Source organism: Acinetobacter sp. AOR01_HL (assembly GCF_027855455.1).
GTDB classification, from domain to species: Bacteria; Pseudomonadota; Gammaproteobacteria; order Pseudomonadales; family Moraxellaceae; genus Acinetobacter; species Acinetobacter baumannii.
The window spans coordinates 56,720-141,527 of sequence record NZ_JAKTIM010000043.1; the positions used below are offsets into that span (position 1 = coordinate 56,720).

General features: G+C 37.2%; 78 protein-coding genes, 1 tRNA gene and 1 pseudogene (1 of these 80 only partly in view). 52 read left to right on the plus strand and 28 right to left on the minus strand.

Going from position 1 to position 84,808, the window contains the following annotated elements; genetic code table 11:
• Positions 1–1,258, plus strand: partial view of a sodium/proline symporter PutP gene (gene putP, locus MKL62_RS13735; protein WP_000119795.1) — the 3' portion only. Its footprint begins 233 nt before the window's first position; 1,258 of the gene's 1,491 nt are visible here — the last part of the coding sequence; its start codon lies beyond the left edge, outside the window; the stop codon is at positions 1,256–1,258.
• A gap of 33 nt (positions 1,259–1,291) precedes the next feature.
• On the opposite strand, the gene MKL62_RS13740 is transcribed toward putP, so the two are convergent.
• A complete protein-coding gene (locus MKL62_RS13740) occupies positions 1,292–1,780 on the minus strand; it encodes an Lrp/AsnC ligand binding domain-containing protein (RefSeq protein WP_001014235.1) in 489 nt (162 codons plus the stop codon).
• A 124-nt stretch (positions 1,781–1,904) separates the two neighbouring features.
• Here MKL62_RS13740 and putA point away from each other — a divergent pair, with 124 nt between their 5' ends.
• From putA to MKL62_RS13760, 4 genes are all read left to right on the plus strand, one after another.
• Complete coding sequence (putA, locus tag MKL62_RS13745) at positions 1,905–5,657, plus strand: trifunctional transcriptional regulator/proline dehydrogenase/L-glutamate gamma-semialdehyde dehydrogenase (RefSeq protein WP_005128807.1); 3,753 nt, start codon at positions 1,905–1,907, stop codon at positions 5,655–5,657.
• 105 nt (positions 5,658–5,762) lie between these two features.
• Positions 5,763–6,236, plus strand: coding sequence for a GrpB family protein (locus MKL62_RS13750; protein WP_000599967.1), 474 nt, complete (start codon positions 5,763–5,765; stop codon positions 6,234–6,236).
• A 103-nt stretch (positions 6,237–6,339) separates the two neighbouring features.
• Positions 6,340–7,425: a tRNA (uridine(54)-C5)-methyltransferase TrmA gene (gene trmA / locus MKL62_RS13755; protein WP_000204680.1), complete on the plus strand. Its 1,086-nt coding sequence runs from the start codon at positions 6,340–6,342 to the stop codon at positions 7,423–7,425.
• Between the two features lie 248 nt (positions 7,426–7,673).
• Positions 7,674–7,904, plus strand: a complete 231-nt coding sequence (locus MKL62_RS13760) for a hypothetical protein (protein ID WP_000011679.1) — start codon at positions 7,674–7,676, stop codon at positions 7,902–7,904.
• 35 nt (positions 7,905–7,939) lie between these two features.
• Here MKL62_RS13760 and MKL62_RS13765 read toward each other — a convergent pair whose 3' ends face one another.
• A complete protein-coding gene (locus MKL62_RS13765) occupies positions 7,940–8,686 on the minus strand; it encodes a phosphodiester glycosidase family protein (protein ID WP_000699306.1) in 747 nt (248 codons plus the stop codon).
• 185 nt (positions 8,687–8,871) lie between these two features.
• On the opposite strand from MKL62_RS13765, the gene MKL62_RS13770 reads away from it, so the two are divergent.
• Complete coding sequence (locus MKL62_RS13770; protein WP_001187976.1) at positions 8,872–9,462, plus strand: lecithin retinol acyltransferase family protein; 591 nt, start codon at positions 8,872–8,874, stop codon at positions 9,460–9,462.
• 45 nt (positions 9,463–9,507) lie between these two features.
• Here the strand turns inward: MKL62_RS13770 and MKL62_RS13775 are convergent, their stop codons facing one another.
• Positions 9,508–10,098: a YceI family protein gene (locus MKL62_RS13775; RefSeq protein WP_000550331.1), complete on the minus strand. Its 591-nt coding sequence runs from the start codon at positions 10,096–10,098 to the stop codon at positions 9,508–9,510.
• A gap of 214 nt (positions 10,099–10,312) precedes the next feature.
• Here MKL62_RS13775 and MKL62_RS13780 point away from each other — a divergent pair, with 214 nt between their 5' ends.
• On the plus strand, positions 10,313–10,720 hold the full coding sequence (locus MKL62_RS13780) for an OsmC family protein (RefSeq protein ID WP_000248282.1): 408 nt from the start codon (positions 10,313–10,315) through the stop codon (positions 10,718–10,720).
• Positions 10,721–10,773: 53 nt separating this feature from the next.
• On the opposite strand, the gene tkt is transcribed toward MKL62_RS13780, so the two are convergent.
• A complete protein-coding gene (gene tkt / locus MKL62_RS13785) occupies positions 10,774–12,762 on the minus strand; it encodes a transketolase (protein WP_005128808.1) in 1,989 nt (662 codons plus the stop codon).
• 524 nt (positions 12,763–13,286) lie between these two features.
• Between tkt and metK the strand changes: the two genes are divergently transcribed.
• Positions 13,287–14,453, plus strand: coding sequence for a methionine adenosyltransferase (gene metK / locus MKL62_RS13790; protein ID WP_001209544.1), 1,167 nt, complete (start codon positions 13,287–13,289; stop codon positions 14,451–14,453).
• Between the two features lie 123 nt (positions 14,454–14,576).
• Here metK and MKL62_RS13795 read toward each other — a convergent pair whose 3' ends face one another.
• Positions 14,577–14,825: a hypothetical protein gene (locus MKL62_RS13795; RefSeq protein ID WP_000966850.1), complete on the minus strand. Its 249-nt coding sequence runs from the start codon at positions 14,823–14,825 to the stop codon at positions 14,577–14,579.
• A gap of 258 nt (positions 14,826–15,083) precedes the next feature.
• Between MKL62_RS13795 and MKL62_RS13800 the strand changes: the two genes are divergently transcribed.
• Positions 15,084–15,269, plus strand: coding sequence for a hypothetical protein (locus tag MKL62_RS13800; RefSeq protein WP_000192620.1), 186 nt, complete (start codon positions 15,084–15,086; stop codon positions 15,267–15,269).
• Positions 15,270–15,332: 63 nt separating this feature from the next.
• Here the strand turns inward: MKL62_RS13800 and MKL62_RS13805 are convergent, their stop codons facing one another.
• On the minus strand, positions 15,333–15,893 hold the full coding sequence (locus MKL62_RS13805) for an FxsA family protein (protein ID WP_001050729.1): 561 nt from the start codon (positions 15,891–15,893) through the stop codon (positions 15,333–15,335).
• A 398-nt stretch (positions 15,894–16,291) separates the two neighbouring features.
• On the opposite strand from MKL62_RS13805, the gene MKL62_RS13810 reads away from it, so the two are divergent.
• A complete protein-coding gene (locus tag MKL62_RS13810; protein WP_001021779.1) occupies positions 16,292–17,116 on the plus strand; it encodes an OXA-51 family carbapenem-hydrolyzing class D beta-lactamase OXA-69 in 825 nt (274 codons plus the stop codon).
• Between the two features lie 69 nt (positions 17,117–17,185).
• Here the strand turns inward: MKL62_RS13810 and MKL62_RS13815 are convergent, their stop codons facing one another.
• Positions 17,186–17,731: a GNAT family N-acetyltransferase gene (locus MKL62_RS13815; protein ID WP_005128809.1), complete on the minus strand. Its 546-nt coding sequence runs from the start codon at positions 17,729–17,731 to the stop codon at positions 17,186–17,188.
• The gene (locus tag MKL62_RS13820; RefSeq protein WP_005128810.1) at positions 17,728–18,321 is read right to left on the minus strand and encodes a helix-turn-helix domain-containing protein; all 594 of its coding nucleotides are present in this window, start codon (positions 18,319–18,321) and stop codon (positions 17,728–17,730) included. Before MKL62_RS13820 ends, MKL62_RS13815 begins: the two co-directional genes overlap by 4 nt.
• A gap of 229 nt (positions 18,322–18,550) precedes the next feature.
• Here MKL62_RS13820 and ruvC point away from each other — a divergent pair, with 229 nt between their 5' ends.
• Complete coding sequence (gene ruvC / locus MKL62_RS13825) at positions 18,551–19,096, plus strand: crossover junction endodeoxyribonuclease RuvC (protein WP_001128330.1); 546 nt, start codon at positions 18,551–18,553, stop codon at positions 19,094–19,096.
• A 4-nt stretch (positions 19,097–19,100) separates the two neighbouring features.
• Here ruvC and MKL62_RS13830 read toward each other — a convergent pair whose 3' ends face one another.
• The gene (locus MKL62_RS13830) at positions 19,101–20,561 is read right to left on the minus strand and encodes an NAD(P)H-hydrate dehydratase (RefSeq protein ID WP_005128812.1); all 1,461 of its coding nucleotides are present in this window, start codon (positions 20,559–20,561) and stop codon (positions 19,101–19,103) included.
• 28 nt (positions 20,562–20,589) lie between these two features.
• Here MKL62_RS13830 and queG point away from each other — a divergent pair, with 28 nt between their 5' ends.
• The gene (gene queG, locus MKL62_RS13835; RefSeq protein ID WP_000204461.1) at positions 20,590–21,678 is read left to right on the plus strand and encodes a tRNA epoxyqueuosine(34) reductase QueG; all 1,089 of its coding nucleotides are present in this window, start codon (positions 20,590–20,592) and stop codon (positions 21,676–21,678) included.
• Between the two features lie 99 nt (positions 21,679–21,777).
• Positions 21,778–22,767: a biotin synthase BioB gene (bioB, locus tag MKL62_RS13840; protein WP_000175360.1), complete on the plus strand. Its 990-nt coding sequence runs from the start codon at positions 21,778–21,780 to the stop codon at positions 22,765–22,767.
• A 45-nt stretch (positions 22,768–22,812) separates the two neighbouring features.
• On the opposite strand, the gene MKL62_RS13845 is transcribed toward bioB, so the two are convergent.
• The gene (locus MKL62_RS13845) at positions 22,813–23,025 is read right to left on the minus strand and encodes a hypothetical protein (protein ID WP_000030991.1); all 213 of its coding nucleotides are present in this window, start codon (positions 23,023–23,025) and stop codon (positions 22,813–22,815) included.
• Positions 23,026–23,088: 63 nt separating this feature from the next.
• On the minus strand, positions 23,089–23,439 hold the full coding sequence (locus MKL62_RS13850) for a hypothetical protein (RefSeq protein WP_001061891.1): 351 nt from the start codon (positions 23,437–23,439) through the stop codon (positions 23,089–23,091).
• 445 nt (positions 23,440–23,884) lie between these two features.
• Between MKL62_RS13850 and MKL62_RS13855 the strand changes: the two genes are divergently transcribed.
• The 6 genes and pseudogenes from MKL62_RS13855 to MKL62_RS13880 all read left to right on the plus strand — a co-directional run bounded on the left by MKL62_RS13855 (position 23,885) and on the right by MKL62_RS13880 (position 31,406).
• Complete coding sequence (locus MKL62_RS13855) at positions 23,885–24,421, plus strand: fimbrial protein (RefSeq protein ID WP_000713430.1); 537 nt, start codon at positions 23,885–23,887, stop codon at positions 24,419–24,421.
• A 70-nt stretch (positions 24,422–24,491) separates the two neighbouring features.
• Positions 24,492–25,232 carry a fimbrial biogenesis chaperone gene (locus MKL62_RS13860; protein ID WP_000898897.1) on the plus strand — a complete coding sequence of 247 codons (741 nt, stop codon included), beginning with the start codon at positions 24,492–24,494 and terminating at the stop codon, positions 25,230–25,232.
• A gap of 51 nt (positions 25,233–25,283) precedes the next feature.
• On the plus strand, positions 25,284–27,821 hold the full coding sequence (locus MKL62_RS13865) for a fimbria/pilus outer membrane usher protein (RefSeq protein WP_005128818.1): 2,538 nt from the start codon (positions 25,284–25,286) through the stop codon (positions 27,819–27,821).
• A pseudogene (locus MKL62_RS13870) lies at positions 27,818–28,837 on the plus strand (fimbrial protein). The gene MKL62_RS13865 and the pseudogene MKL62_RS13870 overlap by 4 nt, the downstream one beginning before the upstream one ends.
• 843 nt (positions 28,838–29,680) lie before the next feature.
• Entirely contained in the window at positions 29,681–30,676 is a 996-nt protein-coding gene (locus tag MKL62_RS13875; RefSeq protein ID WP_005128822.1) for an AraC family transcriptional regulator, read from the plus strand.
• Between the two features lie 103 nt (positions 30,677–30,779).
• Positions 30,780–31,406 carry a sterol desaturase family protein gene (locus MKL62_RS13880; protein ID WP_000900338.1) on the plus strand — a complete coding sequence of 209 codons (627 nt, stop codon included), beginning with the start codon at positions 30,780–30,782 and terminating at the stop codon, positions 31,404–31,406.
• Between the two features lie 40 nt (positions 31,407–31,446).
• Here the strand turns inward: MKL62_RS13880 and MKL62_RS13885 are convergent, their stop codons facing one another.
• A complete protein-coding gene (locus MKL62_RS13885) occupies positions 31,447–32,298 on the minus strand; it encodes a LysR family transcriptional regulator (protein ID WP_000568093.1) in 852 nt (283 codons plus the stop codon).
• 94 nt (positions 32,299–32,392) lie between these two features.
• Between MKL62_RS13885 and MKL62_RS13890 the strand changes: the two genes are divergently transcribed.
• From MKL62_RS13890 to MKL62_RS13900, 3 genes are all read left to right on the plus strand, one after another.
• A complete protein-coding gene (locus tag MKL62_RS13890; RefSeq protein WP_005128824.1) occupies positions 32,393–33,322 on the plus strand; it encodes a DMT family transporter in 930 nt (309 codons plus the stop codon).
• Between the two features lie 112 nt (positions 33,323–33,434).
• A complete protein-coding gene (locus tag MKL62_RS13895) occupies positions 33,435–33,899 on the plus strand; it encodes a hypothetical protein (RefSeq protein ID WP_001046931.1) in 465 nt (154 codons plus the stop codon).
• A gap of 252 nt (positions 33,900–34,151) precedes the next feature.
• Positions 34,152–35,567, plus strand: coding sequence for a purine-cytosine permease family protein (locus MKL62_RS13900; RefSeq protein ID WP_002068329.1), 1,416 nt, complete (start codon positions 34,152–34,154; stop codon positions 35,565–35,567).
• Between the two features lie 57 nt (positions 35,568–35,624).
• Here MKL62_RS13900 and MKL62_RS13905 read toward each other — a convergent pair whose 3' ends face one another.
• Complete coding sequence (locus MKL62_RS13905) at positions 35,625–36,062, minus strand: PACE efflux transporter (protein WP_001161759.1); 438 nt, start codon at positions 36,060–36,062, stop codon at positions 35,625–35,627.
• Positions 36,063–36,151: 89 nt separating this feature from the next.
• Here MKL62_RS13905 and MKL62_RS13910 point away from each other — a divergent pair, with 89 nt between their 5' ends.
• A complete protein-coding gene (locus MKL62_RS13910) occupies positions 36,152–37,051 on the plus strand; it encodes a LysR family transcriptional regulator (RefSeq protein WP_005128825.1) in 900 nt (299 codons plus the stop codon).
• A 584-nt stretch (positions 37,052–37,635) separates the two neighbouring features.
• Here the strand turns inward: MKL62_RS13910 and MKL62_RS13915 are convergent.
• The gene (locus MKL62_RS13915; protein ID WP_005128827.1) at positions 37,636–38,868 is read right to left on the minus strand and encodes an integrase family protein; all 1,233 of its coding nucleotides are present in this window, start codon (positions 38,866–38,868) and stop codon (positions 37,636–37,638) included.
• A 157-nt stretch (positions 38,869–39,025) separates the two neighbouring features.
• On the opposite strand from MKL62_RS13915, the gene MKL62_RS13920 reads away from it, so the two are divergent.
• A tRNA-Ile gene (locus tag MKL62_RS13920) sits at positions 39,026–39,102 on the plus strand.
• A 197-nt stretch (positions 39,103–39,299) separates the two neighbouring features.
• On the opposite strand, the gene MKL62_RS13925 is transcribed toward MKL62_RS13920, so the two are convergent.
• Entirely contained in the window at positions 39,300–40,163 is an 864-nt protein-coding gene (locus MKL62_RS13925) for a heme oxygenase-like domain-containing protein (protein ID WP_005128828.1), read from the minus strand.
• A 275-nt stretch (positions 40,164–40,438) separates the two neighbouring features.
• Between MKL62_RS13925 and MKL62_RS13930 the strand changes: the two genes are divergently transcribed.
• From MKL62_RS13930 to MKL62_RS13940, 3 genes are all read left to right on the plus strand, one after another.
• Positions 40,439–40,999 (plus strand): TetR/AcrR family transcriptional regulator, encoded by a 561-nt coding sequence (locus MKL62_RS13930; protein WP_000037170.1) that lies wholly within the window; start codon positions 40,439–40,441, stop codon positions 40,997–40,999.
• Positions 41,000–41,184: 185 nt separating this feature from the next.
• Positions 41,185–41,730, plus strand: a complete 546-nt coding sequence (locus tag MKL62_RS13935) for a 1-acyl-sn-glycerol-3-phosphate acyltransferase (protein WP_005128829.1) — start codon at positions 41,185–41,187, stop codon at positions 41,728–41,730.
• 161 nt (positions 41,731–41,891) lie between these two features.
• A complete protein-coding gene (locus MKL62_RS13940) occupies positions 41,892–42,641 on the plus strand; it encodes a YebC/PmpR family DNA-binding transcriptional regulator (protein WP_000907230.1) in 750 nt (249 codons plus the stop codon).
• Positions 42,642–42,672: 31 nt separating this feature from the next.
• On the opposite strand, the gene MKL62_RS13945 is transcribed toward MKL62_RS13940, so the two are convergent.
• A complete protein-coding gene (locus tag MKL62_RS13945) occupies positions 42,673–43,143 on the minus strand; it encodes an Lrp/AsnC family transcriptional regulator (protein WP_000418050.1) in 471 nt (156 codons plus the stop codon).
• 345 nt (positions 43,144–43,488) lie between these two features.
• On the opposite strand from MKL62_RS13945, the gene MKL62_RS13950 reads away from it, so the two are divergent.
• Positions 43,489–44,805 (plus strand): DcaP family trimeric outer membrane transporter, encoded by a 1,317-nt coding sequence (locus MKL62_RS13950; protein WP_188200055.1) that lies wholly within the window; start codon positions 43,489–43,491, stop codon positions 44,803–44,805.
• Positions 44,806–44,855: 50 nt separating this feature from the next.
• Here the strand turns inward: MKL62_RS13950 and MKL62_RS13955 are convergent, their stop codons facing one another.
• The 5 genes from MKL62_RS13955 to MKL62_RS13975 all read right to left on the minus strand — a co-directional run bounded on the left by MKL62_RS13955 (position 44,856) and on the right by MKL62_RS13975 (position 49,423).
• Positions 44,856–45,599 carry an amino acid ABC transporter ATP-binding protein gene (locus MKL62_RS13955; protein WP_001132006.1) on the minus strand — a complete coding sequence of 248 codons (744 nt, stop codon included), beginning with the start codon at positions 45,597–45,599 and terminating at the stop codon, positions 44,856–44,858.
• Between the two features lie 13 nt (positions 45,600–45,612).
• Positions 45,613–46,290, minus strand: a complete 678-nt coding sequence (locus MKL62_RS13960; protein WP_000347804.1) for an amino acid ABC transporter permease — start codon at positions 46,288–46,290, stop codon at positions 45,613–45,615.
• Between the two features lie 2 nt (positions 46,291–46,292).
• The gene (locus MKL62_RS13965) at positions 46,293–47,135 is read right to left on the minus strand and encodes an amino acid ABC transporter permease (RefSeq protein WP_000110649.1); all 843 of its coding nucleotides are present in this window, start codon (positions 47,133–47,135) and stop codon (positions 46,293–46,295) included.
• A gap of 94 nt (positions 47,136–47,229) precedes the next feature.
• Positions 47,230–48,123, minus strand: a complete 894-nt coding sequence (locus tag MKL62_RS13970) for an amino acid ABC transporter substrate-binding protein (RefSeq protein WP_000830363.1) — start codon at positions 48,121–48,123, stop codon at positions 47,230–47,232.
• Positions 48,124–48,658: 535 nt separating this feature from the next.
• On the minus strand, positions 48,659–49,423 hold the full coding sequence (locus tag MKL62_RS13975; protein WP_001265503.1) for a glutathione S-transferase family protein: 765 nt from the start codon (positions 49,421–49,423) through the stop codon (positions 48,659–48,661).
• A gap of 345 nt (positions 49,424–49,768) precedes the next feature.
• Here MKL62_RS13975 and MKL62_RS13980 point away from each other — a divergent pair, with 345 nt between their 5' ends.
• The 8 genes from MKL62_RS13980 (at position 49,769) to ychF (ending at position 58,251) form a co-directional block, all read left to right on the plus strand.
• A complete protein-coding gene (locus tag MKL62_RS13980) occupies positions 49,769–51,004 on the plus strand; it encodes an SfnB family sulfur acquisition oxidoreductase (protein ID WP_086224001.1) in 1,236 nt (411 codons plus the stop codon).
• Between the two features lie 12 nt (positions 51,005–51,016).
• Entirely contained in the window at positions 51,017–52,240 is a 1,224-nt protein-coding gene (locus MKL62_RS13985) for an SfnB family sulfur acquisition oxidoreductase (RefSeq protein WP_005128832.1), read from the plus strand.
• A complete protein-coding gene (locus tag MKL62_RS13990; protein ID WP_000753083.1) occupies positions 52,240–53,652 on the plus strand; it encodes an LLM class flavin-dependent oxidoreductase in 1,413 nt (470 codons plus the stop codon). Before MKL62_RS13985 ends, MKL62_RS13990 begins: the two co-directional genes overlap by 1 nt.
• Before the next feature lie 14 nt (positions 53,653–53,666).
• The gene (locus MKL62_RS13995; RefSeq protein ID WP_005128833.1) at positions 53,667–54,497 is read left to right on the plus strand and encodes a MetQ/NlpA family ABC transporter substrate-binding protein; all 831 of its coding nucleotides are present in this window, start codon (positions 53,667–53,669) and stop codon (positions 54,495–54,497) included.
• A gap of 13 nt (positions 54,498–54,510) precedes the next feature.
• On the plus strand, positions 54,511–55,344 hold the full coding sequence (locus tag MKL62_RS14000; protein ID WP_005128834.1) for a MetQ/NlpA family ABC transporter substrate-binding protein: 834 nt from the start codon (positions 54,511–54,513) through the stop codon (positions 55,342–55,344).
• A 5-nt stretch (positions 55,345–55,349) separates the two neighbouring features.
• A complete protein-coding gene (locus tag MKL62_RS14005) occupies positions 55,350–56,426 on the plus strand; it encodes a methionine ABC transporter ATP-binding protein (RefSeq protein ID WP_109850679.1) in 1,077 nt (358 codons plus the stop codon).
• Entirely contained in the window at positions 56,407–57,066 is a 660-nt protein-coding gene (locus tag MKL62_RS14010; protein WP_001153960.1) for a methionine ABC transporter permease, read from the plus strand. The genes MKL62_RS14005 and MKL62_RS14010 overlap by 20 nt, the downstream gene beginning before the upstream one ends.
• Positions 57,067–57,159: 93 nt before the next feature.
• The gene (gene ychF / locus MKL62_RS14015; protein WP_000506572.1) at positions 57,160–58,251 is read left to right on the plus strand and encodes a redox-regulated ATPase YchF; all 1,092 of its coding nucleotides are present in this window, start codon (positions 57,160–57,162) and stop codon (positions 58,249–58,251) included.
• Between the two features lie 46 nt (positions 58,252–58,297).
• On the opposite strand, the gene MKL62_RS14020 is transcribed toward ychF, so the two are convergent.
• Entirely contained in the window at positions 58,298–58,819 is a 522-nt protein-coding gene (locus tag MKL62_RS14020) for an Mpo1 family 2-hydroxy fatty acid dioxygenase (protein ID WP_005128838.1), read from the minus strand.
• Between the two features lie 92 nt (positions 58,820–58,911).
• Between MKL62_RS14020 and MKL62_RS14025 the strand changes: the two genes are divergently transcribed.
• Positions 58,912–59,619, plus strand: coding sequence for a Crp/Fnr family transcriptional regulator (locus tag MKL62_RS14025; protein WP_005128839.1), 708 nt, complete (start codon positions 58,912–58,914; stop codon positions 59,617–59,619).
• Positions 59,620–59,791: 172 nt separating this feature from the next.
• Positions 59,792–60,127, plus strand: a complete 336-nt coding sequence (locus MKL62_RS14030) for a hypothetical protein (protein ID WP_000736695.1) — start codon at positions 59,792–59,794, stop codon at positions 60,125–60,127.
• 72 nt (positions 60,128–60,199) lie between these two features.
• Here MKL62_RS14030 and MKL62_RS14035 read toward each other — a convergent pair whose 3' ends face one another.
• Complete coding sequence (locus tag MKL62_RS14035; protein WP_005111076.1) at positions 60,200–60,670, minus strand: hypothetical protein; 471 nt, start codon at positions 60,668–60,670, stop codon at positions 60,200–60,202.
• Between the two features lie 119 nt (positions 60,671–60,789).
• Between MKL62_RS14035 and MKL62_RS14040 the strand changes: the two genes are divergently transcribed.
• From MKL62_RS14040 to dapC, 6 genes are all read left to right on the plus strand, one after another.
• A complete protein-coding gene (locus tag MKL62_RS14040; RefSeq protein ID WP_104039446.1) occupies positions 60,790–61,512 on the plus strand; it encodes an AzlC family ABC transporter permease in 723 nt (240 codons plus the stop codon).
• A 1-nt stretch (position 61,513) separates the two neighbouring features.
• Positions 61,514–61,855: an L-valine transporter subunit YgaH gene (ygaH, locus tag MKL62_RS14045; protein ID WP_001047284.1), complete on the plus strand. Its 342-nt coding sequence runs from the start codon at positions 61,514–61,516 to the stop codon at positions 61,853–61,855.
• Between the two features lie 128 nt (positions 61,856–61,983).
• Positions 61,984–62,373 carry a tautomerase family protein gene (locus tag MKL62_RS14050; RefSeq protein WP_000084509.1) on the plus strand — a complete coding sequence of 130 codons (390 nt, stop codon included), beginning with the start codon at positions 61,984–61,986 and terminating at the stop codon, positions 62,371–62,373.
• 102 nt (positions 62,374–62,475) lie between these two features.
• Positions 62,476–63,693, plus strand: coding sequence for a formate-dependent phosphoribosylglycinamide formyltransferase (gene purT, locus MKL62_RS14055; RefSeq protein WP_085940543.1), 1,218 nt, complete (start codon positions 62,476–62,478; stop codon positions 63,691–63,693).
• A 27-nt stretch (positions 63,694–63,720) separates the two neighbouring features.
• Positions 63,721–66,384 carry a [protein-PII] uridylyltransferase gene (glnD, locus tag MKL62_RS14060; protein ID WP_000611178.1) on the plus strand — a complete coding sequence of 888 codons (2,664 nt, stop codon included), beginning with the start codon at positions 63,721–63,723 and terminating at the stop codon, positions 66,382–66,384.
• Positions 66,385–66,409: 25 nt separating this feature from the next.
• On the plus strand, positions 66,410–67,579 hold the full coding sequence (gene dapC / locus MKL62_RS14065; protein ID WP_025470055.1) for a succinyldiaminopimelate transaminase: 1,170 nt from the start codon (positions 66,410–66,412) through the stop codon (positions 67,577–67,579).
• Between the two features lie 57 nt (positions 67,580–67,636).
• On the opposite strand, the gene MKL62_RS14070 is transcribed toward dapC, so the two are convergent.
• From MKL62_RS14070 to msrB, 4 genes are all read right to left on the minus strand, one after another.
• On the minus strand, positions 67,637–68,269 hold the full coding sequence (locus MKL62_RS14070; RefSeq protein ID WP_000451665.1) for a LysE family translocator: 633 nt from the start codon (positions 68,267–68,269) through the stop codon (positions 67,637–67,639).
• A gap of 64 nt (positions 68,270–68,333) precedes the next feature.
• Positions 68,334–69,179, minus strand: a complete 846-nt coding sequence (locus MKL62_RS14075; protein WP_000535310.1) for an AraC family transcriptional regulator — start codon at positions 69,177–69,179, stop codon at positions 68,334–68,336.
• Complete coding sequence (locus MKL62_RS14080) at positions 69,179–69,664, minus strand: glutathione peroxidase (protein WP_000066032.1); 486 nt, start codon at positions 69,662–69,664, stop codon at positions 69,179–69,181. Before MKL62_RS14080 ends, MKL62_RS14075 begins: the two co-directional genes overlap by 1 nt.
• Positions 69,661–70,080, minus strand: a complete 420-nt coding sequence (msrB, locus tag MKL62_RS14085; RefSeq protein ID WP_000521160.1) for a peptide-methionine (R)-S-oxide reductase MsrB — start codon at positions 70,078–70,080, stop codon at positions 69,661–69,663. The genes MKL62_RS14080 and msrB overlap by 4 nt, the downstream gene beginning before the upstream one ends.
• Positions 70,081–70,320: 240 nt before the next feature.
• Between msrB and MKL62_RS14090 the strand changes: the two genes are divergently transcribed.
• From MKL62_RS14090 to MKL62_RS14125, 8 genes are all read left to right on the plus strand, one after another.
• Positions 70,321–71,751 (plus strand): pyridoxal phosphate-dependent aminotransferase, encoded by a 1,431-nt coding sequence (locus MKL62_RS14090; RefSeq protein ID WP_000078703.1) that lies wholly within the window; start codon positions 70,321–70,323, stop codon positions 71,749–71,751.
• A 464-nt stretch (positions 71,752–72,215) separates the two neighbouring features.
• Complete coding sequence (locus MKL62_RS14095; RefSeq protein WP_030423809.1) at positions 72,216–73,523, plus strand: dicarboxylate/amino acid:cation symporter; 1,308 nt, start codon at positions 72,216–72,218, stop codon at positions 73,521–73,523.
• Positions 73,524–74,205: 682 nt separating this feature from the next.
• Positions 74,206–75,273 carry a type II asparaginase gene (locus MKL62_RS14100; protein ID WP_000956445.1) on the plus strand — a complete coding sequence of 356 codons (1,068 nt, stop codon included), beginning with the start codon at positions 74,206–74,208 and terminating at the stop codon, positions 75,271–75,273.
• Positions 75,274–75,488: 215 nt separating this feature from the next.
• Complete coding sequence (dnaE, locus tag MKL62_RS14105) at positions 75,489–79,052, plus strand: DNA polymerase III subunit alpha (protein WP_005128845.1); 3,564 nt, start codon at positions 75,489–75,491, stop codon at positions 79,050–79,052.
• A 14-nt stretch (positions 79,053–79,066) separates the two neighbouring features.
• Positions 79,067–79,906 carry an RNA methyltransferase gene (locus MKL62_RS14110; RefSeq protein WP_000051397.1) on the plus strand — a complete coding sequence of 280 codons (840 nt, stop codon included), beginning with the start codon at positions 79,067–79,069 and terminating at the stop codon, positions 79,904–79,906.
• Positions 79,899–80,714 carry a serine O-acetyltransferase gene (cysE, locus tag MKL62_RS14115; RefSeq protein ID WP_000917698.1) on the plus strand — a complete coding sequence of 272 codons (816 nt, stop codon included), beginning with the start codon at positions 79,899–79,901 and terminating at the stop codon, positions 80,712–80,714. The genes MKL62_RS14110 and cysE overlap by 8 nt, the downstream gene beginning before the upstream one ends.
• A 103-nt stretch (positions 80,715–80,817) precedes the next feature.
• Positions 80,818–81,759, plus strand: a complete 942-nt coding sequence (locus MKL62_RS14120) for an ABUW_2363 family tetratricopeptide repeat lipoprotein (protein WP_001009738.1) — start codon at positions 80,818–80,820, stop codon at positions 81,757–81,759.
• Positions 81,760–81,875: 116 nt separating this feature from the next.
• Positions 81,876–83,882 carry an esterase/lipase family protein gene (locus MKL62_RS14125; RefSeq protein ID WP_000498041.1) on the plus strand — a complete coding sequence of 669 codons (2,007 nt, stop codon included), beginning with the start codon at positions 81,876–81,878 and terminating at the stop codon, positions 83,880–83,882.
• Positions 83,883–83,935: 53 nt separating this feature from the next.
• Here MKL62_RS14125 and MKL62_RS14130 read toward each other — a convergent pair.
• Positions 83,936–84,808 (minus strand): FAD-dependent oxidoreductase (locus MKL62_RS14130; protein WP_270899785.1); only part of this gene is annotated, 873 nt, incomplete at its 5' end.

Sequence of the window (84,808 nt, forward strand, 5' to 3'; positions counted from 1 at the left end):
TGCAATTGGTCTAATTATCGGTGCTTGGCTTAACTGGTTACTGGTTGCTGGTCGATTACGCGTTCATACTGAAATCCAAAATAATGCACTCACTCTGCCAGACTATTTTACAAGTCGATTTGATGACCAGAAAAAGATACTTCGTATTTTCTCTGCCGTTATTATCTTGGTTTTCTTCGCTATTTACTGTGCTTCAGGCATGGTAGCTGGTGCCCGTTTATTTGAAAATTTATTCGGTATGTCATATACCACCGCAATCTGGTTAAGTGCTATTGCAACAATCAGTTATGTTTGTATTGGTGGTTTCTTAGCAATTAGCTGGACTGATACTTTCCAAGCTGGCTTAATGATTTTTGCCCTCTTGCTCACCCCAATCGTGACTTACCTCGCAATTGGTGACACAACTCAGTTTGTGACGCTTATTGAAACTGCTCGTCCACATGCATTTAACATCATTTCTGATTTAAGTGTGGTGGCCGTTTTATCTTCCATGGCTTGGGGTTTAGGCTATTTTGGTCAACCGCATATCCTTGTACGTTTCATGGCTGCTGACTCTGTAAAATCAATTCCTGCTGCTCGCCGTATCGGTATGACCTGGATGATTTTATGTTTAGTCGGTGCTGTCGGTGCCGGTTTCTTTGGTATTGCTTACTTCCAGCAACACCCTGAACTTGCAGGTGTGGTAAGCAAAAACCCTGAAACTGTATTTATGGAATTGACTAAAATTTTATTCAATCCATGGATTGTCGGTATCATTCTAGCTGCTATTTTAGCTGCGGTTATGAGTACATTAAGCTGTCAGCTTTTGGTATGTTCAAGTGCACTAACTGAAGATCTGTACAAAGGCTTCATTCGTAAAAATGCATCTCAAAAAGAGCTTGTATGGGTTGGGCGTATCATGGTTCTTGCAATTGCCGTTCTAGCAATTGTGCTTGCGGGGAATCCTGACAGTAAAGTTCTTGGTCTTGTTGCTTACGCTTGGGCTGGTTTTGGTGCTGCATTTGGACCACTCATCATCTTGTCATTGTTCTGGAAACGTATGACTTTAGAAGGTGCTTTAGCAGGTATGATCGTAGGTGCTGTTGTTGTAATCGGTTGGAAAAACCTTTTCGCAAGCACTGGTGTTTACGAAATTATTCCAGGCTTTATCTGTGCATTTATCAGCATCATCGTAGTAAGCTTGATCAGCAAAGCACCAAACTCTGATGTGACTGGTCGCTTTGAGCAAGCAGATAAACTCTATAAAGAAAGTACATAACTCATTGAAATAAATAAAGGGGCTTCGGCCCCTTTATTTATTTTTAGTTTTGATTTTAATTTTTGAACTATCTTTCACAACTTGCATCACGGGATAACTACGGGTCTCTTTTACACCGGGTAATTGCCATAGCACTTGCCCTGCGATACGTCGAAACTCCTCCATACTTCCACTGCGTAATTTAATTAAAAAATCAAATCCCCCACTGACCATATGGCATTCAACGATTTCTGGATAATGCACGACTGCGTCAATAAACTCATCTAAAACATTAGGTGTGGTTTTATCGAGTAAGACTTCAACAAAAACCAAAAAATTTGCATTTAACTTAACCGGATTTAATTTAGCTTCATAACCTAAGATGAATTCATCTTTGGTGAGCTTCTGCACTCGTGCCATAACTGCTGTTGGAGACAAATTGACGAGTTCAGCTAATCTGCTGTTGGAAATACGCCCATCTGTTTGAAGAATATCCAAAATTTTTAAATCGGTACGATCAAGGCTTAATAATGGGCCATTCATCTGAATTTTCCTCTAAAAAATGGGCAAAATATAGTGAGTTATTCGGTGTTTCTTCTGTAATGATAAATTATCTAAACCTCTCTACTCAAGATGAGTTTACGAGAGCTGGTTGGCGGAAATAGATATGAACACAATGGATACTTTTCATCAAATGGATAAATCTCACCAAGGCTATATCACCGAATTCAACGATAAAAGTGAGTTTGAACAACGCATTAATACAGCTTGGCGACGTGCCGAACCTGAAGCTGTAGAAGAGCTATTACAAGCTGCTGCGGTATCTGATGATTTAGATCATAAAATTTATGACCTTGCATTTAACCTTGCCCATAATTTACGTGAACGTAAGACTTCTTCAGGTAAAGCAGGTATTGTTCAAGGGTTATTACAAGAATTTTCTCTTTCTTCACAAGAAGGCGTGGCGCTCATGTGTCTTGCTGAAGCTTTGCTTCGTATTCCAGACACAGCAACACGTGATTTGCTCATTCGCGATAAAATCAATCAAGGTAACTGGAAAGAACATGTTGGCCAAAGCAGCTTAATGTTTGTGAATGCTGCTGCATGGGGTCTCATGTTAACTGGTAAGCTTATGGAAACACCAAAGCAAACCAGTCTTTCAAGTGTACTTACTGGACTTTTAGCACGTAGTGGCCGTGGCATTATTCGTAAAGCAGTTGACGTTGCAATGCGTATGATGGGTGAACAGTTTGTGACTGGTGAAACCATCGAAGAAGCTGTCGACCATGCAAAAGTACTTGAGGATAAAGGTTTCCGCTATTCTTATGACATGTTAGGTGAAGCTGCCTTAACCGACCATGATGCTGAACGTTACTTTAATGATTACACACAAGCCATTCATGCAATTGGTAAAGCGTCTAATGGTAAAGGCGTATATGATGGCCCTGGTATCTCAATTAAGCTTTCAGCTTTACATCCACGTTACCAACGTGCGCAAATTGAACGTGTTCACAAAGAACTCTACGGCAAAGTATTTGAACTCGCTCGTTTAGCTAAACAGTACAATATTGGTTTAAATATCGATGCAGAAGAATCAGAGCGTTTAGAAATTTCTCTTGAGTTACTTGAGCGTCTTTGTTTTGAGCCAGAACTTGCTAACTGGAAAGGCATTGGTTTCGTAATTCAAGCTTACCAAAAACGCTGCTTCTTTGTGGTTGATTATATTATTGACCTTGCTAAGCGTAGCCAAAAGCGTCTGATGATCCGTCTTGTAAAAGGCGCATATTGGGATAGCGAAATTAAGAAAGCACAAATCGAAGGTATGGATGACTACCCTGTCTTCACGCGTAAAGTTCATACTGATTTGTCTTATATCGCTTGTGCTAAAAAATTACTTGCAGCACCAGAATTTATTTATCCGCAATTTGCGACGCATAATGCTCAAACTTTAGCAACGATCTATCATTTAGCAGATCCAAGCAAATATTACGCTGGTCAATATGAGTTCCAATGCTTACATGGTATGGGCGAGCCGCTTTATGAACAAGTTGTTGGTCCACGTGAACAAAATAAATTAGGCGTGCCATGCCGTATTTATGCTCCGGTTGGTAACCACGAAACATTGTTAGCTTATTTAGTCCGTCGTTTACTTGAAAATGGCGCGAATACTTCATTTGTTAACCGTATTGCCGATAAAACTCTTAAAGTTGAAGATCTTATCCAGTCTCCAATTTATGATATTCGTAATGCAGCTAAACTTGAAGGTTCGGTTGGTTTAAAACATCCATCAATTCCACTACCTTTAGATATGTACGGAACGCTTCGTAAAAACTCTAAAGGTTATGACTTAGCAAATGACACCCCACTTGCAGCTTTAGATAGCACAGCTCAAGAATTACGTAATCGTATTTGGCAAAGCCATCCGTTGTTGGCTAATGCTGATTCTTTAGAACAAGGTCATTCTGTTGCAATTACAAACCCAGCACAAAATGATGAGATTGTTGGTTATGTACAAGAAGCTGATCTTAAGCATGTCGAAATCGCTCTTACTGCAGCTGAACAAACCCAATCAGAATGGTCAAATACGCCTAAGGATCAACGCGCTCAATACTTAAAACACGCAGCTGACCTCATGGAAAGCCGTATTCAAGAGTTGATGGTATTACTTTGCCGTGAAAGTGGTAAAACTTATGCCAATGCGATTGCAGAAGTTCGTGAGGCTGTAGATTTCCTACGTTACTATGCAACCCAAGTTGAAAATCTTCCTGCAAATACAGTTATTCAGCCTTTAGGTACTGTACTTTGTATTAGCCCATGGAACTTCCCTCTTGCAATTTTCTCAGGTCAAATTGCTGCGGCATTAGTCAGTGGTAACTGTGTTATTGCTAAACCAGCTGAACAAACTCCATTGATCGCAGCCCAAGCAGTTCAGATTTTATGGGAAGCTGGTATTCCACATGGTGCTGTACAGCTACTTCCTGGCCGCGGTGAAACAGTAGGTGCTCAGCTCAGCCAAGATAGCCGTATCAATGGCATCATGTTTACTGGCTCGACTGAAGTTGCAAAAATTTTACAGAAGACCGTTGCAAAACGTTTATCTGAAAATGGTCAATCTATTCCGCTCATTGCAGAGACTGGCGGTCAAAATGCAATGATTGTTGACTCATCTGCTTTAACTGAACAAGTTGTATTAGATGTTGTAAGTTCTGCTTTTGATAGCGCAGGTCAACGCTGCTCTGCTTTACGTATTTTATGTGTACAAGAAGACAGTGCTGCAACCGTTATTAAAATGCTTAAAGGGGCAATGCAACAGTTGATCGTAGGTAACCCTGCAATTTTAAAAACTGACATTGGTCCTGTTATTGATGACGAAGCAAAACAGACGATTGACCAGCACATCCAGAAAATGAAATCGAAGGGTTATCCGGTACATCAATTGATGTTTGGTGCAACAAGCCAAACAGAATTAGATAAAGGAACTTTTGTTGTGCCAACAGCAATTGAACTTCCTAATCTTGATGACTTACAACGTGAAGTTTTTGGTCCGGTTTTACACATCATTACCTATAAGTATGGTGAACTTGAGCAACTCATCTCAAGAATCAACGCTAAAGGTTATGGTTTAACTATGGGTCTTCATACCCGTATTGATGAAACCATCCAAACCGTAATTCAACATGCTGAAGTGGGTAACCTTTATATCAACCGTAATATTGTTGGTGCTGTTGTTGGCGTACAACCATTCGGTGGTGAAGGTTTATCTGGTACAGGCCCTAAAGCGGGTGGCCCTCTTTATATGTATCGCTTAATGCAGCATTGTTCTAACAAAGTATTAGCAACTCCATTTGCGGTAAAAAATGAGCAAACCATTTTTGAAGGCTTTAACCGTGAGGTTTATCAAAGCTTACAAAACTGGGCGAAACAACATTTACCACAAGCAAACCGTGAAATTGAACCTTTTGGTGTTGGTAAGTTTTATGAGTTACAAGGCCCTACTGGGGAAAGTAACCAATATATTATTTTGCCGCGTCATCGTGTTCTTTCAATTGCTGATACAGAACAAGATCAATTGCATCAGTTACTTGCAATCTTTGCAGTTGGCAGCCAAGCTGCTGTAATGCCAAATAGTCCATTATTGGCAAAACATAAACAAACGTTGCCAAAAGATGTACTTGATGCGATTACAACCATTAAAAACATCACTACAGATGATTTTGATGCAGTTTTACATCATGGCAACCGCGAAGAGATCTTCTCATTACAGCAAGAAATTGCTAGCCGTTCTGGCGCAATTGTTGGTATTACTCATGTTGAACCAAATGAGTCGATTCCACTTGAACGTTTGGTAATTGAACGTGCAATTAGCGTAAATACAGCTGCGGCTGGCGGTAATGCAAGCTTAATGACAATGTCTGAATAATTAAGTAATTTTCTAAAAAGCCCAAATTACGATATTTGGGCTTTTTTGTTTAATAAAATAATCTATTCTTAAATATATAAATTTTATCAATTTGAGTTTTTAATAATGATTCTTTTTGAACCAGAACAATACCAACAAAGATGCACTCAGCTTTTTAGCTTATACCGAAAACAAATTTCCGCTCTGCTACCATCTGCCCAAATTGAGCATATAGGTTCATCTGCAATACCTAATGCATTCTCAAAAGGTGATTTAGACATTTATATTGAGGTTCTACCCGATCAATTTGAGTTTGCAATAGAACAGTTAAAAACGCTTAATTTTATAGAAAAGCAAAATACATTAAGAACAAATGAGCTTTGCATGCTCGATTCACTCAACAACGATGATGTTGCCTTTCAAGTTGTAGTAATCGGTTCAATATTCATATTTTTCTTAACCTTTAGAGATAAGCTTATAGCTTCTCCACCATTAGTTAATGAATATAATCAATTAAAGTTAGAGTCCACTCACTTAGATCATGACCAATATAGAACAGTAAAATCTAATTTTATTGAACGCGTTTTAAGTCACTCCTAGTGTAAGTATTTTTTCTTTATGAATAACTAACTAAAATTGGCTCCTTTAAGCTCAATTTTTTGGTACCATTCACCATTTGATTCTGTCTAAATTTTCTTTGTCTATGACTTCTTCTTATCGTCAACAACTTCAAGCTAAAATTGATCGCATTACTACTCAATTTTCTGAATTTACACCGCCTACATTAGAAGTGTTTGAATCGCCTGAACAACATTTCCGTATGCGTGCTGAATTTCGTATCTGGCATACAGAAAATGATATGTTTTATGCCATGTTTGAACGTAATGACGATGGCAAGCAAAAAACCGTTGTACGCATAGATGAGTTTCCTATTGCAGATAAAAGCATTAATGACTTAATGCCACTTCTTTTAGCAGAACTTAAGGCCAACTCTTTACTTTCTCAGCGTTTATTTGAAGTTGACTTTCTCGCAACTTTAAGCGGAGAAATGTTAGTTACCTTGATTTATCACCGTAAGCTTAATCAGGAATGGGAACAAGCAGCTAAAGCACTTGCTGAAAAATTAAATATTAAAATTATGGGCCGTAGCCGCGGCCAGAAAATTGTTATTGGCGATGACTTTGTTGTAGAAGAATTTGAACTTTTAAACCGTTCATTTAAATACAAACAAATCGAAAGTAGCTTTACGCAGCCTAATGCACAAGTTTGCAAAAAAATGCTGCAATGGGCATGTGATGCAGCTGAAGGATCAAAAAAACACCTATTAGAACTTTATTGTGGTAATGGTAATTTCACGCTTCCACTCTCTTTAAAATTTGAAAGAGTACTTGCGACTGAACTTGCAAAATCATCAGTTTATGCGGCGCAGTGGAATATCGAACAGAACCAGATTGATAATATTCAAGTAGCTCGCCTATCGGCTGAAGAGTTCACTCAAGCCTATCAAGGTGAACGTGAATTCCGCCGTCTACAAGAAGCAGATATTGATATTCAAAGCTACGACTTCGATACGGTATTCGTTGATCCCCCACGCGCAGGAATTGACGATGAAACTTTAAAACTATTGCAGGGCTTTGAACGTATTATCTACATTTCATGCAACCCCGACACTTTATATGAAAATTTAAAAACGCTCACTCAAACTCATCGCGTTACTAAGTTTGCTTTATTTGATCAGTTCCCTTATACGCATCATGTAGAGTCTGGTGTCTTACTTGAGAAGATTTAAACAAAATTTTTCAATGTAACCCTATTTTATAAGGAGATTAAATATCTCCTTATTTTTCAAAGTCTTTTAATTAAGTATTTAAATTTAAAAAAAATATCAAGTCATCTATTCGTCATAATTTCGTTTAACTCGACCATTACTATCGAAAATTCTCTAGTTCAACTGGTGGATTTATCACATATAGAGTCTTGTATTTTAATTTATATTGGCTATATTTCGAGCTATGTTAGGTTGTATATGAAGGCTCTATGAGTTTTTGGCAAAAGCTGTTCTTGGCAGATCAACAGCATAACGAGCATAAAAACCAAACTGCTTGTGTTGAAAATGACTGCTCATGTAAAACTAATGAACAACTTCTAAGTGCGCTTGCGCAAGCGACTGATGAAGATGTCATTAAGGGAATCAAGAAAGTTCTTATTTCCCGTGGTTATAGCCGAAAAGAGTTAAATGAACTCACTCAAAAACCATCTATTCATTAATTAAAAAGCCAGTCTTGTACTGGCTTTTTTATATTTTACTTGGGTCTACAATCTGCCTGATCCACCCATCCAATAATAGGCCCCATATTAAATCTTTTATCATTTCGATTATTCTTGTGCAAATATAAACTAGAGATAGAACCGTCAAGGTATAGAGCTTGCTCGACTTCAAGATTTTTTTGGAAGAACTGAGCAAAACTATAGAAATTCACTCTATTTTTAGATATCACAAAATACAACTTATTATTTTTTATACCTACCCCATTACGTATTTTCTTTGAATCGCTATTTGCTAGGAATAAGGGATTTATTTTGCCATTAATCACTAATATAGGGCCGGACTGCGTAGCATAATCGGGTTGAAAAACTTTTGCTTTATATTGTTCAGTTGTCAATATAACGGCTTGTTTGTCATTCCATGCTAAAACTCCATTAGGCTGCAAAAAGAAGTTTCCCCAGCCTTTATCTTCATTTAAAGGCTGGTTCTCTCGTCCGTTTTCAATATATAGTCCTACTGGAGAAAAACCGGAATGGAACATGCCTCCATTCATCGCAAAAGTAAGCTGTTCACATGCTTTAAGTTGATATTGAATATTGTCGAAACTTTTATAATATTGATCAGTTTGCGGATTTTTCAGAAATAAGCGTAATTGTTCTAAATTAGAAATTTCAATTACTTCAAACTGATCATCAGTAGTATTTCTAATCTGTCGATACTCTAGTGCTAAAGCGGATTGTGTAAAGATTATGAAGTTCACGATACACAGTACTAGTATTTTCATTAATGCCAAACCTTAGATGTCATTTTATTTTCATAAAGACACTTTATTAAATAAAAATGTTTGAAGTGATATATACCCGAAAGTCGCTTATTCCACCTAATCAATACACTAGAACACAACTATATTCGTTATAATAGTCACAGCTTTGTATAAAAGTGATTAAACTTTATTGGATCAGCGTGAATATGCAACAAACAAATAAACGCTACCCTTTAGGGGCTCATCTTATTGTAAAACATCTCGGCTATAGCCATCATGGTATCTATGCTGGGAGAGGTCGAGTTATTCATTATTCAGGCCTCGCACATTTCATCAAAAAACGGCCCATTGAAATCACTTCCCTAGATGCCTTTTCGCATGGCAAGAAAATTCATGTACGTTCTTACGATGCACCACGCTACAGAGGAAAAGTTGTTGTACGACGTATGCGTTCACGTATGCATGAAAACCATTATCATTTGATTATTAATAATTGTGAGCATTTATGCAGTTGGGCGATTACTGGTATCGAAAGTAGTACTCAAGTTGAGCGTATGATGCATCGTTTAACCACCATTGGTTACGTGAGTTCAATCATGAGCTATATGAATGGCATGATGCTAACCGTAGCAACCACCTGCTTTGCTCTTGTTCTTTATATTAAAAAGAAATTACGTGATCAGGCAAAAATGAATATTCCGACTTATCAATTTCTAAGAGAAAAAGCCGAAAAAAGAAATATAGACCCAACCTCACCTTTAGTCTTTATAGAACCAGATAAAAAAGAAACTATCTAATTAAAAAAGTCCTCAAGTTGAGGACTTTTTTAGAAAACTTACAACTTATTTTTTAGCTGCACTAGCCGCAGTTGCTTCAGTTGTAATGTTTACAGTGATCTTATCACCCACGTTTGGTACATAGTTACCTAAACCAAAGTCAGAGCGATTGAACGAAGTTGTCGCGTTAAAACCAATCGCTGGAACTTTTGCCATTGGGTGCTCGCCTTGCTTATTTAAGACAGCATCAAGTACAACTGGCTTAGTGATACCTTTAACAGTCAAATCACCAGTAATTTTAAAATGTTTTTTATCTTTAGTTTCTACTTTCGTACTTTTGAAAGTAATGTTTGGGTATTTAGCCGCATTAAACCAAGCTTCTTCTTGGAACTCTTTATCTAAAGCAGGTACATTGGTATTCACACTGCTTAAAGGAATGGTCACATTTACAGATGAGTTTGCTGGTTTAGCATTGTCAACTTTAATTACACCTTGGATGTCCGAGAAGTTAGCACTTGGGGTTGAAAAACCGAAGTGATTCCACGAGAAAACAGTAGCTGTGTGTGTTGGATCAATTTTATAGTCCACTGGTGCAGCTAATGTAACTGTACTTGCCAATGCTACTGCTAAACCGAAGCTTAATGTTTTAAGATGCATTTTTCGTATCCTTTATTGATATAGTCGTTAGTGTATACATCAAGTAATTTAATTCACTATTCTTTATAAAACGATATGTTTCATCCATGCAACAATAAAAGCGTTACAGTTGTTATTCAAAAACCATATTATAAAGTATAGATATTCTTCTATTCGAAGCTTTCAGATTTATTAATTTTTACTACGATTTTATTGATAAATAACAAGGTAAAACATGGTTAACACTGCCCAAGCACAAAGTACTTCTACTCCTTATCGAGTAACGCTTACCGATCCTTCAGGCCATCAATGGTTTGCAGATGAACCCACCGATAAAGGTGGAAAAGATACAGCTCCAAATCCGGTTCAGCTTTTATTATCGGCTTTAGGAGCTTGCACTACAATTACACTAGAGATGTATGCAAATCACAAAGGCATCAAAATTGAGCATGTACAAGTTGATTTAGCATTAAATCCAAATGGTGATCCAGAAGCAGGTCAAAATAATATTGAGCGTAAAATTACTCTAAAAGGTGAATTTACTGAGGATCAGCATAAAAGATTATTAAAAGTTGCTGAAAACTGCCCTATTCATAAGCTTTTAACTTCTAATATTACGATCCAAACTGAACTTAACATTTAAATAGCCCATAAAAAAGCGCCCCAATCGGGACGCTTTTTATTCTGCTCAAAAGATTAAGCAGTTAACTCTTTTACCGCAGCAACTACAGCCTCAGTTGTAATACCGAAGAATTGGAACAAGTCTTTTGCTGGTGCTGACTCACCATAAGTTGTCATACCGATTACTTTGCCATCCAGACCAACAAACTTCCACCAGTAGTCAACGTGAGCAGCTTCTACAGCAACACGTGCACGAATATGAGCTGGTAATACTGCTTCACGATATGCAGCATCTTGTTTCATGAACTCTTCTGCACATGGCATAGAAACAACGCGAACACCTTCAAGTTGAGCATAAGCTTCCATTGCTAAAGAAACTTCTGAACCAGTAGCAATAATAATTGCTTTCAACTCACCTTTCTCTTGAGCAAGAACATAACCACCTTTTGCCGCATTCTGGATTTGCTCTTCAGTACGCGTTTGGAATGGTAAGTTTTGACGAGAGAAAATAAGTGCTGTAGGGCCATCTTTACGCTCTAAAGCAGATTTCCACGCAATTGCTGTTTCTACAGTATCAGCAGGACGCCAAGTATTTAAGTTTGGTGTGCCACGTAAAGAAGCAATTTGTTCAATTGGTTGGTGTGTTGGACCATCTTCACCTAAACCGATTGAGTCATGTGTATACACATGAATCACGCGCTGTTTCATTAATGCAGACATACGTACCGCATTACGTGCATATTCCATAAACATTAAGAACGTTGCAACGTAAGGAATGAAGCCGCCATGCAATGCAACACCGTTAGCGATTGCAGTCATACCGAACTCACGTACACCATAATATACGTAGTTACCAGCCGGGTTTTCTTGAACGCCTTGGCAACCTTTCCAAAGTGTTAAGTTAGAACCTGCCAAGTCCGCAGAACCACCTAATAATTCAGGTAATAAAGGACCAAATGCTTGTAATGTGTTTTGGCTCGCTTTACGAGTTGCTACAGTTTCAGCTTTAGCATTTGTTTCACGAATAAATGCATCTGCTTGAGCTGAAAATTCTGCTGGTAAGTCACCGCTAATACGACGAAGTAACTCAGCTGCTTCCGTTGGATATTTTGCTTGGTATTGAGCAAATACTTCATTCCAAGCTGCTTCAGCTTCATTACCTTTTGCTTTAGCATCCCATGCAGCATATACATCAGCAGGAATAACAAATGCTTCTTCAGTCCAACCTAAAGCTTCACGAGTTAAGGTAATTTCATCTTTACCCAGCGGTGCACCGTGACAGTCTTCTTTACCTTGCTTGTTTGGAGAACCTAAGCCAATAATTGTTTTACAAATAATAATCGTTGGTTTTTGAGTTTCTGCTTTAGCTTCAACTGTTGCTTGACGAATCGCATCAGTATCGTGGCCATCTACACGAAGAACTTGCCAACCATAAGACTTGAAACGCTCTTCAGTGTCATCACTGAACCAGCCTTCTACTTCACCATCAATCGAAATGCCGTTGTCATCATAATAAGCAATCAATTTACCAAGCTGTAAAGTACCTGCTAAAGAACATACTTCATGAGAAATACCTTCCATTAAACAGCCATCACCTAAGAAACAATAGGTAAAGTGATCAACTACTTTTAAGTCATCTTTATTAAACTGAGCAGCTAAAGTTTTTTCTGCTAATGCAAAACCAACAGCGTTCGCAATACCTTGACCCAAAGGACCTGTCGTTGTTTCAATCCCTGGAGCGTAACCATATTCAGGATGACCAGGAGTTTTTGAGTGCAATTGACGGAATTGTTTTAAATCTTCAATTGAAAGATCATAACCTGTTAAATGAAGCAAAGCATATTGCAACATTGAACCATGGCCATTTGATAAAACAAAACGGTCACGGTTTGCCCATTGTGGATTATTTGGGTTGTGATTTAAAAACTCGCGCCAGACGACATCAGCAATATCTGCCATCCCCATTGGAGCACCCGGATGCCCTGAGTTTGCCTGTTGCACAGCATCCATTGCCAATACACGAATTGCGTTTGCAATACGACGTTCGTTTAAAGGGGTCGTCATAGATCAGAATCCAATTTTAATAGATTGATGAAAAGAAGAAGATGAATAACCATTCAATGCCGCTATATTGTCTTAAAAAAACGCCTAGGGGTAAACCCCAACACTGTATATTTCTTTATTTTTAACTATTTCTTGGTTACTCAAAAAACATTTAGATTCTTAAACTGTGTAAAACCATAGTATTTATACTTATTTCCATGCTCAACGATTGTAAGCTTCTTCCTCGTAATCAGCATATAGAAGTGTATTTATTTTCTTTATTTATAGCTTTTCACTTCATAGTCTAAATTTTGTTTATTAATATTTAACAAAATCAAATGTTTAAAATTTAAACATTTTATTAAAACTCTAATATAAAAATGATTAATTTTCATCTATCTATATCAATTTCCCTGATACACATATCAATTAAAACATAGTAAAAATGAAAGAAATTCATGCTTTTTAGTCAGTATGAACTGGTCCTCAAGCTCAAGTCGATGTAACATATTATGTCTTTTTGAAATAACCAAGATAGGACTTTCATGCGCGAGTACGCTGTTTTTACCTCGGAATCTGTAAGCGAAGGTCATCCCGATAAAATGGCCGACCAAATTAGCGACGCTATTTTGGATGCAATCTTAAAAGAAGACCCATACGCACGTGTTGCTTGTGAAACACTGGTAAAAACAGGCGCTGTTGTACTTGCAGGTGAAATCACAACAACTGCGAATATTGATGTAGAAGCTGTTGTTCGCCAAACTGTTAACGGTATCGGCTATCACCATTCAGATTTAGGCTTTGATGGTTCAACTTGTGCTGTAATCAACATGATTGGTAAACAATCACCAGAGATTGCACAAGGTGTAGACCGCCAAAAACCTGAAGACCAAGGTGCTGGAGACCAAGGTTTAATGTTTGGTTATGCAAGTCGTGAAACCGACGTGCTTATGCCAGCCCCTATTTCTTATGCTCACCGTTTAATGGAACGCCAAGCTGAACTTCGTCGTTCAGGTGCATTACCATGGTTACGTCCAGATGCAAAAAGTCAGGTAACTTTTGCTTATGAAAATGGCAAACCTGTACGTTTAGACGCAGTAGTACTTTCTACACAGCATGATCCTGAAATTACTCAAACTCAGCTTAAAGAAGCTGTAATTGAAGAAATTATTAAACCGATCATTCCTGCTGAAATGTTCCATGCAGCAACTAAATTCCACATTAACCCGACTGGTATGTTTGTTATCGGTGGGCCTGTGGGTGACTGTGGTTTAACTGGCCGTAAAATCATCGTTGATACTTATGGCGGTATGGCTCGTCACGGCGGTGGTGCATTCTCTGGTAAAGATCCATCTAAAGTAGACCGTTCAGCTGCGTATGCTGGTCGTTATGTAGCTAAAAATATTGTTGCTGCTGGTCTTGCGGACAAATGTGAAATTCAGGTGAGTTATGCAATTGGTGTTGCAGAGCCAACTTCTATTTCAATCAATACTTTTGGTACTGCAAAAGTTTCTGATGAGTTAATTATCCAGTTAGTACGTGAACATTTCGATTTACGTCCGTTTGGTATTACTCGCATGCTTAACTTAATTCAACCTATGTATAAACAAACAGCTGCTTACGGCCACTTTGGTCGTGAAGGTTCAGATACTGCATTTACATGGGAAAAAACCGATAAAGTTGAAGCACTTAAAGATGCCGCAGGCCTTTAAGCTGATTATATTAAAAGCCCGCTCTTCAGCGGGCTTTTTTATTATTTTTGTATTTGATTAAAATTAAACAACAGCCCCTTCAACATACATTATTTAAAGGCATGTAGTGAGTATTAAGCAATATTATTGTTTTGTGCTCTTATCACCTTCATTTAATACATCTAACAGAGTCGATTGCACAGGTGTATCTTGATGATTCTGGATATAAAGATGAACAACTTTGAATACGACAACAACTGCTAGACAAGCCATCACGCAAAACATCCATAGGCCATATGGACTACGAATATGGTGTGAACCGCAATATGGACATGATTTATCAGTTGATGCCACAACTTTGTCGCAACAAGCACAATGATATTGATATAGCATAGGTAACCCTCCTTCCCTCACTTCAACCGTTGTTGTTTTAATAGGTTTGCTACATTTTTAAATTTATACATCCTTTATATTTATCCTATGTGAAATGAAAAGATAATTCAATCTGAATGAACAATCCGTTCAAATTTCAAATATTTAATTTATACAAAGAGATAGACTAAATATTATTTTTTTAGCACTATTTTTCTTATTTTGATATTTTGTTGAATTTGTTAAAATAGAAATATATTTTATTTTCTAAGCGAATTTATGACACAGCTCATTAATAAAGGTGGCTTTCGTGAAAGAGCCAATAGAAGCCGAAAATATCAACAATCTGAAAACAAGCAAGTAGCTCTGCCTTCAAACAAGTATCAACCTCAAACTAAGCTCCAAGATAATCAAAACGAGATGATTCAAGCAAAAGCAGGTACTTCTGAAACTTCAGATGATTAACTGTTATAAATTAAAAAGGGCCTAAATCTTTTAGATTTAGGCCCTTTTTGTATAATAGATTAATTAATCTTTATTTTTATGCTCAATTTTCTTGTGGTCTGGAGTAACTTCTCTCGCTTCGCCATCAATAATACTAGAATCATGATATTGGCTACCACCACCTTGTTGATTCTGCATATCCTGCATTTGACGCATTAAATCTGCAAATGGGTTTTGACCAGCACCTGCACCACCCATGCCGCCCATCATTTTGTTCATCATGGCTTGCTGACGTTTTGCCAGTGTTCTCATTGCAATATTACGAAACGCAGTTTGTACGCCCGGAATAAGAATTAAGAGCGCTAATACATCCGATACCAAACCTGGCAACATTAATAAAAAACCAGCAAAAGCATAAGCTAATTTTTTAGTCACAGTCGGATCATTACCCAATTGTCCAGTCATCTGCATTTGTTGTAATTGCGGCATAATACCAGCCGTACTATTACGAATAAGCGTTAGACCAATAAAGAAAGCAATAATGAACCAGAAAAACACATACCATCCACTGATGAACTGTGCTACGCCAATCCATACGGCAATTTCAACAATCGCGCCCAGAACCACAATAAGAAGTAAATTCATGTAAAACTTTATCTATCTCAAAAAGAAAATTCATTGCAGTTGTTACTACTTAACTAAACTCATCCATTTTTCATTTGAAATCATGGATTAAATTTAGTTGCGAAGCTTAGACAATGTTTTTGTTGTAACCTAAAATCATAGCTAAACTAAGGTTCTGCAATACTATAAATAAGACTGATTCTAACTTAATAAAACAGTCATACTCTATTATTAATGAGTGCTATATCAACTTTATCAAGTGTTTTTTCTACAAGATTGCAATTTTTTCATGAATTGGCCGATGCTTTTATCTATTAGCAGCTTTTTTATAAAATTTAACTTACATTTTTGATATCTAATAATTGATCTACTCAAGTTACATTGATTAGCTAAACTTCAAATTCAATTTTATAAGTCTTATGAACATTAAAGCACTCTTACTTATAACAAGCGCTATTTTTATTTCAGCCTGCTCACCTTATATAGTGACTGCTAATCCAAATCACAGTGCTTCAAAATCTGATGACAAAGCAGAGAAAATTAAAAATTTATTTAACGAAGCACACACTACGGGTGTTTTAGTTATCCATCAAGGTCAAACTCAACAAAGCTATGGTAATGATCTTGCTCGTGCTTCGACCGAGTATGTACCTGCTTCGACCTTCAAAATGCTTAATGCTTTGATCGGCCTTGAGCACCATAAGGCAACCACCACAGAAGTATTTAAATGGGATGGGGAAAAAAGGCTATTCCCAGAATGGGAAAAGAACATGACCCTAGGCGATGCTATGAAAGCTTCCGCTATTCCGGTTTATCAAGATTTAGCTCGTCGTATTGGACTTGAACTCATGTCTAAGGAAGTGAAGCGTGTTGGTTATGGCAATGCAGATATAGGTACCCAAGTCGATAATTTTTGGCTGGTGGGTCCTTTAAAAATTACTCCTCAGCAAGAGGCACAATTTGCTTACAAGCTAGCTAATAAAACGCTTCCATTTAGCCAAAAAGTCCAAGATGAAGTGCAATCCATGCTATTCATAGAAGAAAAGAATGGAAATAAAATATACGCAAAAAGTGGTTGGGGATGGGATGTAAACCCACAAGTAGGCTGGTTAACTGGATGGGTTGTTCAGCCTCAAGGGAATATTGTAGCGTTCTCCCTTAACTTAGAAATGAAAAAAGGAATACCTAGCTCTGTTCGAAAAGAGATTACTTATAAAAGCTTAGAACAATTAGGTATTTTATAGAGTTAGTTTATAGCCCAGTTCACTTTTACCATTTTGATCTGGGCGATTGCTATTTTAAAAACTGATAATCTATCCATCCATTGGTTCAAATGGAGTATTCAAAATTAGTTGGTAAAAAGCAGCGTCAAGCCATTGCCCAAATTTAAAGCCCACTTGTTTAAAAGTACCAGCGTGGGTAAAGCCCATTTTCTCATGAAGGCCTATACTGGCTTGATTTGTCGCATCAATACAACCAATGAGCACATGAAGTTGAGCCTGTTGAGCTCGTTGAATTAACGCTTGCATTAAAACTTTACTTAGACCACAGCCGCGATGTTCATGATGAATATAGATACTATGCTCAACCGTATATTTATAAGCTGGAAACGCTCTAAATGTTCCCCAACTGGCAAATCCTAATAACTTACCTGACTCATCTACTACCCCAATGACAGGGAAACCATTTTCTCTTTTTACCGAAAACCATGTTTTCATTGAATCAAGTGAACGGGGAACATAGTCATACAATGCGGTAGAGTTAACAATCGCATCATTTAGAATTTCTAATATTGCTACCGCATGCTCTGCTTCATTACAATCAATTAAACGGAAATTAGAATCGAGGGAATAGTTCATAAAGATTCCTTAAGAGCGGGCACCAGTTGATTAGAAACGACTAAAATATAACGAGCAACTTGAGCTGAATGATTACTGTATATGACAGGTTGATCTAATTGCATTGCCAAGCAATCCCCTTGACCTAATGCATAAGAAGTTTCACCTAATTGAATTTCAATTTTCCCTTCAACGACCCAAAGCTGCTGCTGTACCACTCTAGAGCTTTCATTAGTTTCATAAGTAATTCGAGAATGAGGCGGAAATTCAATTTCAACAATCTGGAAGGGTAATTTTAAGTTCGGAGGTGAAACTGTACGGCGTATATAGCCAGTTTCCGGATCTCGCCACTCAGCTTGTTCATTCCGACGAATAAGCGGTTGAGATGATGAATTCCCTGCTTCATTCGTAAAAATTTGAGTTAAAGGTACTTCAAGACCATTTGCTAGTTTTTCAAGAACAACTGCCGTAGGACTCTTTTCTCCTCTTTCAATTAAAGAAATAGCTGAACGGCTAACTTGGCAACGGGCAGCTAACACATCTAAAGTATATCCACGTGCTAAACGCAGCTCTCGTATTCGATGTGCAATCCTTATATTGATATCATCCATTAAAGAAGCTCAATTCCACCATTATAGATAAGTATTCCATTAAAATAGAATTACATCAAATGATTTCAAACTCTTCCTTGTGAACATATGGAAAATTGGGTGGACAATATAAATCTTTAGGTTTAAAAACCGAAAAATAACCATTCATAGCAGCATTCTTTAAATTACTCATGCAGAACCGATTTGGCTATGTAACAATACCCTCTAAACTATTTAAGTAAGTCTTCACATGCCATTGATTATTGGAATTGATCCAGGTTCACGCTTAACAGGGTACGGAATCATTGAAAAAGATGGTAGTAAACTACGTTTTGTTGATGCCGGTACAATCCGAACGGAAACTCAAGAGATGCCAGAGCGTTTGAAGCGTATTTTTGCTGGTGTTGAGCGAATTGTGAAATTTCATGGTCCTACTGAAGCTGCGGTTGAGCAAGTCTTTATGGCACAGAACCCCGACTCTGCCTTAAAACTTGGTCAAGCCCGTGGAGCTGCTATAGCCGCTTTAGTGAATTTAGATTTACAAGTTGCAGAATACACTGCACGCCAGATTAAACAATCTGTAGTGGGATATGGTGCTGCCGATAAAGAACAAGTACAAATGATGGTAATGCGTTTACTTAACCTGACCATTAAACCTCAAGCCGATGCAGCCGATGCTCTTGCTGCTGCAATTTGTCATGCCCATGCTTCAGGAAGTATGAGCAAACTAACCGTCTTGAATGCTTTAGGTGGTATGGCTCGTGGACGAAGTCGCTCTAGTAGCCGTAGACGCTAAAGTTTTATTGATTTACTACTTGAGTAATTGCTTGATTCATCTCATAAGCTTGTAAACCGCGCATGCCTTGTTTGGCAAGTTGGTCACCTGCCTGAGCATGGAGAGTTACGATCTCATGTAGGGTAACTGCTTTGTGGAACTGGGCTTTTAAGCTTGCAATCATGCCCGCCAACACATCTCCCATTCCACCAGTTCCCATACCTGCATTACCTTGCGTACAAATATACAAGTTATCTTCTAAAATTAAGCTGCCTGCTCCTTTAAGCACCCACTGGCCTGCATATTTTTGCTGCAACGCATAAATCGCAGCAATTCTGTCATTTTCAATTTGCCAAGTAGAACAACCAAGTAATGTAGCGGCCTCCCCCGGATGAGGTGTTGCATAAATATGTAAACTCAATTTTTCAGGCTGCTTTGCGAGAAACCATAGGGCATCTGCATCTAATACAACTTCTAAATGTGAAGTCTGATTTAAATAATTAAACCACTGTTGATAGATTTGGTGTGCCCAGTCATCACGACCTAACCCCATTCCAAAACATACTGCATCCACCTGAGATAAAATTTCTTTAATACCGTTTTCATCGAAATCATTAATATCACGCAGCATAATATTAGGAGCTCGCGACAAAATAGCCTGATGATGGTTGCGATGACAAACTACCGTAACCTTGCCTGCCCCTGCATGAAAAGCAGCTTCAGCAGCCATAATGACGGCCCCACCCATTTGCTCATGTCCACCTATAACCAAAACATGCCCATAACTTCCTTTATGTCCAAAAGCCAAACGTTTAGGAAGTTTGATATGTGTTGGCGTCAAGTAAGCAAGAGGTTTCAGCTCTTGGTCTATTGGTATTAAATTAATTAAATGAATTTGTCCTGCATATTCTTTGCCTTGGCCTGTAAACAATCCTGCTTTAAGCCCTAAAACAGTAAATGTATGATCAGCCCGTATTGCACAAGGTAAGGTAGAGCCAGTATTTGCTTTTAAACCACTTGGTATATCAATCGAAATTTTTAGCCCTGCTTGCCCATTAAATTGTTGAATAGCATGTTGCCAATAACCGTTTAATTCACGGTTTAAACCAATCCCAAACAATGCATCAATATGACAATCAAATGTCCCGTTGATCTCAAAACCTTGGTGTATTTGAACATGATTTGCTTTAGCAAAATGGACAGCATGGTGTAAATCGGCTGACTCGCCCAACTCAGCCGCAAATATTTTAACCAGAAACCCAGCTTGTTTGAGATAGCTTGCTATAAAATAGCCATCACCAGCGTTATTACCCTGTCCGCACCAAACAGCAATATTCTTAAAATTTTGTTTTTGAAAAAGTACAATGAGTTGTTGAGTGATTGACCAAGCTGCTTGTTGCATTAAGCCTAATGATGAGTTTTGCGCAGCAAACCAACGTTGCTCCCATGCCTGGATATCTTGGCTATGGTAAACTACCGCCTGCATATTCTTATCCTCTTGCATTTTTCGGTTTATGACATCTTCCAACACATCACGCATTGCAGTGCAACAAATTGATCCACATGAATTAAAAGCATGGATCAAAGCTCAAGCATTAGACTTGGGTTTTGCTGATTGTGTCATTGCCAAACCAGATGCTCAAGAGCAAATGCCACGTTTTTTAGAATACCTTGAACGTGGTTATCATGCAGATATGACCTATTTAGAAGAAAATCTGGAGAAGCGAGCAGATCCAACTTTATTGGTACCAGGAACAAAAAGTATTATTTGCGTACGTATGAATTATTTGGTGGAATCGCCAAAACCACGATATGTACCCTTCGAACCAAACTCTGCGATTATTGCCCGTTATGCTCGTGGTCGTGATTACCATAAGGTGATGCGTGGCAGATTAAAAACGTTAGCCACACGTATCCGTGAAAAAGTGGGAGATTTTGAATCCCGCCCTTTTGCAGACTCGGCACCTATTTTTGAGAAATCATTAGCTGAAAGTGCTGGAATGGGCTGGACAGGTAAGCATACTTTACTCATTCATAAAAAGTCGGGTTCATTCTTTGTCTTAGGTGAACTATTTACATCACTCGACTTACCTTTTGATGAACCTGCTACTTCCCACTGTGGTTCTTGTAGTGCGTGTATTGATATTTGCCCAACACAAGCGATTGTCGAACCTTATATGTTAGATGCTAGACGCTGTATTGCTTATCTCACCATCGAATATAAAGGAATCATTGCAGAAGAATTACGTGCAGGCATTGGTAACCGGATATTTGGTTGTGATGACTGCCAATTAATTTGCCCGTGGAATAGTTTTGCTAAAACAGCGTCTATTCCCGATTTCAATCCTAGACATGGTTTAGATAATATTAGTCTGCTTGATATTTGGCAGTGGGACGAAGCTACTTTTTTAGCCAATACAGAAGGCAGCCCAATACGACGTACAGGTTATCAATCCTTCAAACGTAATATTGCTATCGGTTTAGGCAACGCACCGCACTCAAAAGAAATTGTAGATCAGCTAAACAAAGGCAAAAGTTTACATGACGAAATCGTCAATGTGCATATTGATTGGGCAATTGAACAGCAACTTAATCAACTTTAGCTATCAAATTAAAAAAATGATGTTTTTTGCCCTATAGCTTTAATACGAATTCTGTATGATTATGTACAGTGAATTAATGCCATCATCATGGATATGACAATGACTCTACGTAATGATTGGACTCGTGAAGAAATCCAAGCTCTATATGAACAACCTTTTTTGGATTTAGTTTTTAAGGCTCAACAAGTACACCGTGAGCACTTCACTGCCAATACAATTCAGGTCAGCACCCTTTTATCTATTAAAACGGGTAAATGTCCTGAAGATTGCAAATATTGCTCTCAATCTGCACATTACGATTCAAAATTAGAAGCAGAAAAACGTATTGCTGTTGAAAAAGTAATTAGCGAAGCAAAAGCTGCAAAAGATTCAGGTTCATCTCGTTTTTGTATGGGTGCTGCTTGGCGCAACCCTCATGAGCGCGATATGCCTTATGTTTTAGAAATGGTACGTGAAGTTAAAGCATTAGGTATGGAAACCTGTATGACTTTAGGTATGCTTAATCAATCACAAGCAGAACGCCTAAAAGATGCCGGTTTAGACTATTACAACCATAACCTTGATACTTCTCGCGAGTATTATTCCCACATCATCAGCACACGTACTTTTGATGACCGTTTGAATACTTTAGATTATGTACGTCAAGCTGGTATGAAAGTATGTAGTGGCGGTATTGTTGGTTTAGGTGAGAGCCGTGAAGATCGCATTGGCTTGTTACATGAGTTAGCAACCTTACCTATTCATCCAGAATCCGTGCCAATCAACATGCTTGTTCCAATTGAAGGTACACCATTAGCTGATGTTGAAAAACTAGATGTTATTGAATGGATTCGTACTATTGCGGTAGCACGTATCATTATGCCGCATAGTTATATTCGTTTATCTGCTGGTCGTGAATCTTTAAGTGACTCAGATCAAGCTTTAGCATTTATGGCGGGTGCAAATTCTCTGTTCTCTGGTGATAAATTACTTACGACGCCAAATGCAGGTGAAGGTAAAGACCAAGCGTTATTTAATAAATTAGGGTTAACAGCTGAAAAGCCAAAACCAACTGTTTCTGATTTATCAGTAGATGCGATGAGTGCTTAACCTCATCAAAATTGAAAAGCCCTGATCATTCAGGGCTTTTTTCATTTATACAGAAGTGACTAATATGCCATAAGTCGCGTTCAGAAAGGTTCCAACTCGAATAATATCCCTACCTGCCGCATGGGTAACCGATAATTCTTGGCTCAATACATCAAAGTGAAAAGATTCAAAAACATCTTGATGGTGTAAGAGCCAAGTCACTGTATCTGCTATATTATCATCCGCAATATAAGTTAAGGCTTTAAAGTCTTTACTCATAAATAACTCTTAAAAATAAATTTTATGAATTTTATATGAGTTCATTCTGCCTTAAAAGAAAATCTAAGCAGCCTTCGGATTCACTAATGAACGCCCCGACAATAAGCTTGTTAACGCTTTAGGTGAAAACTCTAAAGAAAGTACATGATTCTTTAAATTGATTGAGTGGCTACTAATCAATGGTAAAAGGCCCTCTTCTGTTTCTAAAACATACTCATCCGCAATGTTTAGAATACCTTCTAGATTTGTTGTGCTAGAGGCTAGATCGTGGCTAAAGACATCATAAATTGTTTGTAAATTAAACGTCGTGTTCTGTTCAGTAGGATGTTTGAGTAAATAGTCTTTTAAAAACAAGACTAATTTATGAGCAAAGAAAAAATAATTCGGTTTATACGTGTATTTCATGTTGTTCATGGAACCAAACTCCAGATGATCTTTTATTGAATTACAACTAAAACACTAGGAATTAAACCTTAAAATTTTCTTAAAAAAATAAATATATTTACACGATATATAAAAATTAATTTTAATAATAAAAATCAACCAGTTAATTTATCCAAAAATATATAATTTATATAAAATTACAATAAAAAAATCAATTCTTAAAAATTAAAAAACTTAAATGAAAATTATTATCAAATTAATTTAAATAAAATAATTTCATGATATTTTACCATATGGTATAAATTAAAATAAAAACCGCATTTATCAATAAAAAATAACCAATCAAAATACATAAAAATATAATGTTATTCTTGTTTTTTACTTGAAAGGTGCTATATTTCCACCGCATTACTTGATCAGAATAAAAGCACTGAAGAGTAATAAAGCGATATTTATTGAATATTCTGGGGATTTTATGAAAAAATTTATTTTTATTGTGGCTAGTTCTCTTTTTAATATTGCAGCAGCACAAGCAGCTGATGGTACGATCACTATTAATGGTTTAGTAACTGATAATACGTGTACGATTGATACTGGTGATAAAAATCTCACTGTAAATTTACCAACAGTATCATCTCAATCTTTGAAAAATGCGGGCGATGTTGCTGGTCGTACACCTTTTCAAATCAATTTAACGAATTGTGCTTCAGTTGGTAAAGTCGCGACTTATTTTGAACCAGGCGCAACAGTTGATTTTAATACTGGTCGACTATTGAACCAAGCTACCTCTGGTGCAGCTGCCAATGTCAACATCCAATTATTGGGTAGCAACAATGCAGTAATTCCTGTAATTGCGAAAGGTGCTTCTGGTGCACAAGATAACTCACAATGGGTAAATGTTTCTGCTGGAGGGAATGCCGATCTTAATTATTATGCTGAATATTATGCAACTGGAGCATCTACAGCAGGTACTGTAACGTCACAAGTGAAATACACGATTATTTATCAATAAATTAAAACCAGCTTCTATTTTTAAATAGAAGCTATATCTCATCTATTATTTATTATTGAGAATATGACTCATGCTTTTTCGTGGTCGTAAATTTTTTTGGGGAATGGCTTGTCTTCAAGCATTAATTGCTACTACAGGGCATGCCGAAATAGTACTTCATGGTACACGTGTAATCTATCCATCAGATGCTCGAGAAGTAAACTTACAACTCAGCAATAACGGTACAGCGCCTTCCTTGGTTCAAGCTTGGATTGATGATGGAAACGCTAAATCAACTCCCGATGAAGCGAATGTCCCTTTTATCATTACACCACCTATTTCAAGAGTAGAACCCTCTAAAGGGCAAACTTTACGAATTACTGCACTACCTAATGCTTCTCAATTAAACCAAAATAAAGAAAGTGTATTTTGGCTTAATGTATTAGATATACCACCAAGGCCGGAAGGTAACAAACAAGAAAATAATGAAGTATTAACCAATAATTTTCTTCAATTAGCGATACGTTCACGAATTAAGTTCTTTTATCGACCAGTAAGTCTAAAAGAAAATATTAATACATTAAGTGAAAAAATTCAGTGGGTAAAAAATGGTGAAAACTTGCTTATTAAAAACCCTACTCCCTTTTACATTACAATAAGCTCAATTTTTCAAGAAATAAATCATCAAAAAACAGATTTATTAAAACAGGGTTTAATGCTTTCTCCTTTTTCAGAAGATCAAATAAAACTTAAAAATAGCAATATAACAAATATGAGCTTTGTTTATATAAATGATTATGGTGGAAGAATTGAACAAGTAATAAGGTTCTAAGCTTACCTACTTTTTAATTTAAACACCTACACATGAACAGGCATAAAGACGATGTCAGAATGGTTCATATCCAGTATATGCTTTAAAAAGCGCACTACATATTATTTAGTATTGAGTCTCGCAATTAATATCCCTTTAACTGTATATGCATCAGACAATATGAATAGGGAAAATATTTTAAAAGCTGATTTTGATACTAATTTTTTAGTGGGAAATGCACAGAAAATTGATATTGGTCGATTTAAGTACGGCAATCCTATTTTACCGGGTGAATATAGTCTTGACGTCTATATTAATGGGCAGTGGTTAGGAAAACGAAAGTTTGTTTTTAAAAGTACTCGTTCGAATGAGAATGCAAAGACCTGTTTTACCCCAGATATGCTTTTAGAATATGGAGTTAAACCAGAAATTCTTCATCATGAAGTAAGTAGTACCTTTACCTGTAATGACTTGGACAAGTGGGTTAACGATGCTTTTTATCAATTTGATACTTCTCGTCTGAGACTTGATATTTCAATACCACAAGTTGCTTTACAAAAGAATGCTCAAGGGTATGTCGACCCACGTTTATGGGACCGCGGTATAAATGCAGCTTTTTTTGCATACAATGCTTCTGCCTATCGTATTGTAAATAATAACCATGAAACAAATCATGCGTTTATGGGTACAAATGTTGGTCTAAATCTCTATGATTGGCAATTACGCCATACTGGGCAGTGGAAATGGCAAGATCATAATGAAATACAAGAAAAGGTTTCTTCCTACACATCAAATAATACATATGCCCAAAAGGCTTTTCCCAAGCTCAATAGTGTTGTTACTTTAGGTGATTATTTTACCAATAATAATTTTTTTGATGCCCTACCTTATCGTGGGATTAACATATCAAGTGATGACCGCATGCTTCCTAACAGTATGCTCGGATATGCTCCCCAAATTCGAGGTTATGCCAAAACCAATGCAAAACTAGAGGTGCGTCAGCAAGGAAATTTAATTTATCAAACGACTGTTACACCCGGAAGTTTTGAAATTAATGATCTTTATCCCACAGGCTTCGGTGGCGAATTACAAGTCTCTATATATGAAACAAATGGAGAAATTCAAAAGTTTTCTATTCCTTATGCTTCTGTCATTGAGATGCTAAGACCTAAAATGAGCCGATATTCTTTTACTTTGGGACATTTTAGAGATGCCAATATCAATCTAAAACCATGGCTAGTGCAAGGTAAATATCAAAGAGGTATTAATAACTATTTAACAAGCTATACAGGCTTTCAGGCAACTGAAAACTACCAGTCTTTTTTAATAGGTAGCGCATTTGCAACCCCAATCGGTGCAATTTCATTTGATGTAACTCAGTCGTCAGCTGAGTTCGAACAAAAGCCCACCCTTAAAGGACGAAGTTATCGCTTAAGTTATAACCGACTATTTACTCCAACCAACACCAATTTAACTTTAGCTACGTATAGATATTCCACAGAAAATTATTTGAAATTACGCGATTCAATTTTAATTCGAGACTTGCAACAACAAGATATTGATAGCTTTTCCGTGGGGAAACAAAAAAGTGAATTTCAGATCACATTAAACCAAGGCCTTCCAAATCAATGGGGTAATTTTTATTTAGTAGGCTCGTGGATTAATTATTGGAACCAGCCTAATCGTAATCAACAATTCCAATTTGGATATAGTAATCAGTTTAAAGATCTGACTTACAGTATTTCTGCAATTACTCATGAGCTTGACCAAGAAAATCAAAATTCTGGTCATGAAACGCAATATTTGTTGTCTTTATCTTTTCCACTTCAATTTAAAAAAAATACCGTTAATTTTAATAGTTCTATTTCAGAAGATAGCCGAACTTTAGGAATGAGTGGTTATATCGGAGACCGCTTTGATTATGGCTCATCAATTTCATATCAAGATCAAGGACAAACAAGCCTAAATATTAATGGCACCTACCGTACTAACTATACAACTATAGGCGCTTCTTTTGGTCAGTCCGATACATACCAACAAGAAATGATCAATTTAAATGGAAGCTTGGTCGCTCACTCACAAGGTATTTTATTTGGCCCAGACCAAGTACAGACCATGGTATTGGTATATGCGCCTCAAGCGACTGGTGCTCGAGTCGGCAATACCTCTGGTCTAAGCATTAATAAACAAGGTTATGCTGTCATTCCTTATGTAACCCCCTATCGCTTAAATGACATTAGCCTTGACCCTCAAGGGATGCCATCAACTGTTGAACTTACGGAAACAAGTCATCGTATTGCCCCATATGCAGGATCGATCACTAAAGTTAACTTTTCAACAAAAACGGGATATGCAGTTTTTATTAGCACCCAAACACCTAATGGCGGCCATTTGCCATTTGCAGCACAAGTTTTTAATCAAAACAATGAAATAGTCGGAATGGTAGCCCAAGGTAGCCGGATTTATTTACGTACTCCCCTAACTCAAGATCATCTTTATGTGAAATGGGGACAAAGTAATAGTGAAGAATGTCAACTTGATTATGACATTCAATCAAAAATCTTACAGGAAAAACAATCAATTATTATGACAGAGGCAGTCTGCAAATGAAAAAAATGCTTATAAAGAGCGGTTTACTCATCACTAGTTTTTTTATTTATAACCAAACCTATGCCAACTGTACTTTAAGCAAGGGCTTTACCACAGTCGATATTCCAATGACGATTGGAACTATTGTAGTACGCCCGACCGATCCAATCGGAACAGTTCTCCAAAAGAATACTTTTACTATTTTACCCAATAATTCGACTGCAACTTGCAACCGTGCCAGTGACCAAATTACAGCGGCACTTCCATTAAACTATCCTGTTAGCTCGATTGGAAATAATGTGTATGCAACCAATATTCCGGGTATAGGTATTCGACTTTATAGAGAGGCATTCGACTCTACAGATTTTTCTGGATATTACCCTTATAAACGCAGCTTGACTCCTAATACAACATATACACTTTCACCAGGCTATTTTGTTATGGAAGTGATTAAAACTGCTGCAACTACAGGTTCAGGTGCATTAGTTGCTGGTCGTTACAGTACCTATTATGTAACAGGACAACAAAATCGTCCTTTCTTAACAACTACAGTATTGAGCAGCTCCCCTATTCTTATTGCATCATCTTCTTGTGAAATTCAAAACGGTATAGATACGGTTGTTCAGCTTCCCACTGTGATGAAGTCAGGTTTTAGAGCTATTGGATCAACTTAAGGTGAGAAAAACTTTAATTTATCGATTCTTTGTAATGGTGGGGAAAATAACTCGGGTGTACCAACGAGTAATACACTGAGTTTAAGCTTTGACTACATTTCTGACACTTCAAATAGTCAGGTTATTAATAACAGTGCTGCTAACTCAACTAAAGCGAACGGAGTTGGTGTTGAATTGTTATGGAATATGAATGGCGCGAACAATCCTATTCGAAAAGGAAACAAACTAGATATTGGTACAGTAAGTTCTAACCAGACAGTACAGTACGATATTCCTTTAACAGCGCGTTATTATCAAACTGCTTCGAATGTAACAGCCGGTGAAGTCAAAGCTAATGCAACGGTAACGATCCAATATGATTAGTATTTCTTCTAAACACTAGATCTTAGTAGTAAGTAGTAGGCTTTATAGAATGAATAATTTTTAATTAATACTAAAAAAGTCAAATGATCACACACATTATTTTTTAAATTTTACTAATAAATAAATTAAAAAAATGCTCATAAGCGAAAAAAGCTAATGAGCATTAGTGATAACCACTTAACCTGAAATACAAATTGTGGGAAATAGATCACAATTTGCATGACTATAATTTCAAAATTTAGCTTAAATATCAAGTCTTTTTTTTAACAAAAGTTTGATAAATTTATTTAACTCATTAATTTTAAATGAAAATAAGTTAAAAATAAAGTTTACGATTTTCATTTTACAGGCTTTCTAAAGAATTATCATTCTATTAATTCAAAAAACATAAATTTTATATATACGAATGTATAGTAAAATTAAAAAGTGCTCAAATAGGAGCGTTTAGTTAAAAGTAAATATTATGTAATTCGATAAATTATAAAGCTTTACATAACCTATAAGAAAAAAAACAAACACATATCTGGAAATATTTTTCAATTACAGCCTAACTTCAAGTTTTTATTACAAAACCACATGCTCATTATTTGGAAAATATTTTGTATTTTATTATTAAGTTTAGGGGCTTTCGGAGTTGGTTTAGGTATTAGTTATTTAGATTTTTTCTTATTTTTTATTGGTTTACTTTTTTTGCTGTGTTTTTTTCTAGCCTTGAAGCAAGCAAGAGAAGATGCAGGAAGTTTTCCAGATTAATCACTTTAGTCAAACAAGTCAGTAGTAGTACAAATAAAAGAATGATTGAATAGTTCATGCACAAATTTAAAAAAGGATCAGCTTTGAAGTATGTTTAAAAAGTCCTCAGATGCAGGCATCTTTTTATGGATGACTTACCAGACAATGCAAAACATGGGTTTAGATGCCGAATCAATTTTTGCTAGCGTTAACTTACCAAATCAGCCACCAGATAAGACTATTCGACGCGATAATTCGACCCAATATCGGTTTTGGAATGCAGCTGAAATAATCAGTAAAGATCAAAATATTGGCTTGCATGTCGGGAGCCAAATGCCCGCATTTAGAGGACTAGTTATTGAATATCTATTTTTAAGTAGTTCTACATTCGGTGAGGGTTTAAAAAGAGCTTTAAAATATCAAGCTTTACTCACAGACGTTTTTGATCTCACCTTAACTGTTGAACAAGATAAAGCAATTTTATCGGGCTTTGAACACTCAGTAAGACATTATTTAGAAGCTGCAATCGGTATATTTCTTAATTTTTTTAAATATATTACAAATAATAGTTTCGCCCCTACAGAAATTCATCTGACTTACTCGAAAGGGGCTTCAAATGACAATTATAAAAAGGTTTGGAAATGTCCTGTGGTTTTAGGTCAATCAACTGGAGCTATTATTTTTCCATCCACATTATTACAACAAGTGTCACCAGCAGCTGAACCTGAATTATTGAAAGTCCATGAAAATATTGCAGAGCAACAATTAGCTAACTTAGAAAAACATCGTCTCATTTACGCTATTGAACGTTTACTCGGCAATGGTCTTCTTGAGTCAGGTAATTTTGATCAAAAGTTTATTGCTGAACAGTTAAATCGAAATCCCCGAACTCTTAGAGCAGATCTTCAAGCAATTAATACATCCTATGAGCAAATTTTAAACCATTATAGAGAACGACTAGCAAGGCGCTTACTTGCCCATACTCAGGAAAGCATTGATCAGATTGTTTATTTAACAGGTTTTTCAGAACCTTCAGCATTTACAAGAGCATTTAAGCGTTGGACTGGAGAAACCCCTAGCGCTTATCGTCAACGTAAACAAAAATGAACAAATTGATCTTTTAGGCAATATTGACACTGCCTGTTAAGTCAAAAATATAACAGTAACTTCTCATAGAATGAATCAAATTATTTTTTAAGAAGTTTTTGTTATGCTTGGTTTCCCATTAGGTATTTTTGTCGCGAATGGTTTGGAATGGTATTTTCATAAGGTTTGGCTTCATGAATTTCCAACCAAATATCGTAACAGCCCTTTTTTTACTCATATTGCTCATCATAAACGTGCTCGCTTAAATAATTTTCATGATGAAGGTTATGCAGAATCAATGTTCAAAAATGCAGAAATTTATAATGAAAAAACAGCATTAATTGGTTTAGCAGGCGCGGCAACAGTATTCTTACCAGTAGCACCTTTTTTTACAGCTGGATTATATTACGGAATATGGAATTACTGGCGAATACATGCCAAATCACATTTAGATCCAGAGTATGCTAAAAACCGTATACCTTGGCATTATGATCATCATATGACGAGCAATCAAAATGCTAACTGGTGCGTAACTCGACCATGGTTCGATTATATTATGGGTACGAGAGTTACAACAGAAGTTTCTAAAACTGAAACTAATCCTTTAGGAATACAATTACCTCATTGGCTTGAAAAAAGAGTAAATACATTTGCGCATAAAATACTCAAAAAATCTTTTGCTAAAATTGACTTAAATTCACAAAAAGATAAATCCGATTTAAATAAAGGAATAGAAGTCGCTTTAACATAAATCGGCATAAAGATGCTGCTAAAAATTAGCAGCATCGATGTTATACACGAAAAGATTCAAAACAATCTAAAAGAAAATCCATCACTACCCTTACTGCAGGACTACTCCGCAGATCTTCATGAATTACTAACCAAATTTCAGCACTCATTGGGTCATCATCAGGTAATTTTACTAAATGACCTTGCTGGCCTAAAAAATCAGGTAGTACAGCTAAACCAACTGCTCCACAAGTAGCCCGCCATTGAAGCTCAGGATGATTCGTAACCATAACAGGCTCTTTATAATTTAACCGTTGTTTTAGCTTTTGCTGTTTTTGTCCTTGAACTCCACCAACTTCAACGCTAATCCATTCATAGTTTTCTTCTTGTATAGCATCCAAATATTCTTGGGCTGCATATATGCCAAAAGGAACTTCACCAGCTTTACGCGCAATTAGATAATCATCTTTAGGGCGTCCAAAGCGAACTGCGATATCTGCTTCGCGATGCTGTAAGGAGGCATAATGAACATCACCAAGTATTCTCAATTGCAGCTCAGGATATTGACGATAAAACTTACCAAGATGAGGCATTACCAAATGTGCAGCCGTAGCTGGCGGTAGACTTACCGAAACTACTCCACTAATTTCCTGTTGTCCTGCCTGAGCCAGACGTTCAATAGAAAATGTTTCTTCCATCATACGTGTCACGATTTTGGCCAGACGCTCCCCCTCTGAAGTTAAAATATAAGTACGAGGTCTACGGTCCACTAATTTTAGTTTTAAATTATCTTCTAACTGGGCAATTCTTCTTGCAACAGTAGCATGGTCAACACCTAACTTTCTTGCAGCAGCTGAAAGTGTCTTCTCTTCAGAAAAAACTGAAAAGTAATGTAAATTTTCCCAATCAATCATTGTGCAAATTTTCACATCAGAGATGAATTAATATGGAATTGTACACCTTTATGTGATTACTCAGAATAAAGACATTCTTTTTCGGAGCCCAATCATGAATAAATCAATGGTGTATGCCTATACTGGTGTTGTAATCACAATGCTGTTTTGGGGCTCGGCATTTAATGCGATGTCTTATGTGATTCAATATATGCCACCTCTTTCAGCAGCAGCTGAACGTTTTACAATTGCAAGCCTTGGTCTATTTATTCTTTTTGCAGCTATAGGAAAGCTACGTTGGGCCGCATTACGGCAAAATTTAGCTATCTATCTTATTATTGGAATTATAGGTATTGCCGGTTTTAACCTAGGCTGTTTCTATGGTTTACAAACCACCTCAGCAGTCAATGGCGCTTTAATCATGGCCACAACACCTTTAATTACTTTATTGTTAACAATTTTACTTGATGGAGAAAAACTAACACTTAATAAGTCTATTGGTGTTGTATTTGGCTTAAGTGGTGTACTTTTTGTTATTAGTCATGGCCATATTTCAACGCTACTACATTTAAAAATAGCAATCGGTGACTTATTCATCTTACTAGGTGGTGTCAGTTTTTGTTTAGCGAATGTGCTATCACGCCGTTATGTAAAAAATGCTACACCTTTAGAGACCACAACCTTTTCCATGATGTCCGGTGCTTTGACTTTAATCATATTAAGTGTAATTTTTGAGCACCCTTCTCAAGCAATTGCTATGGCGCCTATCACTGCACACTTAGCTATGGGATACGTCATTATTTGTTCTACCATGATTGCTTATTTATTTTGGTTTAATGGTATCCAAAAACTAGGTGCAGGCCGAGCATCAATCTTTTTTAACTTTGTTCCGGTTTTTAGTATGTTAGTTGCCTTGTTAGCTGGTCAATCACTTAATATCTGGCAACTTATAGGCACAGCTTTAGTCATGCTTGGCGTGATGAGTAGTGGAGGATTTATTCAGATTAAACGTCCTACACTTATAGCTAAGCCTTGCACAAAGTAATGATCACACAAATTCATCTTAATTATTGCGTTGTAACAAAGAATGTATGTTTCTTTAAAACTTAACAAATGGTTGCCATATATAGTTTTAAAACACAACAAGGAGAATTAAGATGAATTTGGATTTTACAACTATCGAAAAACAGGCCAAATTGCTAAAAGAAGAGCAAGAGAAACTAGAACAGCAAGATCATGATTTTCAGTTAGCTTTAGACAAGCATAGAGAATCATTAAAAAATTTATTTAAAGAACTTTTTCATGATCGAGAAATTAAAACAGAAAATGGAGGACAGTTTTGTGTAGTATTTGGTGATTTTAAAATATCTCTACTCATTGAAACAGCCAAATTCGAGAATGGTGTTCCTGTTAAATTAAATTCCGTTAATCCAATTATTGTTAAATTTAAAAAGGATAAGCCCGTTGCAAAAGCCCAATTTTCTGATGCAACCCAATATCTTGATAGTGGTTTTGAAACACCCCACTATCAGTACTATTACAAACACGCTGATAAAACACAATTAGTTCAATTTTCGGAGTTACCTGTATTTTTTCAAGCAATCCTTGATGCAGAAGTCTGATTATCTGCCCTCAATGGAGGGCTTTTTTATAAACTGAATTTACGGATCAAACAGACTCATCTTTATAAAAATAGCCATAACATCAGTTTCGTTTTCTCAACTCGTTTTAATTTACAAACAAAAAAATTTTAAGGTATCGGCTCAAAAAACCATTTGCTTCTTTTTCAAATAACTTGTATATACATGTTTGTATTTGTTTATACAAAAATGGATCTAATAATAGAAAAGCTCTTAAAGGATAAGGAGAGTGTTATGGACTCATCAGCTGGGAAATCGAAAAGCGGATTTGTTGAAAACCGAAGTATTGACTTTATTCCTGAAAATGAAAGGCATGGCAGTATATTTGCCCAATTTACGCTTTGGTTCGGGGCCAATTTACAGATTACAGCTATTGTTACAGGTGCATTAGCCGTCGTATTAGGTGGTGATGTATTTTGGTCAATCATTGGCCTCTTTATTGGACAATGCTTTGGTGCTGCCGTCATGGCTTTACACGCAGCTCAAGGTCCAAAACTAGGCCTCCCACAAATGATTTCGAGTCGAGTCCAATTTGGGGTATATGGTGCCTGTATCCCCATCATTCTTGTTTGTCTTATGTATATTGGCTTTACGGCCACTGGTGAGGTACTCGCTGGTAAAGCAATTGCTCATCTAGCACAAGTGAGTAATACAACAGGTATTTTAATCTATGCTTGTTTTATTATTATATTTGCGACAATTGGCTATCGTTTAATTCATTGGGTAGGCAAAGTTGCAAGTGTTATTGGTTTAATTGCTTTTGTTATTATTTTAACTCAAATTTTAGCTCTCTCTAATATTTCAGAATTGCTTGCTGTACGGCATTTTAGCTGGTCATCATTTTTATTAGCAGTTTCTCTTTCTGCTTCTTGGCAAATTTCATTTGGACCTTATGTAGCAGATTATTCTCGTTATCTTCCTACAAAAACATCTTCAACACGCGTATTTTGGGCAGTTGGGCTTGGGTCTTTAATAGGCTCCCAAATTTCAATGATGCTCGGTGTATTCATTGCTCAAGTCTCGAATGGTGGTTTTGTTGGCAATGAAGTTCAGTACGTTGTAGGCATGAATCCAATCGCTCTTGTGATTACTTTTTTATATTTTAGTATTGCATTCGGAAAGGTCACGTTATCTACACTTAATGCTTATGGCAGTTTTATGTGTATTGCGACCATTTGGAACAGTTTCAAGCCAAGTGCTCAAATTTCAAAATTAACGCGACTTACAATTGTTCTTGCAATGGTAATTATCTCAACATTTATTGCAGTTGTAGGTGAACATACTTTTTTAAGCGCATTCAAATCTTTTATTTTGTTTCTTCTTACATTTTTCATTCCTTGGAGTGCAATTAATTTAGTTGATTACTATTTTATTTCTAAAGAAGAATGCGATGTAGATGCCTTATATGACCCAAATGGTAAATATGGCCGCTGGAACACGATTGGAATCGCTTGTTATTGTATTGGTATCTTACTTCAGTTGCCCTTTATTGATAGTAAATTCTATAAAGGACAAATTGCCGAAATGTTGGGTGGAGTCGATTTATCCTGGTTAGTGGGATTGTTATCCACTGCAGTTTTATATTATGTACTTGCCAAAAGAGCTCAAATAAAAATTTCAAAAGCTCTTCAACTTGAACGAGTAAAATAATGTTAAGACGAGATATCAAAGTCTAAAATAATACTTTGATATCTCATTAATATTTTTCTACTGTTGAGCAGTACTTGGTTGTGCAGAGGCAGGCAATCCAAATAACTTATCGAATGTCCAATTAAATATGAACGTATAAATTGGAATGATAATAATAAATGCAACATCTAACCAAAATGCGGCAACAAGAGAAATATTCATCCACCACGCAATAAGCGGAATTAAGAACATTACTAAAGTAATTTGAAATCCGATCGCATGCGCAATTCTTCGTTTAACCGTACGCGACTTACTTTCTTGGCGAGCCTCCCATTTTTCATAAAGAATGTTGTAGATAAAGTTCCACGTTACCGCAATAGTAGTAATCATCACTGAAAGTGGCCCAGTGTGCTCTACACTATCTCCGGCCAAAAGAGCCAAACCTACTGATGAAATCACCATTCCAATAATTTCATATGAAGAAACATAAACAATACGACGTTTTAAACCTTGCATAATCTTTCAACTTTTATTACTTCTTATTATTTTAGTTTCAGCTAAAATCATATATAAAGTTAACAGCTTTCAGTTCTACTGATATCAAAATGAATTTTAATAGTGAAAATATCGAACTTTTCTTAACCGTATTAGATACTGGATCTTTCTCGGCCGCGGCACGTAAGTTAAATCGAGTGCCATCAGCAGTGAGTATGACAATTGCCAATATTGAAGCAGAACTTGGTTACCACTTATTTGAACGTACACACCGCAAAGTTATTCCTACCGCGGCGGCTTTAGCATTGGAACCTCAAGCCCGTATTATTGCTGAACAGCTTAGGCTATTAGCTACGCATGCTTATGAACTTTCACTTGGTCTTGAAAGTAAATTAAAAATAGGTGTGGTTTCAGATGCGAATACTGAATTACTTTTTAAAGCCATAAAGCAACTAGCAGAGAAGTTTCCCCTTCTTAACCTAGAAATTATTACAGCTCCTCAAGATGATATTCTAAATTTACTTTATACAGAAAATATTAGCCTTTGCCTTGCAGGTTCAAATCTCAATATAAAAATGCGTGAAAGCCTACAATTAGTAATGACAGAAACAGTTATTGCTACGATCTCTGCTCATCATCCGTTTTTAAAAGAACAGAATAAGTTAAACACGATTGAAGAGTTAATTAATATTCGGCAAATTGTGGTCGCAAGTAGTGAGCTGGATATGGAAGACTCACGTTCAATCATTGGAGCAATGTACTGGAAAACAAATAGCTTACAAACGGCAATTAATATGGTCGAAGCGGGCTTAGGATGGGGAAATTTTCCCTTATCTTTGGTAAAAGAAAAGATTGAACAAGGCCACTTAGTTCAATTAGATTTTAAAAATACGAAAAATCATTTGCCTTTATCTATTTATCTCATTTGGCTTCAAGATAAACCGTTATCGAAAGCAGCCAGAGAGCTTGTCCAGATTGTTCAAGCAAACTTATCTCAAACTTGTCATTAAAAAACCGCCATTTAGACGGTTCTTTAGGAGCTATTTAGATTTATTAGACTCTATAACTTTTTCATCATAATGCTTATAACAATAGCCAAACATCGCACCTGCACTGAAGAAAAACATTGCTTTAAACATGATGACACTCCTATGCCTTATTGATTGAAAGTTAAACTTAGCATTTAGCCATGTTTCACTTTGAGTACTATTTAAATCAGTTTTGTTCATAATGAAAAATTACGTGACAATCTTTTTCAATTTATTAAAAACACTTATTTTGTTGATTTTATTATATTAATTTTCATAAAAAAACGAGAACTCTATGATTAAATTAAAGAAAGCAAAAAGCCTATTCATAATGAATAGGCTTCTTACTGTATTTCAGGACTAAGCAATAATAATAATTATCAAAAATACTCTACTACTGTATAAATTCCAAGTGTTTTAGTCAAGTATAAAATTGATCAATTACAAAAGGTTGTAGAAAATGCGAAACAATCTTCATTCTAGGTTTTATCTATAAAACTTACTTTAAATTTATACTATTTTTGGACCCGTACGGCTTCTATTTCTAGCTTTGAAAGGACAAAATTTTATAGGTTAATATTGATAGATTTAATAAGTTCATCTCGATAGGGACCAAGAATAATTTGCTCAACCTTATTCATTCTATTACGCATATCCTGAGCATGAGCAATATTCTTAACGTCCAGCTTTTCTTCATACTGATCTGTTCTTTTGCTAACTAATGATTTATTAGTTAAATTATTTAACACAAAATAAAATGTTCTACGTAGATCTTGAAAAGTAAAAGAAAGATTACATTGTTCATTAATTTTTTTTCTAAATTTTGAAATATTAATAATATGACCAGATTCAGATTTTACAGATGGAAAAACCCACTCTCCTTTATTTTGTATTCTTCGTTTTTTCATCCGATGCCAAAGAAAGTTTCCCATATAAATTTTATAGTACACATTATTGTATGGATTTATAAAAGACAGAGTTCCTTCCTCTAAATCTATATTTTTCCAATGTAAAGATTCACACTCATTCCTAAAAAGCCCTGTTAATATAAGTGTTAATAAAAAATCCTTATTTGTTTCATTTTCCTGTCCCCTACCTTTATATTCAATAATTGCTTGCACCCACTTGGTTAAATTATCCACATCGATATAGTTTCTTCGAGGTGGGATTTCTTCCCAGAGCTGTTTCTTCTTTAACAAATTAACCGGATTTATCCTTGGTATAATTACTTCACAATTTTTATTTTGATAATACTTAATTGAAAAATGATAGACCGCTCTAAGTACACGCATAGATAAATTAGCTTTTGCATAACTATACTGAGATAACTGAATATACTTTTCTTCAATCATCTGTTCAGTAATATCAATCAGTTTAAGTTCACTTAAGTCTATTAAATATTTTTCTATAACTTCTTTATAGTCGGCTAATGTCCTTTCTTTTAACTCGTGGTGATTTATATATACTTGGAAAGCTTCTTTGAGATAAGGCTGGTCAATTTTCTCATTTAAACTATTTTTTAATATTTTATTATTTTTAATGCTTAAAGGGTTTGAGTCAGTTAACTCTTTTAACTTCTGCTGTGCAAGTATACGGGCGTCTTCAACAGTAATTTTTTCATAATCCCCTAATTTACAACGAATTGATTTCCCCTTTACTTTCTTCTCCACAATATAAGTTTTATAAGAGTTATTTACACGAATAGCAAAGCCAATAATCTCACTGTCACGATAAATAGCCGGTGTGAGTTCAAGTTGATCGATAAATGACTTAGTTAGCTTTACTCGTGAAGTGCTCATAAGCTAGAATCCCTATCGCTTGTGGTAATTAACAATATAGCAAAATATTTTTCAGGTCTACTGCTGCTACTTTTGAAAAATACTTGTGTTTAATAAAAAAATTGATTAGTATTGCAGGCACTGAAAAGCCTTGAGATTAAAAGCTTTTCTGATTATAGGGCCTATAGCTCAGTCGGTTAGAGCAGCGGACTCATAATCCGTTGGTCCACAGTTCGAGTCTGTGTGGGCCCACCAAATACAAACCCCAAAAACTTTAAGTTTTTGGGGTTTTTTAACTTTAGATATTTTTAAAATATAGCCAAATATCACTTCATTATTCAAAAATTGTTCAATTAAACATTAAAAGCCTTTTCCAATTTCCGTATTATTGAACATTCCTTTTCAACCTTTAGGACTGTTATAAATGTTTGAGTTGATTATTTGACCTGTTCTTAAGCTAAATTTTGTTTCAGGATTGATTTTGAGCTTTCTATTTGAACATCCCAAAACTTTTTCCATAAATCACAATATTCGAGGCATAGGTTTTCTAAATAAGTGTAGTCTTCTTCTGTACAAGCTTGCATTAAAATAAACCATAGATCTTCTTCATGATCGTCATCTGCTGCCTCAGCAGTTTCATCTTCAGATACTCCATGCACATGGTAATAGCCACCACCCTCGACCGCTATACCTACAGCACTGGTTGCTTTTCGTAAAGGTGGACTGTACAAAATAACTTCTTCTTCAGCTACAGCTAATAAAGCAGAAACGGCTTTATAGTCTTTATAGGAATTTTCTAGAAACTCTCTCAGCTGATGTGCAATTTCTGTTGGTTGATAACTCTGGCGCTCGTCCTCCGTTACTCCAAAATCATCAAGAACATCTTCAAATAAAGGATAATGTGCATATTCTGGGTTACCTTGATAATAACCGTCTTTGTCGGTCCCAGGCCGAAACCCAAACTCATCAAATATGTTAAGACTCAAAAGACAGCGCGGAAACATCTTTGCACCTGCATGCAACCTAGGTTCTAACTGCTTTGTCTGGTATTGAGCCATTAATAAAGCATCTGTAAAAGTTTGTACGATTGCATGGCGATACTCTAAATGAATACGCTTTAAGTTTTCTTTATTAATTTCACCGTTATTTAAAGTTTCTATTGCAGGATGATGAGATACTGGATGTTTCGCGATCTTGGCTCTTAATTGATTTAAAAAATTAAGATTTTTGTCCCAAAGTTCAGCTGAAATGCTTTGTTTCATCCCTGCAAGTGCTTTTTTCCTAGGATTATTAAAGTCCTCAAATTTTTTAGGCATAATCCACTCTCATTAAACTTATTAATTTTTTAAATTTCCATATTCTATTTTAAAAACAAATAGTTAAGATAAAAATAAGACTCCTTTTGTCGAAAATTCATATTAGAATTAAAATTCTACTAAATCAAATAGAATATTTAAAAAATTTAAAAATAATCTTGAGTAGCTTTTATAATATTCGCTTGAATAAAATTATGTTTTTGATTATGATTAATTTGATTAAAATTTTAAAATCTATATCAAGTAATAATTAGTTTCAATTATATGGAAATGTAATGTCAAAAAAAGAAGATATTATAAATACTGCTTTAGAACTTTTTAACCAAATTGGTTACAATGCTACAGGGGTAGACAAAATTATTGCTGAATCAAATGTAGCCAAGATGACTTTCTACAAATATTTTCCATCGAAAGAAAGTTTAATCATGGAGTGCCTACATCATCGAAATATTAATATACAAAATTCAATTTATGAAAAATTAAGCTTACATCCAGATGTAAGTCCAATTGAGAAAATACATCTAATTTTTAATTGGTATATTGACTGGGTTAATAGTGAGAATTTTAATGGTTGCCTATTCAAAAAGGCTTTTATTGAAGTGTCTAAACAATACACCTCAATTCGTGAACCATTTCAAGAATATACAAACTGGCTTATAAATTTATTAAATAGTTTATTAGTAGAGCTAGATATTAAAGACCCTACTCCACTTACTCATATCATCATTTCAATTATTGATGGTATTATTATTGATGGGACAATTGATAAAGATCTGATTGATCCCTCTAAGAAATGGCAATATATTGAGTATTTGATTAAAACTGAAAATCCTTAATACTTCTAATATATACAATAATATTTTAAAAATTCAATTATATATTTTTCTATTATAAAATTAGAATATAATATTTAAAAATATTTTTAAATTAAAATAAATAAAATTTGTTTGGAAGATAATTTTCTACCTTTTTAGACAAACTCATATTAGAATTCTGCAACCTTATTGTCTCCCACATCTCTATGAAAAAGTTTTTAGGCAATTCTATCTTCAAAGCAGTTGGTTGGACCTATGATGCAGATCCTACAATTCTTGAGAAAAAACAAGTTATTATCGGTTTTGAACATACTTCTAACCTTGATGCGATCTTATCAATTGCTTTGTTTCAAATATTAGATTTAAAAATTCATACACTAATAAAAAAAGAACTTTTCAAAGGTCCAATGAAGCCTGTCCTTGAAAAGCTAGGTGGCATTCCCGTTGACCGAAAAGCAAGCAAAGATATCGTCTCTCAAATGGTCGAAAAATTCCAAAGTAGCGATACATTTAACCTAGTGATTGCACCTGAAGCAACGCGTGCCAAAGATGGATCGGAACGCAAACCTATTCGTACCGGTTTTTGGCATATTGCTAAGGCAGCAAATGTTCCAATTGTGCTGATGTATGCAAATGCAAGAACCAAAAAAGGCGGTATTTTAGGTAAGATTTATCCTACCGACTTACAAAAAGATCTTGAAACGATTAAAGAACTTTATGCGCAATATGATATTGATGTGAAAATTAACTAGCTAACTCTCTCATGAAATTTGAGCCTATTTTTTATGTAAATTTAGGCTCTATAAGCTTATTTAATTGGCTAACAAAACGTAAGGCAACAGTTTTCAAGAAAACTATGCCTATGCTAATATTCTGTCACTTTTGCATTTTTTAATTTTTGGAGTTCACTTCCATGGCGGGTCATTCTAAATGGGCCAATATTAAGCATCGTAAAGCGAAACAAGATGCCAGTCGCGGTAAAGTTTTTACTAAATATATTCGTGAAATTGTCACTGCTGCAAAACTTGGTGGTGCAGATCCTGCCAGTAACCCTCGCCTTCGTGCTGTTGTCGAAAAAGCGCTTTCTGTCAACATGACACGAGATACCATTAACCGTGCAATTCAACGCGGTGTGGGTGGTGAAGATAATGATGATTTAAAAGAAGTAACCTACGAAGGTTACGGTGTAGGTGGTGTTGCTGTTCTTGTTGAGACAATGACAGACAACCTGAACCGTACAGTTCCAGATGTTCGCCATTGTTTCAGCAAAACTAATGGTAACTTAGGTACTGCAGGTTCTGTTGCTTACCTATTTACCAAACGTGGTGAGATTACTTTTGACGATGTTTCTTTAGAAGATAAGATCATGGACGTTGCTTTAGAAGCTGGTGCAGAAGATATTGAAGTTTCAGAAGATGAAATTTTAGTAATCACTTCTCCAGAGACTTTTGGTGAGGTTCAAGATGCTCTTGCAGCGGCTGGTTTAAAATCAGACAATGCTGAAGTAGTGATGAGCCCTTCTACTAAAGCAGAAATCACTGATATTGATCAGGCTAAACAAGTGATGAAACTCATTGATATGCTTGAAGATTTAGACGATGTACAAAACGTTTATACAAACGTTGAGTTTAGTGATGAAGTTTTAGCGCAACTTGATGCCTAAGACGAGAAAACGCACCAACTGGTGCGTTTTTTTATACTTTATTTAATAAGTTATAACAGTTAAATACATTGTATTCTTTAATGACAAAGCTCGAATGCAGAGCAACGACATTATCAATTTTACCAATCCGTCTTAATAAAATTTCGCTATAGTCGTCCATATTACGTGCAACTAATTCAAGAATAAAATCGGCACTTTGACCAGTCACCAAAAAAGCATTTGTTACTTCAGGAATAGCTTCAATTTCAGAAAGAAATTTATCAAATGTCTCACTATCATGCTTGCTTAAAGAGACTTGTAGCAAAATATGCAAGGTAAAACCCAATTTGCTAAAGTTAATTTCTCTTTTGAGTTGCCCCATGATATTAGCTTCAATCAAGTGTTTAATTCGGCGATGAACAGAACTAACTGAAAGATTAATCCGTTCTGAAAGCTCATTCAAATTCAGGTCTTCATGAGACAAAATTTCCAGAATTTGTTTATCAAAACGGTCTAATTCCATTCTTTGCTCCAATTAACACGCTTTATAAATCACAGTATATCCTAAAGCTAAGCCTACTTTGGAAATCAAATACCATTAAAAGAGAGAATTAAGCTTTACCACCTTCTTAACTTAACTTTTGCTTGTTATCTGTGCAGTAGTATAACGTTCATAGCGCATTTTCAATTACTTATAGCCTATAACTCTTCAATGATTTAATTAGTATATGCATAAAAATATATTTAATTTTTAAAAATTTTATAATTTCTTAATTAAAATCAATGAGTTTAAATAATTTTAAAAAGTTGGCACTCTTTTTGTTATGCACATATTGGAAATCTTTTATATCCAATGTGGGGAATGCCTGTGAAAAATATCAAAACATTAATTCTTGCAATGAGCACTATCAGCTTAACTGGTGTAGTTATGCCAGCTCATGCTGCTACTGATGCGGAAGTAGATGCTTTACGCAAAGAAGTCAGTGAGTTAAAGCAACTGGTCCAGCAATTATCAAATCAGCAAAAAGCGGTAACTGTAATAAATACTCCAACAGTGCCGCCAACTACAATTGCAGCAAGCTCACCCGTTCCTCAGAGCAAACCGGGTTGGATGCAAATGCCTGATGGCCAAACGCAAGTCAAGCTTTATGGGAATGTCCGTGTAGATGCAACCTATGACTTTAAGGGGTCAAATGGCAGCATTTCAAATGGTGCTAACTATCCTTTGAATAAAGATGACCCAAGACAGGACTCCTTAAATGTATCTGCAGCGACTACACGCATTGGGTTAGATCTTACTCGACCTACACAATATGGCGATTTAACAGGCAAAATTGAAGCCGATTTTATGGGAGGCAATGGCGATAATGGCAGTGGAACTTTCCGCGTTCGCCATGCTTATATGTCTTTAGGCAAATGGTTAGCCGGTCAAACCACTTCACCTTTCGTCAATACAGATACTTCTCCGGAAACACTAGACTTTACCGGTGCAATAGGTACAGGAACCACACGTACTGTACAGGTTCGCTATACTCAACCAATTAATGCTCAACAAAAAATATTAGTTGCCTTAGAAGGTGGTGATGTTGAAAAAGTGAGTAATGCTGCGGGAGGGAGCCGTTTCCCTGCTCTAACAACTCGTTATGATTTCAAAACCGCAGATAATAAAGGCTTATTACAGCTTCATGGTCTTGCCCATGAAAATCGAGTAGCGCCTAAAGATAGTTCATCTGAAGAAAAATTTGGCTGGGGTGTAGGTATCGGTGGCAAGTACGATATCACGCCTCAGGATAGTGTGGTTGCCAACTATTATCATGTTAAAGGTGATGGCCGCTATTTATCTTATAGCAACTCTGCGTATGCATACGATACAACTACACAAGATATCAACTTAGGTGAATTTGATAGTGCGGTGATCGGCTACCAACGGAAATGGAGCCCTATTCTTCGTTCTACTTTTGCTGTAGGTGGTATTCAATATAAAGATGATAGCGTCTATGCAAATAGCAATTTAACCAATACTAGCTATAACAAAGAAATTTATAACGCTTTGGTCAACTTAATCTGGAATCCGGTTAAAAATATTGATTTAGGTGCAGAATATACTTACGGCCAGCGTGAAACTTTTGCAGGTGATAAAGGTGATTACTCCCGCATAAATTTATTAGCAAAATATAATTTCTAAAATTTAGATGTAAAAAAAGAGCCACTCATGGCTCTTTTTTATTGTCACAATTAGTGCATTGCCTGAATTTTTTCCAAGAAAATTTTAGCACGCTCATGACGTGCCTCTAAATTATCAAAGAATTCATGGGTTGGGCAATCTTCAAGAATTTTACCTTCATCCATAAAAATTAAACGGTTAGATACGCGTTTTGCAAAGCCCATTTCATGTGTTACACACATCATGGTCATACCTTCATGAGCAAGTTGCACCATCACTTCAAGAACCTCACCTACCATTTCAGGGTCGAGTGCCGAAGTAGGTTCATCAAACAACATACAGATTGGGTCCATTGATAAGCCACGGGCAATAGCAACACGCTGTTGCTGACCACCAGAAAGTTGCCCTGGAAATTTATCCTTATGGGCAAGCAGACCTACACGTTCTAAATATTTAAGACCTTTTTCACGTGCTTCAGCAACTGAACGTTTTAAAACTTTTACTTGGGCAATGGTTAAATTTTCCAAAACAGTCATGTGAGGAAAAAGTTCAAAATGCTGGAACACCATCCCTACCCGAGAACGGAACTTTGCAAGATCAGTTTTCGGATCTTTTAGTGAAACCCCATCAACAATAATGTCGCCTTGCTGAAACGGCTCTAAAGCATTTACAGTTTTGATGAGCGTTGATTTGCCTGAACCGGATGGCCCACAAACAACAACGACATCACCTTTTTCAATACTCGTCGTGCAATCTGTTAAAACCTGAAAATCACCATACCATTTAGAGATATGTTGGATGTCTATCATTGGCATTTAAAATCTCCAATTAGCGAATGATGGCAATTTTTTTCTGCAAACGTTTGACTAATTGCGATAGCACAAACGAGCTACAGAAATACACCACAGCGACGATTAAATAGAATGTTGCTTTCGTTTCAGGACCATAGGTATTAGCCAAAGTATCTGCACGACCTAAGAAGTCTGGTGCACTAATAACATAAACTAATGACACATCCTGAAATAGAATGATGGTTTGAGTAAGTAATACCGGAAGCATATTGCGAAAGGCCTGCGGTAACACCACATAACGCATGGATTGTCCGTAGGTAAATCCTAAAGCGTAGCCTGCATTGACTTGTCCTTTTGAAATAGACTGAATACCCGAACGTACAATTTCCGAGAAAAACGCAGCTTCAAAAATAGCAAAGGTCACAACGCTGGAAAATAATGGCCCCCAATACGTATCTGATTGAAACTCAAATATCTTTGGCAACAAGAAATAAAAAATAAAAATAACCTGAATTAATGGAATACCACGGAATAAATCTACATAGAACTTCGCAAAGTTACTTGCAAGGGCGTTGTTGGATAAACGCATCATTGCCAAAGGAGTTCCAATGAGGATGCCCCCCATCATTGCAAGCACAGTTACGGTAAGTGTAAAAATAAATCCTTCTTTTAGTGCCGCAATAACATCAGGATTATGCAATAGAGAAAAATCCATAATTATTTTCCTCCCGAGCCTAAACCTGGTACAGCCATGCGTTTTTCAATCCATGCCATTATAAATTTAATGGTGTATGTAATGATTAAATAGACAGGTGTAGACAGAATAAGAATGATAATGTCCTGTGAAGTCTCTTCACGCATGGTTTTGGTATAAGCAAAGAAATTTAAAACACTTAAGGCATATAAAACTGCCGAGTTTTTAAAGACGTTCATTGCTTCTGACGTAATCGTTGGCCATACCGTACGGTATGCAACTGGCAAAATCACATAACGATAACTTTGAGCGGTGGTAAATCCCATAGCCGATGCCGCAAACTTTTGACCACGAGATACCGTGTTAATTCCGGCTCTGACATGCTCCGAAACACGCGCCGCAGTATAAAGGCCTAAAGCAAAAACACCGATAACAGCGGGTTGTTGATTTAAAATGTTTTTCCACCATCCCCCTGCTACAACATCTCCACTTCCTGCACTTAAACTGTCCGGTAAGAACTCCGGAAAAACAAAAGCCCAGAAGAATAACTGTACAATTAATGGAATATTACGGAATATTTCGACATAGCAGTTGCCGATAAAAGCAAGTGGTTTATTGGGTAAAGTACGAATTACCCCGAGGAGAGAACCTAATAAAAATGCGATAAGAAAGGCTACAATGGCAGTCCAAACCATAGTAAAGACACCAGAACCTAACATTTGTAACCATGTGGGCGCCTCAGCATAGGCATTGTAGCTAGAACTACCAATAACCTTACAAACTGATTCTGCCCATGCGGCTTTATCGACACCATATTCATTAGACTCCGCACAGAATATAGTCCAGTTTAGTGAGCCGACTGACATGTTTGCCCCTTAAATTAATATCTTTAGAAAATAGACCACTTGTGCAAATGAATTTTTACACCTGCACAAGTAAATTTAGGACAAAAAGATCCAGTTAGATTCCTGCATCTGTTGGGTGAGCTTTGAGTTTTTTATAAGATGAACTTTGTTGCATGTTCAAATTAGTATTTTTCGGTGGAATTGGCGATAAGAACCATTTTTTATATAAAGCATCCATTTGACCAGTTTTCCATAAGTTATTTACAGTACGGTCAGCAATTGCTTTAAATTTTGGATCATCTTTTGCAATCATGATGCCATAAGGTTCTGATGAAAGTACTGGACCAACAATTGCAAATGCTTTAGGTGTAGAAGACTTAGCAATTAAGCCTGCTAAAATATTATCATCCATTACAAATGCAGCGGCGCGTCCAGATGCCATCATGGCAAAAGAGTCAGCATGGTCTTTACCATAAATATTTTGTACATTAATTGCTTGGCCTTTTTCATTCATCTTAATGTACTTGTCAGATGTAGTACCTTGAGTCGTAACAACTGCTTTACCATTTAAGTCTGCCAAACTTTTAATACCAGAGTTTGCTTTAACAGCCATGCGTACTTCTGTTGCATAGTAGTTAGTTGAGAAACCCACTTGTTGCTGACGCTGTTTAGAATTTGTGGTGGTACCACATTCCATATCAATATTGCCCGCTAAAAGCTCAGGAATACGTGTTGATGAGGTTACTGCCTTGTATTCAACTTTTAAACCAGGCATTTTCAATTCTTTTTTAATATCATTTGCAAACTGGTTACAAATATCGACTGCATAACCTACTGGTTTACCTGCAACAACATATGAAATCGGGTCAGACGATTCTCGGTGGCCAATAACGATTTTCCCAGTACTTTTAATTTTAGCTAATGTATCTGCTGCCTGAATTTGAGAAGTAGCACCAACCGTACAAAGCATAACTGTTGAAACAATGAGAGAGGTTGCAGAACGTTTCATAAGAACTCCTTGATGATCATTCCCTCTATTTGTCTACAGAATCATTCATATAGAGAAATAGAGTGATTTATTATTAAATTGCAATTATCGAGCCAACTTTTCCAAGTAGGACACGTCCATTTGCTTCACTTATTATTTATCTGTTTCGCAGAATTAATACCTTTAAAACTGCTCACATGTTTCTACTTTAATCTATGTTTTAATCTTCTGTCTATTATTAAGCTCATCTATTTACACTTAAATGTGGCAATTATTGATTACAATGTAAACACATGCACAATAAAGTGGCTTAAATTTTTCTAAAAACTGTTTTTAGCAAAAGTAACTTTTATCCCAAAAATAAAAGATCAAATTTATTAGTAGCTTATACTTAAGTTGAATAAACAGTAATAAATATTAAATTAAGCATCAAAATAATATACATAAATGTTTTATTAAAAATCATTTATAAAATTGATAGTAATATTTTTTAAGTATCTTTAAAGTTAAAAAATAAAAAAGCCCCGATTTTATCGGAGCTTTTAAAAAATAAAATTTAAATTCCTCGCCAGTCAACCCGTGCATTACGTTCAGTTTGATATATTCTTAAAACATACTGTCCAAGCGGCAAATCAAGTAAATATTTCTGATAATTACTCCAATCGGGCGATACTTCCCCATCTTCTTCCCTTTCCCATGGTGTACCTTTTATTTCTAATAAAGGTGCAAGCATAGAACATACTGAAATATCAGCGAGGCTTAAGCGGTCACCAACCATATAACGTGCTTGGTTTTCAATTAAATAGTGGTTTAACTCATTAATAAGTTCATCCATGCGTCCTTTTGACTGACTTACGAGCTCTTCTTCAAGCTTATAGTTCTTCTTGACTAGAGTCTTGAGAAACGGTTTTGATATTTTCTCAAACTGTCGTAAGTAGCCTTGTTCGCCCATCATAATCTCTAGAGCATGATCACCTTGAGCTAAAGTATGAGCAAGTGCCCAACGACGTACATGCACCCCAAGTTCATCTGCCAAACTATCAATTTTAAGAGTTTGCTGTCTAAGTTGTTCATCACGGCGTAAAAGTGCATGTTCCGGATAAGTATCATCCAGATAAAGCGCAATTTTAGTCGACTCAGCAATCCAGCGATGGTCATCTTTTAAAATCGGCAACAAATTTTGACCTGTTTTAAGTTGTGCAAAAGCACGGTGAAATCCAGGAATCAAATTATGTGCAACGTAATCAAGTTCTTTATGGTCTAACAACCAGCGAGCTTTTTCACAATAATGAGACAAAGGAAACTGATACAAAACCCGCATAAAATCTCCACGTTTATTTTTATTTGACTATTCGTACAAAAATCGTCTTCGGTAAGTAGATACTTTAGAAGCTATTTTTAATGAAAACAATGGATATTGTGCTCATTTTTCACTGACAGTTAGGTCTATATTTTTTATATCTTTTTTTACCGTACTTATAGCTGTTTTTCATATTAAAGTCCTTTTAGTTATTCATTTTACAAATAAAAATTATAATTTATTGATTTTTAATATATTTCTATATCTCTATTTATATATTAAAAATCAAAAAAAGTGCTTTGCATTTTTATTCATAAGCTGAGCATAAGTCCTCGTTTAGTGGAAAAATATTTCTTTTGTAAGGTAATGACAGTAATACAAGGTGTCATTATGTCTAATTCTCTATCTAAAACGACGGCATACGTCCAAGTCATTCAAAATGATCAACAAGCAATTAATGCTGCTTATCAAGTGGCTGATTTTGCTTTAGAGGGTCGTAATACACGTGATCAACAACGCTTATTACCGCATGAGCAAATCGAAAGCTTTAGCCAAAAAGGCTTAGGCGGAATTCGTATTGCAAAAAAATACGGCGGTGCTTTCGTTTCCAATAAAACACTGGCACAAGTTTTCCGTATTTTAAGTAAAGGTGATGCAAATGTTGGTCAGATTCCACAAAATCAGATTAGCCTGTTAAACCTGATTGAAATCATGGGTACAGAACAACAAAAACAATTTATCTTTTCAGAAATATTAGCCGGTAAACGTCTTGCCAACGGTGGTCCCGAACGAAATACCCATGACTCAAAAACCTTAAAAACCACGCTTACTATTGAAAACGGCAAATATTTTTTAAACGGCGAAAAGTTTTATTCGACGGGAACAAGTTTTGCGCATTGGCTCGCAATTAAAGCGATTCATCCAGAAGGCCATGTCGTTTTAGTGATTGTTAACCGAGATGCTCAAGGCATTGAAGTTATTAATGACTGGAATGGGTTTGGTCAACGTACTACAGCGAGTGGTACAGTTAAATTAAATCAAGTTGAAGTTAATCCTGAACTTATTTTTGATGAGCGTTTATTAACACAAGTTCCGACCTATCGCGGTGCGTATTCGCAGTTATTACAAGTGGCAATTGATGTCGGTATTGCGGAAGCTGCTTTTGAAGATACTTTATCGACCATACACAAAGCGCGCCCCATTATTGATGCAAATGTTGAAAAAGCCAGCTTTGAACATTACACCCTACAAGAGGTGGGTAAGTTAAATATTTTACTCGACGCAGCAATTTTACTGCTTGATGAAGCTGCTGAATATTTAGATGAACTTGATCAACTTCAAACGGTGACTGACGAACAAGTAGCAAAAGCTTCAATTTTGGTCGCAGAAGCAAAAGTCTATGCCAATGATGCTGCCCTACAAATCTCAGAAAAACTACTAGAGCTAGGCGGTAGCCGTTCAAGTTTAAGCCAACATAATTTAGATCAACATTGGCGAAATGCCCGTGTACATACCTTACACGACCCTGTTCGCTGGAAATTACATGCCATTGGCAATTATTACCTTAATGGTCATTTCCCTGCCCGCCATGCCTGGATTTAAGGAGCAATTGTCATGACTTCATATCAATCGGTTCAAACTAAACAAACATCGGCATCTGGCCAAGCGTACATTATTCAAAATGATGCTGAAGCATTAGAAATTGCCAAACAGTTTGCTGAGCAATTTAAAAAAACCGCAGTTGAGCGAGACGCTAAGCGAATTTTACCGTATACCGAAATTGATGCTTTGAGCCAGTCTGGACTTTGGGCAATTACAGTACCAAAGCAATATGGCGGTGCCGAAGTTTCAAGTCATACTGTTGCTAAAGTGATTGCACTTTTAAGCGGTGCAGATGGTTCAATCGGGCAAATTCCACAAAACCACTTCTATGCATTAGAAGTGTTACGCAATACAGGTACAGAAACTCAGAAACAACGTTTATACGGCGAAGTGTTAAATGGCACCCGCTTTGGTAATGCACTTGCTGAGTTTAAAACTAAAACTTCAACCCATAAACAAACTAACATTCGTCCGCATGAAAATGGTTATCTCATTCAAGGTGAAAAGTTTTACTGCACAGGAAGTTTATTTGCTCACCGTATCCCAACCTTAGTTTTAGACGATGCAGGACGTGAGTATCTGGCATTTGTAAAAAGTGGTTCACAAGGATTAAAACTTGTAGATGACTGGTCTGGCTTTGGGCAAAAAACCACAGGCAGCGGTACAGTTAAATTTGATCAGGTTTTTGTCGATGCAGATGATGTCATTCCTTTTGATACTGCATTTTTACAACCAACCTTAGTCGGACCTTTTGCCCAAATCATGCATGCATCGATTGAGGTAGGCATTGCACGTGCAGCCTTTGAAGAAAGCTTGCAAAGAGTGCATCAAGCTCGCCCCTGGATTGATTCAAATGTAGAAACAGCCAACCAAGATCCTTTAACGATTTATGAACTAGGACGCATTGCGGTAGATGTACGAGCTAGTGAAGTCCTATTAAAACAGGCAGCTCAATCAATTGATGCCGCAAAAATTGAAACCACACCTGAAAGCATTGCTAAAGCATCCATTGAGGTGGCTAAAGTACGTGCTCATAGTACCGATATCGCACTCAAAGCATCGTCTAAGCTGATTGAACTTGCTGGTAGCCGTGGTAGTCAGTCTCAAGATGGCCTAGACCGTTTCTGGCGTAATGCGCGAGTACATACCTTACATGATGCCGCACGATGGAAATATTACTTTATTGGGAACTACGTTCTTAACGGTGTTCTACCACCTCGTCGGGGGACATTGTAATGGCAGATTTCAAAGCAAAAGAGATTTTATTAAACGCCTTTGACATGAACTGTGTTGGGCATATCAATCATGGCTTATGGACACATCCACGTGATGAATCACATCGTTTTAACGAATTGAGCTATTGGACAGAACAGGCCAAAACTTTAGAAAATGGTTTATTTGATGGTTTGTTTATCGCTGATATTACCGGTGTGTATGATGTCTATCAAAACGGTATAGATCTCACTTTAAAAGAGTCCATTCAGCTTCCGAGCCATGACCCATCTACCCTCATTTCAGCAATGGCGGCAGTCACTCAAAACTTAAGTTTTGGGGTCACTGTGAACTTAAGCTATGAGCATCCATATCAATTTGCTCGCCGCTTTGCGAGTCTTGACCATTTAACTCAAGGTCGTATTGGCTGGAATATTGTTACAGGTTATCTAGATAGTGCCGAACGCTTAATTGGTCAAAAGGGTTTAAAAGACCACGATGCCCGCTATGAGCAAGCCGAAGAGTTTTTAGAACTTTGCTACAAATATTGGGAAGGTTCTTGGGAAAACGACGCAGTTAAAAAAGATAAAGCACGGCGTGTTTTTACAGATCCATCTAAGGTGCATACCATTCACCACCATGGAAAGTATTACCAGAGTGAGGGTGTGTTTCAGGTATCTCCTTCTGTGCAACGCACTCCAACCCTATTTCAAGCAGGTGCTTCACCTAAAGGTATGCAGTTTGCAACACGTCATGCTGAATGTGTATTTATTGGGGGGGATAAACCCGAAAAGATACGCGAACAAGTGAAAAAGATTCGTACTCTTGCCGAACAGCAAGGACGCTCAGCGAATGATATTAAAGTCTTTGTCGGTATAACAGTTGTTGTTGCTGAAACACATGATCTGGCTGTACAAAAACTTAATGAATATCGTCAGTATGCGAGTCCTGAAGCAGGCTTAGCGCATTATGCGAGTTCAACAGGCATTGACTTAAGTAAGTTTGCTGACGATGAAGCGATTCCTTACCAAAAAAGTAACAGTATTGTTTCGATTACCGAAAAGTTTAAAGAACAGCAAATCACAAAAAATGACTTAAAAGCTCAGCATGTTCTAGGTGGTCGTTATCCCCTCATCGTAGGTAGTGGCGAAGAAGTTGCTGAATACTTAATTCATCTTTTAGATGAGACTGATATTGATGGCTTTAATTTGACACGTACAGTTGCACCTGAGTCTCACCACGACTTTATACGCTTGGTCATTCCTGAGCTACAACAACGTGGTCGCTATAAAACTGCATATAAAACGGGTTCACTACGGAACAAAATTTTTAATCGGGGTGATCATTTACCAGAACAGCACCCTGTTCAAGCGTTCCGATGTAGTCCCTATAACAACAGCAAAAACTTAACAAAAATTGAAGAAATAACCGCTTAAATTTGGAGATAGACATGGCTCAAACAGCCTCTAAAAAATGGCTAGGCATAGGCTTAGTCGTTGTAGTTCTTTTTGTTGCTTTGTTCTTATGGAATAAACATCGACAAAGTGGCTCAAATGAACTTGTGATTGGTATTAGTCCACCATTTGCAAAACCTTTACAAGCTGCTGCCGATGAAGCAAAGAAACAAGGTTTAAATGTAAAACTGGTCGAATTTTCTGACTGGAATACCCCAAACATTACCTTAAATCATGGGGATATTGATGCGAACTTTTTCCAGCATCAACCCTTCTTAGACAATGCAATTAAAGAAACTGGCTTTAAGTTAAAGGCATTTGCAGTAGGTGCAGCCTCACATGTGGGGCTGTATTCAAAGAAATATAAAAGTCTTGATGAATTGCCACAAAACGCACGCGTAGTCATTCCAAATGATCCGGTGAACCAAGGTCGTGCCCTACTTCTTTTACAACAAGCTAAGTTAATTACGCTTAAAGATTCAAATAATCACTTATCTGCACTCAAAGATGTTGTTTCAAACCCTAAAAATTTGCAATTTATTGAGGTTGAAGGACCACAGACTGCTCGTGCAATTGATGATGTTGACTTGGCTTTTGGCTATCCACATTACTTGCGCTTAGCAAAAACAGCTGACCCTAATAGTGCACTTTTACTGGATGACAATACCAATAAACGTTATGCCATTTTGTTTGTAGTGCGTGATGACTATCAAGATAAGGGCGACAAATTAAAGAAATTTGTTGAGATCTATCAAAACTCGCCAAAAGTTAAAGCTGTGTTAGACGCTGAAATTGGGCCGAAACTTTGGTTCTCTGGCTGGAAGTAATAACGGAAAGATTATGGCGATTCAGTTCAAACAGCATAAGCCTTGGTTACTCGGAATTACGATTTTAATCGTAGTTCTGGGCCTTGTCGGTTACCGTTATATTAAAAATAAACAAGCCGATGATGTTTTAACGATTGGCATTAGCCCGCCTTATGCTGAGCTATTACAAAGCGTTGCCAATGAAGTAGAAAAGCAAGGCGTTCATGTCAAACTCGTTGAATTTTCTGATTGGCGAGCACCCAATGTTGCCGTACAAAACGGCGATATTGATGCAAACTTTTTCCAGCAAAGCGTATTTCTACGTAATGCTGTTAAAGAAACGGGTTATGACTTACATGCATTTGGGGTGGGTTTAGGAAGTCATGTGGGTTTATATTCAAAAAAATATAAATCACTTGAAGATTTACCTTTAAATGCACGTGTTGCCATTCCAAATGATCCGGTTAATTTAGCCCGTGCTTTAATTTTATTGCATTGTGCTGGCTTAATTCAGCTTAAAGATATTAATAATGAACTTTCAACTACTCAAGACATTATAGCTAATCCTAAACAACTGAGCTTTGTTGAAGTTGAAGGCCCACAGACAGCACATGCCTATAACGATGTCGATTTAATTTTCGGCTTCCCCCACTACTTAAAAATGGCAAAGGTAACCGACCCACATAGCGCATTATTTTTAGATCCAATCGATAAAAAATATGCAATTTTGTTTGTGACCCGTCGCGATTACCAAGACAAAAACCAAAAACTTGCAACCTTTGTTAAAGCATTCCAGAACTCAAAACAAGCACAAGATATTCTGGATAAAGACTTTGGTAAAGGTATGTGGTTTCAAGGCTGGAAATAAGGAGAATAACGATGGTGAGTTTTGGATCACAAGTTGATTTTTCTCTACCCCACATCAAAATTCGTGGTTTAAATAAGTTTTACCAATCTCAAGGTCAAAACCTGCATGCTTTAAAGGAGATTAACCTTGATATTCCTCAAGGTAAGATTTTAGGCATTATTGGTAAAAGTGGTGCAGGAAAATCTTCCCTACTCCGCACGTTAAATGGCTTAGAACAAGTGAATACAGGCAGTATTCATATTCATCAACAAAACATTGCTGAATTGAGCCATGCTGAACTCATTCAAACTCGCCAACGGATTGGAATGATTTTTCAACATTTCAATTTAATGTCTGCAAAAACGGTTTGGGAAAATGTGGCATTGCCTTTAAAAGTTTCCAATTACAACAAAGCAGATATAGACCAACGTGTAAATGAGGTTCTAGCTCTCGTAGGTCTTGCAGATAAATCTAACTATTATCCATCACAACTTTCTGGCGGACAAAAGCAACGTGTTGGTATTGCACGCGCACTTGTTCACCACCCAGAAATTTTACTGTGTGACGAGGCAACCTCGGCACTTGATCCTGAAAGTACTGCCACTATTTTGGCTTTGCTTAAAAAGATTAATCAGGAGCTGGGTCTCACCATTGTATTAATTACTCATGAAATGCAAGTGATTCGAGAAATTTGTGATCAAGTCGTGGTGATTGACCAAGGCGAGATTGTAGAGGCTGGGCAAGTTTGGTCGGTGTTTTCACGACCAGAACAACAAATTACTCAAGAACTGTTAAACCTTGAGCAGATCACTCTGCCTTTTAAAATCAACCCTCTACCCGATGAAGATTCGACGCATATTATTGTAAAACTGAAATATGAGGCTGAAGCACATCAGGTTCCAGATATCCAAGAACTACTTGCCAAATTCAAAGCACCCGTCAATTTATACCAAAGTCAGGTCGATACCATTCAAGGGCACATTATTGGCTCACTTTTAGTCGGTATTCCTAACGTAGAAATTGATCTTTCATCTATACAACAAGATGCATTAACAGCAATCGCACAATTTGAGGTACTTGGCTATGCAAGACCAGCTCATTGATTTATTAATTACTGGAACTGTAGATACCTTGCTCATGGTAGGCGCATCTGCGTTCATTGCCTTTTTAATTGGCTTACCTATCGCTGTTATTTTAGTGAGTACTTCCGAACATGGCATTCACCCATCACAAAAGATTAATCAGGCTTTGGGTTGGGTCATCAATATCACTCGCTCAGTACCTTTTCTTATTTTAATGGTAGCACTTATTCCGCTTACTCGTTGGATTGTAGGTACAAGTTATGGCGTATGGGCAGCGGTTGTTCCCTTAACGATTGCGGCCATACCGTTTTTTGCCCGTATTGCAGAAGTCAGCTTACGTGAAGTCGATCAAGGCTTAATTGAAGCAGCACAAGCCATGGGTTGTAACCGTAAACAAATTATCTGGCATGTACTTTTACCAGAAGCTTTGCCGGGTATTGTGGCAGGCTTTACAGTGACTATTGTGACAATGATTAACTCATCTGCGATTGCTGGTGCTATTGGTGCAGGTGGCTTAGGAGACATTGCTTATCGATATGGTTATCAACGTTTTGATATGCAAATTATGTTGGCTGTTATTTTAGTATTGATTGTTTTAGTCATGTTAGTACAAGCGACTGGTGATGCATTAGCCCAGCAACTCGATAAACGTAAAGTTTAAACACAACAGAACCCTGCTCTAGCCATGACTTTGTCATGGCTTTCATGTAAAATCAGCCACAATTTTTAATTTACACATTTGTGAGTGGTTTTCATGGGTTTTAATTGCGGTATTGTTGGTCTGCCAAATGTAGGGAAATCTACCCTTTTCAATGCATTAACTAAAGCAGCGATTGCAGCGGAAAACTTCCCGTTCTGTACCATTGAGCCAAACACAGGTATTGTTCCTGTTCCAGATCCACGTTTAGATAAACTTGCTGCAATTGTTAACCCTCAGCGTGTTTTACCGACCACTATGGAATTTGTGGACATTGCAGGTCTTGTTGCTGGTGCATCAAAAGGCGAAGGTTTGGGTAACCAGTTCCTTGCTAATATTCGTGAAACTGATGCAATTGCACACGTTGTACGTTGTTTCGAAGACGAAAACGTCATCCACGTAAATGGTAAAATTGATCCATTAGATGACATTGCAACTATCAATACTGAACTTGCACTTGCAGATCTTGAAACTGTTGCTAAAGCAATTTTACGTTTAACTAAAGTTGCTAAAGGCGGTGATAAAGAAGCTGTAGCAACTAAAGCAGTTTTAGAAAAAATCCAACCGTTACTTGACGAAGGTAAACCAGCTCGCGCGGCTGATTTGTCTGATGACGAACGCAAATTAATCCGTGGTTTTGGTTTAATGACTTTGAAACCAACCATGTACATTGCAAACGTTGCAGAAGACGGTTTTGAAAACAACCCACATTTAGAAGCTGTTAAAAAACTTGCTGCTGAAGAAAATGCAATTGTTGTGCCGCTTTGCAACCAAATCGAAGCTGAAATTTCATTATTAGAAGATGAAGATCGTGCTGAGTTCCTAGAAGCAATGGGCATGGAAGAACCAGGCTTAAACGTAGTTATTCGTGCAGGCTATAAACTTTTAGGTTTACAAACTTATTTCACTGCTGGTGTACAAGAAGTTCGTGCATGGACAGTAAAAGTTGGTGCAACGGCTCCTCAAGCAGCTGGTGTTATCCATACTGATTTTGAAAAAGGCTTTATCCGTGCTGAAGTTGTTGCATATGATGACTTCGTACAATACAACGGTGAAAACGGCGCTAAAGAAGCAGGTAAATGGCGTTTAGAAGGTAAAACTTACGTTGTTCAAGACGGCGATGTAATGCACTTCCGTTTTAACGTTTAAGTTAAAGCTTAAAAAAAAGCCCCACTAGATTGGGGCTTTTTTATATTTAATGGCTTAAATCCATCATCTCTCGTTTATTTCGCGCCTCTTGTAAAATTCGCTCATGCAAAGGCTTTCTAAAACCTAACATAAATATAAATTCAGCCAATACAAATAGTGGTCCAATTGCAAGTCCTATTATATCATCAACAAAAGCAGGTTTTTTCTTTTCAAAATAATGCCCTACAAACTGAAAAGCCCATCCCACAACAAAGAAACCAATACTTGCAGCCAACCATTGTCCTAAAGAAAGTTCGGCAATTTGGCTCGCTAATGGATACACAGCCACCAATATCATGAGCATGATTAAGCCAAAAACTTTATCTAGAAATAAATAATAGATCGTACTAGCTGCAATCAGTACCATAGCTAAAGTAACTTTAAAATTACCAATATCGATTCCTGCCCTCGCTGTTAAACATAAAATTGAAAACACGATGAGTGGAATGCCTATAAAATGCGTCAAAATATTTTGATGATTTAAATGATAAGCCGCATATTGGCTCAGTTTCTGCTCCAGATTTGACATGAGTTATTCCCTATTCACCTAACTATAGTCATACTGTACAAATAAGGAAAATTTAAAGTTGTCAGCTATTTGACAAAGTAATGAATTTTTTCATGGATGACCGAATATTGGACCTAATTTATATTAACCGATTAAAAGAAAACACATGGTTTAGTGTGCTTCCAGAAGCATTCCAAAAGTTTATTTTAGAACATGGCAAGCAAATCACCTTTGAGAAAAATAGCTACGTTTTCCACGCTCAAGATGAGTTTGATGGTATTTATACCGTCCTTGAAGGCTCAATTAGCTTAGGTTATGTCGATGTAAATGGTAATGAAGCACTTTCTGCAATTGCTGAGCCGATTATGTGGTTCGGTGAAATATCTTTAATTGATCATGAGCCACGGTCACACGACGCGATTGCTTTGAAAAAAAGTATAGTTCTGCATATTCCTGCAAAACCATTAAATGTGCTACTAAAAGAACATCCATATTATTGGTATTATTTTGCACGTTTAACTAGCCAAAAACTCAGGTACGTTTTCTTAGAACAGATTGCGATACAAACACGCAGTATTTCTCAAAGGCTTGCACAACGTCTTCTGTTCATTTTAGAAGGATACGGTAACCATATTCTTATTCAAGATCATCGCATTCAGATTTCTCAAGAGCAATTAGCCAACATGCTAACTACATCTAGGCAGACGATCAACCATGAATTGAGCCTACTTGAAAAACAAAATATTATTAAAATTGCTTTTAGAAAAATTGAGATTTTAGATATTGAAAAATTAAAAGTAATTGCTCAAGTTCATTCATAATTGTACGAAACGCCGCTATATAATAAAAACTTAAAATTAAATTAAAAAATTAGATAACACTGCAAATCAAAACATTGTTCAAACTCTATTTCCACAAAATAAATGTTTTAAAGCAGAATTTTTCACCTTACACTCAAGCTGAGTAATAATACTCAACAAGGCGCTGATTAACATGAAAAAATTATCAACAATTCTTACAGCAGGCGTATTGGCTATGTTAAGTGTTTCGGCATTTGCATGTCCAAAAGGAACTCAACTACAAGGCGGTACTGGACCAAATCACAAAGGTGGAAAATGTGTAGCGGTACATGGAAAAGCTACAGCTCAAAAAGCAAAGAAAGAGGCAACTAAAACTAAACAGGAAGTTAAAAAAGACTTAACCATGCAAAAGCATGATGCAATGACCAGTGCGACTCATGCACAACATGAATCACATCAAATGACTCACCAAATGAAGCAAGATGCTGTAAAAACTGCCAACACAGCTAAAGCTGCAACAAAACCGTAATTATCATTCACCCATTATCGTTTAAAGCAAAAAAGCGAGATTGATCATCTCGCTTTTTTATATGTATAGGCTTTATTTAGGAGATGTGTTTCCTAAATTCGGATTTTCAATCGCTTCCTTACACTGCTGTTTATCGCGCTCATAATCTGTCTGTTTTTGAGCAACCGAACTATTATTTTCAAGCGTTTCGCGCGCCCATACATCTAGACTCGTTAAAGCTTTACGGCAAAGCGCATATTTTCCTTCAGTGACCGAATCTGTCATTTTTACATTAATACGCCAGTCTGTACTGAGCTGACGTAGTGGTTTACGAACATTATCATTAATTTGACTGAGCTGTTTTTCATAGACTAAATGATCAACAGTATTGATTAATGTCCATGCCTTTTTTGCATAAACTGTCGCATCATTCGTTAGTTTCGGCGCTGGTTTAATTTCTACTTTTTTATCTGAGCTCTGATTGCCATTATCACAACCTTGCAATATAAATACGCTCGCACTCAAGATGGCGATATAAACTAAACGAGTCTTTGATTTGAACATATCAAACTGCCGAATTAAACATTTCGGCACTATGCTATTAAATTCGGCTACAATACTCAATCTTTCAAGTTTTTATAATTGGTTTACTGCCAAGGTGTATTGTGTCAAATCAACAACAGATGGCTGCTCAAACAGCAACTTTTTGGCAAGGTGCCAAAGATAGTCAAGCCATCGTTCTCACCTACTTACCAGTTTCTTTTGCCTTTGGCGTTTCTGCATCTCAATTTGGTTTTAGCCCATGGGAAGCATTTTTTCTTTCTTGTTCCATGTATGCAGGTGCAAGCCAATTTTTAGTGGTCGCACTTTTAGCAAGTGGTTCTTCTATATGGTTAACCGCCTTAACAGTCATTGCACTTGATATACGACATGTACTTTATGGGCCTGCTCTTTATAATTTAATTCCCACTAAATTAAATTTAAAGAAGACAGCCGTTTGGGCTTGGGGTTTAACGGACGAAGTTTTTGCCAGTGGTATGATCCAACTTTCACAGCGCAGACAACAATGGTCCGAGTCTTGGATGTTGGGCTTAAGTCTATTTAGCTGGGTGTCTTGGGCAAGTGGTTCATTATTAGGTGGTTTATTTGCAGATCAAGTCGCACACCTTCCAAAGTTTTTACAAGCAGCTTTAGACTTCTTATTACCTGCTTTATTTTTAAGTTTTTTATTAGCGGCATTTGAACGAAAGCATAGCCTTGTAGTTGCTGTATCGTTAGTGGTTTCAGCTTTAGCGTGTTATTGGATTAACTTATCAGCGGCTATCTTTATTGGCATTCTTTCAGGCATTTTAGCAGGTCTATTTAAACATTATGTGCTGAAACAATTTGATGAGGTTGAAACTTAATATGAACCTAGAAATTATTTTGGTCGGCATTATTGTGGGTATCGCTAATTTTGCTTCACGCTTCGGACCATTTTTCGTAATACAAAAACTACAGGGCAACCAACAAAGACGCGGCTCAATCTGGTTAAAAATCGCTTTAGGAAGTATTGGTATATCTGCAATTAGCGCCATGCTTGTGGTTGCAACCCTTCCACCTTTACTTGAAACCCCAAATAAGAGTTTAGCAATGCTTATTGGTTTTATGGTTCTAGCCGGTCTTTATTTTAAATTTAAGAAAATTGTTCCAGCAACGTTAACTGCCGCAATCGTTTATGGCCTTATCTATACTTATTTACCTTTATAAATAGATAAACTGATCAACCTTATATAATATATAAATGCTAGAAGTGATTAAGAATAATAACTTCTAGCATAAAAACTCATTTTTGAAATCTATTAAAAGATAAATCCATCTAGCGATTAGAGATAAAAATGTCACAAGTTAAAATTTATGCAAATGAACGAACCATTATTCAGTATCGCGAACTGCTCTCTCATGCGATCCATCAAGCACTTATTGAAGAATTGAAGTATCCCGTCGAGAAAAGATTTCAACGCTTCATTAGCCTTAAACCTGAGAATTTTATTTATCCATCTGACAGAAGCCAACATTACATTATCATCGAACTTTCAATGTTTGCAGGCCGCAGTCCAGCCACTAAAAAGCAACTTATTCAAACCTTATTTCGCAATATTGAAGAGCAATGCAAAATTGCACCTCAGGACATTGAAATTACCATTTTTGAAACACCTAAAGAAAACTGGGGCATCCGTGGTAAAAATGCAGATGAATTGCTTTTAAACTATCAGGTTAATATCTAAAAACTACTTTTTTAATTGTCCGACAAAATTACTTTTTTTATGCATGATAAGGCTTAACTCCACCATAAGTTCTGCTATGCTTAAAAAAATAATTTTGTCAGGATGATTCGCATGAGCGTGACACTCGGTACCCCACTTCAATCTTCTGCATTTAAAGTTTTATTGTTAGGTTCAGGAGAGCTTGGCAAAGAAGTTGTAATTTCCTTACAACGCCTTGGTGTAGAAGTACATGCAGCCGACCGTTATGATCATGCTCCAGCTATGCAAGTAGCACATTTTTCTTATGTGTTAAACATGGCAGATCCAGCCCAATTAAAACAACTCATTGAAAAAGTTAAACCAAATTTAATTGTTCCAGAAATTGAAGCGATTGCGACAGAAGTTTTACTGGAAATTGAAGCAAATAAAACTGCAACAGTCATCCCATCTGCTAAAGCTGTAAACCTGACCATGAACCGTGAAGGTATTCGCCGTCTTGCGGCTGAAGAACTTGGTTTACCTACATCTGCTTATCGTTTTGCTGATACGCTCGAAAGCTTCCGCGCTGCTTGTGATGACATTGGTTATCCAAACTTTGTAAAACCGGTCATGTCTTCTTCTGGTAAAGGACAGTCTCGTGTAAAAAGTTTCGATGAAGTCGATGCTGCATGGGAATATGCAATGCAAGGTGGCCGTGTTAACCAAGGCACTGTTATTATCGAGTCTCAAATTGATTTTGACTTTGAAATTACACTCCTTACCGTTCGCGCTAAAAACCCTGAAACAGGTGAAATTGAAACTCATTACTGTGACCCAATTGGTCACCGCCAAGATGCCGGTGATTATGTAGAAAGCTGGCAACCTCAACCAATGACTCCTGCAGCACTCGAGGAAGCCAAACGCATTGCAAATAAAGTGACTACAGCACTTGGTGGCTGTGGTATTTTTGGTGTAGAACTGTTTATTAAAGGCGACAAGGTTTGGTTTAGTGAGGTTTCACCTCGTCCACATGATACAGGCCTCGTCACTTTAGCATCTCAATTTCAAAGTGAATTTGAATTACATGCACGTGCAATTTTAGGCTTACCTGTAAATACAGCACGTCACAGTGTTGCCGCAAGTGCGGTAATTTATGCTGGAGTTGATGCTAACAATTTAAGTTATAGCAATCTGAATGTGGCTTTAGCTCATCCAGATACCGACTTACGTTTGTTTGGTAAACCAGAAGGTTTCAAACGTCGTCGTATGGGTGTCGCAACTGCTCGCGCTGAAAATACTGATCTTGCCCGTACTTTAGCGAAAGAAACCGCTGATCAAGTAAGCGTTCAAACTAACTCTTAATTTTTACTTATTGGTAGACCCATTTTCATGATCAATACATCGCCATTGCTGAACTATGTCTCAAGTCATCATGATATTAAAGCCATTAATCAGTGGCGAACGGATGTAGAAAAGCAATTGCAAGATTCATATGAAAATGGGCAATCTATTCGAGAAATCATTAAAGCTCGTTCAGACTTAGTAGATGAAGCGCTCGTCTTTTTATGGAAACATGCAGAACTTGACCAGTCAAAACTAGGTCTTTTTGCAGTAGGTGGTTACGGGCGCCGTGAAATGCTGCCCTATTCTGATGTAGATATCATGATTTTGTCTGAAGATGAAATCAGTGAAGAAAATGAAAAACGTATCTCTACATTTATTTCCTCTTTATGGGATGTAGGAAATTTCAAACCAGGTATTAGTGTTCGCACCATTCAAAGCTGTGTTGAACAAGCCGCTACCGATTTAACTGTTGCCACTACATTAATTGAAGCGCGTTTAATCACGGGTAATACACAACTTGCGAAATGGCCTCGCCGTATTGTTTCACAGACATGGACAGACAAAACATTTTATGACGCAAAAATGGCCGAACAAGCCAAGCGTTACCACCAACACAATAATACCGAAAGTAATTTAGAACCTGACATTAAAAATGCACCGGGCGGTATTCGTGACATTAATCAAATTGGTTGGATTGCCAAACGCCACTTCCGAGTGAACCGTATTTATGACTTAGTGCATTTAGGTTTCATTTCAGAGTTTGAATTGGCTGTTTTAGAAGAAGCTGAAAGCTTTCTTTGGGAAATTCGACATCATTTACACCGTTTAGCCAAACGTGATGAAAACCGTTTACTCTTTGACCACCAAAGAGAAATTGCTGCTAAATTTGGTTACGTTCGTCAAGAAGGCCAACCTGTAAATTATGGCGTTGAGCAATTCATGAAACGCTACTACCGTACGGCGCAGCAGGTTTCAACACTCAATGAAATGTTGCTGGCGTATTTTAGTGAGTCTGTCATTACTCCTCGACTCCCCAACTATGAACGCAAAATTGAAGTTGTGAACGATCACTTTAAGATTGTCGACAATAAACTTGCAGTACAGCATCATAAAATTTTTGCAGAGCATCCGAGCGCGATCTTAGAGTTGTTCTATATTTTAGCGAATCGACCAGATATTGAAGGTATTCGCGCTCGAACTTTGCGCTTACTCATTCTTGCTGCAAAACGAATTAACCAAAGTTATCGTGATAACCCAGAGCATCAAGCACTATTTATGTCGATTATTCGCTCACCATATCGACTATACGATACCTTGGTCGCGATGAAACGTTATGGTGTGTTAGGAAACTATATTCCTGCTTTTGGTCAAATTATGGGTCTTATGCAATATGACCTATTCCATATCTATACGGTTGATGCTCACACCTTATTATTGCTGCGTAATTTAAATCGTTTTAGAGAACCTGAATTTGCCAAAGAATTCCCTGTAGTAAGTTCGGTTTTCCAACGTCTTGCTCGTCAAGATATTGTCTTTATTGCTGCTTTATTCCACGACATCGCAAAAGGCCGTGGTGGTGACCATAGCGAACTTGGCGCAGAAGACGCGATTGAATTTGGACGTGCACATGGCTTTACAGAGCGTGAATGCAAATTAATTGCATGGCTTATTCAAAACCATTTGCTCATGTCACTTACAGCTCAGAAAAAAGATATTTCTGATCCAGACGTCGTGAAAGATTTCGCTGAAAAACTTGGCGACATGGAGCATCTTGATTATCTATATACCTTAACGGTTGCCGATATTAACGCGACAAATCCAAAACTATGGAATACATGGCGTGCATCACTTATGCGTCAACTTTATACGCACGCTCGTGATGTAATCCGTACAGGTTTAGGCCGTCCTGTTGACTACCAAATGTTAATTGAAGACACCAAGTTTGCAGCAAGTGAATTACTGGTAAATAACTTCGCATTGGCAGATGTAGAAAAGGTATGGCAAGAACTTGGTGATGAATACTTCATTAAAGAATCGGCAGATGAAATTGCGTGGCATACACAAGCAATTTTAAAACACGGTGATAATCCAGAGCCATTAGTCCTCTTGCGTGCTCACCGTAAAGCAGCTCAAGATGCGGTGCAAATCTTTATTTATACTCGCGATCAACCTAACCTATTTGCCACCACTGTTGCCGTTTTAGACCGAATGAACTTAGACGTTCAGGACGCAAAAATTATCACGGCAAGTACAGCATTTAGCTTAGACACTTATGTTGTACTTGATCGTTTCGGGACATTGCTTACCGACCCAGAACGTGAAGAAACCGTTAAAAATGCATTAGTGAAAGCCCTTAGTCAACCAGACCAATATCCGGGACTCATGCAACGTCGCATTCCACGTCAATTACGTCACTTCGATATTGAAAATACAGTCGACGTAACATTAAATGAAGCCTTACAGCAAAATATGGTCGAAATTTCAACACTCGATCACCCCGGCCTACTTGCACGCGTGGGTGGTTTATTTATGATGCAAGGTTTAGACATCCATTCAGCCCGAATCGCAACTTTAGGTGAACGTGCCGAAGATATTTTCTTTGTCACCAAAAAAGATGGGAAACCGCTGAATAACGAAGAGGTCAAACTCTTCTCTGAAAAACTGAAAGCTGCATTAGATGAAGCATCTAATCAAATTTGTCAGCACTGAAACTCAACTACTTGGTAACTGTTTAATGAACTCTAGCTTGTCGTTATTACATCCGTATCCATTTGAAAAGTTAAACCAACTTTTTAAGGATACTACTCCTGCTAACCTTCCCTTGATTCCTCTATCAATTGGCGAACCTAAGCATCCAGCACCAGAGTTTGTTAAACAGGCTATTATTGATAACTTTAACCACCTATCAACTTATCCAAACAGCAAAGGCTTACCAGAGCTTCGCCAAAGCATTGCAGATTGGTTAACTAAGCGCTTTAAACTCAACAGTATCAGTGCTGAAAACCACATCTTGCCTGTCTCTGGTACTCGTGAAGGGATTTTCTCTTTTGTACAGGCATTAATTAATCGTGAAGATGCACCTTATGTGGTGATGCCAAACCCATTTTATCAAATTTATGAAGGTGCTGCTTTACTTGCAGGTGCAAAGCCATACTTCATCAATTGCACAGAAGAAAATGGTTATTTAGGTGATTTTGATGCAGTACCAGCAGAAGTTTGGGAAAAGACAGCCCTACTTTTTGTATGTACACCGGGTAACCCAACAGGTACTGTGCTTTCTAAAGAACAATTTAAAAAGCTAATTGCTCTATCTGATCAATATAATTTCGTTATTGCTTCTGATGAATGCTATTCAGAGCTTTGGTTTGATCAAGCACCTACTGGTCTATTAGAAGTGTGTGCTGAGCGTGGCCGTGATGACTACAAAAACTGTATCGTATTTCATTCACTTTCAAAACGCTCAAATTTACCAGGTCTGCGCTCAGGTTTTGTAGCGGGTGATGCTGCTTTATTAAAGCCATATTTGCAATACCGTACCTATCACGGCGCAGCAATGCCAGTACAACATCAGCTTGCCTCAATTGCAGCATGGAATGATGAAAGCCATGTTGAAGAAAACCGTAAGCAATATCGTGCAAAATTTGACTTATTTCAATCTGAGCTAGGTCATTTACTTCCATTACAAAAACCAGATGCTGGTTTTTACTATTGGTTAAAAGTGGATAATGATGAAACTTTTGCCAAAATGCTGATGGAAAAAGCCCATATTAAAGTCTTACCGGGCCGTTATTTATCTCGTGATACCGAACAAGGTAACCCTGGAGCTAACCATGTACGTATGGCGTTAGTGGCAGATTTAGCTCAATGTGAAGAAGTAGTTAAGCGTTTAAAAGCGATTCTGTAAGCCTCTTCTTAGCAGTTGTACAGCCTTTTACTCAGGTTGTACAACTGGGCTATAACACTATTTATATGTAATCAAAAGCACAGCAAAAAGAATAAAAGCTACCGCAGAACAATAATATAAACCTGTTGCAGAGCGTTTAATTTTGATTAAAATTCGATCATAGGCCAGCAGTTTAACCAATAAGATATTCCAGATTAAAACCACACCGACCATCCATACACTCATAAGCAGTTTTTGAAATAAACTAAATTTATGTTGTATAAGCAGCATTAAGCTACTATAAAACATAATATTTTTTGGATTTAGAAGACTCGATTGTAAACCTAACACCAAGCTTTTAATTTTGTTGTGCTTATCTTCTGCTTGGTCACTTAAATTATTTACATCGGTTGAGAAATTTAGAACTGTAGATCGGGCTGCATTAAAACAAAGAAAACTCAAATAAGCCAAATACAAAGCACCAAGCCATTTAAATATTAAAAGTAAGATACTACTTAGATTTCCAAGCAACATAAAACTAAACAGGCATCCAGCCAGAATTAAAGCATTTCCTAAAGTGATTCCTAGAACAATACCATATGTATAACGGCGTCCTTTTTGTAGAAGACTAGTGAGAATAAGAAAGAAATCTGGACCCGGTGATAAGAGTGCTAAAAAATGAGTAAATGCAATAACTAAAAAAACTTCCATAACAGCTTCATCTGTAAAACAGTCTGGAAAATCTTAGAAATAGAGCTAAACAATTTCTTGTAAATTATTGCGCGGCTGCGAGCTGGAACTGCCGAGGAGTTACTCCTGTATGTGCTTTAAAAGCTTTATGGAAATGACTTTGATCACTAAAACCTAAATTTACAGCCAATTCGGCAAGTGGCACGCCTTGTTTGAGCTGCTCTCGAGCCTGATTAATTTTTAAATTAATTTGAAATGCATGTGGAGTTAAACCTACATTTGCTTTGAATAGACGTATGATTGCATATCTGCTTAAACCTACTCGTTGAGCAAGTTCTTCTAAAGAAATAAAACCCTCTGAGGATGAAATCACATCGATCAGGTTTAAAAAGTCTTTATATAAATATTGAGGCTTTTGTATTTCTTCTAAAATAAAATGCGGTAATAACAAATGAATCAGGCAATGGAGAAGAGACTGCTCTTTTTCAAAAATTAATTTTTGCGCATCAAATAATGTCTCATTCATTTCAGTAAAAGCTTCATATAAAGATTCGTCTTTTATAATGAGCGGCTTATGCTGAGGTATATGTAAATCAAGACCTTGCTCTTGAAATTCTGAATACAGTTGATTTAACCATGCTAGATCTAAATGAAGCATCTGGTAACTCCATGCCTGATTTGGCATAGGATTACATGAATGCTCAACATGTGCGGGCACAATAACTAATGTACCCGCCGAGATCTTTTGTGCAGTGCCAAAAGAACTTTGAAAAACACTATTCCCCTCATCTATAGCACCAATTGAAAATGTTGGATGGCTATGAGACTTATAACATGTTCTGCCAAAACATGACCTTCGGGTTTCCACATAAGGCATTCGCCGATCTTGCCAAAACTCGAAAGTTTGAGGAATAGCGTTCATTGAACCCATTAACTCGCTAATGCTTTTTCAATATCAGCTTCCAATGCTTCAGGCTTAGTTGTTGGCGCATAACGATTTAAAACCGAACCATCTTTACCAACTAAAAACTTGGTAAAGTTCCATTTAATAGTACTGCTTCCTAAAATTCCTTTTGCTTCACGGGTTAAATATCTAAAGATCACATGAGCTTCAGGACCTTTTACATCTACTTTGGCAAACATAGGGAATTTCACTCCATAGTTACGCTGGCAGAATGTACCTATCTCTTTATTGCTTCCGGGATCTTGCCCACCAAACTGATTGCAGGGAAAACCTAAAACTTCTAAACCTTGGTCTTTATATTTTTCATAAAGTTTTTCGAGGCCCGCAAACTGTGGAGTAAAACCACATTTACTTGCAGTATTTACAATTAATAAAACTTTACCTTTGTAATCAGCGAATTGTTTAATATCTCCCTCTAACAATTCAGCTTCAAACTGATAAATGTTACTCATGGATAGGTTTCCTCATCATTTTTTTCTTGTGTTTTCAGTTGTAATGATGCCGAGTTCACACAGTAGCGCAAACCTGTCGGCTGTGGTCCATCTTCAAAAACATGCCCAAGATGAGCTTCGCAATCATGACAAACAATTTCCGTTCTGACCATACCATGCGTTAAATCTTCATGTTCATCAATAACGCTTCCATTCAGAGGGCGAAAGAAACTTGGCCAACCACAACCGCTATCGTATTTTGCATCTGACGAAAACAATTCCGCGCCACAACAACGACAAACATAAGTGCCATGTTGCTTAGTATTCCAGTATTGCCCCGTAAATGCTGGTTCAGTGCCCTTTTGTCGCGTTATCCGATATTCTTCAGGTGATAACTCTCTTTGCCATTCTCGGTCTGTTTTATTAACTTTTCCCATGACCTGCACCTTTTATTCTGATGTAAACATAAATTGATAATCGTATTTTATATTTACGCCATTCATCAAAAAAACACTAGTCTCTGAACGTAAAATTTGTTGGATTTTAAACATCTAAGCAACAGAAAGCAAAAAGTAAGCAAAACACAAGAACAAAAGAAAGCAATTTTTTATTTTATTTCCTTTTAAGGAAGCAAAGATGGTGCTATTCTTGTGTGGCACGGTTGTATAGGACAAAACATGTCTCAGAAAAAAAGTGTGCTTTTCCAGCAACTATTACCAGTTATCAAACAGTATCAGCAATCGGGCTTTACCCATGAAAAAATTGTTGAATTACTTAAAGATCAACATGATCTGAATTTGGTAACAGTCAAAACATTTAAAAGTTATTTATACCGATATGCAAAAGTGAATCCAGCTATGTCTAAAAATACTGCTACTCTCCAATCCATGCCAACTTCACGAGAAATTAAAAAATCATCGAAGCTTGAGCATGTTTGTTATGACATTCGCGGACCAGTATTACGAGCCGCCAATGAAATGGAAGAGCAAGGACATAAAATCATTAAGCTGAATATCGGCAACCCTGCTCCATTTGGTTTTGAAGCACCACAAGAAATTATTAATGACGTTGCTTTAAACCTACCAAATGCAATTGGTTATGTAGATTCAAAAGGTATCTTTCCGGCACGTAAAGCAATCTGCCAGTACTACCAGCAAAAAGGCATCTTAAATATGCACGTTAATGACGTGTATATCGGTAATGGTGTATCTGAACTCATTGTTATGGCTATGCAAGGCCTACTCGATGATGGTGATGAAATGCTCATTCCGATGCCGGACTATCCGCTATGGACAGCTGCCGTTAACCTGTCGGGCGGTACAGCCATTCACTATAAGTGTGATGAAGAAAACAGTTGGTATCCTGATATTGCCGATATTGAAAGTAAAATTACTTCAAACACACGTGGTATTGTCATTATCAATCCGAACAATCCAACTGGTTCGGTATATCCACGTCATGTGCTTGAGCAAATTGTGGCACTTGCAAAGAAACATGACCTGATTTTATTTGCTGACGAAATTTACGACAAAATCGTTTACGATGGCATTGAACATGTTGCTGTTGCTTCTTTAGCAGGCGACCAATTATGTATTTCTTTCAATGGGCTATCAAAAGCATATCGTATTGCTGGTTTCCGTTCAGGCTGGATGGCAATCACAGGCGATAAGAGCCGTGCAGCAGATTATATCGAAGGTCTGGATATGTTAGCTTCAATGCGTTTATGTGCAAACGTACAAGCTCAGTATGCAATTCAAACAGCGCTTGGTGGCTATCAGTCTATTAATGACTTGATCCGACCAGGTGGACGTTTATATGAACAGCGTAATATCGCATGGGAAATGTTAAATGAAATTCCTGGTGTAAGCTGTGTTAAACCAGAAGGCGCAATGTATTGTTTCCCGCGTCTTGATCCTAACATTTACCCAATCGAAGATGATGAAAAGTTAATGTTAGATTTACTTCGTGCTGAAAAAGTACTATTAGTTCAAGGAACAGGCTTTAACTGGCCAACACCAGACCATTTCCGTGTTGTTTTCTTACCGGCAGAAAACGAATTACGTGAAGCAATTGGTCGTTTAGGTCGTTTCTTGGCCAATCGCCGTTAAAAAAATGCATAATAAAAAAGCATCTTAAATTAGGTGCTTTTTTTATTTTTATATCATTTAAATAATTATTTAATAACTAATATCACCTATTTTAATCAGATCAATAAACCAAATTAATATACTGAATAATATAAACTTTTAAAAATAATATATAAGACTTATTTTCTCAAAAAATCTCATCCATATTTTTTTACCAAACGTTTAAATTACTATATTTATCCTCTATTCCTCCTTTCGTTATTATGCAAAAAATGCATAAGTTGATATTTTTTTGCATTTCACACTGCTTCAAAATCGAGCAACAATCCCTTCCCATAACAACATCACCATATTCGATTCGGTTAATACTGATGCAAATTTAGGAAGATGAAATCAGTTACAGGACCGAACTGAACTACAAGGAAAGCTTTCAATCATCGTTATCCCATCTAAAAGATGATTGAACCCAAAGGATAGAGGTTCCTATGAAGCAAAAGAAATTGCTCAAGTATATTGTGGTTGCTATTTTACTAGGAGTATTGACGGGTTGGATCTGTCATCACTTGTTTAATGAAGGCGAGCAACTGAAGCAAATCGCTTCTTATTTCAACATCGTCACAGATATCTTTTTACGTCTCATCAAAATGATTATTGCCCCATTGGTATTTGCTACAATTGTGTGTGGCATTGTGTCAATGGGCAAATCAACTTCAATTGGTAGCATTACACTCAAGTCAATGACTTGGTTTATTACCGCTTCGTTTGTCTCACTTGCCATCGGTATGGGTTTAGCAAACTTTTTCCAACCTGGCGCGGCGCTAGACCTAGCATTACCAACAGCTCAACAACTTAGTAGTTCTTCTCTCCCAACAACTACTGGTTTTACCTTGCAATCATTCTTGAGTCACGTGTTCCCACGCAGCATTGCAGAAGCAATGGCGAACAATGATATTTTACAAGTCCTTGTTTTCTCTATTTTCTTTGGTTCAGCTCTTGCTTTTGTAAATCAGGGCAAAGAAAAAGACTCAGTTATCATTCGCTTAACTGATGAACTCAGTAAAATCATGTTTCGCATTACTGACTACGTAATGATGTTCGCACCTTTTGCAGTATTTGCTGCAATCGCTTCAGCAATTACAGTACAAGGCTTAGGCTTAATTGTTGATTATGGCATTTTAATCGCAGAATTCTACTTCGGTCTGCTATTACTTTGGGTCATTTTGTTCTCTGTTGGCGCAATCGTACTTAAAAAAGATATCTTCCGTTTAGGTAAATTGATTCGTGAACCTGTAACACTTGCTTTTGCTACAGCTTCAAGTGAATCAGCCTATCCTAAAGTTATGGATGCTTTAAATAAGTTCGGCGTGCCTAAAAAAGTGACTAGCTTCGTTTTACCATTAGGTTATTCATTTAACCTTGATGGTTCAATGATGTACACCACATTTGCGGTACTCTTTATCGCTCAAGCTTACAATATTGATCTGAGCTTCACTCAACAAATCTTGATTTTGTTAACGCTTATGGTGACAAGTAAAGGTATTGCGGGTGTTTCAAGAGCTTCTATTGTGGTTATCTCGGCAACACTCACAATGTTCCATTTGCCTGAAGCCGGCATTCTATTATTACTTGGTATTGATCAGTTCCTTGATATGGGCCGTACTGCAACAAATGTAGTAGGTAACAGTATTGCGACCGCAGTTGTTGCCAAGCTTGAAGGCGATAAAGTGGCAGATACTGAAAAATTACCAGAGCCTGTATTAATTAAATCAACTCAAGAACAAACAATCGCTTAAGTTTCCTTTTTCTCCCACTCTCCCAACTTAAGAGCAATTTTATACGACCTTATAAAATTGCTCTTTTTTTCTTTCGAACTAAACAATAAAAAGTTATCAGTATTTCTATATTAAATAATAGGCCAAATTATGGATTTTAATTCCTATTAAATTTCTTAAAAGTAAACCTTAAAAACAGAATAAAAAACAATCATTCAAAAATTTATATACTTAGAAACATGCACTAACTGATTATTTTTAATTCAATTTATGATTGATTCATTATATTAAACAATTAAGATTATTATTTAATTTGAACATGAAAAATTTTATTTTATATTCTTAATAAATATAGTTTTAAAAATCAATTCAATAAATCCACCAAATGTTAAATAAAGGCCCAACCCAACCTATTATTTTTTAATTTTATAAAGACTAAAAAATCATTTGCGTGAATTATATTAAAAAGTAAATAAATTCAGATAAATTAGAAAAACTTAATAGATTTTTTATTTTTTTCATGATATTTATTAGCGCTGAATAAAAGCAATGTTTAAATGATTGTTGTCGAAACAAAATGATATTCAAGGAGGCTTTTATTCAAACAAGTTACGGATATGTTTTACGTGGTATGTATTTTGCTTAGGAAAAGCAGGCGTATTCGGCAAACTTTATACTTCGTCACTTCATAAGGATATTTTCGATGTTGACTAAAACTGTTAAATCTTTCGGTTTAGCGATGGGCTTATTAGCCTGCTCTCTCCCACTTTACGCAAAAAACAATGTTGTTGTTGTCGCTACTGGCGGTACCATTGCTGGTGCTGGCGCAAGCTCAGCAAATAGTGCAACTTATACGGCGGCAAAAGTTCCAGTTGATGCTTTAATCAATGCAGTTCCTCAAATTCAAGATTTGGCGAATGTATCTGGTATCCAAGCATTACAAGTAGCTTCTGAAAGTATTACTGACAAGGAATTATTACAAATTGCTCGTCAAGTAAATGAACTTGTTAAAAAGCCAACTGTAAATGGCGTTGTGATTACACACGGTACAGATACTTTAGAAGAAACAGCATTTTTCTTAAATCTTGTTGTTCATACTGATAAACCAATCGTACTTGTTGGCTCAATGCGCCCATCAACTGCTCTTTCAGCAGATGGTCCACTTAACCTTTATAGTGCTGTTGCATTAGCCGCTTCTGATGATGCAAAAAATAAAGGCGTTATGGTTCTCATGAACGACTCTATTTTTGCTGCTCGTGATGTAACTAAAGGCATTAACATTCATACAAATGCTTTTGTAAGCCAATGGGGCGCTTTGGGTACACTTGTTGAAGGTAAACCATATTGGTTTAGACAATCTGTTAAACGTCATACCAATGCTTCAGAATTTAATATTGAAAATATTAAAGGTGATGCTCTTCCAACAGTACAAATCGTTTATGGTTCTGACTCTATGCTTCCTGATGCTTATGAAGCATATGCAAAAGCTGGCGCTAAAGCGATTATTCATGCAGGTACAGGTAATGGTTCTGTAGCGAAATATATCGTTCCAACATTACAAAACCTTCATGACAAAAACGGTATTCAAATTATCCGCTCATCACGCGTTCCACAAGGTTTTGTATTACGTGATGCAGAACAACCTGACTCTAAATATGGTTGGGTAGCAGCTCATGATTTGAATCCTCAAAAAGCGCGTCTTCTTGCAGCGTTGGCACTTACAAAAACCAACGATGCAAAAGAAATTCAACGCATGTTCTGGCAGTACTAAAATTTCTAGCCAGCCCAAATCAATTTGGGCTGGTTCTCTTTACTCGCTTTAATTTTCTCTTTAAAAAATAAAAGAACAACTTTGATCAATCCTTCACTTTCGTGTTCTCAACCTTCTGTTTAAATACTAAAATCAATAACAGTTGCCAAAATATTAAGCATTTCGTTTGAACTTTGCGTGTTAAACTATGCTGCGGTCGCATTAAGGATTGGTTTATGCAGTTTGTTCATCTCGGTATTTACACAGAATTTTCGATTACAGAGTCGATTGTTCGCATACCCGACTTGGTCAAGACTGCGGTAAAGGATGAAATGCCTGCGCTGGCACTTACCGACTTATCTAACCTTCATGCTGCTGTAAAATTTTATAACTCTTGCCTTAAGAAAGGCATTAAGCCAATTTTGGGTAGTACAATCCGTCTTAATGATGCCCAACATCGTGCAACTTTGCTTGCAATGAGCGATATTGGATGGAAAGGATTGACTGAAATTGTTTCGCGTGGCTTTATTGAAGGCCAGCAACTCAGTATCCCTTGTGTACAAAAAGAATGGGTCCTAGAGCAGCATCAAGATATTATTGTTTTACTTGGCCAACATAGTGATGTTGGGCAAATGCTTTGCTCATCTAACCCGCAAAAAGCAGAACCTTTACTTGAAGAGTGGATCGAAAAGTTTGGTAATCGTGTTTATCTAGCCTTAACACGTACTGATCGTCCTGGCGAAGAAGACTTTATTCAAGAAGCTGCCAAACTTGCAGCTAAATATAATGTTGGTGTTGTTGCACACAACGATGTGCACTTTATTGAAAAAGAAGATTTCGAAGCGCACGAAGCTCGTGTATGTATTGCAGATGGTTATGTTTTAGCAGATGATCGACGTCCGCGCTTATATAGTCCAGAGCAGTATTTCAAAACTTCTGATGAAATGATTGAGCTGTTCTCAGATATTCCTAGTGCTATTGAAAACACCTATCAAATCGCTAAACGCTGTAATGTCACTTTAAAGCTCGGTACTTACTTTTTACCTGAGTATCCAATTCCTGATGGTTTTACCATCGATACCTATTTTGAGCACTTATCAAAGGAAGGTTTGGAAGAGCGCTTAAATTACCTTTACCCTGTCGAAAAGCGTGGTGACGACTGGCCCGAAATTCGTAAACCATATGATGAACGAATAGATTATGAAGTCGGAATCATCCTGAAAATGGGATTCCCTGGTTACTTCCTGATTGTCATGGACTTCATTCAATGGGCGAAAAACAATGGTGTCCCTGTTGGACCGGGCCGTGGTTCAGGTGCAGGTTCATTAGTAGCTTATAGCTTAAAAATTACAGATCTTGATCCACTTCGTTATGACCTCCTCTTCGAACGTTTCTTAAACCCGGAACGTGTATCGATGCCCGACTTTGACGTCGATTTCTGTATCGCAGGTCGTGACCGTGTGATCGATTATGTATCACGTACTTATGGCCGTGAAGCGGTTTCTCAGATTGCAACGTTCGGTACGATGGCTGCAAAAGGTGCGATTCGTGACGTTGCCCGCGTTTTAGGGAAGTCTTATGGTCTAGCTGACCGTATTTCAAAAATGGTTCCAACTAAGCCACTTGGTGTGGATTTGGCAACTGCGATTGAAATGGAACCTCAGCTTAAAGATATTGTTACCAACCCTTCCAACCCAGACAATGATGATGCCAGCGAAATTTGGGAAATGGCATTAAAGTTAGAAGGTATTACCAGAAATACAGGTAAACATGCCGGTGGTGTTGTTATTGCACCCGGTAAAATTACCGACTTCTCTGCTGTGCTTTGTGACGCAGACGGTACTAACCGCGTAGCACAGTATGATAAAGATGATGTAGAAGCTGCAGGTCTCGTAAAATTCGACTTCTTGGGCTTACGTAACTTAACCGTTATTGAGGATGCTATCCAAAATATTAATAAAAACCGCGATAGCAATGACCCTTTAAACATTTCACACGTCCCTCTTGACGACCCTAAAGCTTATTCTGTCTTTGCTGATGCAAATACAACCGCGGTATTCCAGTTTGAATCCGTCGGTATGAAACGAATGCTTAAAGAAGCGCGTCCAAGTAAATTCGAAGAAATTATTGCGTTCGTATCTTTATATCGTCCGGGTCCGATGGATCTGATCCCAGACTTTATTCACCGTATGCATGGTGGAGAATTTGAGTATCTTCATCCATTGCTAGAAGGTGTATTAGAACCAACCTACGGGATTATGGTTTACCAAGAACAGGTAATGCAAACTGCACAGATTTGTGCAGGTTACACACTCGGTGGCGCTGACTTGCTCCGCCGTGCAATGGGTAAAAAGAAACCTGAAGAAATGGTGAAACAGCGCCAAATCTTCCTTGAGGGTGCTGGACAAAAAGGTATTGATGAAAGCACAGCTAACCATATCTTCGACTATATGGAAAAGTTCGCAGGCTATGGTTTTAACAAATCGCACGCCGCAGCCTATGCACTTGTTGCATACCATACAGCATGGTTAAAAGCCCACTATCCTGCCGAATTTATGGCAGCAGTAATGTCATCGGAAATGCAGAACACTGACAGTGTCGTATTTTTGATTGATGACTGCCGAAATAACGGACTCGAGGTCTTACCGCCATCAGTCAATATGTCGACTTATCATTTCCATGCGAGCGATGATAAAACCATTGTTTATGGTTTAGGGGCAATTAAAGGTGTTGGTGAACAGGCAATGCAGTCTGTTATTGACTCACGTCGCCAACAAGGGCCTTATACTGACCTATTCGATTTCTGCCATCGTATTGATTTGAAAAAAATCAATAAACGAACCTTAGAAGCACTTATCCGTGCTGGTGCGCTTGATTGTTTAGGTATTGAACGTTCAAGTCTAATGGCTCAATTGCCAGAAGCTGTCCAAGCTGCCGAACAGGCACGTAGTAACCGTGAAAGCGGTATTATGGACTTATTTGGTGAAGTTGAAGAAGTTCAACGTAAACCAGCTAAACCTGTTAAGCCATGGAGTGATGAAGTTCGTCTCAAAGGCGAAAAAGATACGCTTGGACTATATTTAACAGGTCACCCAATTGATGTTTATCGTCAAGAACTCAAAGCGTTTATTCCTGCAAAACTTAATGAAATTACCGCAACTCGTCGCGGTGTAACGACTGTTTATGCAGGACTCGTCCTTGATGTAGCGAATTTCCCAAACCGTGTTGTTATTGTGCTTGACGACGGAACAGCACGTATTGAAGTCAGCTGTAACCACGAACGTTTCCAACGCTTTAAAGATATTATTCAAGTTGAGCGCGTAGTCGTCTTTGAAGGCGAAATTTATGAGCGTGAAGGTTTTGATCGTCCAATGGGACGCTTGAACAAAGCGTTTAGCTTAAATGAAATCAGACAAAAACGCGCCAATAGCATTCAAATCAAGTTAACCCATGATCTATTGCAACCAAGTTTGGCAAAAGATCTACAAAATATATTATTGCCTTATTGTAATGTCGATATGCATCAGCATATTGCAATACAGTTACAGATTGACCAACCATATGCTCAGGCTGAGCTTCAGCTTGGCCCACAATGGAAAGTCGCTCCTTTAGATGAACTTCTTGCCAAACTAAGAGATTACTTTGGTAAGGATAATATTCATATTGAATATCAGGTAAAATCTAAGGCAGCTAAAGCAGCAGAACCTGTTCGTCCACAACCTGTTGCCTCACCTCCTGTGGACATGACTATTGATGATGCATTGGATTCATACCAAAGCGAAGTTTCTCAATATTCGTAATTTCTGGAAATCTTATGAGTTTGTTTGACGACACCGCCGTGTCAAAACAATTAGCACAAGTGCGTATTGTCATGGTCAATACCACTTTACCGGCTAATATTGGCAGTGCTTTACGCGCAATGAAAACGATGGGCTTGAGTAAGTTGGTTCTGGTTTCCCCAAAAACCTACCCACATCCAGATATTCAGGCGCTTGCTGCTGGTGCACAAGATTTATTAGAACAGATTGAAATTGTTGAAACACTCGAAGAAGCAATTAAAGATTGCCATTTAGTTTTCGGGACAAGTGCAAGAAGCCGTACTATTCCATGGCCTTTGTTAGATGTTCGCCCTGCTTCAAAAGAAGCAATCAAGGCGGCTGCTCAAGGACAACAAATTGCGATCGTTTTTGGGCGTGAAGACCGCGGTTTAACCAATGAAGAATTGGCTTTGGCAAACTATCACCTTACTATTCCTGTAAACTCGGACTATGGTGTACTTAACGTTGCTCAAGCGATTCAAGTAGTTTGTTATGAACTTCGTATGTCGGTATTAGAGCAAAAAGAAGTTGCTTCTGATGCTGGGCAAATGCCGCTTGCTCAAGGTCAAAGCATGCAATGGGATGAGCCGTTAGTGACTCAGCAGCAAATGGAAGAGTTCTACCCTCATTTGGAAAAAATGCTCACCGAAATTGAATTTTTAGATCCAGAAAATCCACGTTTACTACCTTTACGCTTGCGTCGTTTATTTGGTCGTATACAATTAGATCGTATGGAATATCATTTACTTCGCGGTATTTTTAGTCGAGTCCAAGCCCTCACAAGCGGCAAATGGAAAAAAGCATCATCGGACAAGGAGGATCAATCCAATGCTTAAACAGCTTAAAGAAGATATACAGGCTGTATTCGCGCGAGATCCTGCTGCACGAAATACACTCGAAGTACTTACCACTTACCCAGGTATACACGCTTTACTTTTGCATAGGCTTGCACATGAATTGTGGAAAAAAGATTGCAAAGGTACCGCCCGTTTTGTTTCGTCATTTAGTCGTTTTGCAACGGGTATTGAAATTCACCCTGGTGCTAAAATCGGCAAACGCTTCTTTATCGATCATGGCATGGGCGTTGTAATTGGTGAAACTGCTGAAATTGGTGATGATGTAACGCTATACCACGGTGTTACCTTAGGTGGTACGACTTGGAATAAAGGTAAGCGTCACCCAACTTTAGAAGATGGCGTGGTTGTCGGTGCTGGTGCGAAAATCTTAGGTCCATTTACGGTAGGTAAAGGCGCCAAAGTTGGTTCAAATGCGGTAGTCACAAAAGCAGTTCCTGCTGGTGTAACAGCTGTTGGTAACCCTGCACGTTATATCTATAAAGATGCCGACAAAACTAAAGATAAAGATGAAGAACGTCGCCGTGATTATGCACAAAGTATTGGTTTTGCTCCGTATGCGACTACTGCTGATCAATCTGACCCAATTTTAGAAGGAATGCGAGTTTTACTTGACCGTATTCAGCACAATGAAACGCGTATGAATAATTTGTGCCAGCGTTTGTCCGAACTTGACCCAACTTTCAAAAAAGAAAGTCAAGATGAACAGCCTTTTAGTGATGAAGAGCTAAAAATTCTTGAAGAAGTTCGTCGTGAATGCGGTGCGCAAAACAAGACATCAAAAACGTAATATTCTTGATTCATAATGTAACACGCTTACCCTTGCATGTCGGTTTAGGTTTTCCTAGACTTGTTGTACCTTATTTAACTTTATAAAATGAACGGAAGATCCTATGAATTTTAAGCCTTTGGCATATATCCTTCTTGCGACCTCAAGTTTAACAGCGTGTACCATGGCACCTGTAAAAGAACAAAAAATTGAGCCGTTTGTTTTTAAGGAACCAGAGCTTACACCTCCATTTTATGCATTAAACCCATTTAATTATGATGCTCCGCCTGCATTTGAAGTTGCTTTAAAAGAAGCTGCTGCACAGCCTGTAACCAAAATGGTTGTAACTCGTCAGGATGATCCAACCAAAACACTTACATTAGATACGAATAAACTGATTGTACCTACAGTCAACAACTCACAACGTTCAATGAAGTACGCAGTTTTAGCGGGCGATAATGAAATTGATGTAACTGAAATTGATGACTTCTTACAACTTGTTGAAGGTAAAGCGCGTCACTATCCGCCTCGTTTTACTGACCGTCAAGAACGTAAAGGCTTTGAAAGCAAACTTAAGGAAGTTACTCAGCGCTTAGATACTTTAGCTGCTAATCCAGATGCTTCATTTGATATTCTTATTCGTGCTTTTAAAGCAAGTGTACTTGCCCGTAACCTTGATTTAGGTACTGCTCATACCACTAAGTCTTTAGAATATGCACAAAGACTTTTAAAAATTAATCCAGATGATGCTGAAGCGAATTTCTGGTTTGGTTTTGGTTTGTCTGAAGGTGGTGGTCAACGTGAGGCTATTCCGTATTTAGATAAAGCTATTAAAGGTAATGTTCAGGAAGCATATTTAGCCGCTGCAAATAACTATATTGCAATGGAACAAAAGAAGAATGCGATTCAGACTCTAAAAAATTACAAGGTTAAATACCCTGATGAAGCTGAAGTAGCAGACCGTTTAATTCAAGAAATTGAAAAACAAGGTCGCTGGAATGTATGGCAAGTTTTAACAAACCCTGCTATGTCTTCTGCTACCCCAAGCGCAGCTACAAAAAAGTAAGCACTTAAAATTTAAAAAAGGGCTGATTTGACAGCCCTTTTTTTATGTTTGATCAATTGAAAAATACTTTAAAATTTGTATGATCAGCATATTACTGATCCACATATTTGACCATAATGTTTGTTAGAAAAAGAAACTCAGCGCTCTTCACGGTCATACTCCTCGGTTCAATCCTGAGTGGATGTCAGGTCGTCAATGTTAAGCAACAAGCTCTCAACGTTACTATTGCAAATGAGCGTAATAGTATTCTTACCCAAGATAAACTAAGTGAAGCAAGTCTTAATGTTTTGTCCATGTCAGGGCAAGAAGCTAAGGCCTGTACAGACTCCCCTGATACTTGTGTTAATCAACTTAAAAATCTGCCCCAAATTTTAGATGAACAGCTGTTATCGGCTGCAAGTGAAATGTATCTGGCGAAAGCAATGGCTTTGTCAGATTCTTCTGAATGTAAAATTAGTCGTTTCACTAAACATAAGCCAACTGAAGAACAAAAAGTTATTCAAAATAAATATGATGAATGCTTAGATCAACAGTTAAGTCTACTCGATAAGAGTATCCGTTATAGCTATGCTTATCTGTTTTCTACAAAACGTCAGCCAACTGATCGTATTTTTGATAATAGACAAGTTCAGATACGCGACTTCTATAATCAAGCGATTGCCAAAATGGTCAGTGTGTATGATTTAAGGTATCCACAAAAAAATGTGGTAGAGCCACAAATCCATATTGGTAAGAGTGTATATTCAATTGATTTTGAGTTTCATAGACAATTATCTGGCCAAAAATTAGAAAAATTAATTTCAAGTTATAACTTAAATTTCTCAGGTTTAAGAACAATCAACCGTCGTGATGGTTTCGGTTCCGAATTTGTAGCTGTCTTCCCAAGTTCAGGCAAAGAAGACATTAATGAATACATTTTAGATCCACTTAATTACAGCTATAAAAATGGTGTAAATCCAAATATTCACCATGCACGTTATTTAGCGGCAACTATTGTTGCAGAGCCTAAACATGCTAAAACCATTCAAGAAATTATTAATGACCCAGAATTTGTAATTCGGGTCTATGATCCTTATCGAACTGATAATATTAATGTCGCTGGTAAGCAATATCCTTTAGCTGCAAACTTCTCAGCTCCTTATGGTCTGTGGTTAGCTGAAAACAACCTAGGTGTAGCGGCTTATTTAAGCTTGATTGATCGTGATCAGCACTTAACCATGCCGCATTTATATATGCTTGAACCTTATAATCCAAACAAAAAAATTATTGTGTTGGTCCATGGTTTAGCAAGTAGCCCCGAGGCATGGATTGCGCTTACCAACGATGTCATGGGTGATACTGTTTTAAGAGATAACTATCAAGTTTGGCAAGTCTTCTACTCGACCAATATGCCAATTCTGGAAAGCCGGTTCCAGATTTATGCACTCTTAAAACAAGCATTTGGTTCGTTAAACCCAAGTGATCCTGCTGCGCATGATGCGGTGCTTGTAGGTCATAGTATGGGAGGAATTATTAGCCGTTTACTTGTAAGTGATGCTGATATTACTAAACCTGCCTTGGAGATGATGACGATCCGTCAGCAAAACCGTTTTAAGAAACATCCTATGGTGACTGAACGGCTGCAAATGCATTCAATTAGTAACTTTGATCGTGCAATTTTCTTGGCATCGCCACACCGAGGTACTGATTATGCAGATCGTTGGTTCACATTAGCTGCGCGTAAAATTATCCGCTTACCGGGTGCTTTTTTATCAGCTGTTGCAACTTCGCTCACCACAGAAAATTTAGATATTAAAGATTTCTTGAATAATATTGATAATGGCCTGATTCAAAATGGACCAAGCGACTTAAGCCATCAATCTAAATTTATGGAACTCACTGAGAATATTAATCCACATCAAGGGTTAATCTTCCACTCAATTATGGGCAACATTACCAAAAGTGATGATCCAAATGTGATTACCGATGGTATTGTTCCTTATAAAAGTGCTCACTTAGAAGGTGCTAAATCTGAGAAAGTTCTACCGGGTGGACACTCTATTCAGTTAACACCACAAGCCGTATTAGAACTACGTCGTATTTTACGAGAGCATTTAGTTGAACATGGTTTGTATAAACCATAAAAAATAAAAAGAGCCAAAGGATATCCTTTGGCTCTTTTGTTTTAGGTTAGATTTTATTGCCCAGAACGGATGATGTAATCAAACGCAGAGAGTGATGCTTTAGCGCCTTCACCTGTAGCAATAATGATCTGCTTGTAAGGTACAGTGGTACAGTCACCCGCAGCAAATACACCTTTTACATTGGTTTCGTTGCGGTCATTCACAATGATCTCTCCACGGTTGGTTAGCTCAACTTCACTATCTTTTAAGAAGTCAGTGTTTGGAAGTAAACCAATCTGTACAAAGATCCCTGCAAGCTCTACCACATGCTCTTCATCAGTCGCACGGTCTTTATATTTAAGACCGGTTACTTGTGAACCGTCACCCAATACTTCTGTGCTTAATGCATTCATAATCACTGTGGTGTTTGGCAAGCTGTTTAACTTGTTTTGCAAGACTTGGTCAGCACGAAGTTTAGTGTCGAACTCAACCAGAGTTACATGCTCAACAATACCTGCAAGGTCAATCGCCGCTTCAACACCTGAGTTACCGCCACCAATCACGGCAACACGTTTGCCTTTGAACAATGGGCCATCACAGTGTGGACAATACGCTACACCACGGGTACGGTATTCAGCTTCACCCGGTACATTCATTTCTCTCCAACGTGCACCTGTTGAAAGGATCACAGTTTTCGATTCAAGTTTTGCACCGTTTTCAAGTTCAACTTCAACCAAGCCATTTGCTGTTTGATCTGCACCAGTGATTTTGCTGACACGTTGCAGGTTCATGATATCGACATCGTATTCACGAACATGTGCTTCCATCTCGGCAGCAAACTTAGGACCTTGAGTCTTTTGCACAGAAGTGAAGTTTTCAATGTCCATGGTGTCCATGACCTGACCACCAAAGCGTTCAGCCACGATACCTGTGTTAATGCCTTTACG

What these genes read in the sequence shown, in the direction of transcription:
- MKL62_RS13740 (WP_001014235.1), bottom strand. Translation starts at nt 1,780, where the DNA reads ATGAATGGCCCATTATTAAGCCTTGATCGTACCGATTTAAAAATTTTG.
- putA (WP_005128807.1), top strand. Translation starts at nt 1,905, where the DNA reads ATGAACACAATGGATACTTTTCATCAAATGGATAAATCTCACCAAGGC.
- MKL62_RS13750 (WP_000599967.1), top strand. Translation starts at nt 5,763, where the DNA reads ATGATTCTTTTTGAACCAGAACAATACCAACAAAGATGCACTCAGCTT.
- trmA (WP_000204680.1), top strand. Translation starts at nt 6,340, where the DNA reads ATGACTTCTTCTTATCGTCAACAACTTCAAGCTAAAATTGATCGCATT.
- MKL62_RS13760 (WP_000011679.1), top strand. Translation starts at nt 7,674, where the DNA reads ATGAGTTTTTGGCAAAAGCTGTTCTTGGCAGATCAACAGCATAACGAG.
- MKL62_RS13765 (WP_000699306.1), bottom strand. Translation starts at nt 8,686, where the DNA reads ATGAAAATACTAGTACTGTGTATCGTGAACTTCATAATCTTTACACAA.
- MKL62_RS13770 (WP_001187976.1), top strand. Translation starts at nt 8,872, where the DNA reads ATGCAACAAACAAATAAACGCTACCCTTTAGGGGCTCATCTTATTGTA.
- MKL62_RS13775 (WP_000550331.1), bottom strand. Translation starts at nt 10,098, where the DNA reads ATGCATCTTAAAACATTAAGCTTCGGTTTAGCAGTAGCATTGGCAAGT.
- MKL62_RS13780 (WP_000248282.1), top strand. Translation starts at nt 10,313, where the DNA reads ATGGTTAACACTGCCCAAGCACAAAGTACTTCTACTCCTTATCGAGTA.
- tkt (WP_005128808.1), bottom strand. Translation starts at nt 12,762, where the DNA reads ATGACGACCCCTTTAAACGAACGTCGTATTGCAAACGCAATTCGTGTA.
- metK (WP_001209544.1), top strand. Translation starts at nt 13,287, where the DNA reads ATGCGCGAGTACGCTGTTTTTACCTCGGAATCTGTAAGCGAAGGTCAT.
- MKL62_RS13795 (WP_000966850.1), bottom strand. Translation starts at nt 14,825, where the DNA reads ATGCTATATCAATATCATTGTGCTTGTTGCGACAAAGTTGTGGCATCA.
- MKL62_RS13800 (WP_000192620.1), top strand. Translation starts at nt 15,084, where the DNA reads ATGACACAGCTCATTAATAAAGGTGGCTTTCGTGAAAGAGCCAATAGA.
- MKL62_RS13805 (WP_001050729.1), bottom strand. Translation starts at nt 15,893, where the DNA reads ATGAATTTACTTCTTATTGTGGTTCTGGGCGCGATTGTTGAAATTGCC.
- MKL62_RS13810 (WP_001021779.1), top strand. Translation starts at nt 16,292, where the DNA reads ATGAACATTAAAGCACTCTTACTTATAACAAGCGCTATTTTTATTTCA.
- MKL62_RS13815 (WP_005128809.1), bottom strand. Translation starts at nt 17,731, where the DNA reads ATGAACTATTCCCTCGATTCTAATTTCCGTTTAATTGATTGTAATGAA.
- MKL62_RS13820 (WP_005128810.1), bottom strand. Translation starts at nt 18,321, where the DNA reads ATGGATGATATCAATATAAGGATTGCACATCGAATACGAGAGCTGCGT.
- ruvC (WP_001128330.1), top strand. Translation starts at nt 18,551, where the DNA reads ATGCCATTGATTATTGGAATTGATCCAGGTTCACGCTTAACAGGGTAC.
- MKL62_RS13830 (WP_005128812.1), bottom strand. Translation starts at nt 20,561, where the DNA reads ATGCAGGCGGTAGTTTACCATAGCCAAGATATCCAGGCATGGGAGCAA.
- queG (WP_000204461.1), top strand. Translation starts at nt 20,590, where the DNA reads ATGACATCTTCCAACACATCACGCATTGCAGTGCAACAAATTGATCCA.
- bioB (WP_000175360.1), top strand. Translation starts at nt 21,778, where the DNA reads ATGACTCTACGTAATGATTGGACTCGTGAAGAAATCCAAGCTCTATAT.
- MKL62_RS13845 (WP_000030991.1), bottom strand. Translation starts at nt 23,025, where the DNA reads ATGAGTAAAGACTTTAAAGCCTTAACTTATATTGCGGATGATAATATA.
- MKL62_RS13850 (WP_001061891.1), bottom strand. Translation starts at nt 23,439, where the DNA reads ATGAACAACATGAAATACACGTATAAACCGAATTATTTTTTCTTTGCT.
- MKL62_RS13855 (WP_000713430.1), top strand. Translation starts at nt 23,885, where the DNA reads ATGAAAAAATTTATTTTTATTGTGGCTAGTTCTCTTTTTAATATTGCA.
- MKL62_RS13860 (WP_000898897.1), top strand. Translation starts at nt 24,492, where the DNA reads ATGCTTTTTCGTGGTCGTAAATTTTTTTGGGGAATGGCTTGTCTTCAA.
- MKL62_RS13865 (WP_005128818.1), top strand. Translation starts at nt 25,284, where the DNA reads ATGTCAGAATGGTTCATATCCAGTATATGCTTTAAAAAGCGCACTACA.
- MKL62_RS13875 (WP_005128822.1), top strand. Translation starts at nt 29,681, where the DNA reads ATGTTTAAAAAGTCCTCAGATGCAGGCATCTTTTTATGGATGACTTAC.
- MKL62_RS13880 (WP_000900338.1), top strand. Translation starts at nt 30,780, where the DNA reads ATGCTTGGTTTCCCATTAGGTATTTTTGTCGCGAATGGTTTGGAATGG.
- MKL62_RS13885 (WP_000568093.1), bottom strand. Translation starts at nt 32,298, where the DNA reads ATGATTGATTGGGAAAATTTACATTACTTTTCAGTTTTTTCTGAAGAG.
- MKL62_RS13890 (WP_005128824.1), top strand. Translation starts at nt 32,393, where the DNA reads ATGAATAAATCAATGGTGTATGCCTATACTGGTGTTGTAATCACAATG.
- MKL62_RS13895 (WP_001046931.1), top strand. Translation starts at nt 33,435, where the DNA reads ATGAATTTGGATTTTACAACTATCGAAAAACAGGCCAAATTGCTAAAA.
- MKL62_RS13900 (WP_002068329.1), top strand. Translation starts at nt 34,152, where the DNA reads ATGGACTCATCAGCTGGGAAATCGAAAAGCGGATTTGTTGAAAACCGA.
- MKL62_RS13905 (WP_001161759.1), bottom strand. Translation starts at nt 36,062, where the DNA reads ATGCAAGGTTTAAAACGTCGTATTGTTTATGTTTCTTCATATGAAATT.
- MKL62_RS13910 (WP_005128825.1), top strand. Translation starts at nt 36,152, where the DNA reads ATGAATTTTAATAGTGAAAATATCGAACTTTTCTTAACCGTATTAGAT.
- MKL62_RS13915 (WP_005128827.1), bottom strand. Translation starts at nt 38,868, where the DNA reads ATGAGCACTTCACGAGTAAAGCTAACTAAGTCATTTATCGATCAACTT.
- MKL62_RS13925 (WP_005128828.1), bottom strand. Translation starts at nt 40,163, where the DNA reads ATGCCTAAAAAATTTGAGGACTTTAATAATCCTAGGAAAAAAGCACTT.
- MKL62_RS13930 (WP_000037170.1), top strand. Translation starts at nt 40,439, where the DNA reads ATGTCAAAAAAAGAAGATATTATAAATACTGCTTTAGAACTTTTTAAC.
- MKL62_RS13935 (WP_005128829.1), top strand. Translation starts at nt 41,185, where the DNA reads ATGAAAAAGTTTTTAGGCAATTCTATCTTCAAAGCAGTTGGTTGGACC.
- MKL62_RS13940 (WP_000907230.1), top strand. Translation starts at nt 41,892, where the DNA reads ATGGCGGGTCATTCTAAATGGGCCAATATTAAGCATCGTAAAGCGAAA.
- MKL62_RS13945 (WP_000418050.1), bottom strand. Translation starts at nt 43,143, where the DNA reads ATGGAATTAGACCGTTTTGATAAACAAATTCTGGAAATTTTGTCTCAT.
- MKL62_RS13955 (WP_001132006.1), bottom strand. Translation starts at nt 45,599, where the DNA reads ATGCCAATGATAGACATCCAACATATCTCTAAATGGTATGGTGATTTT.
- MKL62_RS13960 (WP_000347804.1), bottom strand. Translation starts at nt 46,290, where the DNA reads ATGGATTTTTCTCTATTGCATAATCCTGATGTTATTGCGGCACTAAAA.
- MKL62_RS13965 (WP_000110649.1), bottom strand. Translation starts at nt 47,135, where the DNA reads ATGTCAGTCGGCTCACTAAACTGGACTATATTCTGTGCGGAGTCTAAT.
- MKL62_RS13970 (WP_000830363.1), bottom strand. Translation starts at nt 48,123, where the DNA reads ATGAAACGTTCTGCAACCTCTCTCATTGTTTCAACAGTTATGCTTTGT.
- MKL62_RS13975 (WP_001265503.1), bottom strand. Translation starts at nt 49,423, where the DNA reads ATGCGGGTTTTGTATCAGTTTCCTTTGTCTCATTATTGTGAAAAAGCT.
- MKL62_RS13980 (WP_086224001.1), top strand. Translation starts at nt 49,769, where the DNA reads ATGACAGTAATACAAGGTGTCATTATGTCTAATTCTCTATCTAAAACG.
- MKL62_RS13985 (WP_005128832.1), top strand. Translation starts at nt 51,017, where the DNA reads ATGACTTCATATCAATCGGTTCAAACTAAACAAACATCGGCATCTGGC.
- MKL62_RS13990 (WP_000753083.1), top strand. Translation starts at nt 52,240, where the DNA reads ATGGCAGATTTCAAAGCAAAAGAGATTTTATTAAACGCCTTTGACATG.
- MKL62_RS13995 (WP_005128833.1), top strand. Translation starts at nt 53,667, where the DNA reads ATGGCTCAAACAGCCTCTAAAAAATGGCTAGGCATAGGCTTAGTCGTT.
- MKL62_RS14000 (WP_005128834.1), top strand. Translation starts at nt 54,511, where the DNA reads ATGGCGATTCAGTTCAAACAGCATAAGCCTTGGTTACTCGGAATTACG.
- MKL62_RS14010 (WP_001153960.1), top strand. Translation starts at nt 56,407, where the DNA reads ATGCAAGACCAGCTCATTGATTTATTAATTACTGGAACTGTAGATACC.
- ychF (WP_000506572.1), top strand. Translation starts at nt 57,160, where the DNA reads ATGGGTTTTAATTGCGGTATTGTTGGTCTGCCAAATGTAGGGAAATCT.
- MKL62_RS14020 (WP_005128838.1), bottom strand. Translation starts at nt 58,819, where the DNA reads ATGTCAAATCTGGAGCAGAAACTGAGCCAATATGCGGCTTATCATTTA.
- MKL62_RS14025 (WP_005128839.1), top strand. Translation starts at nt 58,912, where the DNA reads ATGGATGACCGAATATTGGACCTAATTTATATTAACCGATTAAAAGAA.
- MKL62_RS14030 (WP_000736695.1), top strand. Translation starts at nt 59,792, where the DNA reads ATGAAAAAATTATCAACAATTCTTACAGCAGGCGTATTGGCTATGTTA.
- MKL62_RS14035 (WP_005111076.1), bottom strand. Translation starts at nt 60,670, where the DNA reads ATGTTCAAATCAAAGACTCGTTTAGTTTATATCGCCATCTTGAGTGCG.
- MKL62_RS14040 (WP_104039446.1), top strand. Translation starts at nt 60,790, where the DNA reads ATGGCTGCTCAAACAGCAACTTTTTGGCAAGGTGCCAAAGATAGTCAA.
- ygaH (WP_001047284.1), top strand. Translation starts at nt 61,514, where the DNA reads ATGAACCTAGAAATTATTTTGGTCGGCATTATTGTGGGTATCGCTAAT.
- MKL62_RS14050 (WP_000084509.1), top strand. Translation starts at nt 61,984, where the DNA reads ATGTCACAAGTTAAAATTTATGCAAATGAACGAACCATTATTCAGTAT.
- purT (WP_085940543.1), top strand. Translation starts at nt 62,476, where the DNA reads ATGATTCGCATGAGCGTGACACTCGGTACCCCACTTCAATCTTCTGCA.
- glnD (WP_000611178.1), top strand. Translation starts at nt 63,721, where the DNA reads ATGATCAATACATCGCCATTGCTGAACTATGTCTCAAGTCATCATGAT.
- dapC (WP_025470055.1), top strand. Translation starts at nt 66,410, where the DNA reads ATGAACTCTAGCTTGTCGTTATTACATCCGTATCCATTTGAAAAGTTA.
- MKL62_RS14070 (WP_000451665.1), bottom strand. Translation starts at nt 68,269, where the DNA reads ATGGAAGTTTTTTTAGTTATTGCATTTACTCATTTTTTAGCACTCTTA.
- MKL62_RS14075 (WP_000535310.1), bottom strand. Translation starts at nt 69,179, where the DNA reads ATGGGTTCAATGAACGCTATTCCTCAAACTTTCGAGTTTTGGCAAGAT.
- MKL62_RS14080 (WP_000066032.1), bottom strand. Translation starts at nt 69,664, where the DNA reads ATGAGTAACATTTATCAGTTTGAAGCTGAATTGTTAGAGGGAGATATT.
- msrB (WP_000521160.1), bottom strand. Translation starts at nt 70,080, where the DNA reads ATGGGAAAAGTTAATAAAACAGACCGAGAATGGCAAAGAGAGTTATCA.
- MKL62_RS14090 (WP_000078703.1), top strand. Translation starts at nt 70,321, where the DNA reads ATGTCTCAGAAAAAAAGTGTGCTTTTCCAGCAACTATTACCAGTTATC.
- MKL62_RS14095 (WP_030423809.1), top strand. Translation starts at nt 72,216, where the DNA reads ATGAAGCAAAAGAAATTGCTCAAGTATATTGTGGTTGCTATTTTACTA.
- MKL62_RS14100 (WP_000956445.1), top strand. Translation starts at nt 74,206, where the DNA reads ATGTTGACTAAAACTGTTAAATCTTTCGGTTTAGCGATGGGCTTATTA.
- dnaE (WP_005128845.1), top strand. Translation starts at nt 75,489, where the DNA reads ATGCAGTTTGTTCATCTCGGTATTTACACAGAATTTTCGATTACAGAG.
- MKL62_RS14110 (WP_000051397.1), top strand. Translation starts at nt 79,067, where the DNA reads ATGAGTTTGTTTGACGACACCGCCGTGTCAAAACAATTAGCACAAGTG.
- cysE (WP_000917698.1), top strand. Translation starts at nt 79,899, where the DNA reads ATGCTTAAACAGCTTAAAGAAGATATACAGGCTGTATTCGCGCGAGAT.
- MKL62_RS14120 (WP_001009738.1), top strand. Translation starts at nt 80,818, where the DNA reads ATGAATTTTAAGCCTTTGGCATATATCCTTCTTGCGACCTCAAGTTTA.
- MKL62_RS14125 (WP_000498041.1), top strand. Translation starts at nt 81,876, where the DNA reads ATGTTTGTTAGAAAAAGAAACTCAGCGCTCTTCACGGTCATACTCCTC.